The organism is Streptomyces ovatisporus, from assembly GCF_042653885.1.
GTDB lineage: Bacteria > Actinomycetota > Actinomycetes > Streptomycetales > Streptomycetaceae > Streptomyces > Streptomyces ovatisporus.
In genome coordinates this window covers 1-111,123 of record NZ_JBHSFH010000002.1, presented here as the reverse complement: position 1 = coordinate 111,123, position 111,123 = coordinate 1, and the positions used below count along the sequence as shown (strand labels likewise).

The 111,123-nt window shown below is 69.9% G+C and carries 111 protein-coding genes, 4 tRNA genes and 3 pseudogenes (1 of these 118 only partly in view); 18 read left to right on the top strand and 100 right to left on the bottom strand.

Annotated elements, in window-relative coordinates:
* The 4 genes from ACFPA8_RS00780 to ACFPA8_RS00765 form a co-directional block, all read right to left on the bottom strand.
* Positions 1–699 carry the 5' portion of a succinic semialdehyde dehydrogenase gene (locus ACFPA8_RS00780; RefSeq protein ID WP_386440634.1) on the bottom strand. It extends 945 nt beyond the left edge of the window, so 699 of the gene's 1,644 nt are visible here — the first part of the coding sequence; its start codon is at positions 697–699; the stop codon falls past the left edge of the window.
* 153 nt (positions 700–852) lie between these two features.
* Entirely contained in the window at positions 853–3,774 is a 2,922-nt protein-coding gene (locus ACFPA8_RS00775) for a protein kinase (protein ID WP_386440633.1), read from the bottom strand.
* 243 nt (positions 3,775–4,017) lie between these two features.
* Complete coding sequence (locus ACFPA8_RS00770; RefSeq protein WP_386440630.1) at positions 4,018–6,009, bottom strand: serine/threonine-protein kinase; 1,992 nt, start codon at positions 6,007–6,009, stop codon at positions 4,018–4,020.
* Between the two features lie 125 nt (positions 6,010–6,134).
* Positions 6,135–7,841, bottom strand: a complete 1,707-nt coding sequence (locus ACFPA8_RS00765; protein ID WP_386440627.1) for a glycerol-3-phosphate dehydrogenase/oxidase — start codon at positions 7,839–7,841, stop codon at positions 6,135–6,137.
* Positions 7,842–8,111: 270 nt separating this feature from the next.
* On the opposite strand from ACFPA8_RS00765, the gene ACFPA8_RS00760 reads away from it, so the two are divergent.
* Positions 8,112–9,386 (top strand): nucleotide sugar dehydrogenase, encoded by a 1,275-nt coding sequence (locus ACFPA8_RS00760; RefSeq protein WP_386440624.1) that lies wholly within the window; start codon positions 8,112–8,114, stop codon positions 9,384–9,386.
* Between the two features lie 33 nt (positions 9,387–9,419).
* Here the strand turns inward: ACFPA8_RS00760 and ACFPA8_RS00755 are convergent, their stop codons facing one another.
* From ACFPA8_RS00755 to ACFPA8_RS00740, 4 genes are all read right to left on the bottom strand, one after another.
* Entirely contained in the window at positions 9,420–10,529 is a 1,110-nt protein-coding gene (locus tag ACFPA8_RS00755; protein WP_386440621.1) for a GuaB3 family IMP dehydrogenase-related protein, read from the bottom strand.
* Between the two features lie 86 nt (positions 10,530–10,615).
* The gene (guaB, locus tag ACFPA8_RS00750; protein WP_386440618.1) at positions 10,616–12,133 is read right to left on the bottom strand and encodes an IMP dehydrogenase; all 1,518 of its coding nucleotides are present in this window, start codon (positions 12,131–12,133) and stop codon (positions 10,616–10,618) included.
* 57 nt (positions 12,134–12,190) lie between these two features.
* Entirely contained in the window at positions 12,191–12,775 is a 585-nt protein-coding gene (locus tag ACFPA8_RS00745) for a sigma-70 family RNA polymerase sigma factor (protein ID WP_045867075.1), read from the bottom strand.
* A gap of 273 nt (positions 12,776–13,048) precedes the next feature.
* Positions 13,049–13,660 (bottom strand): response regulator transcription factor, encoded by a 612-nt coding sequence (locus ACFPA8_RS00740; protein WP_003948568.1) that lies wholly within the window; start codon positions 13,658–13,660, stop codon positions 13,049–13,051.
* A 371-nt stretch (positions 13,661–14,031) separates the two neighbouring features.
* On the opposite strand from ACFPA8_RS00740, the gene ACFPA8_RS00735 reads away from it, so the two are divergent.
* The 3 genes from ACFPA8_RS00735 (at position 14,032) to ACFPA8_RS00725 (ending at position 16,021) form a co-directional block, all read left to right on the top strand.
* Positions 14,032–14,340 (top strand): WhiB family transcriptional regulator, encoded by a 309-nt coding sequence (locus tag ACFPA8_RS00735; protein WP_386440615.1) that lies wholly within the window; start codon positions 14,032–14,034, stop codon positions 14,338–14,340.
* 227 nt (positions 14,341–14,567) lie between these two features.
* The gene (locus ACFPA8_RS00730; RefSeq protein WP_386440612.1) at positions 14,568–15,227 is read left to right on the top strand and encodes an MOSC domain-containing protein; all 660 of its coding nucleotides are present in this window, start codon (positions 14,568–14,570) and stop codon (positions 15,225–15,227) included.
* A 20-nt stretch (positions 15,228–15,247) separates the two neighbouring features.
* Positions 15,248–16,021 (top strand): SDR family NAD(P)-dependent oxidoreductase, encoded by a 774-nt coding sequence (locus tag ACFPA8_RS00725; protein WP_386440609.1) that lies wholly within the window; start codon positions 15,248–15,250, stop codon positions 16,019–16,021.
* Positions 16,022–16,184: 163 nt separating this feature from the next.
* On the opposite strand, the gene groL is transcribed toward ACFPA8_RS00725, so the two are convergent.
* Positions 16,185–17,813 carry a chaperonin GroEL gene (gene groL, locus ACFPA8_RS00720; protein ID WP_386440607.1) on the bottom strand — a complete coding sequence of 543 codons (1,629 nt, stop codon included), beginning with the start codon at positions 17,811–17,813 and terminating at the stop codon, positions 16,185–16,187.
* A 111-nt stretch (positions 17,814–17,924) separates the two neighbouring features.
* Positions 17,925–18,233: a co-chaperone GroES gene (groES, locus tag ACFPA8_RS00715; protein WP_028431119.1), complete on the bottom strand. Its 309-nt coding sequence runs from the start codon at positions 18,231–18,233 to the stop codon at positions 17,925–17,927.
* A gap of 251 nt (positions 18,234–18,484) precedes the next feature.
* Here groES and ACFPA8_RS00710 point away from each other — a divergent pair, with 251 nt between their 5' ends.
* Positions 18,485–19,714 (top strand): THUMP-like domain-containing protein, encoded by a 1,230-nt coding sequence (locus ACFPA8_RS00710; RefSeq protein ID WP_386440604.1) that lies wholly within the window; start codon positions 18,485–18,487, stop codon positions 19,712–19,714.
* 66 nt (positions 19,715–19,780) lie between these two features.
* Here the strand turns inward: ACFPA8_RS00710 and ACFPA8_RS00705 are convergent, their stop codons facing one another.
* The 6 genes from ACFPA8_RS00705 to tsaB form a co-directional block, all read right to left on the bottom strand.
* Entirely contained in the window at positions 19,781–21,154 is a 1,374-nt protein-coding gene (locus ACFPA8_RS00705) for a hypothetical protein (protein WP_386440601.1), read from the bottom strand.
* The gene (locus ACFPA8_RS00700) at positions 21,144–23,300 is read right to left on the bottom strand and encodes a hypothetical protein (protein WP_386440599.1); all 2,157 of its coding nucleotides are present in this window, start codon (positions 23,298–23,300) and stop codon (positions 21,144–21,146) included. Before ACFPA8_RS00700 ends, ACFPA8_RS00705 begins: the two co-directional genes overlap by 11 nt.
* Before the next feature lie 130 nt (positions 23,301–23,430).
* Complete coding sequence (locus ACFPA8_RS00695; RefSeq protein ID WP_386440597.1) at positions 23,431–23,679, bottom strand: hypothetical protein; 249 nt, start codon at positions 23,677–23,679, stop codon at positions 23,431–23,433.
* Positions 23,676–24,851: a tRNA (adenosine(37)-N6)-threonylcarbamoyltransferase complex transferase subunit TsaD gene (tsaD, locus tag ACFPA8_RS00690; RefSeq protein ID WP_386440594.1), complete on the bottom strand. Its 1,176-nt coding sequence runs from the start codon at positions 24,849–24,851 to the stop codon at positions 23,676–23,678. Before tsaD ends, ACFPA8_RS00695 begins: the two co-directional genes overlap by 4 nt.
* On the bottom strand, positions 24,844–25,386 hold the full coding sequence (gene rimI / locus ACFPA8_RS00685; protein WP_386440592.1) for a ribosomal protein S18-alanine N-acetyltransferase: 543 nt from the start codon (positions 25,384–25,386) through the stop codon (positions 24,844–24,846). The genes tsaD and rimI overlap by 8 nt, the downstream gene beginning before the upstream one ends.
* The gene (tsaB, locus tag ACFPA8_RS00680) at positions 25,383–26,048 is read right to left on the bottom strand and encodes a tRNA (adenosine(37)-N6)-threonylcarbamoyltransferase complex dimerization subunit type 1 TsaB (RefSeq protein ID WP_386440590.1); all 666 of its coding nucleotides are present in this window, start codon (positions 26,046–26,048) and stop codon (positions 25,383–25,385) included. Before tsaB ends, rimI begins: the two co-directional genes overlap by 4 nt.
* A gap of 339 nt (positions 26,049–26,387) precedes the next feature.
* Here tsaB and ACFPA8_RS00675 point away from each other — a divergent pair, with 339 nt between their 5' ends.
* Complete coding sequence (locus tag ACFPA8_RS00675; protein WP_386440587.1) at positions 26,388–26,951, top strand: hypothetical protein; 564 nt, start codon at positions 26,388–26,390, stop codon at positions 26,949–26,951.
* Positions 26,952–27,006: 55 nt separating this feature from the next.
* On the opposite strand, the gene ACFPA8_RS00670 is transcribed toward ACFPA8_RS00675, so the two are convergent.
* The 4 genes from ACFPA8_RS00670 to alr all read right to left on the bottom strand — a co-directional run bounded on the left by ACFPA8_RS00670 (position 27,007) and on the right by alr (position 30,841).
* Positions 27,007–27,276, bottom strand: a complete 270-nt coding sequence (locus ACFPA8_RS00670) for a hypothetical protein (RefSeq protein WP_386440585.1) — start codon at positions 27,274–27,276, stop codon at positions 27,007–27,009.
* A gap of 221 nt (positions 27,277–27,497) precedes the next feature.
* Positions 27,498–28,082, bottom strand: a complete 585-nt coding sequence (gene tsaE / locus ACFPA8_RS00665; protein ID WP_386440582.1) for a tRNA (adenosine(37)-N6)-threonylcarbamoyltransferase complex ATPase subunit type 1 TsaE — start codon at positions 28,080–28,082, stop codon at positions 27,498–27,500.
* Between the two features lie 105 nt (positions 28,083–28,187).
* Positions 28,188–29,642 (bottom strand): alpha/beta fold hydrolase, encoded by a 1,455-nt coding sequence (locus tag ACFPA8_RS00660; RefSeq protein WP_386440580.1) that lies wholly within the window; start codon positions 29,640–29,642, stop codon positions 28,188–28,190.
* Positions 29,639–30,841, bottom strand: coding sequence for an alanine racemase (gene alr / locus ACFPA8_RS00655; RefSeq protein ID WP_386440577.1), 1,203 nt, complete (start codon positions 30,839–30,841; stop codon positions 29,639–29,641). The genes ACFPA8_RS00660 and alr overlap by 4 nt, the downstream gene beginning before the upstream one ends.
* A gap of 85 nt (positions 30,842–30,926) precedes the next feature.
* Between alr and ACFPA8_RS00650 the strand changes: the two genes are divergently transcribed.
* The gene (locus ACFPA8_RS00650) at positions 30,927–31,415 is read left to right on the top strand and encodes a GNAT family N-acetyltransferase (RefSeq protein ID WP_386440574.1); all 489 of its coding nucleotides are present in this window, start codon (positions 30,927–30,929) and stop codon (positions 31,413–31,415) included.
* 146 nt (positions 31,416–31,561) lie between these two features.
* Here ACFPA8_RS00650 and ACFPA8_RS00645 read toward each other — a convergent pair whose 3' ends face one another.
* The 9 genes and pseudogenes from ACFPA8_RS00645 to ACFPA8_RS00605 all read right to left on the bottom strand — a co-directional run bounded on the left by ACFPA8_RS00645 (position 31,562) and on the right by ACFPA8_RS00605 (position 40,065).
* A complete protein-coding gene (locus tag ACFPA8_RS00645; protein WP_386440571.1) occupies positions 31,562–33,055 on the bottom strand; it encodes an NAD(P)H-hydrate dehydratase in 1,494 nt (497 codons plus the stop codon).
* A 29-nt stretch (positions 33,056–33,084) separates the two neighbouring features.
* Positions 33,085–33,453 (bottom strand): holo-ACP synthase, encoded by a 369-nt coding sequence (locus tag ACFPA8_RS00640; RefSeq protein ID WP_386440568.1) that lies wholly within the window; start codon positions 33,451–33,453, stop codon positions 33,085–33,087.
* A 68-nt stretch (positions 33,454–33,521) separates the two neighbouring features.
* Positions 33,522–34,271 (bottom strand): annotated as a pseudogene (locus ACFPA8_RS00635) (glutamine--fructose-6-phosphate aminotransferase); the annotation flags it as partial.
* A 91-nt stretch (positions 34,272–34,362) separates the two neighbouring features.
* A complete protein-coding gene (locus ACFPA8_RS00630; protein WP_386440566.1) occupies positions 34,363–34,623 on the bottom strand; it encodes a hypothetical protein in 261 nt (86 codons plus the stop codon).
* Between the two features lie 278 nt (positions 34,624–34,901).
* On the bottom strand, positions 34,902–36,260 hold the full coding sequence (gene glmM / locus ACFPA8_RS00625; protein WP_386440563.1) for a phosphoglucosamine mutase: 1,359 nt from the start codon (positions 36,258–36,260) through the stop codon (positions 34,902–34,904).
* A 335-nt stretch (positions 36,261–36,595) separates the two neighbouring features.
* On the bottom strand, positions 36,596–37,099 hold the full coding sequence (rpsI, locus tag ACFPA8_RS00620) for a 30S ribosomal protein S9 (protein ID WP_386440561.1): 504 nt from the start codon (positions 37,097–37,099) through the stop codon (positions 36,596–36,598).
* A gap of 42 nt (positions 37,100–37,141) precedes the next feature.
* Entirely contained in the window at positions 37,142–37,585 is a 444-nt protein-coding gene (rplM, locus tag ACFPA8_RS00615) for a 50S ribosomal protein L13 (protein WP_189039230.1), read from the bottom strand.
* A gap of 281 nt (positions 37,586–37,866) precedes the next feature.
* A pseudogene (locus ACFPA8_RS00610) lies at positions 37,867–38,329 on the bottom strand (GNAT family N-acetyltransferase).
* Positions 38,330–38,418: 89 nt separating this feature from the next.
* Complete coding sequence (locus ACFPA8_RS00605; RefSeq protein WP_386440557.1) at positions 38,419–40,065, bottom strand: ABC-F family ATP-binding cassette domain-containing protein; 1,647 nt, start codon at positions 40,063–40,065, stop codon at positions 38,419–38,421.
* A 55-nt stretch (positions 40,066–40,120) separates the two neighbouring features.
* Between ACFPA8_RS00605 and ACFPA8_RS00600 the strand changes: the two genes are divergently transcribed.
* A complete protein-coding gene (locus ACFPA8_RS00600) occupies positions 40,121–40,969 on the top strand; it encodes a hypothetical protein (protein WP_386440554.1) in 849 nt (282 codons plus the stop codon).
* A 46-nt stretch (positions 40,970–41,015) separates the two neighbouring features.
* On the opposite strand, the gene truA is transcribed toward ACFPA8_RS00600, so the two are convergent.
* The 33 genes from truA to ACFPA8_RS00435 form a co-directional block, all read right to left on the bottom strand.
* Entirely contained in the window at positions 41,016–41,909 is an 894-nt protein-coding gene (truA, locus tag ACFPA8_RS00595) for a tRNA pseudouridine(38-40) synthase TruA (RefSeq protein ID WP_386440551.1), read from the bottom strand.
* Positions 41,910–41,987: 78 nt separating this feature from the next.
* Entirely contained in the window at positions 41,988–42,518 is a 531-nt protein-coding gene (gene rplQ / locus ACFPA8_RS00590; RefSeq protein WP_386440548.1) for a 50S ribosomal protein L17, read from the bottom strand.
* A gap of 212 nt (positions 42,519–42,730) precedes the next feature.
* Positions 42,731–43,753 carry a DNA-directed RNA polymerase subunit alpha gene (locus ACFPA8_RS00585; RefSeq protein ID WP_045867053.1) on the bottom strand — a complete coding sequence of 341 codons (1,023 nt, stop codon included), beginning with the start codon at positions 43,751–43,753 and terminating at the stop codon, positions 42,731–42,733.
* A gap of 105 nt (positions 43,754–43,858) precedes the next feature.
* Complete coding sequence (gene rpsD, locus ACFPA8_RS00580) at positions 43,859–44,485, bottom strand: 30S ribosomal protein S4 (protein ID WP_189039223.1); 627 nt, start codon at positions 44,483–44,485, stop codon at positions 43,859–43,861.
* A 26-nt stretch (positions 44,486–44,511) separates the two neighbouring features.
* Entirely contained in the window at positions 44,512–44,916 is a 405-nt protein-coding gene (gene rpsK / locus ACFPA8_RS00575) for a 30S ribosomal protein S11 (RefSeq protein ID WP_028433270.1), read from the bottom strand.
* A gap of 67 nt (positions 44,917–44,983) precedes the next feature.
* Entirely contained in the window at positions 44,984–45,364 is a 381-nt protein-coding gene (gene rpsM / locus ACFPA8_RS00570) for a 30S ribosomal protein S13 (RefSeq protein WP_028433879.1), read from the bottom strand.
* A 209-nt stretch (positions 45,365–45,573) separates the two neighbouring features.
* Complete coding sequence (gene rpmJ, locus ACFPA8_RS00565; protein ID WP_003956441.1) at positions 45,574–45,687, bottom strand: 50S ribosomal protein L36; 114 nt, start codon at positions 45,685–45,687, stop codon at positions 45,574–45,576.
* Positions 45,688–45,751: 64 nt separating this feature from the next.
* Positions 45,752–45,973: a translation initiation factor IF-1 gene (gene infA, locus ACFPA8_RS00560; protein WP_003948620.1), complete on the bottom strand. Its 222-nt coding sequence runs from the start codon at positions 45,971–45,973 to the stop codon at positions 45,752–45,754.
* Between the two features lie 217 nt (positions 45,974–46,190).
* On the bottom strand, positions 46,191–47,027 hold the full coding sequence (gene map, locus ACFPA8_RS00555) for a type I methionyl aminopeptidase (protein WP_386440545.1): 837 nt from the start codon (positions 47,025–47,027) through the stop codon (positions 46,191–46,193).
* 160 nt (positions 47,028–47,187) lie between these two features.
* On the bottom strand, positions 47,188–47,853 hold the full coding sequence (locus ACFPA8_RS00550; protein WP_386440543.1) for an adenylate kinase: 666 nt from the start codon (positions 47,851–47,853) through the stop codon (positions 47,188–47,190).
* Positions 47,853–49,166, bottom strand: a complete 1,314-nt coding sequence (gene secY, locus ACFPA8_RS00545) for a preprotein translocase subunit SecY (RefSeq protein WP_386440540.1) — start codon at positions 49,164–49,166, stop codon at positions 47,853–47,855. Before secY ends, ACFPA8_RS00550 begins: the two co-directional genes overlap by 1 nt.
* 161 nt (positions 49,167–49,327) lie before the next feature.
* Positions 49,328–49,783 carry a 50S ribosomal protein L15 gene (gene rplO / locus ACFPA8_RS00540; RefSeq protein ID WP_386440538.1) on the bottom strand — a complete coding sequence of 152 codons (456 nt, stop codon included), beginning with the start codon at positions 49,781–49,783 and terminating at the stop codon, positions 49,328–49,330.
* Between the two features lies 1 nt (position 49,784).
* Positions 49,785–49,967 (bottom strand): 50S ribosomal protein L30, encoded by a 183-nt coding sequence (gene rpmD / locus ACFPA8_RS00535; RefSeq protein WP_386440535.1) that lies wholly within the window; start codon positions 49,965–49,967, stop codon positions 49,785–49,787.
* Entirely contained in the window at positions 49,967–50,569 is a 603-nt protein-coding gene (rpsE, locus tag ACFPA8_RS00530) for a 30S ribosomal protein S5 (RefSeq protein ID WP_055485893.1), read from the bottom strand. The genes rpmD and rpsE overlap by 1 nt, the downstream gene beginning before the upstream one ends.
* A 44-nt stretch (positions 50,570–50,613) precedes the next feature.
* Positions 50,614–50,994 carry a 50S ribosomal protein L18 gene (gene rplR / locus ACFPA8_RS00525; protein ID WP_045867045.1) on the bottom strand — a complete coding sequence of 127 codons (381 nt, stop codon included), beginning with the start codon at positions 50,992–50,994 and terminating at the stop codon, positions 50,614–50,616.
* A gap of 2 nt (positions 50,995–50,996) precedes the next feature.
* Positions 50,997–51,536, bottom strand: coding sequence for a 50S ribosomal protein L6 (gene rplF, locus ACFPA8_RS00520; RefSeq protein ID WP_045867044.1), 540 nt, complete (start codon positions 51,534–51,536; stop codon positions 50,997–50,999).
* A gap of 23 nt (positions 51,537–51,559) precedes the next feature.
* Positions 51,560–51,958 (bottom strand): 30S ribosomal protein S8, encoded by a 399-nt coding sequence (rpsH, locus tag ACFPA8_RS00515; protein WP_045867043.1) that lies wholly within the window; start codon positions 51,956–51,958, stop codon positions 51,560–51,562.
* Positions 51,959–52,229: 271 nt separating this feature from the next.
* Positions 52,230–52,415 (bottom strand): type Z 30S ribosomal protein S14, encoded by a 186-nt coding sequence (locus ACFPA8_RS00510; protein WP_028433259.1) that lies wholly within the window; start codon positions 52,413–52,415, stop codon positions 52,230–52,232.
* Positions 52,416–52,417: 2 nt separating this feature from the next.
* On the bottom strand, positions 52,418–52,978 hold the full coding sequence (rplE, locus tag ACFPA8_RS00505) for a 50S ribosomal protein L5 (RefSeq protein WP_189039218.1): 561 nt from the start codon (positions 52,976–52,978) through the stop codon (positions 52,418–52,420).
* Positions 52,978–53,301: a 50S ribosomal protein L24 gene (gene rplX, locus ACFPA8_RS00500; protein ID WP_028433869.1), complete on the bottom strand. Its 324-nt coding sequence runs from the start codon at positions 53,299–53,301 to the stop codon at positions 52,978–52,980. The genes rplE and rplX overlap by 1 nt, the downstream gene beginning before the upstream one ends.
* Before the next feature lie 3 nt (positions 53,302–53,304).
* Positions 53,305–53,673, bottom strand: coding sequence for a 50S ribosomal protein L14 (gene rplN, locus ACFPA8_RS00495; protein WP_019354942.1), 369 nt, complete (start codon positions 53,671–53,673; stop codon positions 53,305–53,307).
* Positions 53,674–53,801: 128 nt separating this feature from the next.
* On the bottom strand, positions 53,802–54,086 hold the full coding sequence (gene rpsQ, locus ACFPA8_RS00490; protein WP_070017418.1) for a 30S ribosomal protein S17: 285 nt from the start codon (positions 54,084–54,086) through the stop codon (positions 53,802–53,804).
* On the bottom strand, positions 54,086–54,310 hold the full coding sequence (gene rpmC / locus ACFPA8_RS00485; RefSeq protein WP_028433254.1) for a 50S ribosomal protein L29: 225 nt from the start codon (positions 54,308–54,310) through the stop codon (positions 54,086–54,088). The genes rpsQ and rpmC overlap by 1 nt, the downstream gene beginning before the upstream one ends.
* Positions 54,310–54,729, bottom strand: a complete 420-nt coding sequence (rplP, locus tag ACFPA8_RS00480; protein ID WP_184775586.1) for a 50S ribosomal protein L16 — start codon at positions 54,727–54,729, stop codon at positions 54,310–54,312. Before rplP ends, rpmC begins: the two co-directional genes overlap by 1 nt.
* A gap of 5 nt (positions 54,730–54,734) precedes the next feature.
* The gene (rpsC, locus tag ACFPA8_RS00475; protein ID WP_045867039.1) at positions 54,735–55,571 is read right to left on the bottom strand and encodes a 30S ribosomal protein S3; all 837 of its coding nucleotides are present in this window, start codon (positions 55,569–55,571) and stop codon (positions 54,735–54,737) included.
* Complete coding sequence (gene rplV, locus ACFPA8_RS00470; protein WP_326692778.1) at positions 55,571–55,918, bottom strand: 50S ribosomal protein L22; 348 nt, start codon at positions 55,916–55,918, stop codon at positions 55,571–55,573. The genes rpsC and rplV overlap by 1 nt, the downstream gene beginning before the upstream one ends.
* Before the next feature lie 41 nt (positions 55,919–55,959).
* Positions 55,960–56,241: a 30S ribosomal protein S19 gene (gene rpsS, locus ACFPA8_RS00465; RefSeq protein ID WP_386440525.1), complete on the bottom strand. Its 282-nt coding sequence runs from the start codon at positions 56,239–56,241 to the stop codon at positions 55,960–55,962.
* Between the two features lie 14 nt (positions 56,242–56,255).
* Positions 56,256–57,092 (bottom strand): 50S ribosomal protein L2, encoded by an 837-nt coding sequence (rplB, locus tag ACFPA8_RS00460; protein WP_386440522.1) that lies wholly within the window; start codon positions 57,090–57,092, stop codon positions 56,256–56,258.
* Between the two features lie 39 nt (positions 57,093–57,131).
* A complete protein-coding gene (rplW, locus tag ACFPA8_RS00455; RefSeq protein ID WP_045867036.1) occupies positions 57,132–57,464 on the bottom strand; it encodes a 50S ribosomal protein L23 in 333 nt (110 codons plus the stop codon).
* Positions 57,464–58,123 (bottom strand): 50S ribosomal protein L4, encoded by a 660-nt coding sequence (gene rplD, locus ACFPA8_RS00450; protein WP_386440519.1) that lies wholly within the window; start codon positions 58,121–58,123, stop codon positions 57,464–57,466. Before rplD ends, rplW begins: the two co-directional genes overlap by 1 nt.
* A gap of 8 nt (positions 58,124–58,131) precedes the next feature.
* The gene (gene rplC, locus ACFPA8_RS00445; protein ID WP_045867034.1) at positions 58,132–58,776 is read right to left on the bottom strand and encodes a 50S ribosomal protein L3; all 645 of its coding nucleotides are present in this window, start codon (positions 58,774–58,776) and stop codon (positions 58,132–58,134) included.
* Positions 58,777–58,792: 16 nt separating this feature from the next.
* Positions 58,793–59,101 (bottom strand): 30S ribosomal protein S10, encoded by a 309-nt coding sequence (gene rpsJ / locus ACFPA8_RS00440; protein WP_016909683.1) that lies wholly within the window; start codon positions 59,099–59,101, stop codon positions 58,793–58,795.
* 817 nt (positions 59,102–59,918) lie between these two features.
* Positions 59,919–60,893 (bottom strand): GlxA family transcriptional regulator, encoded by a 975-nt coding sequence (locus ACFPA8_RS00435; RefSeq protein WP_386440516.1) that lies wholly within the window; start codon positions 60,891–60,893, stop codon positions 59,919–59,921.
* Between the two features lie 69 nt (positions 60,894–60,962).
* Here ACFPA8_RS00435 and ACFPA8_RS00430 point away from each other — a divergent pair, with 69 nt between their 5' ends.
* Positions 60,963–61,925 (top strand): NADP-dependent oxidoreductase, encoded by a 963-nt coding sequence (locus tag ACFPA8_RS00430; protein WP_386440513.1) that lies wholly within the window; start codon positions 60,963–60,965, stop codon positions 61,923–61,925.
* A gap of 278 nt (positions 61,926–62,203) precedes the next feature.
* Here ACFPA8_RS00430 and panD read toward each other — a convergent pair whose 3' ends face one another.
* The 16 genes from panD to ACFPA8_RS00350 form a co-directional block, all read right to left on the bottom strand.
* Positions 62,204–62,635, bottom strand: a complete 432-nt coding sequence (panD, locus tag ACFPA8_RS00425) for an aspartate 1-decarboxylase (protein WP_386440510.1) — start codon at positions 62,633–62,635, stop codon at positions 62,204–62,206.
* Positions 62,636–62,793: 158 nt separating this feature from the next.
* Complete coding sequence (gene tuf / locus ACFPA8_RS00420) at positions 62,794–63,987, bottom strand: elongation factor Tu (RefSeq protein ID WP_386440507.1); 1,194 nt, start codon at positions 63,985–63,987, stop codon at positions 62,794–62,796.
* A 220-nt stretch (positions 63,988–64,207) separates the two neighbouring features.
* The gene (gene fusA / locus ACFPA8_RS00415; RefSeq protein WP_386440504.1) at positions 64,208–66,331 is read right to left on the bottom strand and encodes an elongation factor G; all 2,124 of its coding nucleotides are present in this window, start codon (positions 66,329–66,331) and stop codon (positions 64,208–64,210) included.
* 39 nt (positions 66,332–66,370) lie between these two features.
* On the bottom strand, positions 66,371–66,841 hold the full coding sequence (gene rpsG, locus ACFPA8_RS00410) for a 30S ribosomal protein S7 (RefSeq protein ID WP_045867030.1): 471 nt from the start codon (positions 66,839–66,841) through the stop codon (positions 66,371–66,373).
* A 2-nt stretch (positions 66,842–66,843) separates the two neighbouring features.
* Positions 66,844–67,215: a 30S ribosomal protein S12 gene (rpsL, locus tag ACFPA8_RS00405; protein WP_003948652.1), complete on the bottom strand. Its 372-nt coding sequence runs from the start codon at positions 67,213–67,215 to the stop codon at positions 66,844–66,846.
* A gap of 283 nt (positions 67,216–67,498) precedes the next feature.
* Positions 67,499–68,011, bottom strand: coding sequence for a DUF1707 and DUF4190 domain-containing protein (locus ACFPA8_RS00400; protein ID WP_386440500.1), 513 nt, complete (start codon positions 68,009–68,011; stop codon positions 67,499–67,501).
* A 77-nt stretch (positions 68,012–68,088) separates the two neighbouring features.
* Positions 68,089–71,988, bottom strand: a complete 3,900-nt coding sequence (locus tag ACFPA8_RS00395; protein WP_386440497.1) for a DNA-directed RNA polymerase subunit beta' — start codon at positions 71,986–71,988, stop codon at positions 68,089–68,091.
* A gap of 127 nt (positions 71,989–72,115) precedes the next feature.
* Positions 72,116–75,601: a DNA-directed RNA polymerase subunit beta gene (rpoB, locus tag ACFPA8_RS00390; protein WP_386440494.1), complete on the bottom strand. Its 3,486-nt coding sequence runs from the start codon at positions 75,599–75,601 to the stop codon at positions 72,116–72,118.
* Positions 75,602–76,095: 494 nt separating this feature from the next.
* Positions 76,096–76,485 carry a 50S ribosomal protein L7/L12 gene (gene rplL, locus ACFPA8_RS00385; protein ID WP_189039212.1) on the bottom strand — a complete coding sequence of 130 codons (390 nt, stop codon included), beginning with the start codon at positions 76,483–76,485 and terminating at the stop codon, positions 76,096–76,098.
* 108 nt (positions 76,486–76,593) lie between these two features.
* Entirely contained in the window at positions 76,594–77,133 is a 540-nt protein-coding gene (rplJ, locus tag ACFPA8_RS00380; protein ID WP_386440491.1) for a 50S ribosomal protein L10, read from the bottom strand.
* 305 nt (positions 77,134–77,438) lie between these two features.
* The gene (locus ACFPA8_RS00375; protein WP_386440488.1) at positions 77,439–78,329 is read right to left on the bottom strand and encodes an SCO4651 family lipoprotein; all 891 of its coding nucleotides are present in this window, start codon (positions 78,327–78,329) and stop codon (positions 77,439–77,441) included.
* 145 nt (positions 78,330–78,474) lie between these two features.
* Complete coding sequence (gene rplA, locus ACFPA8_RS00370) at positions 78,475–79,197, bottom strand: 50S ribosomal protein L1 (protein ID WP_386440485.1); 723 nt, start codon at positions 79,195–79,197, stop codon at positions 78,475–78,477.
* A gap of 98 nt (positions 79,198–79,295) precedes the next feature.
* Positions 79,296–79,730: a 50S ribosomal protein L11 gene (rplK, locus tag ACFPA8_RS00365; protein ID WP_028433846.1), complete on the bottom strand. Its 435-nt coding sequence runs from the start codon at positions 79,728–79,730 to the stop codon at positions 79,296–79,298.
* Positions 79,731–79,890: 160 nt separating this feature from the next.
* The gene (nusG, locus tag ACFPA8_RS00360; RefSeq protein WP_386440482.1) at positions 79,891–80,793 is read right to left on the bottom strand and encodes a transcription termination/antitermination protein NusG; all 903 of its coding nucleotides are present in this window, start codon (positions 80,791–80,793) and stop codon (positions 79,891–79,893) included.
* 70 nt (positions 80,794–80,863) lie between these two features.
* Positions 80,864–81,145, bottom strand: a complete 282-nt coding sequence (gene secE / locus ACFPA8_RS00355) for a preprotein translocase subunit SecE (RefSeq protein WP_386440479.1) — start codon at positions 81,143–81,145, stop codon at positions 80,864–80,866.
* Positions 81,146–81,251: 106 nt separating this feature from the next.
* Positions 81,252–81,324: transfer RNA gene (locus tag ACFPA8_RS00350), tRNA-Trp, on the bottom strand.
* Positions 81,325–81,504: 180 nt separating this feature from the next.
* Here ACFPA8_RS00350 and ACFPA8_RS00345 point away from each other — a divergent pair.
* Both ACFPA8_RS00345 and ACFPA8_RS00340 read left to right on the top strand, forming a co-directional pair.
* Complete coding sequence (locus ACFPA8_RS00345) at positions 81,505–82,743, top strand: pyridoxal phosphate-dependent aminotransferase (RefSeq protein ID WP_386440476.1); 1,239 nt, start codon at positions 81,505–81,507, stop codon at positions 82,741–82,743.
* 189 nt (positions 82,744–82,932) lie between these two features.
* Positions 82,933–83,952, top strand: coding sequence for an adenosine deaminase (locus tag ACFPA8_RS00340; RefSeq protein ID WP_386440473.1), 1,020 nt, complete (start codon positions 82,933–82,935; stop codon positions 83,950–83,952).
* A gap of 287 nt (positions 83,953–84,239) precedes the next feature.
* Here ACFPA8_RS00340 and ACFPA8_RS00335 read toward each other — a convergent pair whose 3' ends face one another.
* The 6 genes from ACFPA8_RS00335 to ACFPA8_RS00310 all read right to left on the bottom strand — a co-directional run bounded on the left by ACFPA8_RS00335 (position 84,240) and on the right by ACFPA8_RS00310 (position 86,860).
* Complete coding sequence (locus ACFPA8_RS00335; RefSeq protein ID WP_386440470.1) at positions 84,240–85,295, bottom strand: UDP-N-acetylmuramate dehydrogenase; 1,056 nt, start codon at positions 85,293–85,295, stop codon at positions 84,240–84,242.
* Between the two features lie 85 nt (positions 85,296–85,380).
* Complete coding sequence (locus ACFPA8_RS00330; RefSeq protein WP_386440467.1) at positions 85,381–85,815, bottom strand: MaoC family dehydratase; 435 nt, start codon at positions 85,813–85,815, stop codon at positions 85,381–85,383.
* Positions 85,816–85,819: 4 nt separating this feature from the next.
* Positions 85,820–86,299 (bottom strand): FAS1-like dehydratase domain-containing protein, encoded by a 480-nt coding sequence (locus tag ACFPA8_RS00325; protein WP_386440464.1) that lies wholly within the window; start codon positions 86,297–86,299, stop codon positions 85,820–85,822.
* A gap of 113 nt (positions 86,300–86,412) precedes the next feature.
* Complete coding sequence (rpmG, locus tag ACFPA8_RS00320) at positions 86,413–86,577, bottom strand: 50S ribosomal protein L33 (protein WP_003948671.1); 165 nt, start codon at positions 86,575–86,577, stop codon at positions 86,413–86,415.
* 90 nt (positions 86,578–86,667) lie between these two features.
* Positions 86,668–86,740: transfer RNA gene (locus tag ACFPA8_RS00315), tRNA-Met, on the bottom strand.
* 47 nt (positions 86,741–86,787) lie between these two features.
* Positions 86,788–86,860: transfer RNA gene (locus ACFPA8_RS00310), tRNA-Thr, on the bottom strand.
* A gap of 243 nt (positions 86,861–87,103) precedes the next feature.
* On the opposite strand from ACFPA8_RS00310, the gene ACFPA8_RS00305 reads away from it, so the two are divergent.
* Both ACFPA8_RS00305 and ACFPA8_RS00300 read left to right on the top strand, forming a co-directional pair.
* Positions 87,104–88,639, top strand: coding sequence for an amidohydrolase family protein (locus ACFPA8_RS00305; protein WP_386440459.1), 1,536 nt, complete (start codon positions 87,104–87,106; stop codon positions 88,637–88,639).
* 88 nt (positions 88,640–88,727) lie between these two features.
* The gene (locus ACFPA8_RS00300) at positions 88,728–89,399 is read left to right on the top strand and encodes an NAD(P)H-binding protein (protein ID WP_386440456.1); all 672 of its coding nucleotides are present in this window, start codon (positions 88,728–88,730) and stop codon (positions 89,397–89,399) included.
* Positions 89,400–89,512: 113 nt separating this feature from the next.
* Here ACFPA8_RS00300 and ACFPA8_RS00295 read toward each other — a convergent pair whose 3' ends face one another.
* On the bottom strand, positions 89,513–90,415 hold the full coding sequence (locus ACFPA8_RS00295) for a YihY/virulence factor BrkB family protein (RefSeq protein WP_386440453.1): 903 nt from the start codon (positions 90,413–90,415) through the stop codon (positions 89,513–89,515).
* Between the two features lie 343 nt (positions 90,416–90,758).
* Here ACFPA8_RS00295 and ACFPA8_RS00290 point away from each other — a divergent pair, with 343 nt between their 5' ends.
* Together ACFPA8_RS00290 and ACFPA8_RS00285 are read left to right on the top strand one after the other, a co-directional pair.
* Entirely contained in the window at positions 90,759–91,214 is a 456-nt protein-coding gene (locus ACFPA8_RS00290) for a DUF7144 family membrane protein (RefSeq protein WP_386440450.1), read from the top strand.
* Positions 91,215–92,009: 795 nt separating this feature from the next.
* Positions 92,010–92,315, top strand: coding sequence for a hypothetical protein (locus ACFPA8_RS00285; protein WP_386440447.1), 306 nt, complete (start codon positions 92,010–92,012; stop codon positions 92,313–92,315).
* Positions 92,316–92,676: 361 nt separating this feature from the next.
* On the opposite strand, the gene ACFPA8_RS00280 is transcribed toward ACFPA8_RS00285, so the two are convergent.
* Positions 92,677–92,758, bottom strand: a tRNA-Tyr gene (locus ACFPA8_RS00280).
* A 186-nt stretch (positions 92,759–92,944) separates the two neighbouring features.
* Here ACFPA8_RS00280 and ACFPA8_RS00275 point away from each other — a divergent pair.
* Positions 92,945–93,433: a YajQ family cyclic di-GMP-binding protein gene (locus ACFPA8_RS00275; protein ID WP_386440444.1), complete on the top strand. Its 489-nt coding sequence runs from the start codon at positions 92,945–92,947 to the stop codon at positions 93,431–93,433.
* A 282-nt stretch (positions 93,434–93,715) separates the two neighbouring features.
* On the opposite strand, the gene ACFPA8_RS00270 is transcribed toward ACFPA8_RS00275, so the two are convergent.
* The 14 genes and pseudogenes from ACFPA8_RS00270 to ACFPA8_RS00205 all read right to left on the bottom strand — a co-directional run bounded on the left by ACFPA8_RS00270 (position 93,716) and on the right by ACFPA8_RS00205 (position 109,056).
* Complete coding sequence (locus ACFPA8_RS00270) at positions 93,716–94,579, bottom strand: MSCRAMM family protein (protein ID WP_386441143.1); 864 nt, start codon at positions 94,577–94,579, stop codon at positions 93,716–93,718.
* Between the two features lie 78 nt (positions 94,580–94,657).
* A pseudogene (locus tag ACFPA8_RS00265) lies at positions 94,658–96,922 on the bottom strand (MMPL family transporter); the annotation flags it as partial.
* A 171-nt stretch (positions 96,923–97,093) separates the two neighbouring features.
* Complete coding sequence (locus ACFPA8_RS00260; RefSeq protein ID WP_386440441.1) at positions 97,094–97,681, bottom strand: TetR/AcrR family transcriptional regulator; 588 nt, start codon at positions 97,679–97,681, stop codon at positions 97,094–97,096.
* A 135-nt stretch (positions 97,682–97,816) separates the two neighbouring features.
* Positions 97,817–98,677, bottom strand: a complete 861-nt coding sequence (htpX, locus tag ACFPA8_RS00255; protein WP_386440439.1) for a zinc metalloprotease HtpX — start codon at positions 98,675–98,677, stop codon at positions 97,817–97,819.
* A 200-nt stretch (positions 98,678–98,877) separates the two neighbouring features.
* Positions 98,878–100,500, bottom strand: a complete 1,623-nt coding sequence (locus ACFPA8_RS00250; RefSeq protein WP_386440436.1) for an NADH-quinone oxidoreductase subunit N — start codon at positions 100,498–100,500, stop codon at positions 98,878–98,880.
* Entirely contained in the window at positions 100,497–102,233 is a 1,737-nt protein-coding gene (locus tag ACFPA8_RS00245) for a complex I subunit 4 family protein (protein ID WP_386440433.1), read from the bottom strand. The genes ACFPA8_RS00250 and ACFPA8_RS00245 overlap by 4 nt, the downstream gene beginning before the upstream one ends.
* A 2-nt stretch (positions 102,234–102,235) precedes the next feature.
* A complete protein-coding gene (locus tag ACFPA8_RS00240; RefSeq protein WP_386440430.1) occupies positions 102,236–104,266 on the bottom strand; it encodes an NADH-quinone oxidoreductase subunit 5 family protein in 2,031 nt (676 codons plus the stop codon).
* Positions 104,263–104,661, bottom strand: a complete 399-nt coding sequence (nuoK, locus tag ACFPA8_RS00235; RefSeq protein WP_386440428.1) for an NADH-quinone oxidoreductase subunit NuoK — start codon at positions 104,659–104,661, stop codon at positions 104,263–104,265. Before nuoK ends, ACFPA8_RS00240 begins: the two co-directional genes overlap by 4 nt.
* Positions 104,661–105,314 (bottom strand): NADH-quinone oxidoreductase subunit J family protein, encoded by a 654-nt coding sequence (locus ACFPA8_RS00230; RefSeq protein ID WP_386440425.1) that lies wholly within the window; start codon positions 105,312–105,314, stop codon positions 104,661–104,663. The genes nuoK and ACFPA8_RS00230 overlap by 1 nt, the downstream gene beginning before the upstream one ends.
* A complete protein-coding gene (locus tag ACFPA8_RS00225; RefSeq protein ID WP_386440423.1) occupies positions 105,311–105,931 on the bottom strand; it encodes a NuoI/complex I 23 kDa subunit family protein in 621 nt (206 codons plus the stop codon). Before ACFPA8_RS00225 ends, ACFPA8_RS00230 begins: the two co-directional genes overlap by 4 nt.
* Positions 105,931–106,893, bottom strand: coding sequence for a complex I subunit 1/NuoH family protein (locus tag ACFPA8_RS00220; RefSeq protein ID WP_386441140.1), 963 nt, complete (start codon positions 106,891–106,893; stop codon positions 105,931–105,933). Before ACFPA8_RS00220 ends, ACFPA8_RS00225 begins: the two co-directional genes overlap by 1 nt.
* Entirely contained in the window at positions 106,890–108,086 is a 1,197-nt protein-coding gene (locus tag ACFPA8_RS00215; RefSeq protein ID WP_386440420.1) for an NADH-quinone oxidoreductase subunit C, read from the bottom strand. Before ACFPA8_RS00215 ends, ACFPA8_RS00220 begins: the two co-directional genes overlap by 4 nt.
* The gene (locus ACFPA8_RS00210; RefSeq protein ID WP_386440418.1) at positions 108,083–108,694 is read right to left on the bottom strand and encodes an NADH-quinone oxidoreductase subunit B; all 612 of its coding nucleotides are present in this window, start codon (positions 108,692–108,694) and stop codon (positions 108,083–108,085) included. Before ACFPA8_RS00210 ends, ACFPA8_RS00215 begins: the two co-directional genes overlap by 4 nt.
* Positions 108,685–109,056: an NADH-quinone oxidoreductase subunit A gene (locus ACFPA8_RS00205; RefSeq protein ID WP_386440417.1), complete on the bottom strand. Its 372-nt coding sequence runs from the start codon at positions 109,054–109,056 to the stop codon at positions 108,685–108,687. Before ACFPA8_RS00205 ends, ACFPA8_RS00210 begins: the two co-directional genes overlap by 10 nt.
* A 352-nt stretch (positions 109,057–109,408) precedes the next feature.
* On the opposite strand from ACFPA8_RS00205, the gene ACFPA8_RS00200 reads away from it, so the two are divergent.
* Positions 109,409–110,236, top strand: coding sequence for a serine protease (locus ACFPA8_RS00200; protein ID WP_386440414.1), 828 nt, complete (start codon positions 109,409–109,411; stop codon positions 110,234–110,236).
* A gap of 226 nt (positions 110,237–110,462) precedes the next feature.
* A partial coding sequence (locus tag ACFPA8_RS00195) for a sensor domain-containing protein (RefSeq protein WP_386440412.1) occupies positions 110,463–111,123 on the top strand: 661 nt, incomplete at its 3' end.

Sequence of the window (111,123 nt, the reverse complement as noted above, 5' to 3'; positions counted from 1 at the left end):
GGGCAGCCCCGCTTCGATGAGGAGGCGCCGCGCCCACAGCGCGCTCAGCGCGGTCTCCGTGTCCGGCTTCATCACGACGGCGTTGCCCGAGACGAAGGCGGGGAGGGCGTCCCCGACGGAGAGTTCGAGGGGGTAGTTCCAGGGAGCGATCTGCCCGACGACGCCGCGGGGGTGGCGCAGTTCGGTCACCTTGGTCAGTACGGGGATCGCACCGGTGTGCCGCTTCGGCCGCAGATAGGCGGCGGCGCGGCGTCCGTAGTGCCGGGCGGCGACGGAGACCGCCTGCACCTCTTCGTGCGCGTGGAGCCGGGTCTTGCCGGTCTGCAGCTGGATCAGGTCCAGCACCTCGTTCTGCCGCTCGAGGACGAGGTCGTGGAAGCGGAGCAGCACGGCGGCGCGCCGCCTCACGGGCGTGGCCGCCCACGCGCGCTGAGCTTCGCGCGCACGGTCGAACGCGGCGGCGACGTCCTCGGGGGTCGCCTCGGGCAGTTCGGCGAGCTGCTCGCCTGTGAAGGGAGTGTGAGTGGGCGTACGGCCACTGCCCCTCACCCCCTTCGTGAGGCGGGCGACGAGGTCAGGGGTGACCACCTCGGCAGCGGTGCGCACTCCCGCGGGCGCGGTGGCCACGGGATTGCCCGTCGCGCTGCCTTCACCTGCGCCGGTGCCCTGTTTCTCTCGCGTGTCCTGCGTGTCCGTCATGCGGCAGAGACTACGACCGCGGAAACGCGCTGCATACCCGGCGGTAACCACTTTCACCGAATCCGCCAGTGAACGCTGGCACAACGGCCACGGGGCGGCGGGGGCGGGGCGGGGCCCGCGGGGGCGGGGCGGCCGTGCATACGGCGCCGCCGTTCAGCGTCGCGTCGCCCGGTAGGTGTCGGCGACGGCCTCGAAGTGCCGGTCGATCTCGGCCTTGTTGCTCTTCGAGCCCATCACCAGCAGCAGGTGGTAGCGGCCGTCGAGGATCATCGCGCGGTTGCGGGCGTACACGTCGCGTCCGCCGTCGCGCCAGCTGAACGTGCCCTCGGCCATGGCGGTGGCGCCGACGTCGATGCGGCGCAGACCGGTGGTCGAGGCCCACTCCGACGCGCGGTACGCCGCCAGTTCCGGCTCGTCGTCGCTCTGGTAGGCCATCGGGTCGTCGCCGTACTTCTTCGTGCTGTCCCGTCCGTTGACGACCACCATCTCGACCGGGCCACCGTTGTACCGGACCTGTCCGCGGCCGGTGGTGGAGCGGCGGTCCCACTCGCGGGGCACCGCGATCTGGAAACCGGCGGGATCCCGGCTCAGCTTGTAGCCCTCGGGGACCTTCCCGCCGGGCCCCGGGTTCTGCGGCTTGTCGGCACCGCCCTTGCCGGCTCCCTCGCTCCGGCCGCCGTCCCCCTGACCGGAGTCGCCCTGACCGGCGCCGTCGTCGCCGGGCTGCGGGGGCCGGCTCTCGCCGCCCACCGAACCCCGTTGCTGGTTCGAGGCGCCGTCCGTGCCGTCCTTGGGCATGAACCACATCGCGTACAGCACCGCACCCGTCAGGCCCAGTAAGACCAGCCCGAGGAGCAGACGCCCCAGCTTGAGCGGACTGCCGCCGGCCCGCCCGCTCTTCTTCTCCCGCACGCGCCGGGACCGTTCCCGTACGGGCGGGGCGGCGGCGTGCGGAGGCGGCGGCGCGGTGGCGGCGAAAGAGGCGGGAGGGGCAGGAGGAGCCGGAGGAGCGGCCGTCCCGGGAGGATCGGCGGGCGCCGTGGGAGGGGGCGCCGTGGGAGGGGTCGCCGTGGGAGGAACGGATCTCGTGCGCTTCGGCCTGCTCCGCTTCTGCCGCTTCCGCTCTGCCGCAGCGGCACGCCTCTCCGCACGCCGCCTGCGGACGAGCTCGCCGCGTCTGCGCAGAATCGGCAGCCGCCGCGGATCGGACGGACCGCCCGTCTCCAGGGATGGCGCGTAGACCGTGTGCCAGCCCGCGTCGGGCTCCGGCGCCGAACGCACCAGAGAACGCAGCCAGCCTCGCAGCTCCTCGAAGTCCGGGCGCTCCGTGGGGTCCTGACGCATCAACGACTCGACGACCGGACGCAGCGGGCCGCAGTCCTCCGCGAAGGCCGGCGGCTCGGCGCAGACCATCTGCACGAGCTCGGCCACGTCGTCCTCGGGATAGGGAGCGTGGCCCTGGACCGCGCGGAAGAGCAGCACGCCCAACGCCCAGAGATCGGCCGCGGGGCCGACGGGCGGGGCCAGCCGCCAGTTCTCGTACACGGGTCCGGCCTGCTCGGGGGCCCACCGCTCGCTGACCGCGCCCACGACCGTCATGCGGGCGTGCCGCGCCCGCTCGGCTGCCAGCGCGGAGGTGGGGCCGCGGAAGTGTTCTCCACCGTCGTCTTCACCGGACAGGCCCCAGGCGGGGTTCTCCTCGTCCGGTTCCGCGGGGTACGCGTCGTCTTCCGCGTCGTACGGGACGAGATCGCCGGTGAACTCGTCGGCGTACGCGCCGTCCTCGGCGCACCCGGCGTCCCCGCGCTCCTGCCCCGGATGCGCGGAGGCGGTGTCCGACCGCCAGGAGGCCCTGACAGGAAGGCTGTTGGGCGGACGCGAGCCGGGCAGGTCGCTGGGGCTGACCTCGTCCTCCCCCGCGGGGAGCCAGCGAACGCAGTCGTCCGGCGCGGGATGGGCCCCGTACGGCCCGCGTCCCTGGCCCGCACCGTCGGCGCCGTGGACGTGCTCCTCGTCGTGGCCGCGCTCCGCATCCCCCGCGCGAGCTGCGGCGGCACGCCGGGTGCCGGCCTGGTAGGCGGCTATCGCGCTGCTGCGCGGGCCGCGCGTCCCGCGCTCGTACCCGCCCCGCGCGGGCGGTCCGGGCGGCTCCGTGGACGGGTCCGCGCCGCCGGGTGCCGGCCCCTGGAGGCCGAATATGCCGCGCGGGCTCTGCGGCTCCTCCCAGCGGGGCGATTCGGGAGCGGGAGGCGGCGCACCGCCGGGAGAGGCGTGATCCCCGCCGTACGGCTCGTCCTCCTGCCTCGCGTCGAAGCCCTCCGGCAGAGGAGTGTCCGTCCACACCCCGCGGGAGGGGCCGGGCGCCCCGCCGGGGCTCGACGCACCGTCGGCGTCGTCCTGACCCCGCAGAGAGGGGTCCCCGGGGATGGCGCCGGTCGGCGGCAGCGGTGCCGGGCCCGCGTCCGGGAGGGGGTTGTAGCCGCAGAGGGCTTCCTCCGCGGCGCCCACCGCGAGTCCGGTGAGCAGAGCGCGTCCGTCGTCGCAGATGAGGACGGTGCGCGCGGTGACGTTCCGGTGCGTCCAGCCGTGTGCGTGCACGGTGCGCAGCGCGGTCAGCACGTCCGCGGCGATCTCCGCCGCCCGGTGCGCCGTCAGCGTCTGGTCCTGGAGCAGCGAGGCGAGGGGTGTCGCCGGCAGCAGCTCGCTGACGATCCACAGCCCGTCGCCCTCGACGAAGACGTCGAAGACCTGGTCGAGCCGCGGGTGGTCCGGGATACGCGCGGCAGCGACAGCCGCCTCGACCGCCCGGCGCACTGCCGGGTCCGCGGGTCTGCGGGTGGCACGGCCGACGGAACCGCGGAAACGTCCCTCCCCGGCGGCACCGCCCGGAACACCGTCCCCGACGAACTCCGCGTCGACGACCTCCGGCAACGGGATCTGACGTACGAGCACTTCCTGTCCGCTGGCGGTGTCGTACGCCACCGACTCGGCCAAGTAGTAGGCGTCGGCCGGGGGTTGCGGCAAGCGATAGCGATCGGCGAGCAGCCGCCCCGCCTTGCCGGCGTAGTCCTCCACGACACCTCCCCACAACGCGCGAGACCGCCGATTCCCCACTGCATCCGCATCTTTGCGGACGGACACCGGTCTGCGGCCATTCACGATACGTGCCTGTGCTGTCCGGCGCGGCCGGTCCGGGAACCTGCCGGTGCCCGGACGGAGGCGCCTCCCGGTGAGACCGGGCGGGACCGCTCCGCGGCTTCGCCTGCCCGAAGCCGCCTCTCTCCCAACGTCCCCCGAAACGTGCCGGGGGAACCGCTGTCAGTCGAGCGGCTTGAAGGTCTCGAATGCCGTCTCGCGCAGAGTCCGGCACTCCTCGTCGTCCCACTTGTCGGCCCTGCAGGTGATCATTATTGCGAAGCCGTGTGAACTGTCGGCCTTGAAGCCGCGGTTGAGGACCCGCACCCTCTTGCCGTCCTCATCGCGCTCGAACTGCCAGTCGGCGACGCTCGGGTAGTCCCGCCAGCTCACTTCCTTTATGCCCTTCAGCTTGTAGCCGCTGCTGCTGCTCACAGCGGGCTCCAGGGAACGCCAGGTGGCGGCGGCGTCCGACTTGGGGCTGCCGCTGTAGTCGACCTGGAGCTTGGGCAGACCGCCGTCGGAGTATTTCGCCCCGGAGTTGGCGCCGGCGATGCCGACGCGCTCGAAGTCCTTGGGCATGGCGATGCTGAAGTGGAAGCGCTTGTTGGTGACTTGCTCGTAGTCGTCCGGCAGCGAGCCGCCGTCTTCGCCGGGTTCCTCGTCGTCCCCCTCTTCACCGGAGGACGCACCGGGGTCGGGTGACGGCGCGGTCTCCTTCTCGCCCTCGCCCTTGCCGTCCTTCTTCGCGCCGGAGTCCGTCTTGTCCTTCGCACCCTCGCCGGAGCCGCCCGAAGCAGCGGCGTCCTTGCCGGACTTGCCTCCCTCGCCGCCGCCCCCCGCGTCGACGAGGAGAACGGCCACCAGCGCCAGTACGGCCACGAGGGCGGCGGCCGCGATGCCCAGCGTCCTGCGCGGATACCTGTTCGCGAGCGCGGCGAACGTGGTGGTGCCGCCGCTGCCCGGACCCGCGCCCGCACCTGCCGCGGCCGGTGCGGCCTTCCCGGTCCCCGTCAGGTCGCCGCCGGCCCGTCCCGCATCGGTGGCGTCGGCGGCGGGTGAAGCCGACGGCTCATCGGCAGTCACGCCTGCGGTTCCGGCGGCGGCCGCCGCGCCTGCCGCGGCCGCGCCCCCCGCAGCGGCAGGCTTCGCGCTCCTGCGCTTGTCCGCCTTCTTCTTGGCGGTGCTCTTGGCGGTGCTCTTCGCGGCGCGCCCACCGGCACCGGGTTCCGCGCCGTCGGCCTTGTCCGCGCTGCCGGTCTTGTCGTTCTCCCCGGCACCGTCCGGCGTGGCCGGCAGCACCGCCGTCGACCCGCCGCCGCTGCGGTCCGGGGCCGCGTCCGCACCGCCCGCTCCCGTCGCCACGGGCTGCAGCAGCGCCCGCGCACCAGCGACGTCGAGCCGCTTCTCCGGGTCCTTCGTGAGCAGCCCGAAGATCACTTCTTCCAGCTCACCGGCCTGTTTCGGCGGCGGCACGGGCTCCGTCATCACCGCTGTCAGAGTCGATATGGCCGACCCCTTGTCGTACGGAGGGTGCCCCTCGACCGCCGCGTACAGCAGCGCCCCCAGCGACCACAGGTCGGCCGGCGGACCCGGCGGCTTGCCGCGGGCCCGCTCGGGCGAGATGTAGGACGGGGCTCCCACCAGCATCCCCGTCGACGTCACCGACGGGTCGCCCTCGACCTTGGCGATACCGAAGTCGGTGAGCACGACACGGTCCGTGACGTCCTCCAGCAGGACGTTCGAGGGCTTCACGTCACGGTGCAGGACGCCTTCACGGTGGGCGGCGCGCAGCACGTCGAGGACGGCCAGTCCGACCTCGGCGGCGCGCTGAGGCGTCAGCGGTCCGTCCTTGCGGATGTGGTCGGCGAGCGAACTGCCCTCGACCAGTTCCATGACGATCCAGGGCCGGTCGTCCTCGTCCACGACGTCGAAGACCGTCACCGCGCTGCCGCTGCGGATCCGGGCGATCGCCTTCGCCTCGCGGAGCGTCCGGGTGATCAGCCGCTGCTTCTCGTCCTCCTCGACGCTGGAGGGGAAGCGCAGTTCCTTCACCGCCACGGAACGGCCGAGGGTCTCGTCCTCGCCGCGCCACACGGTGCCCATGCCGCCACGCCCGAGGACTCCCCCGAGCCGATAGCGCCCTCCTACCAGCCGCCCCGCGTCCTCGCTCATGAATCCCCTAGTGTCCCTCTGCGACGGGCCCGCCCCAGCCCAACTCCCATTGTGAACCATCGACCTGACACTTCGGGTACGGGGGCGGCACAGGTACTGCACACCGTCTCACGCTTGCAGCTGTCTCATACGGGCGCGATGTCCGGGGCTCCCAACCGGGCCGCGTCCGCCGTCAGATCGTCCGGCTGACGCTGCGATTCGCGCTCGGCCTCGACCCGCTTCTCGTAGTACTCCACCTCGCGGTCGATCTGGTCGGCGTCCCAGCCGAGCACTCCCGCCATGAGCTCCGCGCACTCGCGCGCACTGCGCGTGCCCCTGTCGAAGGTCTCGATGGAGATGCGGGTACGCCGTGTCAGCACGTCGTCGATGTGCCGCGCGCCCTCGTGCGAACAGGCGTAGACGATCTCCGCCTTGAGGTAGTCGTCGGCGGCGGGCAGCGGCTCACCCAACTTCGGGTTCTCCGCGATGAGTTCGAACAGCTCCTCCGTCAACACGCCGTAGCGGTTGAGGAGGTGCTCGACCCGCGCCACGTGCAGGCCGGTGCGCGCGGCGAGGCGCGCCCGTGCGTTCCACAGCGCGTGATAGCCCTCGGCACCGACCAGCGGCACCTCTTCGGTCACGCACTCCGCGACCCGGTGGTCCAGCCCGTGCACCGCCTCGTCCACGGCGTCCTTGGCCATCACCCGGTACGTCGTGTACTTGCCGCCCGCGACCACCACCATGCCCGGCACCGGGTGGGCGACCGTGTGCTCCCGCGAGAGCTTGCTCGTCGCCTCCGACTCACCGGCCAGCAGCGGACGCAGCCCCGCGTAGACGCCCTCGACGTCGTTGCGACCGAGCGGCACCGCCAGCACCGAGTTGACGTGGTCGAGCAGGTAGTCGATGTCGGCGCTGGACGCCGCCGGATGCCGCTTGTCCAGGTCCCAGCCGGTGTCGGTGGTGCCGATGATCCAGTGCCGGCCCCACGGGATGACGAAGAGCACGCTCTTCTCGGTGCGCAGGATCAGCCCGCTCTGCGAGTGGATCCGGTCCTTCGGCACGACGAGGTGGATGCCCTTGGACGCGCGTACGTGGAACATCCCGCGCTCGGCGATCAGGCTCTGCGTGTCGTCCGTCCACACACCGGTGGAGTTGACGATCTGGCGCGCCCGCACTTCGTACTCGCCGCCCTGCTCCAGGTCCTCGATCCGCGCTCCGACCACGCGCTCGCCCTCGCGCAGGAAGCCGACGACCCGCGCCCGGTTCGCGGTGTGCGCCCCGTAAGCGGCGGCGGTGCGCACGACTGTGGCGACGTACCGCGCGTCGTCGACCTGTGCGTCGTAGTACTGCAGAGCGCCGACCAGCGCGTCCTTGCGCAATGCCGGTGCCACGCGCAGCGCGTGACGGCGGGAGAGGTGCCGGTGGGTGGGCAGCCCCCGCCCGTGCCCCGACGAGACGGACATCGCGTCGTACATGGCCACGCCCGCCCCCGCGTAGAGACGCTCCCAGCCCTTGTGCTGAAGGGGGTAGAGGAACGGCACGGGCTTCACCAGATGCGGCGCGATCCGCTGCAGCAGCAGTCCCCGCTCCTTCAGCGCCTCGCGCACGAGGGTGAAGTCCAGCATCTCCAGGTAGCGCAGCCCGCCGTGGATCAGCTTGCTGGAGCGGCTCGACGTGCCGGACGCCCAGTCGTTCGCCTCGACGATCCCCGTGGACAGACCGCGCGTGACGGCGTCCAGCGCCGTGCCCGCTCCCACGATCCCGCCCCCGATGACCAGCACGTCGAGTTCGCGTTCGGACATCTGTGCCAGCGCTTGCGCACGCTGCTCCGGTCCCAGTGTCGCCGTCCTCACCGCTGCCTCCTGTGGGTCATGCGTCGCGCGTCCGTGGTGATGTCAGAACGTAGGCAGTGTTCCCATGCCGATGGTCCTCCAATTCCATGACTTCGGCGGTGCCGCACGGCCTCGCTCAGCGGGTAATCCCAGATATCCGTCATATTGCCGATTAACTTGCTATAGCGCTGCGCCGTGCTCACAAGCACCGCTGACAGCGACCTCCGGGGCCGTCCTCGGAATGCCACACGTGAGGCCGGTGCAACGGGAGCGAGGGGAGCAAGGGAGAGGATGTCTGCCGCGAAACCCGCAGATCTCGCCGTCCTCGGACTGGGCCATTCGGGTCTTCCCGTGGCGCAGGCCGCCGTCGCGGCAGGCGTCGCCACCCTCGGCTACGACCCGGACGAGCAGACGGTCGCCGACCTCAACGCGGCCCGTCCTCCCGCGGACGGCACCCTCACCGCCGCCGAACTGCGCCGCATGATCTCGCGCGGTTTCCGGGCCACCACGGACCCCACCGTCCTCAGCCGCGTCCGTACGGCGCTGATCTGCGCGCCCACCTCGCTCGGGCCGGACCGCGCGCTGAATCTGACGGCCGTGCGCACTGCTGCTCACACGCTCGCCTCCCAGCTGCGTCCCCGCACGACGGTGGTACTCGAGTCCGCGGTGTACCCGGGCAGCACGGAGGAAATCCTCCGCCCGCTGCTCGAAGAGGGCTCGGGGCTGCACGCAGGACGTGACTTCCATCTCGCCTACTCCCCCGCCCGCATCGACCCGGGCAGCCGGCACCACGGATACGCCAACACCCCGAAGGTCATCGGCGGCCTCACCCCCGCGTGCACCGAAGCGGCAGCCGCCTTCTACGGACGCCTCGCCGACAAGGTCGTACGCGCCCGCGGCCCGCGCGAAGCCGAGGCGGCGCAGCTCCTGGAGACGAACTTCCGCCAGGTCAACATCGCCCTCGTGAACGAGATGGCGGTCTTCTGCCACGACATCGGCGTCGACCTGTGGGACGTCATCCGGTGCGCGGAGACAAAGCCGTTCGGCTTCCAGGCGTTCCGGCCGGGCCCGGGCGTCGGCGGCCACAGCGTCTCCATCGACCCCAACTACCTTGCCTACCGCAGCCGTTCGCTCGGCTACCCGCTGCGCATGGTCGAACTCGCGCAGGAGGTCAACGCGCGCATGCCGCGCTACGTCTGCCAGCGGGCCGCCGCGCTGCTCAACGAACACGGCAAGTCGGCGCGCGGCGCCCGCGTGCTGCTGCTCGGCGTCACGTACAAGCCCGACGTGCCCGACCAGGAGGGCGCGCCCGCCCGCGAAGTCGCGCTCCTGCTCAAGCAGTTGGGCGCGCGGGTGAGTTACCACGACCCGTACGTCATGCAGTGGCAGGTCGCGGACCAGCCGGTGCCACGCGCGGACTCGCTGTACGAGACGGCGGCGCAGGCCGACCTGACGGTGCTCCTCCAGCACCACAGCACGTACGACCTGCAAGGGCTGGCCTCGAAAGCTCAACTGCTGTTCGACACCAGGGGCGCGAGCCCCACGGGCGCCGCACACCGGCTGTGAAGGGGTAACGGCCGGCGCCCGGCGCAGCGGTCGTCAGCGTGTGACGGTGACCTCGACGCGCTGGAACTCCTTCAGCTCCGAGTAGCCCGTCGTCGCCATCGCACGGCGCAGCGCTCCGAAGAAGTTCATCGAGCCGTCCGGGGTGTGCGACGGCCCGAGCAGGATCTCCTCCGTCGTGCCGGCCGCACCGAGGTCCATGCGCTTCCCGCGCGGCACGTCCTCGTGCACGGCCTCCATGCCCCAGTGGTGCCCGCGTCCGGGGGCGTCGGTGGCCCGCGCCAGCGGCGAGCCCATCATCACAGCGTCCGCCCCGCAGGCCACGGCCTTGGGCAGGTCGCCGGACCAGCCGACGCCGCCGTCAGCGATGACGTGGACGTACCGGCCGCCGGACTCGTCGAGGTAGTCACGGCGGGCAGCCGCCACGTCCGCCACCGCTGTCGCCATCGGCACCTGGATGCCCAGCACGTTCCGCGTGGTGTGCGCGGCACCGCCGCCGAAGCCCACCAGCACGCCGGCGGCGCCCGTGCGCATCAGATGCAGCGCCGCCGTGTACGTGGCACAACCGCCCACGATCACGGGCACGTCCAGCTCGTAGATGAACTGCTTGAGGTTGAGAGGCTCCGCCGCCGAGGAGACGTGCTCGGCGGAGACCGTCGTACCGCGGATGACGAAGAGGTCGACGCCGGCATCGACAACGGCCTTGGAGAACTGGACAGTTCGCTGCGGGGAGAGCGCCGCGGCAGTCACCACACCAGCGGCGCGCACCTCCCTGATCCGCTCGCCGATCAGCTCTTCCTTGACCGGCTCCGCGTAGATCTCCTGCATCCGGCGGTTCGCCGTGTGCTCGTCCAGCTCGGCGATCTCCGCGAGCAGCGGCTCAGGGTCCTCGTAACGCGTCCACAGACCTTCGAGGTTGAGGACGCCGAGGCCGCCGAGCTCGCCGATGCGGATCGCGGTGGCGGGGGAGACGACCGAGTCCATCGGGGCCGCCATGAAAGGCAGTTCGAAGCGGTAGGCGTCGATCTGCCAGGCGATCGAGACCTCCTTCGGGTCGCGCGTGCGGCGGCTCGGCACCACGGCGATGTCGTCGAAGGCGTACGCCCGCCGTCCGCGCTTGCCGCGCCCGATCTCGATCTCAGTCACCTGTGAAGCCCTTCTCGCCCTGCGCGCCGGTCTGCCGTCCCAGTATCACCGACCGGCACCTGGCACCGGCCGGGAGGGGGCGGGGCTCAGCGCCTCGAATAGTTCGGCGCTTCGGTCGTCATCTGCACGTCGTGCGGGTGGCTCTCCTTCAGACCCGCCGAGGTGATGCGTACGAACTGGCCGCGCGCCTTCAGCTCCGGCACGCTCCGCCCGCCGACGTAGAACATCGACTGCTTGAGGCCGCCGACCAGTTGGTGCACGACCGCACCCAGCGGGCCCCGGTAGGGAACCTGACCCTCGACGCCCTCGGGGATGAGCTTGTCGTCCCCGCTGACCTCCTCCTGGAAGTAGCGGTCCTTGGAGTACGACTTCGTCTCGCCCCGCGACTGCATGGCGCCGAGCGACCCCATGCCCCGGTACGACTTGAACTGCTTGCCGTTGATGAACAGCAGCTCGCCCGGCGACTCCTCGCAGCCCGCCAGCAGAGAGCCGAGCATCACAGTGTCTGCACCCGCGACCAGCGCCTTGGCGATGTCGCCGCTGTACTGCAGGCCGCCGTCGCCGATGACCGGGACACCGGCCTCCTTGGCCGCGAGGGACGCCTCGTAGATCGCCGTGACCTGCGGGACGCCGATGCCGGCCACGACCCGCGTCGTGCAGATCGAGCCAGGTCCGACGCCGACCTTGATGCCGTCGACCCCCGCGTCGATCAGCGTCTGCGCCCCTTCGCGGGTGGCGACGTTGCCGCCGACGACGTCGACCGACGAGTTCGACTTGATCTTGGCGACCATGTCGCCGACGAGCCGCGAATGACCGTGCGCCGTGTCTACGACGACGAAGTCCACGCCCGCCTCGACGAGCGCCTGCGCCCGCTCGTACGCGTCACCCGCGACGCCCACCGCGGCACCTACGACGAGCCGGCCCTCTCCGTCCTTGGCTGCCTGCGGGTACTGCTCGGCCTTCACGAAGTCCTTGACGGTGATGAGCCCCTTGAGCACACCCGCGTCGTCGACCAGCGGCAGCTTCTCGATCTTGTGCCGGCGCAGCAGCTCCATCGCCTCGTTGCGCGAGATGCCGACCTTGCCGGTGACCAGCGGCATCGGCGTCATGACCTCGCGCACCTGCCGCTCGCGGTCGGCCTCGAAGGCCATGTCGCGATTGGTGACGATGCCGAGCAGCTTCCCCGACGCGTCGGTCACGGGCACGCCGCTGATGCGGAACCTGCCGCACAGCACGTCCGCGTCGCCCAGGGTCGCGTCCGGACGGATCGTGATCGGGTCGGTGACCATGCCGGACTCGGAGCGCTTGACCCGGTCCACCTGCGCGGCCTGGTCCTCGACGGAGAGGTTGCGGTGGAGCACGCCGACGCCGCCCTGACGGGCCATGGCGATGGCCATCCGCGCCTCGGTCACCTTGTCCATGGCCGCGGAGAGCAGCGGTACGTTCACCTTGACGTTGCGCGAGACGTACGAAGCGGTGTCGATCTCACCGGGAGCCATGTCCGACTCACCGGGCAGCAGCAGCACGTCGTCGTATGTCAGCCCGAGCATCGCGAATTTGGCAGGCACCCCGGCCCCGGCTCCGACTCCGTCGTTGGCTGTCATGACACCTTTCCCATGCTTGCCGCCCCGGACTGAACGTCCATGCTAAACGGCCCGGGACTACTGCTCCGCCAGTGCCCTCAGCCTGCTCAGTGCCCTGTGCTGCGCGACGCGGACGGCACCCGGCGACATCCCGAGCATCTCCCCGGTCTCCTCCGCTGTGAGCCCGACCGCCACCCGGAGCAGGACCAGTTCGCGCTGATGCTGGGGCAGATTGGCGAGCAGCTTCTTGGCCCAGGCGGCGTCGCTGCTCAGCAGCGCGCGCTCCTCGGGGCCCAGCGAATCGTCGGGCTGCTCGGGCATCTCGTCCGAGGGCACCGCCGTGCTGCCAGGACCGCGCATGGCCGCCCGCTGCAGGTCGGCGACCTTGTGCTGGGCGATGGCCACGACGAACGCCTCGAAGGGCTTGCCCGTGTCGCGGTAGCGCGGCAGGGCACAGAGCACGGCGATGCAGACCTCCTGTGCGAGGTCGTCCACAAAGTGGCGAGCGTCGCCCGGAAGCCTGGTCAGCCGCCTCCGGCAGTACCGCAGAGCGAGTGGATGCACCCGGGCGAGAAGGTCGTGTGTGGCCTGCTCGTCCCCCTCGGCCGCACGTCGTACGAGTGCACTCACGACTGCGGTGTCGTCGTGCCCGTCGTCGCGCATCGGTCCATGGTGCACCGGTGCCACGGGTTCAGCCGTACCGCGTCCGTAGTTGTGCACCGAAGCGTTATGAGCAGGGGCAGTGGCCCTCATCTCCCGCGCCCTCCCCTCACGCCTGACCCGTCGGTCCCGAGGAACTCCATACTCCAAGCATGCGGCACGCGCGAGATTACCGAACCGCATACGCCGCCCCGCCCTCCCCCTGAGGCCACCCGATGCCTCGGGCGGCGCGGAGTTCTCCCAGGCGGGGACGGGCGGGCAGTTGGCGGACGTGAGTTATCGAACGAGTCCCCAGCGGAACCCGAGGGCCACGGCGTGAGCGCGGTCCGAGGCGCCGAGCTTCTTGAACAGCCGGCGGGCGTGGGTCTTGACCGTGTCCTCCGAGAGGAACAGCTCACGGCCGATCTCCGCATTGGAACGGCCGTGGCTCATGCCTTCCAGCACCTGGATCTCACGCGCGGTGAGCGTGGGCGCGGCACCCATCTCCGCCGAACGCAGCCGCCGCGGCGCCAGCCGCCAGGTCGGGTCCGCCAGTGCCTGGGTGACCGTGGCCCGCAACTCGGCGCGGGAGGCGTCCTTGTGCAGGTACCCGCGGGCACCTGCCGCCACGGCCAGCGCCACCCCGTCGAGGTCCTCGGCCACCGTCAGCATGATGATGCGGGCGCCGGGGTCGGCGGACAGCAGCCGCCGGACGGTCTCGACTCCGCCAAGGCCGGGCATGCGCACGTCCATGAGGATGAGGTCGGACCGGTCGGCGCCCCAGCGGCGGAGGACTTCCTCGCCGTTGGCCGCCGTCGTCACGCGCTCGACACCGGGCACGGTCGCGACCGCGCGGCGGAGCGCCTCCCGGGCAAGCGGGGAATCGTCACAGACGAGGACGGATGTCATGACCGCCCTCCGCAGCTGATGCGCGTCACCTTGAGCCTCCAGGCTGTTACGAATCGTCACCTGTGCGATCGACGGTCTCGGACATCAGTACCTGAGTCCAGCTCCGCCAACCGCCTCTCCGCACACTCAACGACGGTCACCCAAAAGAGTTACGGGCTTCGGCCACCGCCATCAGCACTCTACGTGATCAGTCGTACACAGTTCACCCGCATCGCGCTGAAGTGTTTCCCCGAGTGGCGTCTTTTACCTTTTGACCTATTTAGCACTACTTAGATCTGCTTGCTGCTTTCTTTCGGCTAGGTTCGCAATGAGTCATATTTGTCTATGAATGGATGGAGCGAGCCTCAAGTACGCCGTCGAGAGGAAGCGCAATGGCAGACTTCTCCCGCCTCCCCGGCCCCAACGCCGATCTGTGGGACTGGCAGCTCCTGGCCGCCTGCCGCGGCGTCGACAGTTCACTCTTCTTCCACCCCGAGGGAGAGCGGGGCGCGGCCCGCAGCGCGCGTGAGGCTTCCGCCAAGGAGGTCTGCATGCGATGCCCTGTCCGTTCGGAGTGCGCGGCTCACGCGCTGGCGGTGCGCGAGCCGTACGGAGTGTGGGGCGGTCTGACCGAGGACGAACGGGAGGAGCTGATGGGCAGGGCCCGGAGCCGGCTCGTGGCCGTGCCGGACCGGACCTGAGCAGAAACGTTTGGACCTCGCCTCTCGCCCGTAGGCTCGCAGCCACCGGACCGGACGGACCGTCCGGTCACCCGCCCCTTCCTCTCGCCGTCCTTCCGCTCGGTCAGTTCCTTCCACCGTCTGCCCCGGCAACTCGCTCCACGTCCCCCGATTGCAGCAGCGGTCCCCTTCCGGCTATGGCTCGAACCCCTCGTGGGCGGTGCACCGGCTCCCGTAGCGTGAGCGCCATGGAGCTTCTGTCGGTCAACGTCGCAAGGCCGCACACCGTCCCGTACACCGATGCGCCGGGAGGCGTCACCGGGATCGACAAACGTCCCGTCGACGGGCGGGTGGAGGTGAGCGAACCGGGCCCCAAAGGCGTCGGAGGCAGCGCCATCGCGGCCGACACCATCGGCGATCTCCGTCACCACGGCGGCAGCGACCAGGCTCTGTACGCCTTCGCGCGTGAGGACCTGGACGGCTGGGGAGCCGAACTGGGCCGCGAGTTCACCAACGGCTCCTTCGGCGAGAACCTCACCACGCGTGGCCTCGACGTCAACGGCGCCCTCGTCGGGGAGCGCTGGCGCATCGGCTCCGAAGTAGTGGTGGAGGTGACCTCGCCGCGCATCCCGTGCCGTACGTTCGCGGGCCGGCTCGAGGAACGCGGCTGGGTGAAGCGCTTCACGGAGAGGGCCGCGCCGGGGGCGTACCTGCGGGTGATCGAGCCGGGGCGGATGGGCGCGGGCGACGAGATCAGCGTGGTGCACCGTCCCGACCACGAAGTGACGGTGGCCTTCCTCTTCCGCGCCCTCACCCTCGAACCGGAGCTGCTGCCCCGGCTGCCGGCCGCGGGCGACGCGCTCCACCCGGAGGCGCGGCGGAAGGCCCTGCGGCGGACGGCGCGCTGAGCGACGGCTAACGTGCCTGCATGACGACTGCGTTGATCACTGGGGCGACCGCCGGGCTCGGCGCCGCGTTCGCCCGGCGCCTCGCACGCGACGGCCACGACCTCGTACTGGTCGCGCGCAACGGGGAACGTCTGCGGGAAGAGGCGGCCGCGCTGCACGACCGGTACGGCGTCGAGGCGTCGGTGACGGTGGCCGACCTCTCGACCGAGGGGGGCATCTCGGCGGTCGAGGAGCGGCTCGCCGACCAGGACCGTCCCGTGGACCTGCTCGTCAACAACGCGGGGTTCGGCAACAAGGACACCTTCCTGAACGTCCCCGTCGAGGACGAGCTGACGATGCTCAAGGTCCACTGCGAGGCGGTGCTGCGGCTGACCTCGGCGGCAGCCGGGAGCATGCGGGCCCGGGGGCGGGGCGGCGTGGTGAACGTCGCGTCGGTGGCGGCCTTCGTGCCGCGCGGGACGTACGGCGCGAGCAAGGCGTGGGTGGTGCAGTTCACGCAGGGGGTCGCGAAGGATCTGGCCGGTTCGGGTGTGCGGCTGATGGCGCTGTGCCCCGGCTTCGTACGTACGGAGTTCCACCAGCGGGCCGGAATGGACGCGGGCAGCGTCCCGGGGTGGATGTGGCTGGACGCCGACAAGGTCGTCGACGCAGCCGTGAAGGATCTGGCCCGCGGCCGCACCCTCTCCATCCCCGACGCCCGGTACAAGGCGCTCATGGGAGCGGCGAACCTGCTGCCCCGCGGCCTGCTCGCCCGCGCGTCCTCCAGCACGGGCCGCCGCTACGGACCGCGCTGAGCCGCGTCGCGCTGAGCCGGACGGCGCGATAGCCCGACGGCCGGCAGGCACACGCTTCGGCGTGCACGGGAGTCACGTGGGGCGTACGCGGAGAGGCCCGGCGGCCCCGGTTCCCCGGGGTGCCGGGCCTCTCGGCTCCCTGCGGGAGCTGAACTGGCGTGCGTCAGTGCGCGTGACCGTGGCCGTGACCGTGGCCCGCGGACTCTTCCTCGTCGGCCGGCTTCTCGATGACGAGCGTCTCGGTCGTCAGCAGCAGCGACGCGATCGAGGCGGCGTTCTCCAGCGCCGAGCGGGTGACCTTGACCGGGTCGATGACGCCGGCCTTGATCAGGTCGCCGTACTCGCCGGTCGCCGCGTTGAAGCCCTGGTGCTTCTCCAGGTCGGCCACCTTCGAGGTGATGACGTAACCCTCGAGACCGGCGTTCTCGGCGATCCAGCGCAGCGGCTCGACCACCGCACGACGCACGACGGCGACACCGGTGGCCTCGTCGTCCACCTTGCCGAGCGAGCCGTCCAGCACCTTCGCGGAGTGCACGAGGCTGGCGCCACCACCTGCGACGATGCCCTCCTCGACCGCGGCGCGGGTCGCGGAGATGGCGTCCTCCAGACGGTGCTTCTTCTCCTTCAGCTCGACCTCGGTCGCGGCACCGACGCGGATGACGCAGACGCCGCCGGCCAGCTTGGCCAGGCGCTCCTGCAGCTTCTCGCGGTCCCAGTCCGAGTCCGTGGCCTCGATCTCGCTCTTGATCTGGGCGACGCGGCCCTGGACGTCCTCGCTCTTGCCGGCACCGTCGACGATCGTCGTGTCGTCCTTGGTGACGGTGACGCGGCGGGCCGAGCCCAGCACGTCGAGACCGGCCTGGTCGAGCTTGAGGCCGACCTCTTCGGCGATCACGGTGGCGCCGGTCAGCGTCGCCATGTCGCCGAGCATCGCCTTGCGGCGGTCACCGAAGCCGGGCGCCTTCACGGCGACGGCGTTGAAGGTGCCGCGGATCTTGTTCACGACGAGGGTGGAGAGCGCCTCGCCCTCGACGTCCTCGGCGATGATCAGCAGCGGCTTCGAGCTGCCGGCCTGCATGATCTTCTCCAGCAGCGGCAGCAGGTCCTGGATGGAGCTGATCTTGCCCTGGTGGATCAGGATGTACGGGTCGTCGAGGACGGCCTCCATACGCTCCTGGTCACTGACCATGTACGGCGAGAGGTAGCCCTTGTCGAAGGCCATGCCCTCGGTGAAGTCGAGCTCCAGGCCGAAGGTCTGGGACTCCTCGACGGTGATGACGCCGTCCTTGCCGACCTTGTCCATCGCCTCGGCGATCAGCTCGCCGACCTGCTTGTCCTGGGCGGACAGAGCCGCGACGGAGGCGATGTCCTCCTTGGAGTCGATCGGGCGGGCGTTGGCGACCAGGTCGTCGGAGACGGCCTTGACCGCGGCGTCGATGCCCTTCTTCAGGGCGGCGGGGGAAGCGCCGGCCGCCACGTTGCGCAGACCCTCGCGGACCAGTGCCTGGGCGAGCACGGTGGCGGTGGTGGTGCCGTCACCAGCGATGTCGTTGGTCTTGGTCGCCACCTCCTTCACCAGCTGCGCGCCGAGGTTCTCGTAGCCGTCCTCGACCTCGACCTCACGGGCGATGGTGACGCCGTCGTTGGTGATGGTCGGGGCGCCGAACTTCTTGTCGATGACGACGTTGCGGCCCTTGGGGCCGATGGTGACCTTGACTGTGTCGGCGAGGGCGTTCACACCACGCTCGAGGGCGCGGCGGGCGTCCTCGTCGAACTTAAGAATCTTCGCCATGGGAGCTGTTGAGTCCTCTCGAACGAACCGCGCCCCGGACCCCCGGTACATCTCGTGGTGATGCGGGAGGGACCGGGGCGCGGATCAGAAGTGTCTTCCGGCTTCGGTGACTTACTTCTCGACGATCGCGAGAACGTCGCGAGCCGAGAGGACGAGGTACTCCTCGCCGCTGTACTTCACCTCAGTGCCGCCGTACTTGCTGTAGAGCACGATGTCGCCGACGTTCACGTCGAGCGGCAGGCGGTCGCCATTCTCGAAACGGCCCGGGCCGACAGCCAGGACCGTGCCCTCCTGGGGCTTCTCCTTGGCGGTGTCCGGAATGACCAGGCCCGAGGCCGTGGTCTCTTCAGCGTCGAGCGGCTGGACCACAATGCGGTCCTCAAGCGGCTTGATGGCAACCTTGCTGGCGGTCGTCACGATCCGACCTCCCCCTTCGGAGATCTCATCACGGGGTCTTATGTCTGGGGTGGCGAGTGTGGTCGATCCGTCGTCGCGGGTGCCGGATCTTCCCGTCGCTTGTAGCTGGCACTCACCAAGGGAGAGTGCCAACGCCGACATTATGCCGCGGTTAGCACTCCGTCAACCAGAGTGCCAGGTGCCCGCGAGCCGCGTGGCGCCGGGAGACCGTCCCCACTGCTCACGGAAGGGTGGCGGGAAGGGAGAATGAGCGGGTGGATCGGGAGGCGTTCGCCGCGCTGCAGGGCGACGAAGGACAGGCGCTGCTCGCGGCGTTGAAGGACTACCGGCCGGAGGACGAACTGGCCGCCGCGACCCGGCTCCGACGCGCTCACCCGCCGGAGCTCGTCTCGGCCGCGCTCGCCCAGGCCCGGCTGCGGCAGCGGGCCGTGGCGAAGTTCGGCGCACAGGACGCGGCACGCATGTACTTCACCCCCGACGGTCTCGAACAGTCGACACGGGCCGGTGTCGCGGCGTACAGGGCCGCGCGTTTCGCCGGCGGGGGTGCGGAGCCGGGCGTGCGTGAACTCGCCGACCTGTGCTGCGGAATCGGCGGTGACGCCATCGCCCTGGCCCGCGCCGGCGTGCGCGTGCTCGCCGTGGACCGCGATCCGCTGACGTGCGACGTGGCACGGGCGAACGCCGCCGCGCTGGGCCTCGCCGACCGCATCGAGGTCCGCTGCCAGGACGTGGGCGACGCCGATGTCTCCGGCTACGACGCCGTCTTCGTCGACCCCGCACGCCGGGGCGGCAGGGGGCGCATCTTCGATCCCGAGGCCTACTCCCCTCCGCTGTCGTGGGCGGTGGAGGTGGCCCGGCGGGTCTCGCGCGCCGCGCTGAAGGTGGCACCCGGCATCCCGCACGAGGCGGTCCCGCACGACGCCGGAGCGGAGTGGATCTCGATGGGAGGCGAGGTGAAGGAGGCGGTGCTCTGGTTCGGGGAGGGAACGGGAGCACCTACGGGCAGTGGGACGGAGATCCCACCCGTACGAGCGACACTGCTGCCCGGCCCGCACACCCTTCCCTCCCGTGGCCTGCCCGATCCGCCGGCGGGACCGGTGGGCAGGTACCTCTACGAGCCCGACGGCGCGGTCGTCCGCGCGCATCTGGTGGCAGAGGTGGCCGAACAGCTCGGAGGCCGCCTCATCGACCCGACGATCGCCTACGTCACCAGCGACGAGGCCCACGTCACGCCGTACGCGACCGGGTACGGGATCACCGATGTCCTGCCGTTCAACTTGAAGCGGCTCCGGGCGCTGCTGCGTGACCGGGGCGTCGGCGTCGCCACCATCAAGAAGCGCGGCTCCGCTGTGGAACCGTCCGAACTGCGCAAGAAGCTCAGGCTGGAGGGGCCGGGCTCGTGCACCGTCTTCCTCACGCGCGTGGCGGGCGCACCCACGATGCTGCTCGGGCACCCGCTGGGAACTCGGGCTCCCGTGGGCTGACTTGCCGCGGCCGCGCTGACGCTCTGCCGGCGTGGCGGCGTGGCGGGGTAGGCGTCGGCGTGGCGGCTAACTCTTCGCTGTCCGCGAGAAGTCCCCGCGGATGACACGTTCGGTCAGTGTCTCCTCGCCGAGTGAGCCGTAACCCGTCGCGGCCCAGAGGCTGTTGTCCGCCGGCACCTCGAAGTACGGGACGTCGCGCCCCTCTCGGCGGTCGGTGAGCACTTCGGGCGCCCGGTGCGTGCGTACCGCTGTGCAGCACTCCTCGCAGGCGGCGACCAGCAGCGACTCGCGGCGTCCGAGCGGACGCCAGCGGATGCGGCGGGCGGCCCGGCCGTGCAGGGGGTGGAAGAAGCAGAGGGGGAGCGCGGGCTGCGGCTTCTGCTTCGCGGTGAGCTTCAGCGCCTTCCTGGCCGGCCGGCCGGCGGGCGCACGGGCGGCGCGGAGGCTGTCCCGACCCTCGGAGACGAGGGCGAGCGCACCCGCCAGATCCGGAATGCCACGCGCGGCATCGAGGACGGTGCCGGCCGCGGCGTAGGCGTCCAGAGCGCCCTGCAGGGCCGCGGCGGACCCGGCCGCCGTACCGCCGTCGGCCTCCGCCTCGCTCAACTCCTCGCCGAAGGCGACCACTTCATCATGGGCACGGCGGCGCAGCCCGCGTTCGTCGGCCGCACGCGCGGAGGCGAAGACCGAGTTCGGGGAGGAGAACGGCGTCGGAGCGGCACTCCGGCGGCGCCGTACGACGAAGAACGCTCCCCCGCCGACGAGGGCCAGCCCGGCCGGGACGAGGAGCAGGGGCAGGAGACCCGGACCCCGGCCGCCCTCTTCCTCCCCACGCTCCCCGCTGCCGCCGCCCGTCGCGGCCCCTTCCCCGCCGAGGTCCGCGGTGGCCTCCTCGTACAGTTCGCGTCCGTCTCCCGACTCCACGATCTCCACGGCGCGGGCGACCCTGGCGCCCAGGCTCTTCTCCTTCATCTCGTCCTCGAAGCCGACCACGGAGGCAGCCTCCCGCGCCTGGTGCTTCTCACCCGGCCATTCGCGGCCGTCGAGCCACGTGCTGCCCGTTTCGCTGGTCGTGATGAAGACGTACTCCTTGTTCGCGCCACCGCCCATGCGGTCGTGCACGACCTCCGTCAGCTGCTTGGACTCGCCGCCCCAGGGGTCGCCCTCCACCAGCGGGACGAGCACCACGTACAGGGGCAGCCCCGTGCGCTCGATCTGGTGGACGAGACGCCGCTGCCGGTCGGGCGGCACGGCCTGCTCGTACGCGGGGTCGACGTAGACCGGGGATTCGCGCAGGGCGTCCGCGATCTTCTCGCCGGGACTGGGGGGCGCCGCCCGGGCCGGGGCCGTGAGGCAGCCGAGCGCGAGGAGTGCGAGCGCGGTCGCCGCCAGTGCGCAGGGCACGCGGCGGGCGGGCGTACGGGCGGGCTCAGTGGACACCGAGATGCTCCAGGACGTTGTCGACGAGGTGATCCGTGGTGATGCCGGCGGGCCCCGAGGCGGCGAGCGGGCCCGGGAGCCGGTCGTAGGGGACGTACGGGCCGGAGCGGTCCCCGCGGAGGCGCAGCAGGCGCGCGTGCGGCGCTGTCTCTCTCGAGTCCGGTGCGGTCAGCGCCCGGCGGCAGGAGGAGCAGACGGGCTGGGAGCGGGCTCTGTCCATGCCTTCTCGCTTGAACTTGCCGGACCCGGCCGCAGCTCCGTGCAAGGGGTTGAGCGAGCAGAGCCGGGCTGCGTCGGCGCGGGCGCCGCCTGCCGCGCTCTCCCCCGTCAGCGCGGTGTGTCCGGCGCGCAGCAGCACGATGGCCGTGGCGAGCGTCGGTTCGTCTGCTTCCGCGTCCACGCGGCCGTCGCCCTCCTGGTCGAGCAGGAGCGTCGCGGCGTCGAGGCACTTCCATGCCCGGGCCCGGGAGGGGGCCGGGGAGCCGTCGGCCCGGCGGGTGAACTCGGCGTTCAGCCGGTCGAGTTCGCGGCGGGCCGACCTGCGGAGCCAGCCGGCGCCCGGCCGGGCCGGCGCATCGGGGACCTCGGGGACGAGCGCCGCACGGCCGCCTCCCGTCGGGCGGAGCCCGTTCCGCCCCTCCAGCCGTGCCCGCCGGCGCCGTACGCCCGTGAGCAGGGCGGCAGCCGCGCCCGTCACGACCGCGCCGCCGAGGGCGGCCGACACCGCAGTGCCCCAGAGGACTCCGGAGTAGACCGGAGGCAGGGCGTCCTCCTCGACCGGGTCCTCGGCGGGGAGCGGATCGAGGTACGGCTTGCCGGGCGGTCCGGACGGTACGTCCTCGATCCGGGCGGTCAGAGCCTTCAACTGCCCGTACAGATCGGGGGAGGTGCGTTCCAGATCGCCGTCGCGGCCGTAGCGGATCTCCTCCGTGTAGTCGTAGAGCTGCTCGTCGTCCAGCCTGGCGCCGTAGTTGACGACGGAGATGAAGCTTCCGTCGGGACGGGCGACGACGTAGACGGCGTCCTCGCGCAGGGCGCGGTGCAGGGCGCCGGCGAACAGGTCGCTGTCGCCGCCCGATTCGTCGTCGCTGCCCATCGGTACGACGGCGATCCGCACCGGCACGTCGAGCTTGCCGATGCTCTCGTTCAGCGCGCGGCGCTGTCCGGGGTCGAGGCCGGAAGGCGACTCCGGGTCGGTGTAGACGGGTTCGTCGCGCAGCCCTTCGACGACTCTCCCGGTACGGGCCTCCATGTCGGCCGCGGTGGGCGGCGGGTCGCCGCTGCTGCGCGTCTCGTCGAAGATCTGCGGAATCGCGGCCGCGACGACGACCGCCGCGGCGGCGGCCAAGGATGCCGTGTACCGCAGACGCGCCCACTGCGCGCCGGCCAGGCGCCGCAGTAGCAGTCCGAGCAGCAGGATCAGCAGCGGCACGCCGACGAGGAGAAGTCCCGCCAGGGAGCTCTGGTTCTCCCGGTCGGTCAGCGAGATGTAGAGGTCCGGCGGGTCGCTGTCCTGGTACTTCTCGGCGGCGGCCTCGGCGCGCCGGGCCGCTTCGCGATCGCCTGCGCGGAGCACGTCCACGAAGTGGGTGAACGCCCGCAACGGGCCCGCGTCACCGGGCAGTTCGTAGAGCGTCGCGCGGGAGGCGTTCTCCGCGGGAGAGTCCACACCGAAGTTCATGGCGTGGACGCGGATGCCGGTCTCGTCGAGCAGCACGTACAGGCCGTCGCGTCCGAGACGGTCGTGCACGGCGGCGAGCAGCGCCTCACCGCCGGCGCCGACGGCCGAGCTCGGCAGAAGGAGGACGTAGGTGCGTACGCCGGTTCGGGCGGCCTGTTCAGCGAAACGCGGAGCGGCGGAACGCGGGACCGAGCGCGGCACTTGGTCGGAGACGTGGACGGGGTTCTCGCGGAGCCGATCGGCCAGGTAGGCGGCCCGGCTGGAGCCGGCGGGCGCGGCTCCGGTGTGGTCGCGGGGTGCCGCGTGGACGCCGGGTGCCGCGTGGACGCCGGGTGCCGCGTGGACGCCGGGTGCCGCCGCGAAGGCTGCGAGGAACACCAGCAGCATCAGCAGCGGAGCGGTACCCGGGCCCGCACGGAACGGTCCGCGGCCGCGTCTGCCTGTGGTCTCCTGTCCGCCGGTCAACCCGCACCCCCGCTGTGCCGCTGTCCCCGTTGCCTGCTGCTGACAGGACGATATACGGCGACCGGACCGGGGGCCCTGACCGGCTGTGGCGGCCCCCGGGAACCCCCGTCCGCGCGGCGGTCCGCCCCGCTCAGACCCGCTCGAAGCGCCAGCGGTGCACGGGACGGGCCGTCAACTCCTCCGGTGGATCCGGGAGTTCGGGGAGGGGCGCCGAGAAGTCGGCCGACCACCAGGTGATGACCAGTACGCGTCCGCCCGGCGCCGTGAAGTTCTCACGGCGCAGCGGCTCCCGCTCGAGTCCGCCGGCGCACGCCCACTCCAGGAGGTCGCTTTCGCGGCCTTCCGCGGCCTTCGCCTCCCACATCAGTGCGACCGTCATGAGTAGAGGTTCTTCCGGCTGAGTTCGTGCACGTGGTCGTGGTCGTGGGTGTGGTCGTGGGTGTGACTGTGCGATTGGCCCTCCGAGGGGGCGTGGTCCTGCCCGTGCCGTCCGCCGCCGGGGGTGCCGCTGCCCGGCAGGTGCGGTTCCGTGACGGGCAGGGACGAGTCGGCGGGAAGGTCCCAGTCGGAAGCGGCACGGCGGCGGGCCACCATCTCCGCACCGAGGGCGGCGACCATCGCACCGTTGTCCGTGCACAGCTTGGGCCGCGGCACCCGCAGGGTGATGCCGGCGTCGGCGCAGCGTTCCTCAGCCATGGAGCGCAGCCGGGAGTTGGCGGCGACGCCGCCGCCGATCATCAGGTGGTCGACGCCTTCGTCCTTGCAGGCGCGGACGGCCTTGCGGGTGAGCACGTCGGTGACCGCCTCCTGGAAGGACGCGCTCACGTCCCGTACGGGCACCTCCTCGCCCGCGTTGCGCTTGGCCTCGATCCAGCGGGCGACAGCCGTCTTCAGGCCGGAGAAGGAGAAGTCGTAGGGAGCGTCCCGGGGTCCGGTCAGACCGCGCGGGAAGGCGATGGCCTCGGGATCGCCCTCGCGGGCGTACCTGTCGATGACCGGGCCGCCGGGGAAGCCGAGGTCGAGCACACGGGCCACCTTGTCGAAGGCCTCGCCCGCCGCGTCGTCGATGGTCGAGCCGAGGGGGCGCACGTCAGCCGTGATGTCGGGCGCGAGCAGCAGCGACGAGTGCCCCCCGGAGACGAGCAGCGCCATGGTCGGCTCCGGCAGCGCGCCGTGTTCGAGCTGGTCGACGCAGATGTGCGAGGCCAGGTGGTTCACGCCGTAGAGGGGCTTGCCCAGGGCGTACGCGTACGCTTTCGCCGCGCTGACGCCCACGAGCAGGGCGCCGGCCAGTCCGGGACCGGCCGTCACAGCGATGCCGTCGAGGTCGGAGGCGGAGACCCGGGCCTCGCGCAGGGCCCGCTCGATGGTGGGGACCATCGCCTCCAGGTGTGCGCGGCTGGCGACCTCGGGCACCACACCGCCGAAGCGGGCGTGCTCGTCCACGCTGGAGGCGACGGCGTCGGCGAGCAGGGTGTGGCCGCGGACGATGCCGACGCCGGTCTCGTCGCACGAGGTCTCGATTCCGAGGACGAGTGGTTCGTCAGCCATGGCTCCTGGTTCCTTGGGAGAGGTTCGGGGTGGTGTCGGAGAGGTCCAGACGCATCACCAGGGCGTCGACGTCACCGGGCTGGTAGTAGCCGCGGCGTACGCCTATGGGTGTGAAGCCGAAGCGTTCATAGAGGCGCTGGGCCGGAGCGTTGTCCACGCGGACCTCCAGCAGGACCTCGTGGCAGTCGCGGTCGCCGGCGGCGGCGAGCAGGGCACGCAGCAGGCGGGCGCCGAGGCCCGTACCGCGGTGGGACGGCAGCACCCCGATGGTCTGGATGTCGCCGGTTCCGCCGACCGCGGCGAGGCCGCCGTATCCGACGAGGGCCGGGCCCTGCGCGGTCCGCGTCTCGGCGACGAGGTAGCGCCGGGTGGCGTCCGGGCCGCGGGCGTGCGCCAGTTCGGACCAGAACAGACCGGCGGACCAGGCGTCCTCCGGGAAGAGATCCCTTTCGAGCGCGAGGACGCCTTCGATGTCCCACCAGCGCATCTCACGGAGCTCGACGCCCGCACCCGCGCCGGCACCTGCCCCGGTCACCTCGGCGTGACCACCTTGTAGTTGGCGGGGACTCGGGCGTCGGGGCGGCGCAGGTAGAGCGGCCGGGGCGGCAGGAACTCCTCCCCCTCGGCCAGCTTCTCGGCGGCGAGGCACGCGAGCGCCGCAGCCGACTGGTCGAGAGGCAGGTCCGTGCGGAGACCCTTGAACGTCTCCTCGTACAGCCGCGCGCCCGCACCGACAGCGGGCATCCGCAGCACCTCGTCGGGGAGTTCGGCGGGACGGTCGACCGCCGCGTCGCCGGTCCGCGTACGGGCGTCGGCGTACCGCGCCCAGTAGACCTCCTTGCGCCGGGCGTCCGTCGCCACGACGAAGGGGACGTCGAGACCCGAGGCGTACGCGATGCCGTCCAGCGTGCACAGTCCCAGCACCGGGATGCCCAAGGCCGCACCGAACGCCTCGGCAGTCGCGAGGCCGACGCGCAGGCCCGTGTAGGGGCCGGGGCCGACGCCGACGACGATGCGCCCCACGTCGTGCAGGGTGCAGCCGGCGTCCCGCAGCACCCGGTCGACGGTGGGCAGCAGCAGCTCGCCGTGGCGGCGCGCGTCGATCTGGTCGGCGGCGGCGAGCACGCGGTCCCCGTCCGTGTCGTACAACGCGACGGTGACGGCGGGCGTGGCGGTGTCAAGAGCGAGCAGCAGCACGGAAACCAGCCTACGGCGGATGCCGGGCAGCTTGCTCCGGGGACCCCTGCGCGACGCTTTCGGGTGACTCGGCGGGCCCCGGCGGAGAGACCCGCCGGACGGGATCGGGCGGTGCGTCGCACAGCGGTGGCCTTCGCTCCGGCTTCCACCGGCGGATGCCGGGGCCCGTGCCGGGGTGACGGACGGCGCTCGGCGCGGGCTCCGAGTGCCGACTGCTACGGTCGTCCCCAGCGCAGGCGGGGACGCCCGCAGGTGGGACGCCCGCAGGCCGGGCGCGGGCGGGCGGGGCGCGTCGGGCGCCCGGGGCAGAGGCGGACATCGGAGAGGCGGCGTCACACGGTGGCACGGGGCAGCAGCGCGGGAGCGGTCGTGGCCGGTCTGACGGCGGCAGCCTTCGCCGTCATCGGATTCTTCGCCTACCAGGCGGACGCCGCGCACGACCGCATGAAGGCCGACTCGGCGAAGTCCTCCGAGGATTCCTCCCGTTCACCTTCGAAGGGCTCCGACGGCGGCGCGCAGCAGGGCGCACCGCCCGCGGCCTCCGGCACCGGCGAACGCGTCGTCTACTCCCTGAAGCGCGACCGGGTGTGGCTGGTCGGCGCGAACGAGAGGGTGAAGCGCACCTTCGGGGTGAAGCCCAGCTCGGTCGATCCGGACCCCGGCGCGTACAAGGTCGAGTCCCGCGCGTCGCACGTGACCGGCTCCGACGGAGTCCCTGTCGAGAACGTGGTGCGTTTCGCGACGAGCCAGGGCACGACCATAGGGTTCAGCGCCGCACTCGACGGCTCGCTGCCGGACCCGGAGCCGGGGCAGACCACCGGCGGCATCCGCGAGCGCCGCGAGGACGGCGAGGCCATGTGGCTCTTCGCCACGATCGGCACGAAGGTCGTCGTCGTCCGATAGTGCTGCGGCTGCGGCCGGGACGGTTCCCGGTGATTCCCGGTGAACTGTCCGCGGTTCAGGCCGCGTCGCGCGTCGGCTGCCGCCGCGACCCTGCTCCCCGGGAGCCGGTCCCGGACTCGCCGACCGCGCCCGCCGCTCCGGACGTACTGCCGGACGGGCCCGCGGATTCGTCGCCGTCGGACGGCGGTTTCGAAACCGCGTCGGACGGCGGTTTCGAGACCGCGTCGGCGGCGGCGCAGGAGGCCAGCAGCGTGCGCATCGACACCCCGGCCGCCGACGGGGCCGGCGGCGCGCCGCGCTCCTGCTCTCGCTCTTCGGCCGACATGGTCCCTCCCGAAGGCTGGGGGGCGGGTGGTTGAGGTTAGTGAGGCAGACCTAACCCCCACTGCACACCCCATCTGACCACGCCTGCCTTCGCGCACGCAACATCTTGCCGACACCATGTCGGGACGTCGTCGGGGCCTGCTCCGCGTCCGTCACGGAAAGGGAGCCGCCCCCGGAGCCGCCCCCGTGCGAGCCTCGTCCACCCCGCACCGTGGCGTGCCGTCACCCCAGGACGGCCAGGTCCTCACCGACCCAGCGCTCGCCGATCCCGGTCACCGTCACGGTCCGTACGCCGTCGGCCGCCGCCGCGTCCGCCGGATCCGCCCCGGCCGCGTCGCCCGTACCGTCGCCTCCCGCCGCTCTCCCGATGACGACGTGGAGCCGGCCCTCGGAGAGCTCCTCGACCCGGCCCTCGCCCCACTCCACGACCACGACCGATTCGGGGAGCGAGACGTCCAGGTCCAGGTCGTCCATCCCCTCCAGTCCGCTGCCGCCCAGCCGGTAGGCGTCGACGTGCACCAGAGGCGGCCCGTCGCCCAGCGAAGGGTGCACGCGTGCGATGACGAACGTCGGAGAGGTCACGGAGCCCCGCACGCCGAGCCCTTCACCGAGCCCGCGGGCGAGCGTGGTCTTGCCCGCGCCGAGCTCTCCCGTCAGCAGGACGAGGTCGCCGGGGCGCAGCAGTGCGGCGATGCGCAGGCCCAGTTCCCGCATCCGCTCGGGGGTCGGGACGTCGGTCGTCTGCTGTACTGCGAATGCTCCGGCCGCCGAAGGCCGGGTCTCCGCCGGGGAGTGTGGTGCTTCCATGCGTCCGGATGGTACGCGCGGCAGCGTGGACGCCGCGTCGCGTCGGCCCGCGCCGGGACGGACCCCCACGGGGGTCTCCGGCTCGTGCACAACGGCCCGCGCTGCTCAGCGACCCGTGCGCCCCCGCCGCCGCTCGTACGTCAGCGCGCGGGCGATCAGCTGCGCCAGCGCCTCGTTGACGACGTGCGGGCGCTCCAGCATCGACAGGTGCCCGGTGTCGCCGAGGATCCGCAGCCGGGACGAGGGGAGGGCGGCCGCGATGGCTTCGCTGTGCCCGTAGGGCGTGAGCAGGTCCGCCTCGCCCGCCAGTACGAGCGAGGGGCGCCCGTCGAAGGCTGCGAGCGCCTCCTTCTTCTCGTGCGCCTCGAAAGCCGGGTAGAACTCGGCGACCACGTCGATCGGCACGGACTCGATCAGTCGTTCCGCGAAGCGCGCCACCCCCGGGTCGACGTCGTGTCCGCTGCCGAAGGAGTAGCGCTTGACCAGGCCGGCGAGGAGGTCGGCAGCCGCACGCCGGCCCCGCTCGACCAGCGCGGTCTGCGAGACCAGCGCCTTGAGCACACCGGGCACCGCACGTCTGACGGCCTTCACTCCCACTGCCGGCAGGGGCAGTCCGTACGACACCTCGCTCAGCCCGCCCGCGCTGGTGCCGATGAACGCGACTCCGGTCACGCGCTCGGCGACGAAGTCCGGGTACTGGTCGGCGAGCGCCATCACCGTCATGCCGCCCATGGAGTGTCCGACGAGGACGAGGGGGCCTTCGGGGGCGGCCTCGTCGAGCACGGCTCTGAGGTCCCTGCCGAGCTCGTCGATGGTGACCGGGCGGCCGACGGGGGCGCGGCCGGAGCGGCCGTGACTGCGCTGGTCCCAGTAGACGGCGCGGACGGCGCCGCGCAGCGCGGCCCGCTGGAAGTGCCAGACGTCCTGGCTCAGGCAGTAGCCATGGGTGAAGACGACTGTGGGCGGTCGCTCGTCGGCAGCGCCCGGGCCACCGGCAGCGGCAGGCGAGCCGTCGTCCTGCGCCGGCTCCGTGCCGGAGACGTGCCGGGCCCCGAAACGCCGCCCCAGCAGCCGCAGGAGCCGGTTGCGCTGGGGACCGCCCTGCCGCGCGCCCCCGTCCGCCCCGGTCTCGATCCGTACGGGTTCCACGGTCGGACCGCCCACCCCGTCGCCCGCGGAGGCCGCGGAGTCCGCGGTGGCGCCCTCGTAGTCGGCGACCTCGTCCGTCTCGAAGTACAGCTCGGTGCCGTCCTCCGCGTGGGCCGTCCCCGCCGTGCCCCGCAGCGCGCCGTAGGGGCCCGCGGCGTCCAGCGCCAGCCGCGCCTTACGACGCACGGCCCGGTTGACCGTCATCCTCTCGAAGGCGACACCCGCGGCGACCAGGCCCAGGGTCGCACCCGCCACTCCGGCGCGGCGCCCCCAGCCCGCCGCGCTTCCGCCCGACACGGCCTCGACGGCGTTCACTGCGGCCGGCGGACCGACGTCACCGGCCGCGCTGATCGCCGCGACGGCTCTGGCCGCGGCGTCCGCGATCTCTTCCGCCTCCGTACTCGCGCTCATCTGCTCCGACCCCCCGTACTCGCGCGCACGTTCGTATACGTCCGGGATACCCGGGTGCTGATGCGCGTAACGATCTCGTACGAGATGGTGCCTGCGGCGCGCGCCCAGTCCTCGGCGGTGGGCTCGCCCCGGTCGCCCGGTCCGAAGAGCACCACCTCGTCACCTGCCGACGCCGTGTCGCCACCGAGGTCCACCACGAACTGGTCCATGGCGACGCGCCCCGCGATCGTGCGCCACTTGCCCGCAGCCAGGACCGGAGCCGTGTTGGAGGCGTGCCGGGGAACGCCGTCCGCGTATCCGAGCGGCACCAGGCCGAGGGTCGTCGGTCCCGGAGTGCGGTAGCTGTACCCGTAGCTGACGCCGTGCCCGCCCGGTACGTCCTTCACCAGCGCCAGCGCGGCGGTGAGCGTCATCGCGGGACGCAGCCCCAGCTCGGCGGCGACGCCCACCTGCGGGGACGGGGAGAGCCCGTAGAGGGAGACGCCCGGCCGCACGAGGTCGAAGTGCGACTCGGGGAGGGTGAGCGTCGCGGGAGAGTTGGCGTGATGTCGCACTTCGGGGTCGAGGCCCGCCCGTTCCGCGACGGCGAGCGCCTCGCGGAAGGCTTCGAGCTGCGCCGCGTTGGCCGGGTGCCCCGGCTCGTCGGCGCAGGCGAAGTGCGACCAGACGCCCGTCACCTGGACCGCGCCCTCGGCCTCGGCGGCACGTGCGGCTGCGACCAGGTCCGGCCAGTCGGCGGGCTGGCTCCCGCTCCGGCCCAGCCCCGTGTCGACCTTGAGGTGCACCCGGGCTGCGCGTCCGGTCGCCCGGGCGGCCGCGACGATCTCGTCCAGCGCCCACAGGCCGCTCGCGGAGACGTCGATATCGGCGTCCACGGCCTCCCGCCACGGCCCGCCCGGCGTCCACAGCCAGCTCAGCAGACGCCCGCGGTCCCCGGCCTCGCGCAGGGCGAGGGCTTCCTGGGGCGTGGCGGTGCCCAGCCAGGTGGCGCCCGCTTCCCTCGCCGCGCGGGCGCACGGCACGGCCCCGTGCCCGTACCCGTCCGCCTTCACCACTGCCATCAACTCCGCGCGCGGTGCGCAGGCGCGGAGCGTCCGTACGTTGGCGCGGACGGCTTCCAGGTCGATCTCGGCACGGGCACGGCACGCCGCCGATCCGGGCGGCGCCGGGGAAGCCGGGGGCTGAAACTGATCGTTCACGCTGTCAGTGTCTCAGGCGGACCAGAGCGGCAGTTCCCCGCACATACGGCGAAATCCGCTTGCGGTGGTGCGGAGAATGACAGGCATGACCTGGACGATCGTGCCCACGCCCGTGGGCGGTCCCGCTGCCGTCGCCGTGTTCCGTGCATACCTCGCGGACATCGTGTCCCGCTACCACGGACGCCCCGCGACGGACAGCGAGGTGGAGGCCGCCGCCGCGGACGCTCCCGGTGACGGTCTGGCGCCGCCGCACGGCACCTTCCTGCTCGCCCGTGACAGCGAGGGGGCCGTCGTCGGCTGTGCCGGGGTGCGGCTGATGGACGCCAAGATCGCGGAGCTGACGCGCGTCTGGACCGCCCCCTGCGCCCGGGGACGGGGGCTGGGAAGCGCGCTCGTGGCGGAGGCCGAGCAGGCGGCCGTCAGGCTGGGCGCCTCGGCCGTGCGGCTCGACACCCGGCACGACCTCACGGAGGCGCGGCGCCTGTACGCCCGCCTGGGATACGCGGAGATCGCGCCGTACCACGACGGTCCGTACGCGGACCATTTCTTCGAGAAGCGCCTGCTGGACGACTGAACCAGCCGGGCGGTACCGGGCGGGGGCGAGCAACTGGGCTCGCGGTCCCGGCAGTCCGGCGGTCCCAGCCGTCCGGCGGTTCCGGCAGTCGGACAGCGGTCAGGGGGCCTGGGGGCCTGGGGGTCGGCCCGCCGTCAGCGCCGCCCTCAGCCCGCCAGAAGATCCCGCCATGCCGCGTTCAGCGCCTCCGCGACGTCCGACGCCCCGGCCGGCCGGGGCGCGAACCGTCCCGCCATCCCGTGCACATAGGCGCCGACCGACGCGGCGTCGCGGCCGTCCAGCCCCGCGGCGAGCAGTGCGCCGATCAGCCCGGAGAGCACGTCACCGGTCCCGGCCGTGGCCAGCCATCCGGTGCCCGTCGGGTTGATCCGCACCGGAGCGCCCCCGCCACCGTCAGGGCCGCCGCCCGGCCCGCCGGCAGAGCCGCGGCCCTCCGCCACGACCGTCGTCGACCCCTTCAGCAGGACCGTCGCCCCCGTACGCCCGGCCAGCTCCCGTGCGGCCGCCAGCCGCCGCGCCTCGACGTCCCCGCGCTCCCAGCCGAGCAGCGCCGCCGCCTCCCCCGCGTGCGGGGTCAGCACGGTGGGGGCCGTACGCGCGCGCAGTGCCGCCTCGTCCGCCAGGCGCAGGCCGTCGGCGTCGATCAGCACCGGCACGTCCGCCGCCAGTACGTCCTCCAGCCGCTCCTTGTCCTCCCCCAGCCCGGACCCGACGGCCCACGCCTGCACGCGCCCCGCCTTGCTCGGCGGCCCGGCCGAGACCAGCGCCTCCGGATGGCGGGCGATCACCGCGTCCCCCGCCGGCCCCACGTACCGCACCGCTCCGGCACCCCCGCGCAGCGCACCCGACACGGCGAGCACGGCCGCACCCGGATACCGCGCCGAACCGGCGACCACCCCGACGACGCCCCGCCGGTACTTGTCGCTGTCCGCACCCGGGCGCGGCAGCAGCGCCGCGACCTCCGCGTGCTGCAGCGCTTCGGCCGCCGGGGTCTCCGGAAGGTGCGGGCCCAGGCCGATGTCCACGAGCCGCAGCGCCCCCGCGTGCTCCCGTGCGGGATCGGCGAGCAGCCCCGGCTTGTACGCGCCGAAAGTGACCGTCGCGTCCGCCCGTACGGCCACGCCCTGCACCTCGCCCGTGTCGGCGTCGACGCCGCTCGGCAGGTCCACGCTCACGACCGGCGCGCGCACGGCGTCCATCAACTCCACGGCCACCGGCCGCAGTCCGCCTTTGCCGCCGATGCCCACGATGCCGTCCACCACGAGATCCGCCCGGGCGATCACCGGCTCCACCGGGACGGACTCCCCCTCGACCACGGCGCCCGGCGCCACGAGCACCCGCCCGCCGGCCGCCCGCAACGCGGCCAGGCCGCCCTCGTGGACCCGCTCCGGCGAGAGCAGTACGGCGCTCACCCCCGCCCCGCGCCGCGCGAGCCGGGCCCCGGCATGGAGGGCGTCACCGCCGTTGTCGCCGCTGCCGACGAGGAGCACGACACGGCTGCCGTACGTACGCCCCAGCATGCCCGCACAGGCGGCGGCCAGACCGGCGGCCGCCCGCTGCATCAGCACCCCGTCGGGCAGCCGCTCCATCAGCTCCCGCTCAGCGGCCCGTACGGTCTCCACGCTGTAAGCAGTCCTCATGCCCCCAGTCTGACCGACGGCGCGGAGCCTCACCCCTCCGCGATGACCACGGCGGAGGCGATCCCCGCGTCGTGCGACAGGGACAGATGCCATCCGCGCACGCCCAGGAGTTCGGCCTGAGCCGCGACGGTGCCGCGCACCTGGAGCGAGGGCTGCCCCGAGTCCGCGACGACCACTTCCGCGTCTGTCCAGCTCATCCCGCCGGGTGCACCGAGTGCTTTCGCCAGGGCCTCCTTCGCGGCGAAGCGCGCGGCGAGGGAGGCCACGCCCCTGCGTTCACCGGTGGGCAGCCACAACTCGGCCTGCACGAAGAGCCGTTCGGCGAGTATCGGTGTCCGCTTCAGGGCCTGGCCGAACCGTTCGATCTCGGCGACGTCGATGCCCACCCCGACGATCAACGCGGACTCCCGCCCGACGTCTCCCGCACGGCGTCCCCGCCTGTGTCCCTGTCCGCTGCGGCCCCGCTTCCGCCGGCGCCGTCCGCGCCGAGGTCACTGTCCACCCGGTACGTGCGCACGTCCACCGGCACCCCCTCGAAGTCTGTGATCCGCACCCCGTCCCGGTGCAGCACCACGACCTGGTCGTCGCCCACAGCCGCAGCCTCACGGGCGTACGGCGCGAACACGGCGTCGTCGGACGCCAGGAACAACTCCCCCTCCCCGAGTCCGGCCGTCAGCGGCAGACCCCGGGACGCCCCCACGACCACCTCCGGCTCGTCCGCGTGCACCGCGACCAGCGCGAAGTCGCCCACCAGCCGGCGGCAGACCTGGCGCATCGCCTCGGCGAGGTCGCCGCAGGAGGAGAAGTGCTCGGCGAGCAGATGGGCAGCGGCCTCGGTGTCCGTCGCGGAGGCGAGTTCGTGACCGCGGCGGGCCAACTCCTCCCGCAGCCCGGCACAGTTGTCGATGACGCCGTTCTGCACGACTGCGACCCGCCCGGAGTTGTCCAGGTGCGGATGTGCGTTCGCGTCGACCGGCGGGCCGTGCGTGGCGCGCCTGATGTGCCCGATGCCCGTGGTTCCGGCCGGAAGCGGACGTTCCGTCAACTCCGCCTGGAGATCGGCGAACGTGCCTGCCTTCTTCGCCGCCGCCAGTCCGCCGTCCACGAGTACGGCGGCACCGGCGGAGTCGTAGCCGAGATGTTCCAGCCGCCGCAGCCCGGAGAGGATCACATCGAGGGCGGAGCGCCCTCCTGCGTACGCAACGATTCCGCACATGCGAGCAGCCTATTCGGCGCCCGGACACGCGACGACACCACGCGGACGGCCCGACGCCCGCTCCACAGAGCCGAGCGACTCCGTGCTGCCGTCAGTGACCGCGCGCTATCCGCTCTATGGCGTCCTCCATCAGCTCCAGGTACTCCGCTTCCTCACAGCGCGGTTTGCTGCCCACGACGTACATGTCCAGGGTCTCCGTCAGGTCCTCGCCGAAGTCCTCGTCCGGGAGGTCCTCGAGCGCCAGGTCGCTCTGTATGCGCGCTGCGAAGTCCCTCTTCGACACCGGCTCGGTAAGGCCGGGACGTCTTCGTATGCGGTACTTGAGGCTCATGCGGCCGATGCGGTGTGACATGCGGGGAAACGTAGCGGCAAACCCCACGGTCCGTACACCGTCCGTGCATACCGTTTTCACGGCCGGTTGCGATCCGGCAGCACCCGCAGAACGGGCCCGTGAACACGAAGCCGTACGTCGATCAGGGCTTCCCCGAGTCGTACGGGAGTTCACACGGCGGCAGAACGTCGCTCCCACCCGCGGCAGCCACCCTCCAGCCCACAAGGGCCGCGGCCACACGGTGCGGCGGGTCTCCCTCCGCAAGCTCCGAGCGGGAGCCGGCCCGCCGGCTCCCCGGCTCAGCCGAGCGAGCTCTTGACCACGTCCGCCAGCCGCCCGGCCACCGAATCGGCCTGTTCCTTGTCGGCGGCCTCCACCATCACCCGTACGAGCGGCTCGGTGCCCGAGGAGCGCAGCAGGACCCTGCCCGTGCGGCCCAGTTCCCTCTCCGCGTCGCTGACGGCGGCGGCCAGCTCGGCGGAGGTGTCCACCCGGCTCTTGTCGACGTCCCGCACGTTGATGAGGACCTGCGGCAGCCGCTCCATCACGTCGGCCAGCTCCGCCAGCGGCTTGCCCGTGTCGGCGACGCGAGCGGCGAGCATCAGCCCGGTCAGCGTGCCGTCACCGGTGGTCGCGTGGTCGAGCGCGATGACGTGCCCGGACTGCTCACCGCCCAGCGCGTACCCGCCGCGCTTCATCTCCTCCAGCACGTAGCGGTCGCCGACGGCCGTCTGGAGCACCTCGATGCCTTCGCGCGCCATGGCCAGCTTGAAACCGAGATTCGACATGACGGTGGCCACCACGGTGTCCTTGCGGAGCCGCCCCGCGTCCTTCATCGCGAGGGCCAGCACGGCCAGGATCTGGTCGCCGTCGATCTCCTCGCCCTGGCCGTCCACGGCCAGGCAGCGGTCCGCGTCCCCGTCGTGCGCGACGCCGAAATCGGCCTCGTGCTCCACGACGGCCGCCCGCAGCCCCTGCATGTGGGTCGAGCCGCAGCCGTCGTTGATGTTCAGCCCGTCGGGGTCGGTACCGAGGGTGATCACCTCGGCGCCCGCGCGGGCGAACGCCTCCGGGGAGACGCGCGAAGCCGCACCGTGCGCACCGTCGATGACGACCTTCAGGCCGTCCAGCCGGTTCGGCAGTACGCCCACGAGGTGCGCCACGTAGTTGTCGAAGCCCTCGTCGTAGTCGCGGACCCTGCCCACTCCGGAGCCCGTCGGCCTGGCCCAGGACTGGCCGGCGCCGTGCTCCCGGTACAGCGACTCGATGCGGTCCTCCAGCTCGTCGGCGAGCTTGTGCCCGCCCTGCGCGAAGAACTTGATGCCGTTGTCCGGCATCGGATTGTGACTGGCGGAGAGCATCACGCCGAGATCCGCGCCGAGCGACCCCGTCAGGTACGCGACCGCGGGAGTCGGCAGCACACCCACCCGCAGGACGTCGACCCCGGCGCTGGCGAGGCCCGCCACCACTGCCGCCTCCAGGAACTCTCCGGAGGCACGCGGGTCCCGTCCGACCACGGCCACCGGCCGGTGTCCCTCGAACGAGCCCACTTCGGCGAGCACATGTGCCGCCGAGACGGACAGACCGAGCGCGAGCTCGGCCGTCAGGCCTTCGTTGGCGACACCGCGCACGCCGTCCGTACCGAAGAGTCGTCCCACTTGTGGTTCCTCCGAGTCCGAGTCGAGTACGAGCACCAGGCCGGGGGGCGGGAGCCCGACCCGAGTGCGAGCTTCATCAAGTGCTCACCGGGCCGGCGCCGGCCGCTGCGCACGGACCGCCCGCCGCCGTCCGTTTCCGGAGGCACCGGGCCCGTCCGGTCTGTGCAAGGTATCCGCCGCGCGCCCGTCCACAGCGCTTCCCCGCACCACGGCGCGCTCACGCACCCCGCAGCCGGACCGCGCGTCCTCCTCATAGACGAACGCCCCGGGGGCACGGTTTCGTACCCCCGGGGCGGTCGCACAGCTGCGGTGAGCAATGCAGCCAGTGCCGCGCCTCAGCGCTTGCTGTACTGCGTGCCCTTACGGGCCTTCTTCAGACCGGCCTTCTTCCGCTCGACGGCGCGAGCGTCACGGGTGAGGAAGCCGGCCTTCTTCAGCGGACCACGGTTGTTGTCCGTGTCCGCCTCGTTCAGCGCACGGGCCACACCGAGGCGCAGCGCGCCCGCCTGGCCCGAGATGCCGCCGCCGTTGATGCGGGCGACGACGTCGTAGCGGTCGTCCAGCTCGAGCACCTTGAAGGGCTCGTTGACTTCCTGCTGGTGCACCTTGTTCGGGAAGTAGCCCTCGAGGGTCCGGCCGTTGATCTTCCAGCGGCCGCTGCCCGGGACGATGCGGACGCGGGCGACGGCGTTCTTGCGGCGGCCGGTGCCGGCAGCCGGCTGCGGGTCGCCGAAGCGGGATGCGAGGGACTCGGAGGTGAACTCCTCCGGCGCCTCGGGGGTCTCGGTCGTGTACTCCTCGACGCCCTCGACGGGGGTCTCAGCAGTGGTCTCGGCCACGATTCTCCTCAACTTCTCTCTGTGTCAGGTAGGTGGCCGGACTTACTGCGCGACCTGGCTGATCTCGAACGGCACCGGCTGCTGGGCGCTGTGCGGGTGCTGGTCGCCCGCGTAGACCTTCAGCTTCGAAAGCATCTGACGGCCCAGCGAATTCTTGGGGAGCATGCCCTTGACCGCCTTCTCGACGGCCTTCTCCGGGTTCTTCTCCAGCAGCTCGTCGTAGCGGACGGACCGCAGACCACCCGGGTAACCGGAGTGGCGGTAGGCCATCTTCTGGATCCGCTTGTTGCCGGAAAGGTGCACCTTGTCGGCGTTGATGATGATGACGAAGTCACCGGTGTCGACATGAGGCGCGTACACCGGCTTGTGCTTGCCCCGGAGAAGGGTGGCGGCCTGGGTGGCCAGACGGCCCAGGACAACGTCCTGCGCGTCGATGACGTGCCACTGGCGCTGGACATCGCCGGGCTTGGGGCTGTACGTACGCACGGTCGTAGCCTTCGCTTCTGTGAGTGGGTCTCTCTGAGCGCGGGGCCCAGGAGAAAGGTCCTGACAAGGCCACCTGGCAGATCACGACAGGCTTGACCACACCGCGGTGACGCGGGCCGCGGGTACTGGTCGCTGGTCATCGGCCGGTGGGCCGGGTGTAAGGCCCTCCCACGTGAGAATGAGCAAGCCAATACACACAACGAACCGGCAGCTTACCGGGGCGCACCCGTACGGGTCAAAGCGGGGAGGCACGGGCTGTGACCGCACGTTTCCCGTCCGCGTCAGGCGACCCGACGCGCCAGCACCTGTCCCGGCCAGGAACCGGACAGGAACCGGTCGGTGGCAGTGAAGCCGTTCCGCTCGTAGAAAGCGGTCAGTCCGCCCCCACCTCCCGCCCAGCAGTCCACCCTCAGCAGCCCGACGTCCGCCCGCCGGGCCGGCCTCGACGGCATGGGCAAGCAGCGCCGCCCCGATGCCCCGACCGCCGTACCTGCGGTCGGAGACCAGCAGCCGGACGTAGCGCTCGGGTTCCCCGGCAGGCGCGATCGGCAGCCGCGGGCTGGGCCCGGAGTCCAGCACCATGGCTCCGGCAGGGTCTCCGTCCGACTCCGCGATGTACACGGCGTTCTCGGTCGTGTACCGCTCGACCCGCGCCACCCCGCCGGGCTGCTGTGAATACGGCGTCGTGCCCCACTGCTCGGTGTTGCCGCGCTCGTTCATCCAGGCCACCGCGGAGTCGAGCATGTCCAGAACGGCCGGCGCGTCGGCCGGGCCGCCCCGTCTGATCCGTAGGCCTTCTGTGGTGGCGTTCACGTCGGTGACACAGCGACGGCTCAGCGCTGTCGCTGCACTCTCCCCTCGGTCCACACGGGTTCCGGCGTCTCCCGTACGGCACCGTCCGCGCCGAAGACCAGGAAGCGGTCGAAGGACCGGGCGAACCAGCGGTCGTGCGTCACGGCCAGCACCGTGCCCTCATACGCCTCCAGCCCCTGCTGGAGCGCCTCCGCGGACTCCAGATCGAGGTTGTCGGTGGGCTCGTCCAGCAGCAGTGCGGTCGTGCCGGCCAGCTCCAGCAGCAGGATCTGGAAGCGCGCCTGCTGCCCACCCGAGAGCCGGTCGAAGGGCTGCTCGGCCTGCCCGGTCATCTCGTAGCGGCGCAGTGCCGACATCGCCGCCCCCTTGTCCAGGGAGTGCTCTGTCCACAGGACGTCCAGCAGGGCGCGCCCGGCGAGTTCCGGATGCGCGTGCGTCTGTGCGAAGTGACCCGGAACCACGCGGGCACCCAGCTTCCAGCTGCCCGTGTGGGCCACGGCTGTGCCGTCCGGACCGTCCGCGAGGAGGCGCAGGAAGTGCGACTTGCCGGATCCGTTGGAGCCGAGGACCGCGACGCGCTCGCCGTAGAAGATCTCCAGGCTGAGCGGTTTCATCAGGCCGGTCAGTTCCAGATCCTGGCACGTCACGGCACGCACACCGGTACGTCCGCCGCGCAGCCGCATCGTGATCCGCTGTTCGCGCGGCGGCTCCGGCGGCGGACCGGCCTCCTCGAACTTCCGCAGCCGGGTCTTCGCCGCCTGATAGCGGGACGCCATCTCGTGGCTGCGCGCCGCGTACTGCTGCATGTCCAGGACCAGCTTCTTCAACTGCGCGCGCTTCTCGTCCCATCGCCGGCGCAGCTCCTCGAAGCGGGCGAACCGCTCCTGCCGGGCCTCGTGATAGCTGCGGAATCCGCCGCCGTGCACCCATACCTGGCTGCCGGACGGACTCGGCTCCACGCTCACGATCTTGTCAGCGGCCTGCGCGAGCAGTTCGCGGTCGTGGGAGATGAACAGCACGGTCTTGCGGGTCTCTTCGAGACGTTCCTCGAGCCAGCGCTTGCCCGGAACGTCCAGATAGTTGTCCGGTTCGTCCAGCAGCAGGACCTCGTCGTTGCCGCGCAGCAGGGACTCCAGTACCAGCCGTTTCTGCTCGCCGCCGGAGAGGGTGCTCAGCGTGCGCCACTGAGCCTTCTCGTAGGGGACGCCGAGCGCTGCGGTGGTGCACTTGTCCCACAGGGTCTCGGCCTCGTAGCCCTGCACCTCCGCCCAGTCGGCGAGAGCCTGCGCGTACCGCATCTGTGTGGCCTCGTCCTCCGACGGGGCCTCCATGACGGCCAGTTCGGACGCGTCGACCGCTTCCGCCGCCCTGCGGATCGTGGGTGGAGCCACCGAGACCAGCAGATCCCGGACGGTGCGTTCGTCGTCGCGTTCGCTGCCCGTGCCGACGAACTGCGGCATCACGCCCAGCCCCCCACTGGCCGTCACCGTGCCGCCGTGCGGGGCGAGTTCGCCGGAGATGATGCGCAGCAGCGTCGTCTTCCCCGCGCCGTTCGGACCGACCAGCGCGACCGAGGCACCCTCCCCCACCCGGAAGGAGACGTCGGCGAGCAGCGCCCGCCCGTCCGGCAGGTGGTAATCCAGATGCGCGACTTCGAGGTGCCCCATGTTTGTGGATTCTCGCGCTGGCATCACCCGGAAACCAACCGAATAAGATGCGCCCATGAGCTTTGGGCAGGGTGGCCCCGATTGGGGCCAGGGAGACCATTCCACTCCCGACTGGGCGGCACTGGCCGAGCAGACGGAACGCACCCGGGCACGGCGACGACGCTGGACGATCATCGGCGTCAGCGCGCTGGCCACCGTCACCGTCGCCGGCATCGTCGCGGTGGCGGTCGTCGAGGGCGGCGGCAACGGCAGCGCATCGGACAAACCGTCCGGCGACCTGCCCACCCCCGAGGATCTGCCGTCCAGCACCGCGGGCCAGCCGGAGCCGACCTTCAAGGACGAGCCGCCGCCGCCCCCACCGCCCCGCGACTTCGTATCGGACGCCAGGCGCGACAAGGCCCCCCTCAGCGTCGCCACGCTCTACCCGAACGAGACCATCAAGATCAACGGCCGTCCGTACAAGCGGGCCGCCACCGACACCAGCAAGGGCTGCACGGACGCGGCACACGCGGGCCTGGGGCCGGTGCTCAGCAAGAACGACTGCATCAGCCTCTTCAGAGCGACCTTCACCCGGGACGGCCTGGCCGTCACGGTCGGCATCGCGGCCTTCGACAACGCCAGGACCGCGAACGTCGTGAAGGCGGGATACAAGCCCAACCTCCTCGCTCTGCCCGGCAAGGGCGTGCCCGACTTCTGCCGCACCGTCACGTGCCGCACGACGGCCAACTCCTACGGCCGGTACGCCTACTTCACGATCTCGGGGCGCACCAACGGCAAGCCGTCCACGGCCGCCGACAAGCAGGCGGAGCAGGCCGGCCGCGACGGCTCGACGTACGCATACGCACGCCTCCAGCAGCGCGGCAAGGAGCAGGCGGCCAAGGCCGTGGGGGCCTCGCCCGAGTAGCGCCCCCGGAGGACGCGGGCGGCCCGGCTGGGCGTTCCCGCCGCGCTCAGCAGCAGCCCGCGGCGCTGCTCGCCGCGTTCCCCGTGCCGGCCACGGGCAGCGAACGCCTGTTGCGGGCGGCGAGATTGCGCGCCGCCAGCTCCCCGTCGGCCGGGTAGCCGACTTCTTCGAGCGTGAGCCCGTGCGGTCGTACGACGTGCACCGCGGAATCACGCACCCCCGCGGACAGCACCTCTCCCGGCCAGGACGGCGGCCGGTGGCCGTCGCCCACGAAAAGCATCGCCCCGACCAGCGAACGCACCATGTTGTGGCAGAACGCGTCGGCCTTCACCGTCGCCTCCAGCACTCCGTCCGCACGGCGTTCCCAGCTCAGCGCCTGCAGCGTGCGGATCGTCGTGGCGCCGTCGCGCTTCTTGCAGTAGGCCGCGAAGTCGTGCTCCCCGAGCAGCAGTCGGGCCGCCTCGTTCATGGCGTCCGCGTCCAGCGGCCAGTTGTGCCACAGCACGTGCCCGCGCAACAACGGGTCGACGCCGCCCGGATGGTCGCTCACGCGGTACGAGTAGCGCCGCCAGACCGCCGAGAAGCGGGCGTTGAAGTGCGGCGGCGCAGCGCTGACGCGCCACACCCGTACGTCCATCGGCAGGCGCCCCGCCAGACGCCGCAGGAGCTGCTCGCTGTGCTCCTCCCACACCTGCTCCGGAAGGTCGACGTGCGCCACCTGCCCCCGCGCGTGCACCCCGGCGTCCGTACGGCCCGCGACCGTCAGCTCGACCTGTGCCGCTTCCTCGGCGCCGAGCCGCATCACCACACGGAGCGCGCTCTCCAGCTCTTCCTGCACGGTGCGCCGTCCGCGCTGCCGCGCCCATCCCGAGAACTCCTTGCCGTCATAGCTCAGGTCGAGCCGCACCCGTACCCTGCCGGGCTCCACCACGTCCGTCACGCAGCGATCCTCTCCGCGTAAGAAGAACAGGCCCGCCCCCCGAAGGGAACGGGCCCGCTCACGAGCTCTACGAGCGCGTCAGGAGTCCTTGGACTCCTCGGCTGCGGCCTCTTCGCCCGCTGCCTCCTCGCCCTTGGCCTCGTCGGCCTCGGCGCCCTTCTTCAAGTCCGCGGCGGCCTTGTCTCCCGCGGCGTCCTTGGCAGTGCGCTTGGTGGCCGCCTCGGCCTCACCGACAGCCTGCTGCTGCACGGTCAGGGCCTCCACCAGCTCGATGACCGCCATGGGAGCGTTGTCGCCACGACGGGGACCGATCTTGGTGATGCGCGTGTAACCGCCCGGCCGGTTCTCGTAGCGCGGGCCGATCTCGGTGAACAGCGTGTGCACCACGCTCTTGTCCTTGACCGTGCGCATGACCTGACGGCGGTTGTGAAGGTCGCCCTTCTTCGCCTTGGTGATCAGACGCTCCGCCACGGGACGCAGCCGGCGGGCCCGCGCCTCGGTGGTGGTGATGCGCCCGTACTCGAAAAGGTCCGTGGCGAGGTTCGCCAGCATGGCCTTCTGGTGCGAGGCGCTGCCGCCCATGCGGGCACCCTTGGTGGGCTTCGGCATCGTGCTTCTCCTTCGCTGTTCCTGCACCGGCCGTATCAGGTACCGGTGGCAGTTCCGGCCGTATCAGGTACCGGGATGGAGGTACCCCAGGGCCGCCAGGGCCGAGGGGAAGTCCCGGCCGGGGGGATTCCCGGCCAGGGCCCGGGGCCGTAGGACCCCGTGTGTCACGGGCGGTGGCCGGCAGTCGCAGCCGCCGGCCACCCCACCGCAGATCAGTACTGCTCGGTCTCCACGAACCCCGCGTCCGTGTCGTCGTCCGCGCCGAAGGCGTCGGCGGCGGCCGTCGGGTCGAATCCGGGCGGGCTGTCCTTCAGGGCGAGACCCATGCCGGCCAGCTTCGCCTTGACCTCGTCGATCGACTTCGCACCGAAGTTGCGGATGTCGAGCAGGTCGGCCTCCGAGCGCGCGACGAGCTCACCCACGGAGTGGATGCCCTCGCGCTTGAGGCAGTTGTAGGAGCGGACCGTCAGCTCCAGCTCCTCGATCGGCAGCGCCAGGTCCGCGGCCAGCGCGGCGTCCGTCGGGGACGGACCCATGTCGATGCCCTCGGCGTCGACGTTCAGCTCGCGGGCCAGGCCGAAGAGCTCGACGAGCGTCTTGCCCGCCGAGGCCATGGCGTCACGCGGACGCATGGCCTGCTTCGTCTCGACGTCGACGATCAGCTTGTCGAAGTCGGTGCGCTGCTCGACACGGGTCGCCTCGACCTTGTACGTGACCTTGAGCACGGGCGAGTAGATGGAGTCGACCGGGATACGGCCGATCTCCTGGCCCATCTGCTTGTTCTGCACGGCGGAGACGTAGCCGCGGCCGCGCTCGACGGTCAGCTCCATCTCCAGCTTGCCCTTGCCGTTGAGCGTGGCGAGGACCAGGTCGGGGTTGTGCACCTCGACACCGGCCGGCGGTGCGATGTCCGCAGCCGTGACGAGGCCGGGGCCCTGCTTGCGCAGGTACATCACGACCGGCTCGTCGTGCTCCGAGGAGACGACGAGGGACTTGATGTTGAGGATCAGGTCGGTGACGTCCTCCTTGACGCCCGGCACGGTCGTGAACTCGTGCAGGACACCGTCGATCCGGATGCTGGTGACAGCCGCACCGGGGATCGAGGAGAGGAGCGTGCGACGCAGGGAGTTGCCGAGGGTGTATCCGAAACCCGGCTCCAGCGGCTCGATCACGAACCGTGAGCGGAATTCGTCGACGACCTCTTCGGTCAGGGACGGACGCTGAGCGATCAGCATGGGGTGATGCCTCCAGTCTTCGGCAACCGCTATTTGATGCCGTACTGACAGGGTACGGGCGGCACGACGCGTTCAGACGCCGTACCACCCGTCCCTTACGAGCTGCTACTTGGAGTACAGCTCGACGATCAGCTGCTCCTGCACCTGGGTGTCGATCACCTGGCGCTCGGGCAGCGAGTGGACGAGGATCCGCATCTTCGACGGGATGGACTCCAGCCAGGCCGGAACCGTCTTCTCGCCGGCCTCCGCAGCCGCCACCTGGAAAGGCGTCAGGTTACGGGAGGCCTCGCGGACCTCGACGATGTCGTTCACGGACACGCGAGCCGACGGGATGTCGTTCTTGCGCCCGTTGACGGTGATGTGCCCGTGCTTCACCAGCTGACGGGCGTGGTCACGGGACTTGGCGAAGCCGGCCCGGTAGACCACGTTGTCCAGACGGGTCTCGAGGATGCGCAGCAGGTTCTCACCAGTCTTGCCCTGCTGACGGTTGGCCTCGTTGAAGTACCCGCGGAACTGCTTCTCCAGGACGCCGTAGATACGAGCTGCCTTCTGCTTCTCACGCTTCTGCAGCAGGTACTCGGAGTCCTTGGTGCGCCCGCGACCGTGCTCACCCGGGGGGTAAGGACGGATCTCGATCGGGCACTTCGCGCTCTCGCACTTGCTCCCCTTGAGGAAGAGCTTCTGCTTCTCCCGACGGCATCGCCTGCAGTCGGCCCCGGTGTAACGCGCCATAGTCTCAGATCTCCTGTTTCAGCTGGTCAGACTCGGCGACGCTTGGGCGGGCGGCAGCCGTTGTGCGGGGTCGGGGTCACGTCCTGGATCGAACCGACCTCGAGGCCGGTGGCCTGGAGGGAACGGATCGCAGTCTCACGGCCGGAGCCGGGACCCTTCACGAAGACGTCCACCTTGCGCATGCCGTGCTCCTGCGCGCGGCGTGCGGCGTTCTCGGCAGCCATCTGCGCCGCGAACGGCGTCGACTTCCGGGAGCCCTTGAAGCCGACGTGGCCGGCGGAGGCCCAGGAGATCACGTTGCCGGTCGGGTCGGTGATCGAAACGATGGTGTTGTTGAACGTGCTCTTGATGTGAGCGTGCCCGGCGGGGACGTTCTTCTTGTCCTTGCGGCGCACCTTCTTGGCGCCGGCCGTACGGCCCTTCGGAGGCATATGGATTTACTCCTGTGGAGGTGGTCGGTCCTGCAACACGGACCGCTTGCAGCGTGTCCGGTGCGGACTACTTCTTGCCCGGCTTCTTCTTGCCGGCGATCGCGCGACGCGGGCCCTTGCGGGTGCGGGCGTTGGTCTTGGTGCGCTGCCCATGGACCGGGAGACCGCGGCGGTGCCGCAGGCCCTCGTAGCAGCCGATCTCGACCTTGCGGCGGATGTCGGCCTGGATCTCACGGCGGAGGTCACCCTCGACCTGGAGATTGTTGTCCACGTACTCGCGGATCTTGACGAGGTCTTCCTCGGCGAGATCGCGCACTCGGGTGTCGGGGTTGATGCCGGTCTCACCGAGGGTCCGCTGGGCAAGGGTGCGACCGATGCCGAAGACGTAGGTGAGGGCGACCTCGACGCGCTTCTCGCGCGGGAGGTCGACGCCTGCGAGGCGTGCCATTCGTTTGGCTCCTGATTGCTTTGCGGAGGTCTGCCGCAGCACCGTCCCCTGTCCGTACGCGCCGTACGTTCAAGGTCCCCGGCCTCCGACCGAGGGTGTCGTCCCCACCGGCAAGAATTTTCAGGCGGGGGGTCGGGCGTCTGCGTATGTACTTTTCGCTTGCGTCGCGCGAAGAGTGCGAGTGGTGCGAAGGCTCGGTCGGAGTCGCGTCAGCCCTGGCGCTGCTTGTGGCGCAGGTTGTCGCAGATGACCATGACCCGGCCGTGACGGCGGATCACCTTGCACTTGTCGCAGATCTTCTTGACGCTCGGCTTGACCTTCATGGGATGAGGTTCTCCGGGTCAGGCCGCCGCCCGCAGGAGCAGGCCGGCGGCTCGATCTGTCGAGCTACTTGTAGCGGTAGACGATCCGCCCGCGGGTCAGGTCGTACGGAGAGAGCTCCACCACGACCCGGTCGTCGGGAAGGATACGGATGTAGTGCATCCGCATCTTGCCGCTGATGTGCGCGAGAACCTGGTGACCGTTCTGAAGCTCCACCTTGAACATCGCATTCGGCAGAGATTCGACGACCGTGCCCTCGATCTCGATGGCCCCTTGTTTTTTGGCCATGCTCTAGCGCTTCACCTTCCGGGATCGGCTACCTGGGGTGACCCCGGGCATACGAAAACCCCGGGACCGACGAGCCAGTCTACGTCACGGTCCCCGCAAAGACGAATTCGGGCAGTCTCCCCGGCAACCATGATCATCATGCAGGGGCAGCGCCAAGTAGGGACGGGTGGGGCGGCTGTCCGTTTCGCCCCGCTGCCGCGTCCCGCGGACCGGCGGCTCAGGCCAGCGGGTCGGGAGCTGCCGTGATCCCGAGCTCGGCGAGCTTCGCCTTGCCGCCGTCGGGCGCGGTGAGAACGAGGGGGCCGTCCTCGGTCAGAGCCACCGAGTGCTCCCAGTGGCTCGACCAGCTGCCGTCGTTCGTCTTGACCGTCCAGTCGTCGGAGAGCACATGCGTCTTGGGCGTGCCCAGCGTCACCATCGGCTCGATCGCCAGACACATTCCGGGCACCAGCTTCGGACCCCGGCCACGGCGGCGGTCGACGTAGTTCAGCAGGTGCGGGTCCATGTGCATCTGCGAGCCGATGCCGTGCCCGCCGTAGTCCTCGACGATCCCGTACGAACCGGAGGCGGGGCGCGGCTGCCGGCGGATGTAGCCCTCGACCGCCCTGGAGATGTCGACCAGACGGTTGCCCTTGCGCATGGCGGCGAGGCCCGCCCACATGGACTCTTCGGTGACCCGGCTCAGCTCGCGCTGCTCGGCGGAGTGGCCCTCGCCGACGAAGACGGTGATGGCGGCGTCGCCGTGCCAGCCGTCGACGATCGCGCCGGCGTCGACGGAGAGCAGGTCGCCGTCCTTCAGCACCGTCTCCCGGTCGGGGATGCCGTGCACGACGATGTCGTTGACCGAGGTGCAGATGTTGCCCGGAAAACCCCCGTAGCCGAGGAAGTTGGGCTTCGCCCCATGGTCGGCGAGCACCTTGGCGGCGACCTCGTCCAGATCCTTCGTGCTGGCACCGGGCACCGCTGCGGCGCGGCAGGCGTCGTGCATCGCGGCGACCACCAGCCCCGCCTCGCGCATCTTCGCGATCTGCTCCGGGGTCTTGATCTCCACCATGGGACGGTGCCTCTCCTTGCCGGCTTCCTACTGTCTGCGTCCGAACGGATTCAGCGCTTCTGCTTCAACAAGTGTGCCGTACCGCCAAACGGTCGCGGCCCCCTGGCGGGGTGCCGCGACCGCAGGACGGATCAGGCATCGACCGGTCACTGTCTCCCGGTCATTCGGCGACGGAGTCGTTCTGCCGTAGAGCGTTCATCGCGCGCTCGGTCACCTCGCCCACCTTGCCCAGGGCGGAGATCGTGGTGACCAGGTCCTGGCGCTTGTAGTGGTCGATGATCGGCTCGGTCTCGCTGTGGTACACCGCCAGCCGCTTGCGGACGGTCTCCTCGCGGTCGTCGTCCCGCTGATACAGCTCGCCGCCGCACACGTCGCACACGCCCTCCTTCTTGGGGGCGCTGTACTCGGCATGGAAGACGTGGCTGCTGTCGCTGCGGCAGATGCGGCGGCCCGCGATCCGCTTCACGACCTCTTCCTCCGGGACCTCCAGGTCGAGGACGGCGTCCAGCTTCTGGCCGTTCTCCTCCAGGATGCGGTCCAGGGCCTCGGCCTGTGCGATGTTGCGCGGAAAGCCGTCGAGAAGGAAGCCGTCCACGGCGTCCTGCTCGGCCATCCTGTCCTTCGCCATGCCGATGGTGACCTCGTCGGGTACGAGCTGCCCGGCGCGCATGAACTCCTGCGCCTGCCGCCCGAGCTCCGTGCCCTGGCTGATGTTGGCGCGGAAGATGTCGCCCGTGGAGATGTGCGGGATCGACAGGTTCTCGGCGAGGAACGCGGCCTGCGTTCCCTTACCCGCGCCAGGCGGCCCGACGAGGACGATACGCATCAGCGGAGGAACCCTTCGTAATTGCGCTGCTGAAGCTGGCTCTCGATCTGCTTCACGGTCTCGAGTCCGACGCCCACGATGATCAGAATGCTCGTCCCGCCGAACGGGAAGTCCTGCTGGGCACCGAACGCGATCAGCGCGACGGTCGGCACCAGGGCGATCAGACCCAGATACAACGCACCCGGCCATGTGATGCGGTTCAGCACATAGCTCAGGTACTCCGCAGTGGGCCGACCTGCCCGGATGCCCGGGATGAAGCCACCATACTTCTTCATGTTGTCCGCAACTTCTTCGGGGTTGAAGGAGATGGCGACGTAGAAGAAGGCGAAGAAAATGATCAGCACGAAGTACGTGACGATGTAAATCGGGTGGTCACCCTTGACGAAGTGGGCCTGAATCCACTGTGCCCAGTCCGCTTGCGAGTTGCTGAACTGAACGATCAGCGCGGGGATGTAGAGCAGCGACGACGCGAAGATGACCGGAATCACACCCGCCTGATTGACCTTCAGCGGAATGTAGGTGGACGTACCGCCATAACTGCGGCGCCCGATCATCCGCTTCGCGTACTGCACGGGAATGCGGCGCTGCGCCTGCTCGACGAGGACCACGAGCCCCACCATCGCCAGGCCGCAGATGATGACGATGCCGAACTCGATCCAGCCGTCGGCCAGGTCGCCCTGCGTCTTGATCTGCCACAGCGCACCGGGGAAGCCGGCGGCGATCGACACGAACATCAGGATGGACATGCCGTTGCCGATGCCCTTGTCGGTGATGAGCTCACCGAGCCACATGATGAACGCGGTGCCCGCAGTCATGCAGATCACCATCGTGGCGGTGGTGAAGATCGACTGGTCCGGCACGATCTGGTCGCGCACCTGGCACTGGGGGAAGAGGGTGCCACTGCGTGCGGTGGCGACGAGGCCCGTCGCCTGCAGAATCGCGAGCGCGACCGTCAGATAACGCGTGTACTGCGTGATCTTGGCCTGTCCGGCCTGGCCTTCCTTCTTCAGAGCCTCGAGCCGCGGAATGACCACGACCAGCAGCTGAAGAATGATGCTCGCTGTGATGTACGGCATGATGCCGAGCGCAAAAACGGTCAACTGCAGCAGTGCGCCACCGCTGAACATATTGACCAGCCCGAAGAGACCCTGGCTTCCCTTGGCCTCGTTCATGCACTGGTTGACGTTCTCAAAGCTGACACCCGGCACCGGAATGTGCTGCCCCAAACGGAAGAGCACCATGATGCCGAGCGTGAACAACAGCTTCTTTCGCAGGTCGGGCGTCTGAAAAGCCCGGGCGAACGCGGTGAGCACGGTGCCTCCTGCGCCCCCCGCGTCTGGCGCGCGAGAGGTGACGGTCTTGGGGGTCGACAGATACCAACAGTGCCCGCCACCTTACCGGCGACGGTGCCCGCCGTGGAACGACGGACCGGGGACGCCCCGTTGGGACATCCCCGGCCAGTCAGTCGGCGAACTCAGTCAAGCTCGTTGACGGTGCCGCCGGCAGCGGCGATCTTCTCCTTGGCGGAACCGGAGACCTTGTTGACGGTCACCGTCAGCGCCACGGAGATCTCGCCGGTGCCGAGCACCTTGACGAGCTCGTTCTTGCGAACTGCGCCCTTGGCGACCAGATCGGCCACCGTGACCTCGCCACCCTGGGGGTAGAGCGCGGCCAGCTTGTCCAGGTTCACGACCTGGAACTGCTTGTGGGCGGGGTTGCGGAAGCCCCTGAGCTTGGGCAGCCGCATGTGCAGCGGCATCTGCCCGCCCTCGAAGTTCTCCGGAACCTGGTAACGGGCCTTGGTGCCCTTGGTGCCACGTCCAGCGGTCTTGCCCTTGGACGCCTCACCACGACCCACACGGGTCTTGGCGGTCTTGGCGCCCGGGGCCGGCCGGAGGTTGTGGACCTTCAGCGGGTTGTTCTCCGCCATCTCAGTCGACCTCCTCGACCGTGATGAGGTGCCGCACGGTGTGCAGCATGCCGCGCACCTCAGGACGGTCCTCGCGAACGGCCACGTCGCGGACCCGCTTGAGACCCAGAGTCCGCAGCGTGTCCCGGTGGTTCTGCTTCGTACCGATGACGGAACGAGTCTGCGTGATCTTCAGGCGAGCCATTACGCACTCACCCCGGCACGCGCCCGCAGCAGTGCGGCAGGCGCCACGTCCTCGAGCGGCAGGCCACGGCGGGCGGCGATCTCCTCGGGGCGCTGAAGGCCCTGCAGAGCCGCACGCGTGGCGTGCACGATGTTGATCGGGTTCGAGGAGCCGAGCGACTTGCTGAGCACGTCGTGGATGCCCGCGCACTCGAGCACGGCACGCACCGGGCCACCGGCGATCACACCGGTACCGGGCGAAGCCGGCTTGAGCAGCACGACGCCCGCGGCCTCCTCACCTTGGATCGGGTGCGGAATGGTGCCCTGGATGCGGGGGACCTTGAAGAAGTGCTTCTTGGCCTCCTCGACACCCTTGGCGATGGCGGCCGGCACCTCCTTGGCCTTGCCGTATCCGACACCCACGGTGCCGTCACCGTCGCCCACCACGACCAGCGCGGTGAAGCTGAAGCGACGTCCACCCTTGACTACCTTGGCCACGCGGTTGATCGCGACAACGCGCTCAACGTACGCGGTCTTCTCGGCGGCGGCGCCGCCATCCCGGCCCTTGCGGTCCCGACGCTCGCCGCCACCGGCGCCGCCACCGCGGCGCTGGGGTCCAGCCATTGGAATTACCTCTCTCGTTTACGTCCGCTGCGTAGGAACCGCACTCAGAACTTGAGCCCGGCCTCACGGGCGGCGTCAGCCAGAGCGGCAATCCGCCCTGCGTACTTGTTGCCGCCACGGTCGAACACGACGGCCTCGACACCCGCGGCCTTCGCACGCTCGGCGACCAGTGCGCCGACCTGCTTGGCCTGCGTGCTCTTGTCGCCGTCACCGCGGATCGACGAGTCGAGCGACGACGCCGAAGCCAGAGTGTGCCCCGCCAGGTCGTCGACGACCTGGGCGACCATGTGACGGTTGGAGCGCGTCACCACAAGACGAGGGCGCACGGGCGTGCCCGAGACCTTCTTGCGGATGCGGATGTGACGGCGCTTGGCGGCGGCGCGCTTGTAGGCGTCGCCCTTAGCGATCTTCACGCCGTATGCCATGGCTACTTACCAGCCTTTCCGACCTTGCGGCGGATGGTCTCGCCCGCGTACTTGACGCCCTTGGCCTTGTACGGGTCCGGGCGGCGCAGCTTGCGGATGTTGGCTGCGACCTCGCCGACCTTCTGCTTGTCGATGCCCTCGACCGAGAACTTGGTCGGCGACTCGACCTTGAACGAGATGCCTTCCGGCGCCTCGACCAGGATCGGGTGGCTGTAGCCCAGGGAGAACTCCAGGTTGGAGCCCTTCGCCTGGACGCGGTAACCCACGCCGCTGATCTCGAGGTCCTTGCTGAATCCGTTGGTCACGCCAGTGATCATGTTCGCCACCAGCGTGCGGGACAGACCGTGCAGGGCCCTGTTCCGGCTCTCGTCGTTGGGACGGGTGACGACGAGCTTGCCGTCATCGTCCTTCGCGATCTCGATGGGCGCGGCAACGGTGTGCGAGAGGGAACCCTTGGGCCCCTTCACGGCGACCGCCTGGCCATCGATGGTGACGTCCACACCGGCGGGAACCTGGATGGGGAGCTTGCCGATTCGCGACATTGCTTTTCCTCCGTTCCCTTCCGTTACCAGACGTAGGCGAGGACTTCCCCACCCACGCCCTTCTTCTGCGCCTGCTGACCGGTGAGGAGCCCGTGCGACGTGGAGATGATCGCCACGCCCAGGCCGCCGAGCACCTTCGGCAGGTTGGTGGACTTTGCGTAGACCCGCAGGCCGGGCTTCGAGATCCGCTTGATGCCGGCGATCGAGCGCTCGCGGTTGGGCCCGAACTTCAGCTCGAGAACGAGGTTCTTGCCGACCGGCGCGTCCTCGGTCTTCCAGCCGGTGATGTAGCCCTCCTGCTGGAGGATCTCCGCGATGTGCGACTTGATCTTGCTGTGCGGCATCGCAACGGAGTCGTGGTACGCCGAGTTCGCGTTCCGCAGACGTGTCAGCATGTCTGCGATCGGATCGGTCATGGTCATGTGATGGCCTTCGGCCTCTCTCGCCGGGGTTTCCTGTATGCGCCCTCCCTCTCCCCGTACTTCGCAGACGGGACGGGTGGGGTGCGGGGACCTACGGCGTAGTAAGACGGTCATGGACGGCGAGCGCCCAACCACACAAGCCTAAGCCATGTGCGGATGGACCCCCGACGGCCTTGATGCTCTTACCGAGAGCCCTGGTTGACCCTGGATCCCGGAGGATCCTGCCGCCGGGAGACGCCCCTGTGGAGCGCATCCCGGGCGGCGGAAAGGGTTACCAGGAGCTCTTGGTCACGCCCGGCAGCTCGCCGCGGTGCGCCATCTGGCGAAGGCACACACGGCACAGGCCGAACTTGCGGTAGACGGAGTGCGGACGGCCGCAGCGCTGGCAGCGCGTGTACGCGCGGACAGCGAACTTCGGCTTGCGGCTGGCCTTGGAGATCAGAGCCTTCTTCGCCATGATCAGTTCTCCTTGAACGGGAATCCGAGGTGACGAAGCAGGGCACGCCCCTCGTCGTCGCTGGTCGCCGTGGTGACCACGGTGATGTCCATGCCCCGGACCCGGTCGATCTTGTCCTGGTCGATCTCGTGGAACATGACCTGCTCCGTGAGACCGAAGGTGTAGTTGCCCCTGCCGTCGAACTGCTTCGGCGACAGACCGCGGAAGTCGCGGATGCGCGGCAGCGCGAGCGACAGCAGGCGGTCGAGGAACTCCCACATCCGGTCGCCACGCAGGGTCACGTGGGCACCGATCGGCTGGCCCTCACGCAGCTTGAACTGCGCGATGGACTTACGGGCCTTGGTCACGGCCGGCTTCTGGCCGGTGATCGTGGCCAGGTCGCGGATGGCACCGTCCATCAACTTGGAGTCGCGGGCGGCGTCGCCCACACCCATGTTGACCACGATCTTGGTGAGACCGGGAACCTGCATGACGTTCTCGTACTTGAACTCGTCGTGCAGCTTGCCCTTGATCTCGGAGCGGTAGCGCTGCTTGAGGCGCGGTGCTTCTGTGGTGGCAGTCATCAGATGTCCTCACCGGTCCGCTTGGCAACGCGGATCTTGTTGCCGTCGTCATCGAAGCGGTATCCGACGCGGGTGACGACCTTCTTGCCGTCCTTCTCCACCACGAGCTGCACGTTGCTCACGTGGACCGGAGCCTCGGTCGTCACGATCCCGCCCGTCTTCGAACCACGAGCGGTCTGGCCGGCCTTGGTGTGCTTCTTGACCCGGTTGACACCTTCGACCAGGACGCGGTCCTCGCGGGGGTAGGCCACGATGACCTTGCCCTGCTTGCCCTTGTCCTTGCCGGTGATGACCTGGACCAGGTCGCCCTTCTTGATCTTCATCGGTTACAGCACCTCCGGCGCGAGCGAGATGATCTTCATGAACTTCTTCTCGCGCAGCTCCCGGCCCACGGGACCGAAAATGCGGGTGCCGCGGGGGTCACCGTCGTTCTTGAGGATGACCGCCGCGTTCTCGTCGAAGCGGATGTACGAGCCATCGGGCCGACGGCGCTCCTTCACGGTGCGCACGATGACGGCCTTGACGATGTCGCCCTTCTTCACGTTCCCGCCGGGGATCGCGTCCTTGACGGTAGCGACGACGACGTCACCGATGCCCGCGTAGCGCCGGCCCGAACCGCCGAGCACACGGATGGTGAGGATCTCCTTCGCACCCGTGTTGTCGGCGACGCGCAGCCGGGACTCCTGCTGGATCACGTCTATCTCCTGATCGTCTGCCGGTTCCCGGCAGGGTCACGCCCGAAGTGGGCGCGCCCTGCCGAGCCTGGCGGAACTGTCCTGGGGGTCCCCAGGCTGTTTGCCTGCCAATTCCTGGACGGAACTGGTTACTTCGCCTTCTCGAGGATCTCGACGATGCGCCAGCGCTTGGTCGCGGACAGCGGCCGGGTCTCCATGAGGAGGACACGGTCGCCGACCCCGGCGGCGTTCTGCTCGTCGTGAGCCTTGAGCTTGTTCGTACGGCGGATGACCTTGCCGTACAGCGCGTGCTTGACACGGTCCTCGACGGCGACGACGACGGTCTTGTCCATCTTGTCGCTGACGACCAGACCCTCGCGGGTCTTGCGGAAGCCGCGCTCCTGCTTCGTCTCAGTCACATTCGTCTCGCTCATCAGGCGCTCTCCACCGTCTCGATGCCCAGCTCGCGCTCACGCATCAGGGTGTAGATCCGGGCGATGTCCTTACGCACGGCCTTGAGACGGCCGTGGTTCTCCAACTGCCCGGTCGCCGCCTGGAAGCGGAGGTTGAACAGTTCTTCCTTGGACTCGCGAAGCTTGCCGAGAAGCTCCTCGTCGCCCAGCTCACGCAGCTCGGAGGCCTTGGTCCCGGCCGCCATCACGACTCACCTGCCTCGCGCCGAACGATCCGGCACTTCATCGGAAGCTTGTGGGCGGCGCGTGTGAGCGCCTCCTTGGCAATCTTCTCGTTCGGGTAGGACAGCTCGAACATCACGCGCCCAGGCTTGACGTTCGCGATCCACCACTCCGGAGAACCCTTACCGGAACCCATGCGGGTCTCGGCCGGCTTCTTCGTGAGCGGACGGTCCGGGTAGATGTTGATCCAGACCTTGCCACCACGCTTGATGTGACGGGTCATGGAGATACGAGCTGCCTCGATCTGCCGGTTCGTCACGTAAGCGGCGGTGACTGCCTGGATGCCGTACTCACCGAAGCTGACTTCGGTGCCACCCTTGGCCATGCCCGAGCGCTTCGGGTGGTGCTGCTTACGGTGCTTGACCCTGCGCGGGATAAGCATGGCGGTCAGCCCTCCTTCCCGGCAGCGCCGGGTTCTGCGGCCGCACCAGCGGGAGCCACTGCCTCGGCCTTGGGGGCCTCGGCGGGTGCGCTCTGCTGCTGCGGCTTACGGCCGCGACCGCCACGCTCGCCACCACGACGGGGGCGGTCGTTACCGCCACCACGCGACGGGCGGTTGCCCGCACGGGCGGCGGCGTTCTCGGCGCGGACCTCAGCGATGTTCTTGACGTCACCCTTGTAGATCCAGACCTTCACGCCGATACGGCCGAAGGTCGTCCTGGCCTCGAAGAAGCCGTAGTCGACGTTCGCACGGAGCGTGTGCAGGGGCACGCGGCCCTCGCGGTAGAACTCCGAGCGGGACATCTCGGCGCCGCCGAGACGGCCACCGCACTGGATCTTGATGCCCTTGGCCCCGGCCTTCATCGTCGTCTGCATGCTCTTGCGCATGGCACGACGGAAGGAGACGCGGGAGGAGAGCTGCTCGGCGACGGCCTGGGCCACCAGCTGCGCATCCGTCTCGGGGTTCTTGACCTCGAGGATGTTGAACTGGATCTGCTTGCCGGTCAGCTTCTCCAGGTTGCCCCGGAGCCTGTCGGCCTCCGCGCCGCGGCGGCCGATGACGATGCCCGGACGCGCGGTGTGCACGTCGACCCGGACACGGTCGCGGGTGCGCTCGATCTCGACCTTGGAGATGCCGGCCCGCTCCATGCCCTGAGTGAGCATCTTGCGGATCGCGACGTCTTCCTTGACGTAGTCCTTGTAGAGCTTGTCGGCGTACCACCGCGACTTGAAGTCCGTGGTGATGCCGAGGCGGAACCCGTGCGGGTTTACCTTCTGGCCCATTACCGGGTTCCTTCCTTGCTGCTCACGACCACGGTGATGTGGCTCGTCCGCTTACGGATCCGGTAGGCGCGGCCCTGCGCGCGCGGCCGGAACCGCTTCAGGGTCGGGCCCTCGTCGACATATGCCTCGGAGATGAAGAGGCTGTCGGCGTCCGTGTGGTCGTAGTTGTGGGCGGCGTTGGCGATTGCGCTGTCCAGCACCTTGCCCACCGGCACGCTCGCGGCCTGCGGGGCGAAGCGCAGGACCGCCTGAGCCTCCGTGGCAGACATGCCACGGACGAGGTCCACCACCCGGCGGGCCTTCATGGGCGTGACGCGCACGTAGCGCGCGGAGGCCCTGGCTTCCATGGTTGTCCCTTCGGTGTCAGTCATAGTCTTCACACCCCCCATCAGCGACGACGCGACTTGCGGTCGTCCTTGACGTGGCCGCGGAAGGTGCGGGTCGGCGCGAACTCGCCGAGCTTGTGGCCGACCATCGACTCGGTGACGAACACCGGGACGTGCTTGCGGCCGTCGTGCACCGCGATCGTGTGGCCGAGCATGGCCGGGACGATCATCGAGCGGCGGGACCAGGTCTTGATGACGTTCTTGGAGCCTGCGTCGTTCTGCGAGTCCACCTTCTTGATCAGGTGGTCGTCGACGAAGGGCCCCTTCTTGAGACTGCGCGGCATCTAAAACCCGCCTCCTAGCGCTTCTTGTTCGTCTTGCGGCGGCGGACGATGTACTTGTTGCTGGCCTTCTTCGGCGAGCGCGTACGGCCCTCCTTCTGACCCCACGGCGAAACCGGGTGGCGGCCACCGGAGGTACGACCCTCACCACCACCGTGCGGGTGGTCGATCGGGTTCATGACCACACCGCGGACGGTCGGGCGGACGCCCTTCCAGCGCATACGGCCGGCCTTGCCCCAGTTGATGTTCGACTGCTCGGCGTTGCCGACCTCGCCCACAGTGGCGCGGCAGCGGACGTCGACCAGGCGGATCTCACCGGACGGCATGCGCAGGTGGGCCATGCGGCCCTCCTTCGCCAGCAGCTGCACGGACGCACCGGCGGACCGGGCGAACTTCGCGCCGCCGCCGGGCCGCAGCTCGATGGCGTGGATGGTCGTACCGACCGGGATGTTGCGCAGGGCCAGGTTGTTGCCCGGCTTGATGTCGGCCCCGGGACCGTTCTCCACGCGCGTGCCCTGCTTCAGGCCGGCCGGGGCGAGGATGTAGCGCTTCTCGCCGTCGGCGTAGTGCAGCAGTGCGATGCGTGCGGTGCGGTTCGGGTCGTACTCGATGTGCGCGACCTTGGCCGGCACGCCGTCCTTGTCGTGACGACGGAAGTCGATCACGCGGTAGGCGCGCTTGTGGCCACCACCCTGGTGGCGAACGGTCACACGACCGGCGTTGTTACGGCCGCCCTTGCTGTGCAGCGGGCGGACCAGCGACTTCTCCGGCGTGGACCGCGTGATCTCGACGAAGTCGGCGACACTGGCGCCACGACGGCCCGGAGTCGTCGGCTTGTACTTGCGGATACCCATTTCTCAGTCCTCGTCCGATATCGGACGGTCCTGTCTCCGTCAGGAGACCGGGCCGCCGAAGATGTCGATACGGTCGCCCTCGGCGAGGGTCACCACAGCGCGCTTGGTGTCTGCGCGCTTGCCGTAACCGGTGCGGGTGCGCTTGCGCTTGCCCTGGCGGTTGAGGGTGTTGACCCCGCTGACCTTGACCGAGAAGACCGCCTCGACGGCCTGCTTGATCTGGGTCTTGTTGGCACGCGGGTCGACGATGAAGGTGTACTTGCCCTCGTCCAGCAGTGCGTAGCTCTTCTCCGAGACCACCGGCTTGATCAAGATGTCACGGGGGTCCGTGAACGTCTTGCTGGTGGCCGTTGCGGCGTTCGCCTCGCTCATCAGGCGTCGCTCCCTTCGAGCTCAGAGGTGGCGGCCTTCTGCGGGCCGGCCACGAAGGACTCGAAGGCGGCCTTCGTGAAGACCACGTCGTCGGAGACCAGCACGTCGTACGTGTTCAGCTGTCCCGGCTCCAGGATGTGCACCTGGGGCAGGTTGCGAGCGGACAGCCATGCGTGCTCGTCACCGCGCTCGGCGACCAGCAGCACGTGCTTGCGCTCGCTGATCTTGCCCAGCAGCGTCTTCGCGGCCTTCGTCGAGATCTCGTTCTCGACGACGCCGGAGACGACGTGCACCCGGCTGTGGCGGGCCCGGTCGGAGAGGGCACCGCGCAGTGCGGCCGCCTTCATCTTCTTCGGGGTCCGCTGCGAGTAGTCACGCGGCACGGGGCCGTGCACGACGCCACCGCCGGCGAACTGCGGCGCACGGGTCGAGCCCTGTCGGGCGCGGCCGGTGCCCTTCTGGCGGTACGGCTTCTTGCCACCGCCGCGGACCTCGCCGCGCGTCTTGGTCTTGTGCGTGCCCTGGCGGGCAGCGGCCAGCTGGGCGACGACGACCTGGTGGATCAGCGGAACGCTGACCTGCACGTCGAAGATCTCCGAGGGGAGCTCGACGGTCCCGGTCTTGTCGCCGGCCGGCGAAAGGATGTCAATGGTGCTCATCGGTTACCTCAGGCCCCCTTGGCCGCTGTACGGACCAGGACGAGGCCGCCGTTCGGACCGGGGACTGCGCCCTTGATGAGCAGCAGGCCCTTCTCCGCGTCAACGGCATGGACGGTCAGGTTCTGGGTGGTGACCCGCTCGTTGCCCATGCGGCCGGCCATCCTGGTGCCCTTGAAGACACGGCCGGGGGTGGCACAGCCGCCGATGGCGCCCGGCTTGCGGTGCACGCGGTGCGCACCGTGCGAAGCCTTGCCGCCGCGGAAGCCGTGGCGCTTCATGCCACCGGCGAAGCCCTTGCCCTTGGACTTACCGGTCACGTCCACCTTGCCGCCCGACTCGAAGGTGTCGGCGGTGATCTCCTGGCCGAGGGTGTACTCGCTGGCGTCAGCGGTACGAAGCTCGACGAGGTGGCGGCGGGGAGTGACGTCGGCCTTGGCGAAGTGGCCCTTGAGGGGCTTGTTCACCTTGCGCGGGTCGATCTCGCCGAAGGCGATCTGAACGGCTTCGTAGCCGTCCTTGTCTGCGGTGCGGACCTGGGTCACGACATTGGGCCCGGCCTTGACGACGGTCACGGGAACGACGCGGTTCTTGTCGTCCCAGACCTGGGTCATGCCGAGCTTCTCGCCCAGGACTCCCTTGATCTGCTTAGCCATCTTCTTCCCGCACCCCTCAGAGCTTGATCTCGATGTCGACGCCGGCCGGGAGGTCCAGACGCATCAGCGAGTCAACGGTCTTGGGCGTCGGGTCGAGGATGTCGATCAGACGCTTGTGGGTGCGCATCTCGAAGTGCTCGCGCGCGTCCTTGTACTTGTGCGGCGACTTGATGACGCAGTACACGTTCTTCTCAGTGGGCAGCGGCACCGGGCCTGCGACCGACGCTCCAGTACGGGTCACCGTTTCGACGATCTTCTTCGCCGAGTTGTCGATGACCTCGTGGTCGTAGGCCTTGAGCCGGATGCGGATCTTCTGTCCCGCCATGGCTACTTCGTAGTCCTGTCTCTCGTAACGCTCCGGAACCCGTGGGTGCCGTCCTCCGACCCGACCATCCGACCCACGCGGTCGGGCGTGTCGGCTTCCTTCCGGCAACGAGCCCGCGACGGATCGCGGCGTGTTCCCTGCGAGAGGAAGGAGTCGGGGGTACAGACCCACCAGGTGCCTGGCTGGAAGCCCCTCCTGCACTTCCCGGAAGATTCCCGTACTTCCGCTCCTGATGAGGAGCGACGAATACTCTGGGACTCGCTTCCAGTCCTCCCGGCGGGAGGCGTGCAGCATCGGCACTCAACCGAGCAACCTGCACAGTGTGCCACATGGCGTTTGGCTCATGCCAATCGAGCCCAATCGAGCCCTGAGCCCCCGCCCGGGCCCGTTCTCACGCGCGTCCGAAGACCTCCGCCGAGCTCATCCTCGTGTGGAATTCAGCACTTCGAGTGCTCTGTCGATGTGTGCCGGGGTGTTGTGGAGGTGCGGCGCCAGCGAACGGCACCAGGCCGCCGTGTTGAGAAAGGAAGCCGGGCAGCAGACGTCAAGGCTGCGCACCTCTATGTCTTCGATCGTGTACCGGCGCATGCGCTCGAGTCCCCGTCCCCGGGTGTTCGCCCTCACGTGGGCGGACTCCTTCACCGGAGCCGCGGCGGACCTGGATGCGCTGAGCGGGGTCTGTCACGAGGCCGGCGTCCTCTTGTGGTGAACGGCTCGCAGGCGGTGGGCGCACGGCCCGTCGACGTCACGGCGGTACCCGTCGACGCCCTCGTCTCGTGCGGGTACAAGTGGATGTGCGGTCCGTACGGCACCGGCTTCACCCGGCTCGATCAAGCTCGCGGGTACCGGCTTCCCCCTCGGTGGCCCTGAATGTCCGCCGGTACGCCAGGGGGGAGACGCCGATGGCGGCGTGCAGATGACGGCGGAGCGAGGCAGCAGTCGCGAAGCCCACCTTTCCGGCGACCTGGTCGACGGAGAGGTCGCTGCCCTCCAGCAACTGGCGCGCCCTGACGACGCGCTGCTGGATGAGCCATCTGCCCGGGCTCATGCCCACCTCGTCCCGGAACCTCCGGGCGAAGGTGCGCAGACTCATCCCCGCGTGACCCGCCAAGTCGGCCAGGGTCAGCGGCAGATGGAGCCGCTCCAGCGCCCACTGGCGCGTCGCCGCGGTTCCGGCCGCGGTGGCCTCGGGAACGGGGTGCGGGATGAACTGCGCCTGGCCCCCGTCCCGCCACGGCGGCACCACACAGCACCGCGCGACCTCGTTGGCGACCTCGGCGCCGTGGTCCTTGCGGACGAGGTGCAGGCAGACGTCCATTCCGGCAGCGGCACCCGCCGAGGTCAGCACGTCGCCGTCGTCGATGAACAGCACGTCCGCGTCCAGATCCACGTACGGAAACAGGCGCCGGAAGCGGGCTGCCAACGCCCAGTGGGTCGCCGCGGGCCGGCCGTCGAGCCGGCCTGCCGCCGCCAGCACGAAGGCACCGGTGCAGATCGACACCACGCGGGCGTCCCGCGGGATCAGTGCGAGTGCTTCGGCCACCGGCTCCCCCAGCTCCGGGCTCGCTCGACCGACGTCGTACGGGGGAATCACCACCGTTTCGGCCGTACGCAACACTTCGGGGCCGTGCTCCACGGCGATCTCGAAATCGGAGTCGCTGCGTACCGGACGCCCGTCGACGCTGCAGGTGACCACCTCGTACAGGCCGCGAGCCGTACCGAAGACCCTGTGAGGGATGCCGAGCTCGAAGGGATAGACCCCGTCGAGCGCAAGAACCACGACGCGATGCATGGCACGATCGTATCGAATAGTGGCAATCATGCCATTGCCGGTGACCGAGGGCGACGAGAGCCTGAGGGCATGACACAGAACGACACACCCGCCACGATGCGGGCGATCAGCCAGGACGAACTGGGCGAACCAGCGGTGCTGAAGGAAGTGGAACTGGAGCGGCCGGAGCCGGGACTCGGCGAGGTCCTGGTCAGAGTGCGGGCGGCAGGCCTCAACCCCACGGACTGGAAGCACCGGCAGCTCCGGATCTGGCTCGGCGATCCACCGTTCGTCCTCGGCTGGGACGTCTCCGGGGTGGTGGAGGCCACGGGCCTCGGCGTCACCCTGCACCACCGGGGCGACGAAGTCTTCGGAATGCTGCCGTATCCGCAAGGGGCCGGTTCACACGCCGAGTACGTCACCGCGCCGGCGCGGGCGCTGGTCCGCAAGCCCGCCGGACTCACGCACGTCCAGGCCGGCGCCCTGCCGCTCGCCGCACTGACCGCCTGGCAGGCACTCGTCGACACCGCCGGACTCCGCGAGGGGCAGCGGGTGCTGATCCACGCGGCGGCCGGCGGCGTCGGGCACCTGGCCGTCCAGATCGCCAAGGCCAGGGGCGCGCACGTGACGGGCACTGCGAGCGCGGGCAAGCACGAGATGCTCCGCAGTCTCGGCGCGGACGAGCTGATCGACTACCGGGACACAGACTTCGCCGAAGCGGCCGGCGACATGGACGTCGTGCTCGACACCATCGGCAGCGCCGACTATCGCACCCGGTCCCTGCGCGCCCTCCGGCGAGGCGGGATCCTGGTCTCCCTCATCCCGCTGGGCGGGGAGGCCCTGGCCGAAGAGGCCGAACAGCACGGCGTACGGGCCGAGGTGATGCTCGTGGAGGCCGACCACGCGGGCATGAGCGCCGTCGCGGACCTGGCCGAAGCAGGCAGGCTGAACGCGGTCGTCGCCGGCACCTTCCCGCTGGCCGAGGCGGCGAAGGCGCACGAGATGGGCGAGCAGGGCCGTACCGCAGGAAAGCTGGTGCTCGAAGTGGACTGAGGCGATGCGGGCAGCGGGACCGCAGGCGGAGGGCGGTCCGCCGGGGTCCCGCTGCTTGCGGCCGGGGCCCGGGCCTCGCTGCCCTGGGCCTCGCCGCCCGCTGCTCCGCGAACCTAGGGCACGTCGTTTGGATCTTCGCGGGCTCGCGACGCCCGGCCCGCCCATCTGCTGCGTTGTCGGAGTCGCCCGAGTACGCCCAGTACGAGGGCGATCCTCCGCCTGGCATCTGGACGCACCGGACGCCGCTCGCCGACCCACGAAGATCCAAACGACGCACCCTAGCTCGCCGCCACGGCGGGGACGGCTTGCGGACTCCTCGCCGTGTCACTGCCCGGTACCGGCTCGCCGGCGTCCGTGCCCAGTCCGACGATCCGGTTGTCCGCGTCGACGTGTACCACCGCGGGCCGCAGAGAACGCGCCTCCGCGTCGTCGACCTGCGCGTAGCTGATGAGGATGACCAGATCACCGGGGTGCACCAGGTGGGCGGCGGCTCCGTTGATGCCGATCACGCCCGAACCCCGCTCACCCTCGATCACGTACGTCTCCAGTCGCGAGCCGTTCGTGATGTCGACGATGTGGACGAGTTCACCCGGCAACAGATCGGCGGCGTCCATGAGTTCGGCGTCGACCGTCACCGATCCCACGTAGTGCAGGTCCGCCTGAGTCACCGTCGCACGGTGGATCTTGGACTTGAACATGGTGCGCAGCATGAAGTCGCTCCCGCGGAGAGAAGGTCGCGCCCCCGTGGCAGAGGTGCGCGCCGGCACGCCCATCGTAAGTGACGCAACGAAGAGGGCCCGTACGACCGGAGTCGTACGGGCCCTCTCCCCCGGCAGCGATCGCAGCCGGGGACGCTAATGCGTCGAGGTCACTTGTTGATCTTGGTGACCTGGCCGGCGCCCACCGTACGGCCACCCTCACGGATGGCGAACTTCAGGCCCTCTTCCATGGCGACGGGCTGGATGAGCTGGACGCTCATCTCGGTGTTGTCGCCCGGCATGACCATCTCGGTGCCCTCGGGGAGGGTCACGACGCCGGTCACGTCCGTGGTGCGGAAGTAGAACTGCGGGCGGTAGTTGTTGAAGAAGGGGGTGTGCCGGCCACCCTCGTCCTTCGACAGGATGTACGCCTGCGCCTCGAACTCGGTGTGCGGCGTGACCGAACCCGGCTTGATGATGACCTGGCCGCGCTCGACGTCCTCACGCTTGATGCCACGAAGCAGCAGACCGACGTTCTCACCGGCCTGGCCCTCGTCGAGGAGCTTGCGGAACATCTCGATACCGGTGACGGTCGTCGAGGTCTTGGTCTCCTTGATGCCGATGATGTCGACGTTCTCGTTGACCTTCAGCACACCACGCTCGATACGGCCGGTGACGACCGTGCCGCGGCCGGTGATGGTGAAGACGTCCTCGATCGGCATCAGGAACGGCTTCTCGACGTCACGCTCGGGCTGCGGGATCGCGTCGTCGACGGCGTCCATCAGCTTGACGACGGAGTCGGCCCATTCGGCGTCGCCCTCAAGAGCCTTGAGCGCGGAGACCTTGACGACGGGAACGTCGTCGCCCGGGAACTCGTACTCGGAGAGCAGCTCACGGACCTCGAGCTCGACGAGCTCCATGATCTCCTCGTCGTCCACCATGTCCGCCTTGTTGAGGGCGACCACGATGTACGGCACGCCGACCTGGCGGGCCAGGAGGACGTGCTCCTTCGTCTGCGGCATGGGGCCGTCGGTGGCGGCGACCACGAGGATGGCACCGTCCATCTGTGCGGCACCGGTGATCATGTTCTTGATGTAGTCCGCGTGACCCGGGCAGTCCACGTGCGCGTAGTGACGGTTCTCCGTCTGGTACTCGACGTGCGCGATGGAGATGGTGATACCGCGCTGGCGCTCTTCGGGCGCCTTGTCGATGTTCTCGAACGCGGAAGCCTCGTTCAGCTCCGGGTACTTGTCGTGCAGCACCTTGGTGATCGCCGCGGTAAGAGTCGTCTTACCGTGGTCGATGTGACCGATGGTGCCGATGTTGACGTGCGGCTTAGTCCGCTCGAACTTCGCCTTCGCCACTGGGGTCCTCCTGTGGACTGGTGCTGTACACCCTCCACATTCTGCGGAGGGGTTCAGGTGGTCGTTATGAACTGGCCAGGACCCCGAGGGGGTTGCCCTTGACCGGTTCCCTTGGGGGGCTGGCGGCCGGGACCCGGCACAGCCGCCGGACGAGCCGTACGGTCTGTGCCGGAGTGCCCCGAATGCCTTTGCTCCAGCCTAAGGGGTGAGGAACGTCGAGTTACTCGCCCTTGGCCTTCGCGATGATCTCCTCTGCGACGCTCCGCGGAACCTCGGCGTAGGAGTCGAACTGCATGGAGTAGTTGGCACGGCCGGAGGTCTTGCTGCGCAAGTCGCCGACATAACCGAACATCTCCGACAGCGGGACCAGGCCGGTGACGAGCTTGGCGCCACTCCTGTCGTCCATGGACTGAACCTGGCCACGGCGGGAGTTGATGTCGCCGATCACATCACCCATGTACTCCTCGGGCGTGGTGACCTCGACCTTCATCATGGGCTCCAGCAGCGCCGGGCTCGCCTTCCGCGCGGCATCCTTGAACGCCATGGAACCGGCGATCTTGAACGCCATCTCGGAGGAGTCGACGTCGTGGAAGGCACCGTCGAGCAGCGTCACGCGGACGCCGGTCAGCGGGTAGCCCGCCAGCACACCGAACTCCATGGCCTCCTGGCAGCCGGCATCCACGGACGGGATGTACTCCCTGGGGATGCGGCCACCGGTGACCTGGTTGACGAACTCGTATCCGTCACCCTCGAGCGGCTCGACAGCGATCTGCACCTTCGCGAACTGACCGGAACCACCGGTCTGCTTCTTGTGGGTGTAGTCCACCTTGTCGACCGGCTTGCGCAGCGACTCGCGGTACGCCACCTGCGGCTTGCCGACGTTGGCCTCGACCTTGAATTCGCGCTTCATGCGGTCGACCAGCACGTCCAGGTGCAGTTCGCCCATGCCCGCGATGATCGTCTGGCCGGTCTCCTCGTCGGTCTTGACCTGGAAGGACGGGTCCTCCTCGGCCAGCCGCTGGATCGCGACGCCCAGCTTCTCCTGGTCACCCTTCGACTTCGGCTCGATGGCGACCTCGATCACCGGAGCCGGGAACTCCATCGACTCCAGGATCACCGGGTTGCTCGCGTCGCAGAGGGTCTCACCGGTGGTGGTCTGCTTGAGACCCATGACGGCGACGATGTCGCCGGCACCCACCGACTCGATCTCCTCACGCTTGTTCGCGTGCATGCGGTAGATCTTGCCGATGCGCTCCTTCTTGCCCTTCACCGAGTTCATCACCTGCGAGCCGGTGGTCAGCTTGCCGGAGTAGATACGGATGAAGGTCAGCTTGCCGAGGTGCGGGTCACTCGCGATCTTGAACGCGAGCGCCGACATCGGCTCCTCCTCGGACGGCTTCCGCGTCAGAACCTCTTCCGAGTCCTTCACGGAGTGGCCTTCGATGGCCTCGACGTCCAGCGGGGAGGGAAGGTAGCGGGCGATCGCGTCGAGCAGGGGCTGCACGCCCTTGTTCTTGAACGCGGTGCCGCAGAACACCGGGGTGACCGTGATCGTGCCCTCGGCGCCGGTGGAGGCGAGGGTGATGCGGCGGATCGCCGTGTAGAGCTGGTCCTCGGTGGGCTCCTGGCCCTCCAGGTACAGCTCCATCATCTCCTCGTCGTTCTCCGCGACGGCCTCGAGCAGCTTGCCGCGCCACTCGTCGGCGGCCTCGAGGTGCGTGGACGGGATGTCGACTGTGTCGTACATCTCGCCCATCTTCGCCTCGGGCGACCAGACCAGCGCCTTCATGCTGACGAGGTCGACGACGCCCTTGAAGTCCGCCTCGGTCCCGATCGGAAGCTGCATGACCAGCGGAACCGCGCCGAGGCGGTCCACGATCATGTCGACGCAGCGGTGGAACTCCGCGCCGGTCCGGTCGAGCTTGTTGACGAAGCAGATGCGCGGCACGCCGTACCGGTCCGCCTGCCGCCAGACGGTCTCGGACTGCGGCTCGACGCCGGCCACACCGTCGAACACCGTCACTGCACCGTCGAGCACACGCAGCGCACGCTCCACCTCGACGGTGAAGTCGACGTGCCCGGGAGTGTCGATGATGTTGATGGTGTAGTCGACGTCGTTGAGCGGCCAGTGAGTGGTCGTCGCGGCAGACGTGATCGTGATGCCGCGCTCCTGCTCCTGGGCCATCCAGTCCATCGTGGCGGCGCCGTCGTGGACCTCACCGATCTTGTAGCTGCGACCGGTGTAGAACAGGATCCGCTCGGTGGTCGTCGTCTTGCCCGCGTCGATGTGGGCCATGATCCCGATGTTCCGGACCTTGGCCAGGTCAAGTGAAGTGGTAGCCATAAGGCTTCAGTCTTCTCTCGGTCTCGATGGGGTCTGCGACTACCAGCGGTAGTGCGCGAAGGCCTTGTTGGACTCGGCCATCTTGTGGGTGTCCTCGCGCTTCTTCACTGCTGCGCCGAGGCCGTTGGAGGCGTCGAGCAGCTCGTTCAGCAGGCGCTCGGTCATGGTCTTCTCGCGGCGGGCGCGGGCGTAGCCCACGAGCCAGCGCAGCGCGAGAGTGGAGGCGCGGCCGGGCTTGACCTCGACCGGCACCTGGTAGGTGGCGCCACCGACACGACGGGACTTGACCTCGAGGGTCGGCTTGATGTTCTCCAGCGCGCGCTTCAGCGTGATGACCGGGTCGTTGCCGGTCTTCTCACGCAGACCCTCCATGGCGCCGTAGACGATGCGCTCCGCAGTGGAACGCTTGCCGTTCAGCAGCACCTTGTTGATGAGGGAGGTCACCAGAGGAGTGCCGTACACCGGGTCGATGATGACCGGGCGCTTCGGGGCGGGGCCCTTACGAGGCATGCTTACTTCTCCTTCTTGGCGCCGTAGCGGCTGCGAGCCTGCTTGCGGTTCTTGACGCCCTGCGTGTCGAGGGAGCCGCGGATGATCTTGTAGCGAACACCCGGCAGGTCCTTCACACGGCCGCCACGCACGAGCACGATGGAGTGCTCCTGCAGGTTGTGGCCCTCACCCGGAATGTAGGCCGTGACCTCGATCCCGCTGGTCAGACGCACACGCGCGACCTTACGCAGGGCCGAGTTCGGCTTCTTCGGGGTGGTGGTGAAGACACGCGTGCAGACGCCACGACGCTGAGGGGAACCCTCAAGTGCGGGCGTCTTGTTCTTCTCGACCTTGTCCTGCCGGCCCTTCCGGACCAGCTGCTGGATCGTAGGCACAGTTTCTCCGGTTTCTGTGTGCCGTCTCGGTAAAACTAACCTGGGCCACAGCTCCGACCCACGAGGTCGGGTGTGTCGAAGACTGCACGGTCTCGCGCTGAAGCGAGTGGACCTCTCAGGTGAAAGGCATGCAGATTCCGGTGCCGCCGACTCATTTCCCGAGCGTCAGATCCGCTTACGGGAGCGCAGGGGGCACCCCAGGCACAAGGTCAGAGCGTACCTATCGCGTCGTCCCCGGTCAAAACAAGTATCTACGCGGCCGATGAGCGGCTCACAGACGCCCTCACGCCACGATGAACAGCATCATCAGCGCGCCCAGCGAGAGCCAGAGCCAGCCCAGTACGAGCCCCGCCGTCGCGGCGCCCTCGCCCTGCTCACCGGTACGTCTGATCTCGGCCCGCGCCTTGTGACCGAGGATCACCGCGGGGATCGCCGCGAGTCCCCACACCAGGGGCGAGATCAGGCCGCAGATCAGTGCCGCCGTCGCCGCGCTGTTCTGCGGCCGGCGTGGCGGAGCGTACGGCACGACCGGCTGCTGCTGAAAAGGCACCAACTGCCCCTGCGGATGCGGCCGGTGATAGGTGGGGGGCATGGCGCTCGGGCCGTTGGGCACGTCGGCGGTCAGCTGCTGGAGCTCCTCGACGGTACGGGCCGCCAGCGCACGCCCGACGCGGTAGTCGTACTCGTCCCTCGTCAGCCTGCCCTCGGCGTAGGCGGCCTTGAGCACATCGCCCGCTCGGTCCCGGTCCGCGTTTCCCGCCAGCATCCACACCACCCCCAGGACCTCATAGTGCACAGAGGGCGGCCACCCCGGGTAGGGGTGACCGCCCTCTGTAGCAGAGCTATGACCTCGGCTCAGGCCGTCGGACCGGCTCAGGCGTTGTACGGCCCGTAGTCGTAGTCCTCCAGCGGGACGGCCTGACCGGAGCCCGTACCGAACGGCGAGTAGTCGATGTCGTCGTAGCCGACGGCCGAGTACATCGCCGCCTTGGCCTCCTCGGTGGGCTCCACCCGGATGTTGCGGTAACGGGACAGGCCCGTACCGGCCGGGATGAGCTTACCGATGATGACGTTCTCCTTGAGGCCGATCAGGGAGTCCGACTTGGCGTTGATCGCCGCATCGGTGAGGACCCTGGTCGTCTCCTGGAAGGACGCCGCCGACAGCCACGACTCGGTGGCCAGCGAAGCCTTGGTGATACCCATCAGCTGCGGACGGCCGGAAGCGGGGTGGCCGCCTTCCTGCACGACCCGACGGTTCTCGCCCTCGAACTTCGTGCGCTCCACCAGCTCGCCCGGCAGCAGCTCCGCGTCGCCGGACTCGATGATCGTCACACGGCGCAGCATCTGCCGGATGATGATCTCGATGTGCTTGTCGTGGATCGACACACCCTGCGAGTTGTAGACCTTCTGGACCTCGCCGACCAGGTGCACCTGGACCGCACGCTGGCCGAGGATGCGCAGCACGTCGTGCGGGTTCGTGGCACCCACCGTCAGCGCCTGGCCGACGGAGACGTGGTCGCCCTCGCCCACCATCAGACGTGCACGCTTCGACACGGCGTACGAGGTCTCGTCCGAGCCGTCGTCCGGGGTGACGACGACCTTCTTGGTCTTCTCCGTCTCCTCGATCCTGACCCGGCCAGCCGACTCGGAGATCGGCGCGACGCCCTTGGGCGTACGGGCCTCGAACAGCTCGACGACACGCGGCAGACCCTGCGTGATGTCGTCACCGGCCACACCACCGGTGTGGAAGGTACGCATCGTCAGCTGGGTGCCGGGCTCACCGATGGACTGGGCCGCGATGATGCCGACGGCTTCACCGATGTCGACCAGCTTGCCGGTGGCCAGCGAACGGCCGTAGCACATGGCGCACGTGCCGACCGCCGACTCACAGGTGAGCACGGAGCGGGTCTTGACCGTCTCCACGCCGTGGCGCACCAGCTCGTCGATGAGGACGTCGCCCAGGTCGGTGCCGGCCGGGGCCAGCACCTTGCCGTCGACGACGATGTCCTCGGCGAGGCAGCGCGCGTACACGCTGGTCTCGACATCGGCGGCCTTGCGCAGCACGCCGTCCGCACCCTTGGCCGCGATCTCCAGCTTGAGGCCGCGGTCGGTGCCGCAGTCCTCCTCGCGGATGATCACGTCCTGGGAGACGTCGACGAGACGACGCGTCAGGTAGCCGGAGTCGGCGGTACGCAGAGCGGTGTCCGCGAGACCCTTACGGGCACCGTGCGTGGAGATGAAGTACTCCAGCACGGAGAGACCCTCACGGAACGACGCCTTGATCGGACGCGGGATGGTCTCGTTCTTCGCGTTGGACACCAGACCGCGCATACCCGCGATCTGACGCATCTGCATCATGTTCCCTCGGGCGCCCGAGTCGACCATCATGAAGATCGGGTTCGTCTTCGGGAAGTTCTCGCTCATCGCCTCGGAGACCTCGTTGGTCGCCTTGGTCCAGATCGCGATGAGCTCCTGCGTGCGCTCGTCCTTGGTGATCAGGCCGCGCTCGTACTGCTTCTGGACCTTCTCGTCCTGCGCCTCGTAACCGGCGATGATCTCCGGCTTGGCGTCGGGGACGACGACGTCCGAGATGGCGATCGTGACGCCGGAGCGGGTCGCCCAGTAGTAACCGGCCGACTTCAGGTTGTCCAGCGCCGCGGCGACGGTGACCTTCGGGTAGCGCTCGGCCAGATCGTTGACGATCTGCGAGAGCTCCTTCTTGCCGACCGAGTACTCGACGTACGGGTACTCCTCGGGCAGCAGCTCGTTGAAGAGCGCGCGGCCCAGGGTCGTACGCAGCCGGAAGCCGTCGCCGGGCTGCCACTCGGGCTCGCCCTGCTCGGGCAGCGGCGGCGCCCAGTCCGCCGGCGGCACGGAACCGATCGGGAACCGGATGTCGATCTCGGCCTGGAGAGAGAGCTCTCCTGCGTCGAACGCCATGATCGCTTCGGCGGTGGAGTTGAACGACCTGCCGTCGCCGACGGTCTCGCGCTGCTCCTCGGTGGTGGTGAGGAAGAACAGCCCGAGCACCATGTCCTGCGTCGGCATGGTCACCGGGCGGCCGTCGGCCGGCTTGAGGATGTTGTTCGAGGACAGCATCAGGATGCGGGCCTCGGCCTGCGCCTCCGCGGACAGCGGCAGGTGCACGGCCATCTGGTCACCGTCGAAGTCCGCGTTGAACGCGGTGCACACGAGCGGGTGGATCTGAATGGCCTTGCCCTCGACCAGCTGCGGCTCGAAGGCCTGGATGCCGAGGCGGTGCAGGGTCGGTGCACGGTTGAGCAGCACCGGGTGCTCCGCGATGACCTCTTCCAGCACGTCGTAGACGACCGTACGGCCGCGCTCGACCATGCGCTTCGCCGACTTGATGTTCTGCGCGTGGTTCAGATCCACCAGACGCTTCATCACGAACGGCTTGAAGAGCTCCAGCGCCATCGCCTTCGGCAGACCGCACTGGTGCAGCTTGAGCTGCGGGCCGACGACGATCACGGAACGGGCCGAGTAGTCGACGCGCTTGCCCAGCAGGTTCTGACGGAAGCGGCCCTGCTTGCCCTTGAGCATGTCGGACAGCGACTTCAGCGGACGGTTGCCGGGGCCCGTGACGGGGCGGCCGCGGCGGCCGTTGTCGAAGAGCGCGTCCACGGCCTCCTGCAGCATCCGCTTCTCGTTGTTCACGATGATCTCGGGCGCACCGAGGTCGAGCAGACGCTTCAGGCGGTTGTTGCGGTTGATGACGCGGCGGTAGAGGTCGTTCAGGTCGGAGGTCGCGAAGCGGCCACCGTCCAGCTGCACCATCGGACGCAGGTCCGGCGGGATCACCGGCACGCAGTCGAGCACCATGCCCTTGGGGCTGTTGCTGGTCTGCAGGAAGGCGGAGACGACCTTGAGGCGCTTGAGCGCGCGGGTCTTCTTCTGCCCCTTGCCGGTACGGATGATCTCGCGGAGCCGCTCCGCCTCCTCGTCCAGGTCGAAGGTCTCCAGGCGCTTCTGCAGAGCGGCAGCGCCCATGGAGCCGTCGAAGTAGGTCCCGAAGCGGTCACGCAGCTCGCGGTAGAGCAGCTCGTCACCCTCCAGGTCCTGGACCTTGAGGTTCTTGAAGCGCGACCACACCTCGTCGAGACGGTCGATCTCGCGCTGCGCACGGTCCCGGAGCTGCTTCATCTCGCGCTCGGCACCTTCGCGCACCTTGCGGCGGACGTCCGCCTTGGCGCCCTCGGCCTCGAGCTCGGCCAGGTCGGCCTCCTGCTTCTTGGCCCGTGCCTCGAGGTCGGCGTCGCGGCGCTGCTCGATCTGCTGGCGCTCGACTCCGACGTGCGCCTCCAGGGAGGGCAGGTCGCGCGTGCGGCGCTCCTCGTCGACGTACGTGATCATGTACGCCGCGAAGTAGATGACCTTCTCCAGGTCCTTCGGCGCGAGGTCGAGCAGGTAGCCCAGGCGGGACGGAACGCCCTTGAAGTACCAGATGTGGGTGACGGGGGCGGCCAGTTCGATGTGGCCCATCCGCTCACGGCGCACCTTGGCGCGGGTCACCTCGACGCCGCAGCGCTCACAGATGATGCCCTTGAAGCGGACGCGCTTGTACTTGCCGCAGTAGCACTCCCAGTCCCGGGTCGGACCGAAGATCTTCTCGCAGAAGAGTCCGTCCTTCTCGGGCTTGAGCGTGCGGTAGTTGATGGTCTCCGGCTTCTTGACCTCGCCGTGGGACCACTGACGGATGTCGTCGGCGGTGGCGAGGCCGATCCGCAGTTCGTCGAAGAAGTTGACGTCGAGCACTCTCGTCAATCCCTCTCAGGGTTGTGTCGATGAATGGTCTGAACGGGGTTTGGAGGCCGGAGCCTCCAGGCCCCCAGGGCCGAGGGGGAGGCCGGAACGCCTGGTGGTCGCGTCCCGGCCAAGCCCGTCAGACCTCTTCGACGCTGCTCGGCTCACGCCGGGACAGGTCGATACCGAGCTCCTCCGCCGCGCGGAAGACGTCTTCGTCGGTGTCACGCATCTCGATGGACATGCCGTCCGAGGACAGCACCTCCACGTTGAGGCAGAGCGACTGCATCTCCTTGATGAGCACCTTGAACGACTCAGGAATGCCCGGCTCGGGGATGTTCTCGCCCTTGACGATGGCTTCGTAGACCTTCACCCGGCCGGTGACGTCGTCGGACTTGATGGTGAGCAGCTCCTGCAGCGCGTACGCGGCGCCGTACGCCTCCAGGGCCCACACCTCCATCTCACCGAAGCGCTGGCCACCGAACTGGGCCTTACCACCCAGCGGCTGCTGGGTGATCATGCTGTACGGGCCGGTCGAGCGGGCGTGCAGCTTGTCGTCGACCAAGTGGTGCAGCTTGAGGATGTACATGTAGCCGACCGAGATCGGGTCCGGGAAGGGCTCGCCGGAACGGCCGTCGAACAGGTGGGCCTTGCCGGAGGGCAGCACCATCCGGTCGCCGTCCCGGTTCGGGACCGTGGCCTGGAACAGGCCGGTGATCTCGTCCTCACGCGCACCGTCGAAGACAGGCGTGGCGACGTTCGTACCCGGCTCGACGTCGTCCGCGCCGATCTGCTGCAGACGCCGCGCCCATTCCTCGTCGATGCCCGCGACGTTCCAGCCCTGGGAGGCGAGCCAGCCCAGGTGGATCTCCAGCACCTGTCCGGGGTTCATCCGGGACGGGACACCGAGCGGGTTGAGGATGACGTCGACCGGGGTGCCGTCCTCCAGGAACGGCATGTCCTCGACCGGGAGGATCTTGGAGATGACGCCCTTGTTGCCGTGACGGCCGGCGAGCTTGTCACCGTCGGTGATCTTGCGCTTCTGCGCCACGTAGACGCGCACCAGCTGGTTCACGCCGGGGGGAAGCTCGTCGCCCTCTTCACGGTCGAAGACGCGGACGCCGATGACCTTGCCGGTCTCGCCGTGCGGCACCTTCAGAGAGGTGTCGCGGACCTCGCGGGCCTTCTCACCGAAGATCGCGCGGAGCAGCCGCTCCTCCGGGGTCAGCTCGGTCTCACCCTTCGGGGTGACCTTGCCGACCAGGATGTCGCCGGCCTCGACCTCGGCGCCGATGCGGATGATGCCGCGCTCGTCCAGGTCGGCCAGGACCTCTTCGGAGACGTTCGGGATGTCCCGGGTGATCTCCTCGGGGCCCAGCTTGGTGTCGCGGGCGTCGACCTCGTGCTCCTCGATGTGGATCGAGGAGAGGACGTCGTCCTGCACCAGACGCTGGCTGAGGATGATCGCGTCCTCGTAGTTGTAGCCCTCCCAGGGCATGAACGCGACCAGCAGGTTCTTGCCGAGAGCCAGCTCGCCCTCGTCGGTGGACGGGCCGTCGGCCAGCACCTGCCCCTCGACGACGCGAGAACCCTCGTCCACGAGCACCTTCTGGTTGAAGGAGGTGCCCTGGTTGGAGCGGGTGAACTTGGCGACGCGGTACGTGGTGTACGTGCCGTCGTCGTTGGTCACGGTGACGTAGTCGGCGGAGACCTCCTGGACGACACCGTCCTTGTCGGCCTTGATGACGTCACCGGCGTCGACCGCGCAGCGGTACTCCATGCCGGTGCCGACCAGCGGAGACTCGGTCTTGATGAGCGGCACGGCCTGGCGCATCATGTTCGAACCCATGAGCGCGCGGTTGGCGTCGTCGTGCTCCAGGAAGGGAATCATGGCGGTCGCGACCGACACCATCTGGCGCGGCGAGACGTCCATGTAGTCCACGTCGTCACCCGGGATCAGGTCGACCTCGCCGCCGCGGCGGCGGATCAGCACACGGTCCTCGGCGAACCGCATCTCCTCCGTGAGCGGCGCGTTCGCCTGGGCGATGACGTAGCGGTCTTCCTCGTCGGCCGTCAGGTAGTGCACCTCGTCGGTGACGACGCCGTCGACGACCTTCCGGTACGGGGTCTCGACGAAACCGAACGCGTTGACCCGGCCGTACGAGGCGAGCGAACCCATCAGACCGATGTTCGGTCCTTCGGGCGTCTCGATCGGGCACATCCGGCCGTAGTGCGACGGGTGCACGTCACGGACCTCGAAGCCGGCCCGCTCACGGCTCAGACCACCCGGACCGAGCGCATTGAGACGGCGCTTGTGGGTGAGCCCGGAGATCGGGTTCGTCTGGTCCATGAACTGCGACAGCTGGCTGGTGCCGAAGAACTCCTTGATGGAGGCGACGACCGGCCGGATGTTGATCAGTGTCTGCGGCGTGATCGCCTCGACGTCCTGGGTGGTCATCCGCTCACGGACGACGCGCTCCATACGGGCGAGGCCGGTACGGACCTGGTTCTGGATGAGCTCGCCGACGTTGCGCAGACGGCGGTTGCCGAAGTGGTCGATGTCGTCGGTCTCGATGACGATGTGGTCGCCCTCGGCCGAAGTCGACTCGGTCTCACCCGCGTGCAGCTTGACCAGGTACTTGATCGTGGCGATGACGTCGGCGGTGGTGAGCACGCCGGAGTCCAGCGACTCGTGGCCGCCGAGCTTCTTGTTGATCTTGTACCGGCCGACCTTGGCCAGGTCGTAACGCTTCGGGTTGAAGTAGAGGTTCTCCAGCAGCGTCTGCGCGGCCTCACGCGTCGGGGGCTCGCCCGGGCGCAGCTTGCGGTAGATGTCGAGCAGCGCGTCGTCCTGCCCCTGGGTGTGGTCCTTCTCCAGGGTGGCGCGCATCGACTCGTACTGGCCGAACTCCTCGAGGATCTGCTCGTTCGTCCAGCCGAGAGCCTTGAGCAGCACGGTCACGGACTGCTTGCGCTTGCGGTCGATGCGCACGCCGACCATGTCGCGCTTGTCGACCTCCATCTCCAGCCAGGCACCCCGGGACGGAATGATCTTGGCGGAGTAGATGTCCTTGTCGGACGTCTTGTCGATGGAGCTGTCGAAGTAGGCACCCGGCGAGCGGACGAGCTGCGTGACGACGACACGCTCGGTGCCGTTGATCACGAAGGTGCCCTTGCCGGTCATGAGCGGGAAGTCGCCCATGAAGACCGTCTGGGACTTGATCTCGCCGGTCTCGTTGTTGGTGAACTCGGCGGTGACGAAGAGCGGAGCGGCGTAGGTGAAGTCACGCTCCTTGCACTCGTCGATCGAGTTCTTCGGCGGCTCGAAGCGGTGGTCGCGGAAGGTCAGCGACATCGATCCGGAGAAGTCCTCGATCGGGGAGATCTCCTCGAAAATCTCCTCCAGACCGGACTTGGTCGGGACGTCGTTTCCGCTCTCCAGCGCCGCCTCGACCCGGGACTTCCAGGCTTCGTTACCGAGCAGCCAGTCAAAACTCTCGGTCTGGAGCGCGAGGAGATTGGGAACCTCGAGGGGCTCCTTGATCTTTGCAAAAGAGATACGCAGCGGTGCGGTGCTGGCGCCGTTGTTCGAATTGGCAGTCGAGGCAGTGCGCGAGGCGGCCAAGAGGGGGTCCTTCCGAGGGCTCGGACTCTCTACGCGCATACCGGTGGCCCCTGGTGACGGGCAGGGAGCAGCTAACAGGCAGCGCAAAGGGTCAGTGTAGCCACAAGGCCCACTGATGTCCAGAGCAGATTTCCGGGGACCGGATAGCTTCCCGGTCTCCGCCTCCAGCCGGTGGCAATCTCTCCTCCGGGAGGGGGTCCCCCCTTGTTGTTCATCTCTGCCGCTGCCCGTCCCGACGGCCTCGGATCGTCGGGGCGGAACGTGCTTGCCGCAACACTTCCCGCTTCGCCTTCGATCCATGCCTCGGAACACGGATCGATGTATGACGCGTCCCAGAGAATCGCGCGCCGAGTGCGGTTCGTCAAGGGCCCCACGGGCGCGGAGATCACCATACCCGCCCGTTCCGGGAGGCCGGCGAGCCTTCCTGGGACGCCGAAGGGCGACCACCCGGCTGGGTGATCGCCCCTGGCTGGAGAGTCATACGACTCGGCAGGTCACTTGACCTCGACGGAGGCGCCGGCGCCCTCGAGGGACTCCTTGGCCTTGTCGGCAGCGTCCTTGGCGACCTTCTCGAGGACCGGCTTCGGGGTGCCGTCCACGAGCTCCTTGGCCTCCTTCAGACCCAGCGAGGTCAGCTCACGCACGACCTTGATGACCTGGATCTTCTTGTCGCCGGCACCGGTGAGGATGACGTCGAACTCGTCCTGCTCCTCGGCGGCGGCGGCCTCGCCACCGCCCTGGCCCGGGGCGGCAACGGCGACGGCGGCCGGCGCGGCGGCCTCGACGTCGAACTTCTCCTCGAACTTCTTCACGAACTCGGAGAGCTCGAGGAGGGTCATCTCGCTGAACTGCTCGAGCAGCTCGTCCTGGCTGAGCTTCGCCATGATGGCGGTCCTTCCACTAGTTCGGCTGGTGCCGTGTGTATGTATCGGCGGGCTTTCGGCCCGCTGCGGCCGAGCGCGGTTGCTTACCCGGCCTCGACGGGAGCCGAATTACTCGGCACCGCCCTGCTCGACCTTGCTGCGCAGCGCGTCCGCGGTGCGGGCGAACTTCGTCAGCGGGGCCTCGAAGGTCGCCGCGGCCTTCGCCATGGACGCCTTCATGCCCCCGGCCAGCTTGGCGAGCAGCACCTCGCGGGATTCGAGTTCCGCGAGCTTCTTCAGGTCGTCGGCGCTGTACTGCGCGCCGTCGACGATGCCGCCCTTGATGACCAGGGCGGGGTTGTCCTTGGCGAAGTCACGGAGACCCTTCGCCGCCGCGACCGGGTCCCCGGTGACGAAGGCGACGGCCGACGAGCCCTGGAAGAACTCGTCGAGCTCGTTGATCCCGGCCTCGTTCGCCGCGATCTTGGTCAGCGTGTTCTTCACCACGCGGTACTGGGCGTTCTCACCGAGCGAGCGGCGCAGCTCCTTGAGCTGAGCCACCGAAAGCCCCGTGTACGCGGTGACCACTGCGGCGTTGGAGTCACGGAACTTGTTCGTGATCTCCTCAACGGCGGCGATCTTGTCGGGAGCGACCTGGTCCCTCGCCATGAGCCTCGGCCTCCTTCCGGGTGATGAGGACCGCTCGGAAGGGGCTGGAACGACGAAACGCCCCTGCGCAGGCGCATGGGGCGTGGCTCGACCGTGACGACGTGCGTGCCACGGGAGCTTCCTCATTCACCTACGCGGGTCGCCCGCAGCTAGCGGATCCTTCGGTCACCGTGCTCCTGGTTGAGCAAGATGACGACCAGCGGTCTTTGGCTTCGTATGAGATTACGCGACCGGCCCGCCAGCTCCAAATCCGCTGCCGGGCCGCCCGCGTACGGCGTCCGTCTGCCGGGCTCCCCCGGTCCGGGTCAGCTCCCCGAGCCCAGCACGTCCTCGAAGGACATGGTGTCCGAGGCCGCCGGAGCCTCGACGGTGACCTCGGTGCCGTAGTCGGTGTAGTAAGCCGTCGAGTCCAGGTCGCCGTTCGCGCCCTTGGCCGTCTCCTGCTTCTTCACGAGCAGGTCGTCACCGTCGATCCACAGGTCGACCGTCTCGGTCTTGAAGCCCTGCTGCTTCAGCTGGTCGGCGAGCTGGTCCAGCTCCTTCTCGGTGAGCTTCTTGGACTGCATCCGCGCCAGCTCGGAGACCTTGAGCGTGCCGCGGTAGTGGTCGGTCTTCTTGCCCTTGACCGTTTCCGTGCCGATCTTCTTCACCTTGCCGCTGGCCAGCAGCAGCTCCACGGAGCGAGCGGGGTTGTTGTTCTGCATCTGGTCCTTGATGAGTGCGCCCGACGGCCCTGCCTGCTCGGCGAGCTTGTCGTAGTCGTACTGCAGCCAGTGCTTGCCCTTGCCCGCCGTGGACGCGAACTCGTCGCCCATGTTGAGGTACATGGCGTCCTCCGTGTACCGGGCCGGCATGGGCTTGCCGCTCGTCGGCAGCTTCTGGGCGGCCGAGCCCTGCTGCGTGACGGTCATCTCGGCGGTGGTGCCGCCGCCGGACCAGTCGAGTGCGCCCTCGGACTTGGTGCTCATCTCGCCCTGCGGCGTGCTCTGGGTCTGCTCCGACTCGACCTTGGCCGAATCCTGCTCGTCCGTGTTCTTCGAAGCCTGCTTCAGCTCCGCGAGCACCGCCTGGGCGGGTGAGAGGTTGTCCTTGTCCGACCCTCCGCCTCCGGCGCTGTCGGAGCCTCCGCCGCAGGCCGTGAGCCCCGCCAGCAGAGCAACTGAGGCCGCAGCAGCGGCGATTCGAGCCTGACGCATGAGATCCCCCTGGTTTTGAACTTGTACTGTCAGCGCAGGAGCCTATCCCGCGCGTAGTCGGGACGCACAACGCCACTGGGCCCTGTTCTCCGCGGAGAACAGGGCCCAGTGGTCAGATCGCGCGACCGTCCGGTCCGAGCGGCGCTCAGACGGCGGCCGGGTCCTCCTCGGTGAGGAGGTTGCGGGTGCGGTTGGGGTCGACCGGGATGCCGGGGCCCATCGTCGTGGTGATGGAGGCCTTCTTGACGTACCGGCCCTTGGCGGCCGACGGCTTCAGCCGCTGAACCTCATCGAGGGCGGCGGCGTAGTTCTCGACGAGCTGGGTCTCGTCGAAGGAGGCCTTGCCGATGATGAAGTGGAGGTTCGAGTGCTTGTCCACCCGGAACTCGATCTTGCCGCCCTTGATGTCGTTGACTGCCTTGGCGACGTCCGGCGTGACCGTGCCGGTCTTCGGGTTCGGCATCAGACCACGCGGACCGAGCACGCGGCCGAGGCGGCCGACCTTGCCCATCAGGTCCGGGGTGGCGACGACGGCGTCGAAGTCCAGACGGCCTCCGGCGACCTCGTCGATCAGCTCGTCGGCGCCGACGATGTCGGCGCCCGCGGCCTCCGCGGCGGCTGCACGGTCACCGGTCGCGAAGACCAGGACCCGGGCGGTCTTGCCGGTGCCGTGCGGCAGGTTCACGGTGCCGCGGACCATCTGGTCGGCCTTGCGCGGGTCGACGCCCAGACGCATGGCGACCTCGACAGTCGCGTCGAACTTCTTCGTGGAGGTCTCCTTGGCGAGACGGACGGCCTCGAGCGGGGCGTAGAGACGCTCCCGGTCGATCTTCGCGTCCGCTTCGCGGAAGTACTTGCTGCGCTTCACTTCTGCTCCTGACAGTGGCGTCGTGCGGCGCTCGCCTCACGACGGGTACGGAGTCGTGGTCCGGGCCTGCGCGGGCCCTCCCACAGGTCTGGGGCCGGTCAGCCCTCGACCGTGACGCCCATGGAACGAGCGGTACCGGCGATGATCTTCTCGGCCTGGTCCAGGTCGTTGGCGTTCAGGTCGGGCATCTTCGTGGTGGCGATCTCGCGCACCTGGTCACGGGTGATCTTGGCGACCTTGGTGGTGTGCGGGGTACCGGAGCCCTTGTCCACGCCCGCGGCCTTCAGGATCATCTTCGACGCCGGCGGCGTCTTGGTGATGAAGGTGAAGGAGCGGTCCTCGTAGACCGTGATCTCCACGGGGATGACCCAGCCGCGCTGCGACTCGGTCGCCGCGTTGTAGGCCTTGCAGAACTCCATGATGTTGACGCCGTGCTGACCCAGCGCCGGACCGACCGGCGGGGCCGGGTTGGCGGCGCCGGCCTGGATCTGGAGCTTGATCAGCCCCGCGACCTTCTTCTTCTTGGGAGGCATGCTCTCTCCGGGTCCTTAGTGAGAGGTGATTCGCCTCCATCCGTCATCCGCATGGAGGCATACCGCACCACGATAGCCCGTACCGTGGTGCGCACTGAAACCGGCAGCTCAGACGGCCCGGAGGCCGTCCTTGTGAGCTGCCGGAAGCGGGTGGGAAGGCTCAGTTCTTCTGGATCTGGTCGAAGCTGAGCTCGACCGGCGTCTCGCGGCCGAAGATCTCGACGAGGCCCTTGACCTTCTTCGAGTCCGCGTTGATCTCGTTGATCGTCGCCTGCAGCGTCGCGAACGGGCCGTCGGTGACCGTGACGGAGTCGCCCACCTCGAAGTCCAGCACCTGGACCTCGACCTTCCGCCCGGGACCGCCCGCCGGCTTGCCCTCCTCGTCGGCCGCGGCGGCCTTGGCGGCCTTCTCCTCGGCCTCGGGGGCGAGCATCTTGACGATCTCGTCGAGGGTCAGGGGGTACGGGTCGTAGGCGTTGCCGACGAAGCCGGTGACACCCGGGGTGTTGCGGACGACGCCCCAGGACTCGTTCGTCAGGTCCATCCGAACGAGGACGTAGCCCGGAAGCTTGTTCTGCCGGACGGTGCGGCGGTCGCCGTTCTTGATCTGGACGACCTCTTCCTGCGGCACCTCGGCCTGGAAGATGTAGTCCTCGACGTTGAGGGAGACGGCACGCTGCTCGAGGTTGGTCTTCACGCGGTTCTCGTAGCCCGCGTAGGTGTGGATCACGTACCACTCGCCGGGGAGGTGGCGCAGTTCGTCACGGAGCTCGGCGACGGGGTCGACGACCTCGGGCTCCTCGGCCTCTCCCTCAGCTGCCGCCGCCTCGGCGGACTCGTCGGCCGATCCGCCCTCGGCCGCGGTGTCCTCTTCGGTCCCGCCGGCCTCGTCGGTCTCCTCGGCCTTGTCCGACTCGACGTCGACGGCGGCCTCTTCCGCGCTCACCTCGGCTGCTCCGGCGTCCGCCTGGTCCACGCTGTCGTCCGCCGCCTCGACGATGTCGCGCGCGGTGTCGTCGCCCTCTGCAGGCTCGACGGCATCGTTCAGGTTCGGATCAGACACGGTGGCTGCTTCTTCCTGGCTTCATGGATTCCAACGTACGGAAAGCGCCGCGCAGCGGGGCGTGGCGGGCTCAGCCGAAAACGTACTTGATGGCCTCGGTGAACCCGTAGTCAATCACGCTCACGAAACCGATGACGATGACCACGAAGACGATCACCACGGAGGTGTACGTCGACAGCTGCTGCCTGGTGGGCCAGACGACCTTGCGGAGTTCGGCGACGATCTGCCGATAGAACACAGCGAGGCGGCCCAAGGGGCCCTTCTTCCCACGCTTGCCCCCGCGACGGGGCCTGTCGCCTTCCGACGACCCTCCGGGCTCAGGGACCTCGGTGGTGTCCGTGATCTCCGTCACTCGTCCTCACCTGATCCGGGTCGTTGCCATGCGGCGTCCGGCCCGGCCGCACGGCGGTGCAATTCAGTACGTACGCGCACACACGCCCTTTTGACGGTGTGTGGAGCAGGGCCGGAGGGACTCGAACCCCCAACCGCTGGTTTTGGAGACCAGTGCTCTTCCAATTGAGCTACGACCCTTTGCAATTCCCCAACTTACCGCATCGGAACGACTGCTCGGTGTGTGCGCGAGCCGAGAGGAGGTCGGGGCCAACGACGTAGGAGTGTACGTGCTCCACGGCTGGGCGTCGAACACGTAATGCTGCACACACAGCGCCGTCCCCGGTGCCCGGCGCCGGGGACGTCTGGGAACATGCCCCTATGAGCGCTGCAACGCCACCTGCACAGTCCCCTACCGAACGACGCGTCTCGGCCCGCATCGGGTCGATCTCCGAATCCGCGACGCTCGCCGTCGACGCCAAGGCGAAGGCCCTCAAGGCCTCCGGGCGTCCGGTGATCGGCTTCGGCGCGGGCGAACCCGACTTCCCGACGCCCGGCTACATCGTGGACGCCGCGGCCGAAGCCTGCCGTGACACGAGGAACCACCGGTACACGCCCGCCGGCGGGCTGCCCGAGTTGAAGGCCGCGATCGCCGAGAAGACGCTCCGCGACTCCGGTTACGAGATCGAACCGGCTCAGGTGCTGGTCACCAATGGCGGCAAGCAGGCCATCTACGAGTCCTTCGCGGCTCTCCTCGACCCGGGCGACGAGGTCATCGTGCCGGCTCCTTACTGGACGACGTACCCGGAGTCGATCCGGCTCGCGGGCGGCGTCCCGGTGCCCGTCGTGGCAGACGAGACCTCCAACTACCAGGTCACGGTGGAGCAGTTGGAGGCCGCTCGCACGGAGCGCACGAAGATGGTGGTCTTCGTCTCCCCGTCCAACCCGACCGGGGCGGTCTACCCGCGGGCCGCGGTCGAGGCCGTCGGGCAGTGGGCCGTCGAGCACGGGCTGTGGGTGATGACCGACGAGATCTACGAGCATCTCGTCTACGGCGACGCGGAGTTCACGTCGCTGCCTGCCGTCGTCCCCGCCCTGCGCGACAAGTGCGTCGTCGTCAACGGCGTGGCCAAGACGTACGCCATGACCGGCTGGCGCGTGGGCTGGATCGTCGGGCCGAAGGACGTGATCAAGGCCGCGACGAACCTGCAGTCGCACGCCACCTCCAACGTGAGCAATGTCGCGCAGGTGGCCGCCGTCGCCGCGATCTCGGGCGACATGGAAGCGGTGTCCGCGATGCGCTCCGCCTTCGACCGCCGTCGCCGGACGATCGTGCGGATGCTGAACGAGATCGACGGCCTCGTCTGCCCCGAGCCGGAGGGGGCCTTCTACGTCTACCCCTCCGTGAAGGGCCTGCTGGGCAAGGAGATCCGCGGTAAACGGCCTGCGACCACCGTGGAGCTCGCGGAGATCATCCTGGAGGAGGCGGAGGTCGCCGTCGTACCGGGTGAGGCCTTCGGCACACCGGGCTACCTCCGGCTCTCCTACGCGCTGGGCGACGAGGACCTGGCCGAGGGCGTCTCCCGCATGCAGAAGCTGCTCGGCGAGGCCCGCGACTGACGCGGGAGCCGAGCCGACGGGCGGGCTGACGAGCAGCGGAGGCAGTGCGACCGAGGTCACACGTACAACGCCCGCACACACGAGGACGGTCCCCCGGTGATGGCCGGGGGACCGTCCTCGTGTTCGGGCAAGCGCTCGTTCAGGGATGGGCGGCTTCCGGGTGGCGTGCGCGTACGGCAAAATCTGTGGATGGCTGTCCGAGATCTGCACGCTCTTCCCAAGGCTCATCTGCACCTGCACTTCACCGGATCGATGCGTTCCACGACGCTGCTGGAGCTCGCCGACAAGTACGGCGTCCATCTGCCGGCGGCGCTCAGCGGCGGTGAGCCGCCGAGCCTACGGGCGACCGACGAACGCGGCTGGTTCCGCTTCCAGCGGCTCTACGACATCGCACGTTCGTGTCTGCGCTCGCCCGAGGACATCCACCGGCTCGTGCGCGAAGCCGCGGAGGAGGACGTGCGGGACGGGTCACGCTGGCTGGAGATCCAGGTGGACCCGACGTCGTACGCGCCCAGGCTGGGCGGTCTGATCCCGGCGCTGGAGACGATCCTCGACGCGGTGGACTCGGCCGCCCGCGAGACCGGGCTGGGCATGCGGCTCGTGGTCGCGGCGAACCGGATGAAGCACCCGCTCGACGCCCGTACGCTCGCCAGGCTCGCCGTGCGCTACCGGGACCGCGGCATCGTCGGATTCGGCCTCTCCAACGACGAACGCCGCGGCTTCGCCCGGGACTTCGACCGCGCCTTCGCCATCGCGCGGGACGGCGGACTGCTCGCCGCGCCGCACGGCGGCGAACTCTCCGGCCCGAGCAGTGTCCGCGACTGCCTCGACGACCTGCACGCCGCACGCCTCGGGCACGGCGTACGGGCCGCGGAGGACCCGGAGTTGATGGCGCGGCTGGCCGGCCGGAACGTCACATGCGAGGTGTGTCCCGCCTCGAACGTGGCACTCGGGGTCTACGACAAGCCCGAGGACGTACCGCTGCGGAAACTCTGGGACGCGGGCGTACCGATGGCGCTGGGCGCCGACGACCCGCTGCTGTTCGGGTCGCGTCTGGCGGCGCAGTACGGCATCGCCCGGGATGCACACGGCTTCACGGACTCCGAACTGGCCGAGCTGGCACGGCAGTCGGTGCGCGCGGCGGCGATGCCCGCGCAGGTGCGCGAGGACGTGCTGGGCGAGATCGACAAGTGGCTGGCCTCGGAGTGACTCCCGCGACGGGAGGGGAACCGGGTGTTGCGGAGCTGCACTTCACCGTGTTCGGCGCGACGGGCAGCACCGGCAGGCGGCTCATACGGCAGACGGTGGGCGTCGCCTCCTGACGGCGGACTCCGGACACGTACGAACCGGACACGTACGAAGACGACGGGCGACGGGCGACATCGGCGCCACCGGGGCGGGGGCGCATTTGAGCATTGGGCGGCGCCCCGGCGCGAAGAGGGCGGGTGCGCCGGAGCCGGCCCGTGTGCTGAGGGTTGTGAGCCGGCTCCCCCGCCTCACAACTCGCAGCCGACGGTGACCGGTTCGTTGACCAGAGTCACACCGAAGGCCTCACGGACGCCGTCCCGTACCTCCCGGGCGAGCGCCAGCAGGTCGGCTGTGGAGGCGTCCCCGCGGTTGGTGAGCGCGAGCGTGTGCTTCGTGGAGATGCGGGCGCGGCCCTTGCCGTACCCCTTCTCGAAGCCGGCGCGGTCGATGAGCCATGCGGCGGAGGTCTTGGTGCGTCCGTCGTCCGCGGGGAAGGCGGGGGCCGCGACATCGTCGCCCAGACGTTCGGCGACGCGGGCGGTGAAGGCGGTGAACTCCGCCTCGTCCAATACCGGGTTGGTGAAGAAGGAGCCCGCGGACCACGTGTCGTGGTCCTCGGGGTCGAGCACCATGCCCTTGCCCGCGCGGAGCTTGAGCACCGTCTCGCGGGCGGTCTGCGCGGAAACCCGGTCACCGGGCTCGACGCCGAGCACTCGGGCGGTCTCGGCGTACTTGAGCGGTGCCGAGAGGCCGTCGGCGTCCTCCAGTTCGAAGCGGACGCGGAGCACGACGTAGCGGGACGGGTCCGCCTTGAAGCGGCTGTGCCGGTAGGAGAATCCGCACTCCTCGTTGGAGAGGGTGACGGTCTCACCGGTGCGGCGGTCGAGGGCGACGACCTCGGTGATGGTCGCGGACACCTCCTGTCCGTACGCACCCACGTTCTGGATGGGCGTCGCGCCCGCCGAACCCGGGATGCCCGCCAGGCACTCGACACCTGCGAGGCCGGCCTCGACGGTGCGGGCGACAGCGTCCGACCAGTTCTCTCCGGCGGCGAGTTCCAGGCGCGTGCCCGAAAGCGCGAAACCGGTGGTCGCGATGCGCAGAGCTGTGCCCGGGAAGCCCTCGTCGGCGATGACGAGGTTGCTGCCGCCGGCCACGATCAGCAGCGGGGTGCCTTCGGCGTCGGCTTCGCGGACAGCCGCGATCACCTCGTCGTCGGTGGTCGCCGTACGGAGGCGGGCGGCAGGGCCGCCGAGACGGAAGGTGGTCAGCGGGGCGAGGGGGGCGTCGTGGAGTTCCTGCACGCGCTCAAGCGTACGAGAGCCCGTAAGGGGGCGCGGGCTTGGCCGTACGTCACACCCGCGCGAGCCCGGGGGCACGCCGAGCCCGTCACGCCAGCCGTACCACCGCGCGGGACATGCCCAGCACCTTCTGCCCGGCGCTGCTCACCGTCAGATCCACCCGCACTGTGCGCTGCTCGTCGTCGAGCTTGGCGGCGACCTTCCCGTGCACCTCGATCTCCGCCCCCTTGTCGTCGTCCGGTACGACGACGGGCCTGGTGAAGCGCACGCCGTACTCCACGACTGCGGCCGGGTCGCCTGTCCAGTCCGTCACCACTCGGATCGCCTCGGCCATGGTGAACATGCCGTGCGCGATGACGTCCGGCAGTCCGACCTCCTTGGCGAACCGCTCGTTCCAGTGAATGGGGTTGAAGTCTCCCGAGGCTCCCGCATAGCGGACGAGGCGCTCCCGGTCGACGGGGAAGGTGCGCGCGGGCAGTTCGGTGCCGACCTCGACGTCGGCATACGCGATCTTCGCTGACATCAGGTCACGCTCCCTTTGTCTCCGTCGCGGGCTCTTCCGCCTCGGGGCCGCGGGCCACCAGCTTGGTGTAGGCGGTGACGACGAGCTCGCCCGCGTCGTCGTGCACGTCCCCTCGCACGTCGAGGATGTCGTTGCCCGCCATCGACTTGATCGCCTGGATGGTGGTCGACACCGTGAGCCGGTCCCCCGGGCGCACGGGGCGTACGTGCACGAATTTCTGGTCGCCGTGCACGACCCGGTCGTAGTCGAGGCCCAGCTGCGGGTCCTCGGTGACCTGCCGGGCCGCCTTGAAGGTGATGGCGAACACGAAGGTCGGCGGGGCGATCACATCGGGGTGGCCCAGCGCTGCGGCGGCCTCCGGGTCCGTGTATGCCGGGTTGGTGTCGCCGACGGCCTCGGCGAACTCGCGGATCTTCTCGCGGCCCACCTCGTAGGGACGGGTGGGCGGATAGCTCCGTCCGACGAACGACTGATCGAGCGCCATGAGCGCGGCACCTCCTGAAGGCGTTTGGTGAACCGTGAGCCGGGCCGGGCGGGCACGGGGAACGACGCGAGGCCGCCCCCTGAGCCGGGGACGGCCTCGTCGAAGGGCCTGGTTCAGCGCGTCTCGCGGTGCGCCGTGTGGGCGTTGCAGCGAGGGCAGTGCTTCTTCATCTCAAGACGGTCCGGGTTGTTGCGCCGGTTCTTCTTGGTGATGTAGTTCCGCTCCTTGCACTCCACGCAGGCCAGCGTGATCTTCGGGCGGACGTCGGTGGCAGCCACGTGAGTGCTCCTTGACGGACAGATAGGCCAGAACGCAGGAAGAGTAGCCGATCGAAGGACCGAACCCACAATCGGCTACATTCGGTGAAGTAGCGGTGACCGGACTTGAACCGGTGACACAGCGATTATGAGCCGCTTGCTCTACCGACTGAGCTACACCGCCACGATGTGCGAACCCCCATCTTCCCGACGGGAGATCTCACACATCAGAGCCCCAAAACGGAATCGAACCGTTGACCTTCTCCTTACCATGGAGACGCTCTGCCGACTGAGCTATTGGGGCGAGCGGTGAAGACATTACACGCCTGACAGCCAAAGGTGAAATCCGTATCGGACCCGCCCAGGCCCCTTCCGGAGCCGTCCTCGGGCTACGCGGGCGGGGCCGTCCGGAGGTCCGGGAGGACGCCAACATCCCCTCGCACCACGTCAGTACGACTATTCGCCTCTTCCTCGCCGGGGCACGACCCGAGCCCTACTCTCGACTCACGCTGCGTGATCATGATCATCCGCCGACGTGGGGAGTGCGATGGCCGACAGCCAGCCACAGGAGCCGGGGGACGGCGACGGCCCCCGCGAGGACCCTCGTGACACCGGCGGGAAGGGCGGCTCCCGCGATGCCGCCTCCGGCGGAAGCAGTCCCGGCGGTTCCGGCCGCTCCGGCGACGCCCATGACGCCCGGGACCCCCGTGACGACCCGCGCAAGAAGGACACGGGCAGTAGGGACACGGGCAGCGAGGCCCGCAGCCGCAGCTCCGCGAGGAGGACCCCGCGGCGGAAGGGGTCCCGCGGTGCCGGGTCCAATGCGGGAAGTCCGCGGGAGGGCGGCGCCGAGAACGGCCCCGCCGCCCGGACGGTGATGCTCTGCAGCGCCCGGCTCGCCGACGGCCGTACCGTCGACGTCCGCCTGGGCGACGGCCGCATCGAAGCGGTCGGCACGGCAGGCAGCCTCGCCGAGGGCCCGCAGCCGCCCGGCGGCTCCCGCGTCGACCTCTCCGGCTATCTGCTCCTGCCCGCGCCCGCCGATCCGCACGCGCACTACGACACCGCGCTGACCGCCGTCCCGGCCGGCTCCGACGGCCCGCCCCGCAGCGCCCCCGAGGACGTGCAGCAGCGTACGACCGAGGCCGCGCTGCTCCAGCTCGGCCAGGGCGCAACCGCCACGCGGACGCACGTGCACATCGGCGATGTCGCCGGTTTGCGCTCGCTGGAGGCGGTTCTCCAGGCCCGAAGGGCGCTGCGCGGCCTCGTGGAGCTCAGCACCGTCGCGGTGCCGCGACTGCTGACGGGCGTGGCCGGGGCCGACAACCTCTCGATGCTGCGGGACGCGGTGAAGATGGGCGCCACCGTCATCGGCGGCTGCCCCGACCTCGACCCCGATCCGGCCGGCTACGTGGACGCCGTACTGGAGGTCGCCGCCGAGCACGGCTGCGGCGTCGATCTGCACACGGACGGTGACGACCCGGCGCGGTTGTCGAGGCTGGCCGCAGCGGCCGGCGGGCTGCGGCCGGGGGTGGCCATCGGGCCGTGCGCCGGGCTGGCCAGGCTGCCGCAGAAGTCGGCCGCCCGTACCGCGGAGAGGCTGGCTGCCGCCGGAGTCACCGTCGTCTGCCTGCCGCAGGGCGGCTGCGGTGTGATGGAACGTCCCTCGCCCACGCTCCCCTCCCGTACGGCGCCCGTACGGCTGCTCACCGCGGCGGGTGTCCCAGTGGCGGCGGGAAGCGGAGCGCTCCGGGACGCCGCGAACCCCGTGGGCAGGGGCGACCCGCTGGAAGCCGCTTACCTGCTCGCGTCGCACGGCGAGGCCCGTCCGGAAGCGGCTTACGACATGGTCTGCGGACAGGCGCGCGCCATGATGGGTCTTCCGGAGGTGCGGGTGGAGGCGGGCTTCCCCGCTGAGCTGCTGGCTGTGCGCGGGACGGAGGTCTCCGGGGCGCTCTCCCTCGCGTACAGCAGGATCGTGGTGCACCGGGGGCGCGTGGTGTCGCGTACGAGCGCGGTGCGCGAGTTCTGCGACTTCACGGGGACCTCCGAGTTCGACCTGCCACGCCAGTCGCAGGGCTGACGCGGGGTCACCTCACGGCGGTGCCTCTCGGGGCGCCGCCGCGGGCGTGCGGAGGTGGCCACGGCTCCGGGGGCGTACGGTCGGGTGCATGCGCACAGTCATCGCTGGAGGACACGGTCAGATCGCGCTGCGGCTGGAGCGGTTGCTCGCCGGGCGGGGAGAAGAGGTCGCGGGGCTCATCCGCAATCCCGGTCACGCCGGGGATCTGCGGGCGGCGGGGGCCGAACCCGTCGTGTGCGATCTGGAATCGGCCTCACTGGAGGAGGTCGCCTCCCACCTGGAGGGCGCCGACGCGGTCGTCTTCGCAGCCGGCGCGGGTCCCGGGAGCGGTGCCGGGCGGAAGGAGACCGTGGACCGCGCTGCGGCGGTACTGCTCGCGGATGCCGCTGAACGTGCAGGCGTGCGGCGCTACTTGATGATCTCCGCGATGGGCGCCGACGCCGGACTCGCCGAACCGCCCCCGGAGATGGACCCCGTCTTCGCCGTGTACCTGCGCGCCAAGGGAGCCGCCGACGATGCCGTACGGGCGCGCCTCGGCCTCGACTGGACGGTACTGCGGCCGGGACGCCTGACCGACGGCCCCGGCACGGGCAGGGTGCGGCTCGCCGAGAAGACCGGGCGGGACGAGGTGCCCCGCGACGACGTCGCTGCCGTGCTGGGCGCACTTCTGCACGCGCCCGGAACGGCCGGGCTGACGCTGGAGCTGATCAGCGGCGACACCCGGGTCGAGGAGGCTGTCGCGGCGGTCGCCGGCGGCTGAGCAGGGGGAGCGTCCCGTGCGGTGAGGCGGGGCGGTGTGGGTGGTGCCGCGTGCGGGGCGGTGTGGGGTGCAGTACGTACGGTCGCGTCCGGTCGCCTCCAGCACTGGAGCGGTCAACTCCGCGGCTCCGCACGCAGTTTGAGCAGCTCCGCGTTGAACTGGGCTCCGGCGAGCAGCGCGAGGTTCGACATCCACAGCCAGACGAGGAAGACGACCATCCCCGCCAGGGACCCGTACATCCGGTGATAAGTGCCCACGTGCGTCGCGTACAGCGCGAAGCCCAGGGAGGCGACGAGCCACAGCGTCACTGCGAGCGCGCCGCCGGGCACCCTGTTGCGCACGCCGCGCGTCCCGGGCGGACCGGTGCGGAAGAGGACCAGCACGAGCACTGCGGCGAGGCACAGCAGCAACGGCCATTTCGCGGTGTTCCAGGCGTCGGCGGCCACCTCGTCCATTCCGAGCAGGCCGCCGACCGTACGGGCGACCTCACCGCTGAGCACCAGTACGAAGACGCTGGAGACGAGCAGCGCGAGGAGCGCCAGCGCCGTGAGGACGATGCGCGGCAGGGTCCGCCACACGGGCCGGTGGTCCCGTACTCCGTGCATGGCGTGCAGCGCGCGGCGGAAGACGCTGAGGTAGCTGGAGGCGGACCACAGTGCTGCGGCCGTCCCGAAGACGGCGAGGAGCCAGGCCGCGGTGCGACGGCCTGCCATGTCCTGGAGCGCCCCGGCCATGAGCTCGCCGGACTCGGCGGGCAGGACGGTGGTCACACGGGCGATGAGCTGCTGCGTCGCGTCCGCGCCGGCAAGACCTGTCGCCGAGACTGTGACGAGCAGGGTCGGGAAGATCGCGAGAACGGCGTAGTAAGTGAGCGCCGCGGCCCAGTCGGTGACGTCGTTGTTCCAGATGGACACGGGCGTACGGCACAGCGCGCGACGGCAGTCGGCGGCTCTCGGCAGGAACGTGCGCGCCGGGGTAGCGCCTGGCGCCTCCTCACCGGACGCGTGTGTGGTCACTCGGCTCCTCCTCGCCCCGGCGGCCACACACCTGACAGGCGGCGCTGACAGGTGGCTCGCGGGGTCGCGTCGTGCTTCGGGTTACGGCTGGTACGCGTCTGGCCGCGGTCGCCGGGCGGGAAACATCCGGGCGTACCCGCCCTGCGGATGTGGGGTCGTGCGGACGTGCGGGGCGCGGGACGGCCGGCTCATCGGTGGCGGAGGACGACGCGCTGAGCTGAGCTCTCGAAGGCCGCCCTGACCTGCGAAGACCTCTCCGGTAGCAGGCTGCCGACATTATGACAAACTAGGGCATAAGCACCTGAACAGGTGAAGGCAGACCTTGCAGGAGGAGGGTCTCGACATGGCAACTCATGCCGCCAGTGGTGGAGCGCATTCGGGCACCGCGGTGCGCCATACCGGCAAACCGACGACGATGTTCAGCGGCTGGACGAGGCTGGCCGGTGCTCTGATGTTCTTCGGCGGACTGCTCGCTGTTTCGTCCGGTGTCGCAGCCCTGCGCGAGGACGCCGTATTCGCCTCGACGAGCAACTACGCGTTCGACTACAGCCTTACGGGCTGGGGATGGGTCCATCTCCTTCTGGGCGCCGCGATCGCTGTCGCCGGCATCGCCGTGATCATGACGGGGGCCACGTGGGCGCGATGGGTCGGCATAGTACTCGCCGGCCTGGGCATGATCGCCAGCTTCATGTGGCTGCCCTACTTCCCGCTCTGGGCAGTGATCACGCTGGCGCTCGACGTGTTCATCATCTGGGCACTGTGCGCCGGAATGAACACACGATCACCGACGTCCGCCTAGCAACGCGGAGCGACGGCCCCGGGCCGAACGTGCCGGCCCGGGGCGCTCCGTGGCCGCCTGCGGTATTCCGCAGGCGGCTGCGGTGTGCCCTGCTGAAAGCTGAACGTCGTGGCCGACGGCGAAGGCAACCCAGCTGGCCGCCGCGCCACTCGGTGAGGGCGGTGTGCGCCGCCGGAACAGCCGAAGGGACCAATCTGGACACACAGTTCAGAAGGACTCTGCGTCTGTGATGCCGCAGGAACCGGTGAACTCGGCGGTGCCGACGCAGACATGGCGCCGTAGAAGGCGACCTCGCCGCCGGAAGATGCCGCCGGAGGATCTCGCCCTTGCCGAAGCGGACCTCGCTGCCGGAGAAGACCGCACCGCTGAAGTTGCCCCTGCCATCGGAGAGATGGGCCCGGCGTAGCCCGAAGTCACCGCCGTCGAAAGCCGCGCCGTCCGGCAGGTCACGCTCGGCGGTGCACGGCGGGGGACGGCAACAACGCGGAATGCGGTGGACGTCTGGCGTAAGTCACGGGCAAGGATGTCGTCCGCCGGGCCGGCGAGCGGGTGCACACGTACCGCGCGGATGCGGGGCGGAAGGCACCGGATGACGCTTCGCCGCCGGCCTCACGAAGCCGGAGCAACTCGTTGCCCCAGACGGTCCAAGTTCTGCAAACGGGTCATGAACCGGAGCGAAAGCAGGTGAAGCGGCGTGTTATGGGGCTGAAACGACGCGCTGTGTGGATTGCTACGAATACGCCTTGCGCGGTCTTCAGCGATCGCGACCCAGTCCCTCATGGAAGTGGAGAAGTAATGCGCAAGCTTCGCGAAGCTGCCGTAGTAGCCGCCATGGTCGGCAGCGTCAGCATCCTCGGTGCCGGCATCGCGACCGCCCACGAGCCCCCGGCAGTCAACTGCGAGCAGGACGCCAGCAACACCGACCTGGACCTGAACTTCGCGGGGACGGTCACCGTTGCGGGCAGCGACGGCGGCGACGCCGACGCCAGCGCCACCCAGCAGATCTGCGGCATCGGCAACGAAGAGAACACCAACACCGCCGGCACCGCCGTCGGAGGCATCGGAACCGGAGTGCTCGCACCAGCAGCACCCGAGATTTAGATCGCCGGACCGGCCTCACCTACGAATTCAGGGACCGAGCCTGTGGGCTCGGTCCCTGAACCGCGTTCGGTTCGACTGTGTGTGCTGTCGATCGGGATCCAACCGAAGGCAGCCATCGAGTCGACGGGGCCTCTTCATGGCGGCCGTCGGGCATCCCGCCCCGGCAAGGCACGCCCCCGCGTACGTACCGATTCCCGCGTCAAGCAGCGTGGGACGTCCTCCCGCCCCCGGCGTCCGGCAGAGTGCCCGATGCGTGCCCGATCGGACGGGGAGCCAGCGGGAACGGCGGAGAGTCAGGGGGCGCAGACAGACGAACGGCTCCCGACCGTTTTTCATGGTCAGGAGCCGTTTCGCATCCATGTGGCGGCGCCAGGATTCGAACCTGGGAAGGCTGAGCCGGCAGATTTACAGTCTGCTCCCTTTGGCCGCTCGGGCACACCGCCTGGGAATTGCTGCCCGGCCCGCCCGAGGCGGTGCTCCGTGGCAACGGTGTAAACCATACCCGATGACCGGGGGTGGTCCGCCACCCGGTTGATCAGGGGTGGGAGCGGCGCTCAGTGACTAGGCTGAACCGGCGGTTCACACGGGCCGCGTCCCTGACGGATCTATCGACGAGGAGCCAACTCACCATGGCCGACTCCAGTTTCGACATCGTCTCGAAGGTCGAGCGGCAGGAGGTCGACAACGCCCTCAACCAGGCCGCCAAGGAGATCTCGCAGCGTTACGACTTCCGGGGCGTGGACGCCTCCATCTCGTGGTCGGGCGAGCGGATCGAGATGAAGGCCAACGCCGAGGAGCGGGTGAAGGCCGTCCTCGACATCTTCCAGTCCAAGCTGATCAAGCGGGGCATCTCGCTCAAGGCGCTGGACGCGGGCGAACCGCAGGCCTCGGGCAAGGAGTACAAGATCTCCGCGACGCTGAAGGAGGGCATCGCGCAGGACGACGCGAAGAAGATCGCGAAGGTCATCCGCGACGAGGGGCCGAAGGGCGTCAAGGCCCAGGTGCAGGGCGACGAGCTGCGCGTCTCCTCGAAGAGCCGCGACCATCTTCAGGAGATCATCGCGCTGTTGAAGGGCAAGGACTTCGACTTCCCGATCCAGTTCGTGAACTACCGCTGACCAACCGGCCCGGCCTGTACGGACGTCGGACGCCCGGTCGGACCGGCTGCTGCCGCGGGCACCGTGGTCGCGGGCACCGCGGTGGGGGCGCAGGGCACGAACGCGGGACGGCACAACGGGGCCGCGTCACCGAGTGCATCGGGGACGCGGCCCTCGTCGTGCCGTCCCGCGGGCTGCGCGCAGCTGAACGTGCGTGAGGCCGGGGCGTCCCCCGCGCGGGCCGTGGACGCATGCTCCGCTGACATCGCGTGCACGGCCCGGCGGAGTCCCGGGGAACGTGAACTACTCGTCGGGGTGGCGTAGTTCGATGTCGAAGTCGTCCACTCCGGGACCGTCGACGTGCAGGGCGCTCGCCACCGGCGGGTAGCCGGCGGCGATGACGGTGTACTCGCCGGCGTCCAGGTCGGTGAAGGCGTACGCGCCGTCCTCCCCCGTGGTGGAGGACGCGACGACGTTGCCTGCGGCGTCCACGAGGGAGACGCGGGCGTCCTGGAGCGGTCCGCTGACGGCGCGTACGGTGCCGTGCACGCGTGCGCCCGCCGACAGTTCGATCTCGACGCGGGTCACGCCTTGCCCGTCGACCTCGACCGGGCGCGCGGCGGGCCGGTGACCGGGGGCGTTCACCGCGAGGGTGAAGGTCCCGGTGACCAGCTCGCTGAAGGTGAAGTCGCCGAGCCGGCCGGTCCTTCCGGTCGCCAGCACCTCGCCCCGCACGTCGGTCACCACGACCAGTGCCGCCGGCACCGGCTGCCCGTCCGCCGAGCCGCGCACCACACCGGTGAGGCGGCTCGTGCCGGTGAGGAGTATGTCGTGGTTCAGCGTCACGTCGCCCACGACCACGGTGGACGCCTGGGGCTGGTGCCCGTCGGCTCCCGCGATCAGCACGTAGCTGCCGGGCCCCGGGGCGTCCAGGACGTACGAGCCGTCGGCGTGCGCCACCGAGCGCCCGATCTGGCGTCCACGCTGCGAGATCAACGTGACGGCGGCACGCGCCACCGCCGAACCGTCGGCGTTGCGGACTGTGCCACGTACACCGCTGCCCTCCGGGTCGTACTGCTCCTCGCCCGGGGACGCCGCCCCCGTCAGGACGCGCGGCCGCTCCTCCTGCGCGGGTGTGAGGCCCGAGTCGGACGCGGACGCGGCCACCCCGACGGGTACGGGCGCGCGCTCCGTCTCCCAGGGCGCGGCATGCTGCGGAGGGACGGAGCCGGCGGGCTGCGGGGCGTCGTCGTCGCGCGCGCTGTCCGCGACGTCGCGCAGGCCCTCGCCCTCGACGTCGACGTTCGGCAGGGCACGGTCGAGCCAGCGGGGCAGCCACCACGCGGCCCTCCCGAGCAGCGCGAGGACCGCGGGGACGATGGCCATGCGCACGATGAACGCGTCGAAGAGGACGGCGACGGCGAGGCCGAAGCCGATCATCTTGACCATCGAGTCGGTCGACCCTATGAAACCCGCGAACACCGCGATCATGATGACGGCGGCAGCGGTGACGACCCGGGCCCCGTGCCGGAATCCGGTCACGACCGCCTGCTCGGGCTGCTCCCCGTGTACGTACGCCTCCCGCATGCGCGTGACCAGGAAGACCTCGTAGTCCATGGCCAGTCCGAAGACGACGCCCACCATGAAGATCGGCATCATCGACATGACGGGACCGGTCTCCTCGACGGCCATCAGGCCGGCGAGCCAGCCCCACTGGAAGACGGCGACGACGGCGCCGAGCGCGGCGAGCACGGAGAGCAGGAAGCCCAGCGCCGCCTTGAGCGGCACGAGGATCGAGCGGAAGACGACGATCAGCAGCAGGAAGGCCAGGCCGACGACGAGCGCCAGGTAGGGGGCCAGCGCGTCGTTGAGCTTCTGCGAGACGTCGATGTTCATCGCCGTGCTGCCGGTGACCAGTACGTCCGCGTCGGTGGCCGTCCGGACCTCACCTCCGCTGTCGCGGATGGCCTCGACCAGGTCCTCGGTACCGGCCGAGGACGGCTCCGAGTCCGGGATGACGTTGAGCATCGCGGTGTCCCCGGACTTGTTGAACGTCGCCGGGGTCACCGTGAGCACGTTGTCGAGGCCCTTGACGGCCTTGGTCACCTCGCCGACGGCGGCCTTCGGCTGCTCGCCGGGACCGACGTCGACGACGACCGTCAGAGGGCCGTTGAACCCGGGGCCGAAGCCGTCCGAGAGAAGGTCGTACGCCTTGCGCTGCGTGGTGCTGGTGGGCTGCGAACCGTCGTCGGGCAGGCCGAGTTCGAGCGACTTGACGGGGACGGCGGCGGCGCCGAGGCCGAGCACGGCGATCAGCAGGACGACGAGGGGCCGGCGGATCGCGAGGCGGGCCCAGCGGGTGCCCAGGTTCGGCCTGCCTCCGGAGGGGCCGGCGTGCTCCGGACCTCCGGCGCCGTCCGGACGGCCGGCGTTCCCGGAACGCTCGTCCTCCCCGGGGTGCCTGGCCTTCCTGTGCCCGCCGTCCGGCTTGCGCCTCGCGCCCGCGGGCCGCAGCCGCTTGCGGGCGTATCCGATCAGTGCCGGGATCAGGGTGAGCGCGATGAGGACCGCTATGGCGACCGTCCCCGCGGCCGCGATGCCCATCTTGGTGAGTATCGGGATGTCGACCACTGCCAGGCCGACCAGGGCGATCACGACCGTGAGTCCCGCGAAGACGACCGCGGAGCCCGCGGTGCCCACTGCCCTGCCCGCGGCGTCCTCCCGCTCGCGGCCGTCGGCGAGTTCGGCGCGGTAGCGGGAGACGATGAAGAGCGCGTAGTCGATGCCGACGGCGAGGCCGATCATCATCGCGAGCGTCGAGGTGGTGGAGTCCAGTTCGAGGGCGTTCGCGAGCGCGGCGATGCCGGAGACGCCGATGCCGACGCCGATCAGTGCGGTGAGGAGCGGGAGCCCCGCCGCGATCAGCGAACCGAACGTGATCACCAGCACGACCGCCGCGACGCCGATGCCGATGACTTCGGTGGTGCCCGTCTCCGGGATCTTCTGGAGCGCGTCACCGCCGACCTCGACGGTCAGGCCCTCCTCCCTCGTGTCCTGCGCGACGTCCTCGAGCGCGTCGCGTGAGGAGTCCTCCAGCTCCATGCCGGAGACCTTGTAGGAGACCTGCGCGTAGGTCGTCGTGCCGTCCCGGCTGACGGCCTTGACCTTGAACGGGTCGACGACTGAGGCGACTTCGGAGCCGGTGCCGAGTTCCTCGACGGCCTGCTGGACGGCGGCCCTGTTGCCGGGAGCGGTGATCTTCTCCCCGTCGGGCGCCTTGAAGACGACACGTGCAGTGGCGCCGTCGGCACTCGCGCCGGGGAAACGGTCCTCCAGCAGATCGAAGGCCTTCTGCGCCTCCGTGCCGGGGATGGAGAAGGAGGCGGACCCTGCTGTGGGCGCCTGCGCGGCGCCGACGCCCGCGAGCGTCAGCAGGGCCACCCAGAAGAGGGCGACGAAGTGCCGCCGCCGGAAGGCGAATCGGCCCAGTTTGTAGAGGAATGTGGCCACGGGGGCGTACTCCCGGTCAGGTCGTGGTGGCTTGCGGGGCTGGATGTGTCGGCCCGACGACGTGAGCGGTCGCGTCAGGTACTTGTTCTCGCGGTGCTGCTCGGGGGGCTGCTCGCGGTGCGGCTCGCGGCGGTACGCGCAGTCGCACGGGGGACGGTTCGCGGGACGTGGTCATACCCCCAGAGCCGGGAGGACGACGGCGTCGATGTAGGAGCGGAGGAAGTCCTGCGTCGGCGGGAGCCCGTCGATCAGGGTGCGCGCTCCGATCGCGCCGATGAGCATGTGCACCACGTATTCGCAGGCGGGGTTGTCCGGGCGGACCTCCCCCCGCTCGACTGCGCGGTGCAGCATCCGGCGCAGCTCCCCCAACTCCGGTTCGATCAGCAGCTCGCGGAAGGCCTGGAGGAGATCGGGATTGCCGTGCACCGCCATGGCCATGCCGCGCATCAGCTCGGAGTGCTGTTCCACCTGGTCGTCGTCCTGGCAGCGGACCAGCTCGTGAAAGTCGCCGCGCAGCGAACCCGTGTCGACGTCGGCCAGCCGGACGGGCTTCTGGTGCCGCAGCGCCTTGACGACGAGCTCGGCCTTGCCTCCCCACTGGCGGTAGAGAGTGGCCTTGCTGGAGCGGGTACGGGCGGCGACGGCGTCCATGGTGAGGGCGTCGTAGCCGACCTCGCGGAGCAGGCCGACCACGGACGTGTAGAGCTCCGACTCGCGCTCGGGTGTGATCCGGCTGCGGCGCGCAGTCGCTTCGGTCACGCTCTTCCCCCACTCCGAACGAAACGGTTTCGTACAGCGAGGAATCTACCCCGAGCGGTCAGCGAAACGAAACAGTTTCGTACGTGGTCCATCTCACCCTGCCGCCGAGGGAGTACGCGCCCCGGCTGCCCGGACTCAGAGGCGACGGCCCGCCATGCGTTCCAGGCGGGCGACGCGCTGCGCCATCGGCGGGTGGGTGGAGAAGAGGCGGGTCATGCCCTCGCCGCGGCGGAACGGGTTCGCGATCATCAAGTGGCTCGCCGTCTCCAGCCGCGGCTCCGGGGGCAGGGGCAACTGCTTGGCGCCCGCCTCCAGTTTGCGCAGCGCCGAGGCCAGCGCGAGCGGGTCGCCCGTGAGCTGGGCCCCGGCCGCGTCGGCCTCGTACTCCCGGGAGCGGGAGACCGCGAGCTGGATGACGACGGCTGCCAGCGGGCCCAAGATCATGATCATCAGCATCCCGGCCAGGCCCGGCCCCTCCTCGTCGTCGCTGCGCCCGAAGGGGATCAGCCAGGCGAAGTTGACGAGGAACATCACCACGGAGGCGAGAGCGCCCGCGACGGATGAGATGAGGATGTCGCGGTTGTAGACGTGGCTCAGTTCATGCCCGATGACGCCGCGCAGTTCGCGCTCGTCCAGGAGACGGAGGATCCCGTCCGTGCAGCAGACCGCGGCGTGACGGGGGTTGCGTCCGGTGGCGAAGGCGTTCGGCGCCTGCGTCGGGGAGATGAACAGGCGCGGCATCGGCTGACGGGCGGCCGTGGAGAGTTCACGGACCAGGCGGTAGAGCTCCGGCGCCTCGAACTCGCTGACCGGACGGGCGCGCATTGCGCGTAGAGCGATCTTGTCGCTCCTCCAGTACGCGTAGCCGTTGGTGGCCAGCGCGATCACGAGCGCGAGCAGCAGTCCCGTGCGGCCGAAGAAGCTGCCGACGACGAGGATGAGAGCGGACAGGCCCCCAAGGAGCACAGCTGTCCTCAGCCCGTTGTGCCGGTGCACCGTACGCCCTCCAGAATTGCGGCAGGGGAACCCCGACCGGGGTGGTCATGCAACGGTCCGGTGGACCCTCTCGCCCTGGTCAACGCGGGGCGCGGGACAACAGTTCCCTGCCGGGGACGGTGCAAGCGGAGGCCTGGCCGCCACTGCGACGGGCGCCGGGCGGTCCTCCTCCGGGGGACGGCGCATGTGCCGGACAGGCCCTAACGCAGTCCCCCGGCCGCGAAGGTGAGCACCAGATCGGGGTCGAGTGAGAGGACGACCCCGGCGAGGGCCGTCAGGGCGATGCCCGCGGACAGCGGGGCGGCGATCCGCGGACGCTGCTGCGCGCCGCCTCCCCGGGCCCCTTCCGCGGCGGCCGGCGTGGCGGGTTCGCCCCTGCGGAAGGCCAGTGCCGTCCACTGCAGGTAGTAGTAGAGCGCGATCACGACGTTCACGGCCATGATCACCGCGAGCCAGCCCAGCCCGTTCTGCACCGCCGTGGAGAAGACCGCGACCTTCGCGAAGAGGCCGATGACTCCTGGCGGGAGTCCGGCCAGGCAGAGCAGGAAGAAGCCGAGGGCGAGGGCGGCGAGGGGGTGGGAGGCGTAGAGCCCGCGGTAGTCCTGCAGGCGGTTGGCCCTGCCGGCGCGGCCGATGTGCGCGACGACGGCGAAGGCGCCCAGATTCACCGCCGCGTACATCAGGAGGTACGCGACCGTGGCGCCGGCGGAGGAGAGTGCCTGCTCGGGGTGCGTACCGGCCTCGGGCGCGGCGGCGGCCAGCGGCACCAGCAGGTAACCGGCCTGTCCGACGGAGGACCAGGCCAGGAGGCGTACGGCACCATGTGCCCGGTCGGGGCGCTGGCGCAGCGCGGCCGCGTTGCCGACCGTCATGGTCACAGCGGCGAGTACGGCGAGGGCGGGGCCCCAGATCTCACCCCTTGAGGCGAACGCCTGGACGACCAGCAGGACGAGCCCGGCGAGTCCGGCGGTCTTCCCGACGACCGAGAGGAACGCGGCCACGGGCACAGGCGCGCCCACATAGGTGTCCGGAACCCAGAAGTGGAAGGGGACGACGGACGCCTTGAAGGCGAATCCGACCAGGGTGAGCGCGAGCCCCGCCGAGCCGAGGGAGTTCAGCTGCGGGTCGGTGCCGGTGAGGCCGTCGCTGATCCCCTGGAAGTGGAGGGTGCCGGTGACGGCGTAGAGGAAGCTCGCCCCGAGCAGGGTCACGGCGGTGGCGGTGACGGAGGAGAGGAAGAACTTCAGGGCGGCCTCCGCCGATCCCCTGTTCCCCAGGCGCAGTCCGACGAGCGCGAACGAGGGCAGCGACGCGACTTCGAGGGCGATGACGAGGGTGACGAGGTCGCGCGAGGCCGGGACGAGCGCGGCTCCTGCGGTGGCGGACAGCAGAAGGAACCAGTACTCGCCCGCGGGCAGTTTCAGGTCCCGTACCGCCGGCATCGAGATCAGCACGGTGACGAAGGCGGCGGCGAGGACGAGGAACTGGAGTACGAGCGCGAGAGTGTCCGCGGAGTAGCTGCACTCCTGCAGTCCGTCGGGAAGGCAGAACGTCGCGGTGGTCCGGGTGCGCAGGAAGAGCAGCGGAACCGCGGCCAGCAGCAGTGCCGCGCCGGAGAGCGGGCCGAGGAGCCGCTTGCCGCGCTCGGGCAGGAAGAGGTCGGCGACGAGGACCGCCAGCCCGGCGACGGCCACCGCTGTCGGCGGCGCGATGGCGAGCCAGTCGACGGACTGGGCGACGGGCCCGGCGGAACCGGTGAACACGCCGTCGGTCGTCGTGCCGGCCGGCGGGGCGTACGTCTGGGCGCTGATCGCGGCGCTCATCGGGTCACTCCAGGCAGGAGGTTCTGCACAGCGGGGTCGGTGAGCCCGAGGAGGAGGGCGGGCCAGAGTCCGGCGGCGACGGTGAGCAGTACGAGGGGCGTCCAGGCGGCGTACTCGTAGCTGCGGACGTCGGGGAGGCGTGCTGTCGCGGAGTGCGCGGGACCGGTGCCGCCCGGCTCGGTCTCCTGGTGGCCCAGTTCCGTCCGCTCGCGTCCGCCCTGCTGCTGCGGGGCGTCCTTCGGATCGCCCATGCAGACCCGCTGTACGACGACGAGCATGTAGGCGGCGGTCAGCAGGGTGCCGAAGGCGGCGATCGCCATGAAGGTGAGGAAGGCGGGGCGGCTGAGTCCCTCTGCCGGTTCGAACGCGCCGAGCAGGGCGAGCATCTCGCCCCAGAAGCCCGCGAGTCCGGGCAGTCCGAGTGAGGCGACGGCGGCGAAGGCCAGCAGACCGCCGAAGCGGGGTGCGCTGCCGTACAGCGCGCCGCCGCTCTCACCCGAGAGCGTGTCGAGGTCCGTGGTGCCGGTCCGTTCCTTGAGCGCGCCGACGAGGAAGAAGAGCAGCCCGGTGATGAGGCCGTGGGCGATGTTCGCGAACAGCGCGCCGTTGACCCCCGTCGGCGTCATGGACGCGATGCCGAGCAGCACGAACCCCATGTGGCCCACGGAGGAGTAGGCGATGAGGCGCTTGAGGTCGCCCTTCGCCCCCCTGCGTGCGAGGGAGAGGCAGGCCAGCGAACCGTAGACGATGCCGACCACGGCGAAGGCCGCCAGCCAGGGGGCGAAGAAGCGCATCCCCTCCGGCGCGACGGGCAGCAGGATCCGGACGAAACCGTAGGTCCCCATCTTCAGCAGGACGCCCGCCAGCAGTACGGAGCCGACGGTGGGCGCTGTCGTGTGGGCGTCGGGCAGCCAGCTGTGCAGCGGCCACATCGGAGTCTTCACGGCGAGGCCGACGCCGATCGCGAGCACGGCGAGGATCTGCGTGGTGCGGGTCAGTCCGGCGTGGTCGTCGCCGGCGAGCGCGACCATGTCGAACGTGCCGCCCTTGAAGCCGACGAGGAGGAGGCCGAGCAGCATCACGACGGAGCCGAGGAGGGTGTAGAGGATGAACTTCCAGGCCGCGCGGGCCCGTTCCCGGGGTTCCGCGCCGCCCCAGCGGGCGATGAGGAAGTACATCGGGACGAGCACCGTCTCGAAGGCGAGGAAGAACAGCACGAGGTCGAGCGTCGCGAAGGTGGCGAGCGTGCCCGTCTCCAGGAGGAGGAGCAGCGCGACGAAGGCCTGCGGGGTGCCGCCCTGATGCGCGGGCCCGCCGGGGCGGGCGCCGTCGGAGCCGGACTCGGCGTCGCCGTCGGCGGAGCCCGGGGAGGTGTGCGCCCCGTAGCTGTAGAGCGCGCACAGGAAGGTGAGCAGAGCGGTCAGTACGACCAGCGGCAGCGAGACGCCGTCCACTCCGAGATGGAGGCGGATGCCCAGCGAGGGGATCCAGGCGACGTCCGACTCGGCCTGCACGGTCCCGGCGTGGCCGGTGTCGAAGCCGAGGGCGAGCACGACGGATGCGGCGAGCACGGCTCCGGTGACGGTCACGCCGTGGCGGAGCACGGCCTGGCCCGGATCGCGTCCACGGAGCCCCGGCGGGGGCGGCAGCAGCGCCGCCACGGCACCGGCCAGGGGGAGGAGAAGCACGCCGATGAGGAGCGCCTGCATGACGGTGTTGCTGACGGAGATCACTGTCAGGCTCCCGAAGATCCGGCGGCGACGAGGACGGCGGCCACCGCGAGCACCAGCGACCCCACGAGCAGAGCGCCGAGGTAGGTCTGCGTGTTGCCCGTCTGTGTGCGGCGTACGAGCGAGCCCAGGAGCCGGGGCCCGAGGCCCGCGCCCCGCACGTAGGTGTCGACGACCTCGCGGTCGAGAAAGCGGACGAGGCGGGCGGCCGCCTGAGTGGGACGTACGAACAGGACGGCGTAGGCCGCGTCCAGCCGGAAGCCGTGGGCGGCGGTGTCGTGCAGCGGCCCGAGCAGCAGCCTGGCGGGGTCGGCCGGGTCGGGCGCGGAGGCGATGTCGCCGTAGGCGGGTACGTGGGTGGCGATGGCCTCGGCCTCGGAGAGCGCGGCGTCGCCCCGGGGGTGTGCGGCGACGGCGCCCATGGGCGCGCGCGAGGCGGCGAGGGCGGTGGTGTGCCGCCACGCGCCGTAGGTCAGGAGTACGCCGACGAGAGCGACTCCCGTCGCCAGTACGGACGTTGCCAGGGAGGGGGCGAGCGAGTCGCTGTCGAACCACTCCGGCAGGACGCCGTAGGCGAGTCCGAGCGCGAGGGAGGGGAGGGCGAGCACCCACAGCACGACGTTCATCGCGGCGGGCTCGCGGTGGTGTTCCTCGGCGGACACGGGCGGGCCTTCACCGCGGAACGCCAGCAGCCAGAGCCGGGCCGCGTAGGCGGCGGTGAGGAGTGCGCCCAGCATCCCCGCCACGAGGACGATCCAGCCCGCGGCGGGTGTGACACCGGCGGCGGCGTCGCCGAAAGCGGCGTGTTCGGCGGCCGCGAGCACCGCTTCCTTGGAGAAGAAGCCGCTGAAGGGCGGCAGGGCCGCCAGCGCCAGCAGACCGATCGTCATCGTCCAGTAGGCGTCCGGCGCCAGCTTGCTCAGGCCGCCCATCCGGGCCATGGCGGCGAGCGAGTTCGTACCGGCCGCGTGGATGAGGACGCCCGCGGCAAGGAAGAGCAGGGCCTTGAAGGCACCGTGCACGAGGAGGTGGAAGACGGCCGCTCCGCGGTCGGCGACGGCCAGAGCGCCTGCCATGTAGGCGAGTTGACCGATGGTGGAGTAGGCGAGGACGCGTTTGACGTCGTCCTGCGCGAGCGCGGAGAGCGCCGATCCGACGATCGTGACCGCCGCGATCAGGGCCAGTACGACAAGCGCGGCTGCCGAGGCGGCGAACACCGGCAGCAGACGGGCGATGAAGTACACACCGGCGGCGACCATGGTCGCCGCGTGGATCAGCGCGGAGACGGGCGTGGGACCGGCCATCGCGTCGGGGAGCCAGGTGTGCAGCGGGAACTGGGCGGACTTGCCGGCGACGCCCGCGAGCAGCAGAAGCGCGATGGCCGTGGGGTGCGACAGTTCGAACTCGGCGAGCTGGGAGCCGAGTTTGCTCGTGATGCCGCTGATCCGGAAGGTGCCGGCCTCGGAGGCGAGAGCGAGGATGCCGATCAGGAACGGCACGTCGCCGAGCTTGGTGACGAGGAACGCCTTGAGCGAGGCGGCGCGGGCGGCCCGCGTCTCCCAGTAGTGGCCCACGAGGAAGTACGAGCAGATGCCCATGACCTCCCAGCCGACGAGCAGCACGATCAGGTCGTCCGCGTAGACGACGAGCAGCATCGCGGCGGTGAAGAGGGAGACGAAGGAGGCGTAGCTCGCGTAGCGCGGGTCGTCCCGCAGATAGCCGGTCGAGTACAGCTGCACACAGGAGGCGACGACGCCGACGAGTACGGCGACCAGGGCCGCGAACCCGTCGACGTTCAGGGCGAGTTGAACGGACAGGGAGGCGTCGCCGGTGGGCGTGAGTTCCGTGGCCGCCCGCAGCGGCTCGCCGCCTCCCTGGCGTACGGCGACCAGGACGGCCAGCACCGCGGAGAGCAGCGTGGGCAGCACCGCGAGCGGCTGGGCGAACCCGGGTGCGCGGCGGCCGGCCAGGAGGCCCGCGACGGCACCGAGGAACGGCAGCAGGGGGACCAGGGCGGCGAGGGTCGTGGTGCTCACGAGGTCTGCCTCCCGCTGTCGGTGGTGGCCTTCACGCCTGCCCGCTCCTCCGGTCCGTCCGCGTCTCCCTCTGCGTCTGCGCCGGTGTCTCTCTCGCGGAGGTCTGTGAGCCGGTCGATCTCGGAGCTGCCGCGCGTGCGGTGGACGACGAGCACGATGGCGAGGCCGATGCCGATCTCGGCGGCCGCGACGGCGATGGTGAAGAGGGCGAGCGCCTGTCCTGTGTGCAGCCGTTCCCGGAGCCACACGTCGAACGCGACGAGGTTGAGGTTGACGGCGTTGAGCATGAGCTCGACCGACATCAGCACGAGGATGGCGTTGCGGCGCGCGAGTACGCCGTAGAGGCCGATGCAGAAGAGGAGCGCCGCGAGTACGGCGGGATAGGCGAGATGCATCAGCCCTGTGCCTCCCCGTCCCGGCGGGCCTGGCCGCCCCCGCTCGTACCACCGCTGCGGCGCCCGTCGCCGCGGCGCTCCGTCTTCTCCTTGCGGGAGAGGACTATCGCGCCCACGAGCGCGGCGAGCAACAGCACCGACAGCGCTTCGAACGGCAGCACCCAGCCGCGGAAGAGCGCCTCGCCGGTGACCCGTGTGGATCCGCTGCCCGAGGTGTCGAGGTCGATCCAGGTGGTGCGGAAGGCGTCGACGACCAGAGTGACCAGTGTGGCGGCGGAGACGAGAGCGGCTGCGAGTGCGACCGGACGGTTGCCGGAGTCGGCGTCGGGTGACGGCCCTATCGGCGCTCTGGTCAGCATCAGCCCGAACAGCAGCAGCACGACGACGGAGCCCACATAGATCAGAACCTGCACCCACGCGATGAACTCGGCCGTCAGCAGCAGGTATTCGACGGCGACACCGCCCAGCGCGGCCACCAGCCACAGGGCCGCGTGCACGAGCTGTTTCGTGGTGACGGTGACCACTGCGGCGCCGAGGGTCACGAGCCCCACCAGCACGAAGACGATCTCCACCCCGGTCGGTGAGAGAAAGCCGGGGTGTGCGGCCGCTTCGGCCACGGCGCCGGCGCCTGCACCGACTTCGGTCGGGGTCACGCTTCGCCCTCTCCCTCGGCCTGGCCGGGCCGCTCCGACGACGACGGGGACGGCCGCGGTCCGGGCGCCTCCGGCCCCTGCTCGGCCTGCGCGGCCTGCTGCTCCGCCCGCTTCTCGGCCGTCTTGCGGGCAGCGGCCATCTCCTTGGGCTCCTCCGCGGCCGGATCGAGGGCGGGCGGCTCCGGCACGGTCCACATCCACTCGCGGAGCTTGTCGCGCTCGTGGGTCAGATCCCGGATGTCGGTCTCGGCGTACTCGAACTCCGGCGACCAGAAGAGCGCGTCGAAGGGGCAGACCTCGATGCAGATCCCGCAGTACATGCACAGCGCGAAGTCGATGGCGAAGCGGTCCAGCACGTTGCGGCTCCGCTCGCGGCCCCCGGGAGCGGCGGCCGGCATCGTCTCCTTGTGAGAGTCGATGTAGATGCACCAGTCGGGGCACTCACGGGCGCACAGCATGCAGACCGTGCAGTTCTCCTCGAAGAGACCGATCACCCCGCGGCTGCGCGGCGGCAACTCCGGCTGCACGTCCGGATAGTGCGCGGTGACCGAGCGGCGGGTCATCGTGCGCAGGGTGACGGCGAGGCCCTTGGCGAGCCCGGATCCGGGCACGGCCATTACTGGATCACCACCTTGACGACGCCTGTGAGGGCGATCTGGAGAAGTGCGAGCGGGACGAGCACGGTCCAGGCCACGCGCTGGATCTGGTCCTCACGCAGCCGCGGATAGCTCACCCGAAGCCAGATGACGACGAAGGCGAGCGCAGCGGTCTTCAGCAGCGTCCACACCCAGCCCAGCGTGTCCGCCACCGGCCCGTGCCAGCCGCCCAGGAAGAGCACGGCGGTCAGCGCGGAGAGCACGACGATGCCCGCGTACTCGGCGAGCAGGAAGAGAGCGAAACGCAGCCCTGTGTACTCGGTGTAGGCACCGAAGATGATCTCGGAGTCGGCGACCGGGGCGTCGAAGGGGGGACGTTGCAGCTCCGCGAGGCCCGCGGTGAAGAAGACCAGCCCGCCGATGATCTGCCAGGGCAGCCACCACCACTGCCAGGCGTCCAGGATGCCCGGCAGGGACAGCGTGCCCGCGGCCATGGCGACCGAGGCGGCGGCGAGCAGCATCGGCAGCTCGTACGCCATCAGCTGGGCGGCGGTGCGCAATCCGCCGAGCAGCGAGAACTTGTTGGCGGACGCCCAGCCGCCCATGAGCGAACCGAGCACGCCCACGCCCATCACGGCGAGGACGAAGAAGATGCCGGCGTCGACCACTTGGCCGACGAGGTCGCCGTCACCGACCGGGATGACGATCAGCACCACGAGGTAGGGCAACAGGGCGACGGCGGGCGCCAGTTGGAAGACCCGGCGGTCCGCGCCGTCCGGGACGATGTCTTCCTTCTGCGCGAACTTCACGCCGTCGGCGACGAGTTGGGCCCAGCCGTGGAAGCCGCCCGCGTACATGGGGCCGACCCGGCCCTGCATGTGGGCCATCGCCTTGTGCTCGGCCTGCCCGACGAGCAGGGGGAGGACGAGGAAGGCGAGCAGGACGGCGAGGAGCCGCCAGAGGACGTCGAGCACATCCATCAGGCGCCGCCCTCCGTCCGTCCGTCACTGCTCTCGCCGCCGCCTTCGCCGCCGGGGCTCTCGCCGTCGGCGCTCTCGCCGTCGTCGCCGAAGGCGGGACGCGCATCGTGCCACGGTGCCTCGGACGCGGCGCCGCCGGGCCGCGGCCGCGTGGGCGGTCCGCCCTCGGTGCGCGGCCTCTCCCGGGACTGCCGTTCCTGCTCCCGGGCCTGTTCGCCGGCGTGCGCCTCGGAGCGGGCCTGCGCCTCCGCGGCCTTCTCGGGCTCCGGTCCCTGCGGTACCTGCTCCGGGGCCCGGTCCGGCGTCCCCGGTTCCTGCTCCGGGGCCTGTTCCTGTCGCGTCGCCTGCTCGGCCGTCCCCGGAGTGCCCTCGTCCTCGCCCCGCTGGCTCGCCGAACCGGCGCTCGCCGAGCGCGCACGCCGCACGGGCCGGTCCCCCGCCCCGCGTCCCGGCGCGCCGCGGCCCGCCGCAGCGCCGCCCGCACGGCCTCGGGCCGGCCGGGCGGGCACGGGCGGCAACTGGCCCTTGAGCGGCCCCCATTCGTTGGGGTCGGGCACGCCCGGCGGCAGCATCTGGCGCCGCTTGGGGCCGCCGTGCTCGGACTCGCCGGGCTCCTTCGCCCCAGGCCACGCCTTGGCCACCCGCGCCGCGAGGACGAAGTCCTTGCGCAGCGGGTGTCCTTCGAAGGTCTCGGGGAGCAGCAGCGGTGCGGGGTGGGGGTGGCCGGTGAACTCGACGCCGAACATCTCCCGCGTCTCCCGTTCGTGCCAGGCCGCACCGGCGTAGACGGGCGTCGCGGTGGGGAGTACGGGCGCCTCGTGCGGCACGGTCGTACGCAGCAGCAGCCGCTGCACGTAGAGGCCGGACACGGCGGGCAGCAGGACCACGTGGGCGCAGACGCGGAAGCCTGTGCCGGGTTCGTCCACCGCGCTCAGCCAGTCGAAGTAGCGGCAGCCCAGCCGGTCGCGGGCCGTTTCGAGAGCGGGGATCCAGGAGCCGGGGGGCACGTCGACCGTCAGCAGGCCGTAGGCCTCCTCGGCGTGCGCGCCCTCGCCGAACAGTGTCACCGTGTCACGCGGCAGCCAGCCCACGGGAGCGGCCGGGGGCTCCGGTCCGGTACCGCCCTCGGGGGACCGCCCGGCCGGGCCGGACGCACTGGGCTGGTCGGGCTGGTCGGGCTGGTCGGACTCGGTCACCGGCTGCTCTCCTCCGACCCCTCGCCCCGTTCCGGCGCCTTCACCGGCCCGCTGGTGAGCGCGGCCGCCGACGGGCGTCCCCGGCCGCCGCCCGCGTACCGCTCCGCCGTCGATTCCCGCGCGATCTTCTCCTGGAGTTTGAGTACGCCCTGGAGCAGCGCCTCCGGCCGGGGCGGGCAGCCCGGCACGTACACGTCGACGGGGACGATCTGGTCGACGCCCTTGGTCACGGAGTACGAATCCCAGTACGGGCCGCCGCAGTTGGAGCAGGCACCGAAGGAGATCACGTACTTGGGCTCGGGCATCTGCTCGTACAGCCGCTTCACAGCGGGTGCCATCTTGTCGGTCACCGTCCCGGAGACGACCATCAGGTCCGCCTGCCGGGGGCCGGGCGCGAACGGGATGACACCGAGGCGGATGAAGTCGTGCCGGGCCATGGAGGCGGCGATGAACTCGATGGCGCAGCAGGCGAGTCCGAAGTTGAAGACCCACAGGCTGTACCTGCGGCCCCAGTTGAGGATCACCTTCATCGGCTCGGGCGCGAGCCGCGCCAGCGGTCCGATGCGGCGGGGCTCGGGGAGGTCGGTCGTCGTGTGCGTCACGTCCATTCCAGGACGCCCTTCTTCCATGCGTAGAGCAGGCCGACGGCCAGAAAGCCGAGGAAGACGAACATCTCCACGAGCGTGACGCCGCCGAAACCGGGTTCGGCGAAGACCGTCGCCCAGGGGAAGAGGAAGACCGAATCGACGGCGAAGATCACGTACAGGAAGGCGTAGACGTAGTAGCGGATCTGCGTGTGCGCCCAGCCTTCGCCGACGGGGTCGACCCCGCATTCGTAGGTGAGGAATTTCTCGCGCGTCGGCACGACCGGCCGCAGCAGCCGTCCGGCGCCGAAGGCCACGGCGACGAAGAGCACCCCGACCACCGCGACCAGCCCGACGACCGAATAGCCGTGGAAGTAGTCCGGCACGTCTGCCCGTCCTCACTCATTCGCTCGTTGAAGTGCTCGGTTCCGGGCGGAGCGCGGGAGATGCGCGAACCGCCGTTCCGTACGGAGGGGAGTCTAGGGCGTACCGCCGAACTTTCACCGGGCAGGACCTGAGACCGAAACGCATGCCGCGTGTGCCCCTTTATGGGGCCCTTGCCACCGGAAACCGCCTCTTGCCATGACCGCACGCACCGGCAGAGAATCACAAAGCGCCTATCGGGACCCTCGCCAATTCCCCGAACGCCATCGGAAGTTGGGATCTTGCAAGGTGTCGTGTTCTTGCGAGTGTCATGGCCCTGACTAGCGCGCAAGCCCCCCACCGAGAGGAAAAACCGTGCAGAAAGACCGCAAGGTGCTCGTGAGAATCGTCGCCGGTGCAGCCGTTGCGCTCACCGCACTGGGCATGACGGCCGCCGGGAACGCCATGGCCGGCACGGACGACGTCAAGGCCTCGCACTCCGCCACGGCGAAGAAGGACGGGCCCAGCACGAAGATCGTCGGCGGTACTCCGGCCGAGCAGGGCGAGTTCCCCTGGATGGTCCGCCTGTCCATGGGCTGCGGCGGCGCGCTGTTCGAGAAGGACGTCGTCCTGACGGCCGCCCACTGCGTCGACGGCAGCGGCGACAACACCAGCATCACCGCCACCGGTGGCGTCGTGGACCTCGAGGACTCCAACAAGGTCGAGGTCAAGTCGACCAAGGTCCTGCAGGCCCCCGGCTACAACGGCACGGGCAAGGACTGGGCGCTCATCAAGCTGGAGAAGCCCATCGACCAGCCCACCCTTCCCATAGCCGAGGACCCGGCCCTCAACGAGGGTGACCTCACCGTCGCCGGCTGGGGCGCCGACAAGGAGGGCGGCGAGCAGCAGCAGAAGCTGCTCAAGGTCACCGTTCCGTTCATCGACGACGCCACCTGCAAGAAGGCCTACGGCGAGCTCGTCGAGGGCGAGGAGCTGTGCGCGGGCGTCGACGAGGGTGGCCTCGACAGCTGCCAGGGTGACTCCGGCGGCCCGCTGTTCCGCAAGGACGAGGCCGGCGAGTTCGTCCAGGTCGGCATCGTCAGCTGGGGCGAGGGCTGTGCCCGTCCCGGCAAGCCCGGTGTCTACACCGAGGTGACCAACTTCGCCGCGGACATCAAGAAGGCCGCCGGCGAGCTCGGCTGACGCCCGGAGAAATCTCACCGCGAAGCCCGCACGGTCCTGCACGGACGTGCGGGCTTCGCCGTGTCCGGCAGCGTGCCGCCCGCGGCGCACGGGCGCGCGAGGAGCGAGCGCGGCAGACGCGGTGACCGCTGGGCTGGGCCGTGGACGCCGGAGGTGGGGTTAGCCCTACTCCGTTCCCCCGCCACACCCCATGGCGTCACCCCCCGCCGCCGTGCAGTCTTGGCGCATGACCGCGAGCGCGTACGGCCCCGGCCGCGAGGAGCAGCCGCACGGAACAGGCCCCGACCAGCACGGCGACCCGCACCACGATGACGGCGACCGCCTGCCGCCGCCCCGTGCGGTGGCGCTCGGCGCGCAGACGTGGCGGGAGATCGCGCATCTGCTGACCAACCTTCCCGTCGGCCTCGTGGGCTTCGTCTACATCTCGGTCTGCATCTACGTCAGCGCGCTGCTCTCCGTCACGGTGGTCGGGCTGCCCCTGCTCGCCTTCACACTGCTCGGCTGCCGGCAGCTGGGGCGGTTCGAGCGGGCACGGGCACGGCGGCTGCTGCGCGTACGCATCGACGAGCCGAGCCCCGTACAGCCGCGTCAGCCGGGCTTCCTGTCCTGGCTGTGGGCCCAGTTGAAGGACTCGGTCGCCTGGCGGCACGCCCTCTATCTCCTGCTGCGGATGCCCTGGGGGTGGCTGACCTTCTCGCTGACCCTGCCGGCGCTCTTCGTGGGGTGGCCCGTGCTGCCGTGGCTCGCGCGGGGGCTGACGAACGTGGACCGCGCGCTCGTACGCACTCTGCTCTCCCCCTCCGACGAGCTGGAGCGGCGCATCGCCGAACTGGAGTCGGACCGTGGTTCGGTGGCCGACACCGCGGCCGCCGACCTGCGCCGCATCG

What these genes read in the sequence shown, in the direction of transcription:
- ACFPA8_RS00770 (WP_386440630.1), bottom strand. Translation starts at nt 6,009, where the DNA reads ATGAGCGAGGACGCGGGGCGGCTGGTAGGAGGGCGCTATCGGCTCGGG.
- ACFPA8_RS00760 (WP_386440624.1), top strand. Translation starts at nt 8,112, where the DNA reads ATGTCTGCCGCGAAACCCGCAGATCTCGCCGTCCTCGGACTGGGCCAT.
- guaB (WP_386440618.1), bottom strand. Translation starts at nt 12,133, where the DNA reads ATGACAGCCAACGACGGAGTCGGAGCCGGGGCCGGGGTGCCTGCCAAA.
- ACFPA8_RS00745 (WP_045867075.1), bottom strand. Translation starts at nt 12,775, where the DNA reads ATGCGCGACGACGGGCACGACGACACCGCAGTCGTGAGTGCACTCGTA.
- ACFPA8_RS00740 (WP_003948568.1), bottom strand. Translation starts at nt 13,660, where the DNA reads ATGACATCCGTCCTCGTCTGTGACGATTCCCCGCTTGCCCGGGAGGCG.
- ACFPA8_RS00735 (WP_386440615.1), top strand. Translation starts at nt 14,032, where the DNA reads ATGGCAGACTTCTCCCGCCTCCCCGGCCCCAACGCCGATCTGTGGGAC.
- ACFPA8_RS00730 (WP_386440612.1), top strand. Translation starts at nt 14,568, where the DNA reads ATGGAGCTTCTGTCGGTCAACGTCGCAAGGCCGCACACCGTCCCGTAC.
- ACFPA8_RS00725 (WP_386440609.1), top strand. Translation starts at nt 15,248, where the DNA reads ATGACGACTGCGTTGATCACTGGGGCGACCGCCGGGCTCGGCGCCGCG.
- groL (WP_386440607.1), bottom strand. Translation starts at nt 17,813, where the DNA reads ATGGCGAAGATTCTTAAGTTCGACGAGGACGCCCGCCGCGCCCTCGAG.
- ACFPA8_RS00695 (WP_386440597.1), bottom strand. Translation starts at nt 23,679, where the DNA reads ATGACGGTCGCACTGATGTGGGAGGCGAAGGCCGCGGAAGGCCGCGAA.
- tsaD (WP_386440594.1), bottom strand. Translation starts at nt 24,851, where the DNA reads ATGGCTGACGAACCACTCGTCCTCGGAATCGAGACCTCGTGCGACGAG.
- ACFPA8_RS00670 (WP_386440585.1), bottom strand. Translation starts at nt 27,276, where the DNA reads ATGTCGGCCGAAGAGCGAGAGCAGGAGCGCGGCGCGCCGCCGGCCCCG.
- tsaE (WP_386440582.1), bottom strand. Translation starts at nt 28,082, where the DNA reads ATGGAAGCACCACACTCCCCGGCGGAGACCCGGCCTTCGGCGGCCGGA.
- ACFPA8_RS00660 (WP_386440580.1), bottom strand. Translation starts at nt 29,642, where the DNA reads ATGAGCGCGAGTACGGAGGCGGAAGAGATCGCGGACGCCGCGGCCAGA.
- ACFPA8_RS00650 (WP_386440574.1), top strand. Translation starts at nt 30,927, where the DNA reads ATGACCTGGACGATCGTGCCCACGCCCGTGGGCGGTCCCGCTGCCGTC.
- ACFPA8_RS00645 (WP_386440571.1), bottom strand. Translation starts at nt 33,055, where the DNA reads ATGAGGACTGCTTACAGCGTGGAGACCGTACGGGCCGCTGAGCGGGAG.
- ACFPA8_RS00630 (WP_386440566.1), bottom strand. Translation starts at nt 34,623, where the DNA reads ATGTCACACCGCATCGGCCGCATGAGCCTCAAGTACCGCATACGAAGA.
- ACFPA8_RS00605 (WP_386440557.1), bottom strand. Translation starts at nt 40,065, where the DNA reads ATGGGGCACCTCGAAGTCGCGCATCTGGATTACCACCTGCCGGACGGG.
- ACFPA8_RS00600 (WP_386440554.1), top strand. Translation starts at nt 40,121, where the DNA reads ATGAGCTTTGGGCAGGGTGGCCCCGATTGGGGCCAGGGAGACCATTCC.
- rplQ (WP_386440548.1), bottom strand. Translation starts at nt 42,518, where the DNA reads ATGCCGAAGCCCACCAAGGGTGCCCGCATGGGCGGCAGCGCCTCGCAC.
- ACFPA8_RS00585 (WP_045867053.1), bottom strand. Translation starts at nt 43,753, where the DNA reads ATGCTGATCGCTCAGCGTCCGTCCCTGACCGAAGAGGTCGTCGACGAA.
- rpsD (WP_189039223.1), bottom strand. Translation starts at nt 44,485, where the DNA reads ATGGCGCGTTACACCGGGGCCGACTGCAGGCGATGCCGTCGGGAGAAG.
- rpsK (WP_028433270.1), bottom strand. Translation starts at nt 44,916, where the DNA reads ATGCCTCCGAAGGGCCGTACGGCCGGCGCCAAGAAGGTGCGCCGCAAG.
- rpsM (WP_028433879.1), bottom strand. Translation starts at nt 45,364, where the DNA reads ATGGCACGCCTCGCAGGCGTCGACCTCCCGCGCGAGAAGCGCGTCGAG.
- rpmJ (WP_003956441.1), bottom strand. Translation starts at nt 45,687, where the DNA reads ATGAAGGTCAAGCCGAGCGTCAAGAAGATCTGCGACAAGTGCAAGGTG.
- infA (WP_003948620.1), bottom strand. Translation starts at nt 45,973, where the DNA reads ATGGCCAAAAAACAAGGGGCCATCGAGATCGAGGGCACGGTCGTCGAA.
- map (WP_386440545.1), bottom strand. Translation starts at nt 47,027, where the DNA reads ATGGTGGAGATCAAGACCCCGGAGCAGATCGCGAAGATGCGCGAGGCG.
- ACFPA8_RS00550 (WP_386440543.1), bottom strand. Translation starts at nt 47,853, where the DNA reads ATGCGTATCGTCCTCGTCGGGCCGCCTGGCGCGGGTAAGGGAACGCAG.
- rplO (WP_386440538.1), bottom strand. Translation starts at nt 49,783, where the DNA reads ATGGCGGAGAACAACCCGCTGAAGGTCCACAACCTCCGGCCGGCCCCG.
- rpmD (WP_386440535.1), bottom strand. Translation starts at nt 49,967, where the DNA reads ATGGCTCGCCTGAAGATCACGCAGACTCGTTCCGTCATCGGTACGAAG.
- rpsE (WP_055485893.1), bottom strand. Translation starts at nt 50,569, where the DNA reads ATGGCTGGACCCCAGCGCCGCGGTGGCGGCGCCGGTGGCGGCGAGCGT.
- rplR (WP_045867045.1), bottom strand. Translation starts at nt 50,994, where the DNA reads ATGGCATACGGCGTGAAGATCGCTAAGGGCGACGCCTACAAGCGCGCC.
- rplF (WP_045867044.1), bottom strand. Translation starts at nt 51,536, where the DNA reads ATGTCGCGAATCGGCAAGCTCCCCATCCAGGTTCCCGCCGGTGTGGAC.
- rpsH (WP_045867043.1), bottom strand. Translation starts at nt 51,958, where the DNA reads ATGACCATGACCGATCCGATCGCAGACATGCTGACACGTCTGCGGAAC.
- ACFPA8_RS00510 (WP_028433259.1), bottom strand. Translation starts at nt 52,415, where the DNA reads ATGGCGAAGAAGGCTCTGATCTCCAAGGCCAGCCGCAAGCCGAAGTTC.
- rplE (WP_189039218.1), bottom strand. Translation starts at nt 52,978, where the DNA reads ATGACTGCCACCACAGAAGCACCGCGCCTCAAGCAGCGCTACCGCTCC.
- rplX (WP_028433869.1), bottom strand. Translation starts at nt 53,301, where the DNA reads ATGAAGATCAAGAAGGGCGACCTGGTCCAGGTCATCACCGGCAAGGAC.
- rpsQ (WP_070017418.1), bottom strand. Translation starts at nt 54,086, where the DNA reads ATGAGCGAGACGAATGTGACTGAGACGAAGCAGGAGCGCGGCTTCCGC.
- rpmC (WP_028433254.1), bottom strand. Translation starts at nt 54,310, where the DNA reads ATGGCGGCCGGGACCAAGGCCTCCGAGCTGCGTGAGCTGGGCGACGAG.
- rplP (WP_184775586.1), bottom strand. Translation starts at nt 54,729, where the DNA reads ATGCTTATCCCGCGCAGGGTCAAGCACCGTAAGCAGCACCACCCGAAG.
- rpsC (WP_045867039.1), bottom strand. Translation starts at nt 55,571, where the DNA reads ATGGGCCAGAAGGTAAACCCGCACGGGTTCCGCCTCGGCATCACCACG.
- rplV (WP_326692778.1), bottom strand. Translation starts at nt 55,918, where the DNA reads ATGGAAGCCAGGGCCTCCGCGCGCTACGTGCGCGTCACGCCCATGAAG.
- rpsS (WP_386440525.1), bottom strand. Translation starts at nt 56,241, where the DNA reads ATGCCGCGCAGTCTCAAGAAGGGGCCCTTCGTCGACGACCACCTGATC.
- rplB (WP_386440522.1), bottom strand. Translation starts at nt 57,092, where the DNA reads ATGGGTATCCGCAAGTACAAGCCGACGACTCCGGGCCGTCGTGGCGCC.
- rplW (WP_045867036.1), bottom strand. Translation starts at nt 57,464, where the DNA reads ATGAGCGAGGCGAACGCCGCAACGGCCACCAGCAAGACGTTCACGGAC.
- rplD (WP_386440519.1), bottom strand. Translation starts at nt 58,123, where the DNA reads ATGAGCACCATTGACATCCTTTCGCCGGCCGGCGACAAGACCGGGACC.
- rplC (WP_045867034.1), bottom strand. Translation starts at nt 58,776, where the DNA reads ATGGCTAAGCAGATCAAGGGAGTCCTGGGCGAGAAGCTCGGCATGACC.
- rpsJ (WP_016909683.1), bottom strand. Translation starts at nt 59,101, where the DNA reads ATGGCGGGACAGAAGATCCGCATCCGGCTCAAGGCCTACGACCACGAG.
- ACFPA8_RS00435 (WP_386440516.1), bottom strand. Translation starts at nt 60,893, where the DNA reads ATGCATCGCGTCGTGGTTCTTGCGCTCGACGGGGTCTATCCCTTCGAG.
- ACFPA8_RS00430 (WP_386440513.1), top strand. Translation starts at nt 60,963, where the DNA reads ATGACACAGAACGACACACCCGCCACGATGCGGGCGATCAGCCAGGAC.
- panD (WP_386440510.1), bottom strand. Translation starts at nt 62,635, where the DNA reads ATGCTGCGCACCATGTTCAAGTCCAAGATCCACCGTGCGACGGTGACT.
- fusA (WP_386440504.1), bottom strand. Translation starts at nt 66,331, where the DNA reads ATGGCTACCACTTCACTTGACCTGGCCAAGGTCCGGAACATCGGGATC.
- rpsG (WP_045867030.1), bottom strand. Translation starts at nt 66,841, where the DNA reads ATGCCTCGTAAGGGCCCCGCCCCGAAGCGCCCGGTCATCATCGACCCG.
- rplL (WP_189039212.1), bottom strand. Translation starts at nt 76,485, where the DNA reads ATGGCGAAGCTCAGCCAGGACGAGCTGCTCGAGCAGTTCAGCGAGATG.
- rplJ (WP_386440491.1), bottom strand. Translation starts at nt 77,133, where the DNA reads ATGGCGAGGGACCAGGTCGCTCCCGACAAGATCGCCGCCGTTGAGGAG.
- ACFPA8_RS00375 (WP_386440488.1), bottom strand. Translation starts at nt 78,329, where the DNA reads ATGCGTCAGGCTCGAATCGCCGCTGCTGCGGCCTCAGTTGCTCTGCTG.
- rplK (WP_028433846.1), bottom strand. Translation starts at nt 79,730, where the DNA reads ATGCCTCCCAAGAAGAAGAAGGTCGCGGGGCTGATCAAGCTCCAGATC.
- ACFPA8_RS00345 (WP_386440476.1), top strand. Translation starts at nt 81,505, where the DNA reads ATGAGCGCTGCAACGCCACCTGCACAGTCCCCTACCGAACGACGCGTC.
- ACFPA8_RS00340 (WP_386440473.1), top strand. Translation starts at nt 82,933, where the DNA reads ATGGCTGTCCGAGATCTGCACGCTCTTCCCAAGGCTCATCTGCACCTG.
- ACFPA8_RS00330 (WP_386440467.1), bottom strand. Translation starts at nt 85,815, where the DNA reads ATGTCAGCGAAGATCGCGTATGCCGACGTCGAGGTCGGCACCGAACTG.
- ACFPA8_RS00325 (WP_386440464.1), bottom strand. Translation starts at nt 86,299, where the DNA reads ATGGCGCTCGATCAGTCGTTCGTCGGACGGAGCTATCCGCCCACCCGT.
- ACFPA8_RS00305 (WP_386440459.1), top strand. Translation starts at nt 87,104, where the DNA reads ATGGCCGACAGCCAGCCACAGGAGCCGGGGGACGGCGACGGCCCCCGC.
- ACFPA8_RS00300 (WP_386440456.1), top strand. Translation starts at nt 88,728, where the DNA reads ATGCGCACAGTCATCGCTGGAGGACACGGTCAGATCGCGCTGCGGCTG.
- ACFPA8_RS00290 (WP_386440450.1), top strand. Translation starts at nt 90,759, where the DNA reads ATGGCAACTCATGCCGCCAGTGGTGGAGCGCATTCGGGCACCGCGGTG.
- ACFPA8_RS00285 (WP_386440447.1), top strand. Translation starts at nt 92,010, where the DNA reads ATGCGCAAGCTTCGCGAAGCTGCCGTAGTAGCCGCCATGGTCGGCAGC.
- ACFPA8_RS00275 (WP_386440444.1), top strand. Translation starts at nt 92,945, where the DNA reads ATGGCCGACTCCAGTTTCGACATCGTCTCGAAGGTCGAGCGGCAGGAG.
- ACFPA8_RS00250 (WP_386440436.1), bottom strand. Translation starts at nt 100,500, where the DNA reads ATGAGCGCCGCGATCAGCGCCCAGACGTACGCCCCGCCGGCCGGCACG.
- nuoK (WP_386440428.1), bottom strand. Translation starts at nt 104,661, where the DNA reads ATGCATCTCGCCTATCCCGCCGTACTCGCGGCGCTCCTCTTCTGCATC.
- ACFPA8_RS00225 (WP_386440423.1), bottom strand. Translation starts at nt 105,931, where the DNA reads ATGGCCGTGCCCGGATCCGGGCTCGCCAAGGGCCTCGCCGTCACCCTG.
- ACFPA8_RS00210 (WP_386440418.1), bottom strand. Translation starts at nt 108,694, where the DNA reads ATGGACGTGACGCACACGACGACCGACCTCCCCGAGCCCCGCCGCATC.